At 70.4% G+C, this 88,757-nt stretch carries 49 protein-coding genes, 1 tRNA gene, 3 pseudogenes and 1 CRISPR repeat array; of the genes and pseudogenes, 39 read left to right on the top strand and 14 right to left on the bottom strand.

Going from position 1 to position 88,757, the window contains the following annotated elements; genetic code table 11:
• Positions 1-738: 738 nt before the first annotated feature.
• On the top strand, positions 739-1,641 hold the full coding sequence (locus B116_RS0123100) for a Replicase polyprotein 1ab (protein ID WP_027661460.1): 903 nt from the start codon (positions 739-741) through the stop codon (positions 1,639-1,641).
• A complete protein-coding gene (locus tag B116_RS0123095; protein WP_027661459.1) occupies positions 1,638-2,660 on the top strand; it encodes an HAD-IIA family hydrolase in 1,023 nt (340 codons plus the stop codon). The genes B116_RS0123100 and B116_RS0123095 overlap by 4 nt, the downstream gene beginning before the upstream one ends.
• 38 nt (positions 2,661-2,698) lie before the next feature.
• Here B116_RS0123095 and B116_RS0123090 read toward each other — a convergent pair whose 3' ends face one another.
• Positions 2,699-3,046 carry an SCP2 sterol-binding domain-containing protein gene (locus B116_RS0123090; RefSeq protein WP_027661458.1) on the bottom strand — a complete coding sequence of 116 codons (348 nt, stop codon included), beginning with the start codon at positions 3,044-3,046 and terminating at the stop codon, positions 2,699-2,701.
• Between the two features lie 109 nt (positions 3,047-3,155).
• On the opposite strand from B116_RS0123090, the gene B116_RS0123085 reads away from it, so the two are divergent.
• From B116_RS0123085 to B116_RS0123020, 13 genes are all read left to right on the top strand, one after another.
• Positions 3,156-3,848 (top strand): phasin family protein, encoded by a 693-nt coding sequence (locus tag B116_RS0123085; RefSeq protein ID WP_027661457.1) that lies wholly within the window; start codon positions 3,156-3,158, stop codon positions 3,846-3,848.
• A complete protein-coding gene (locus tag B116_RS0123080; RefSeq protein ID WP_027661456.1) occupies positions 3,835-4,143 on the top strand; it encodes a hypothetical protein in 309 nt (102 codons plus the stop codon). Before B116_RS0123085 ends, B116_RS0123080 begins: the two co-directional genes overlap by 14 nt.
• 17 nt (positions 4,144-4,160) lie before the next feature.
• Complete coding sequence (locus tag B116_RS0123075; protein ID WP_027661455.1) at positions 4,161-5,006, top strand: TlyA family RNA methyltransferase; 846 nt, start codon at positions 4,161-4,163, stop codon at positions 5,004-5,006.
• Positions 5,007-5,028: 22 nt separating this feature from the next.
• Positions 5,029-5,955, top strand: a complete 927-nt coding sequence (locus B116_RS0123070; protein WP_018724345.1) for an NAD kinase — start codon at positions 5,029-5,031, stop codon at positions 5,953-5,955.
• A 70-nt stretch (positions 5,956-6,025) separates the two neighbouring features.
• Entirely contained in the window at positions 6,026-7,783 is a 1,758-nt protein-coding gene (gene recN, locus B116_RS0123065; RefSeq protein WP_027661454.1) for a DNA repair protein RecN, read from the top strand.
• Between the two features lie 121 nt (positions 7,784-7,904).
• Positions 7,905-9,083, top strand: a complete 1,179-nt coding sequence (gene steA, locus B116_RS0123060; RefSeq protein WP_018724347.1) for a putative cytokinetic ring protein SteA — start codon at positions 7,905-7,907, stop codon at positions 9,081-9,083.
• A gap of 30 nt (positions 9,084-9,113) precedes the next feature.
• Positions 9,114-10,055 carry a copper transporter gene (locus B116_RS0123055; RefSeq protein ID WP_018724348.1) on the top strand — a complete coding sequence of 314 codons (942 nt, stop codon included), beginning with the start codon at positions 9,114-9,116 and terminating at the stop codon, positions 10,053-10,055.
• A gap of 129 nt (positions 10,056-10,184) precedes the next feature.
• Complete coding sequence (locus B116_RS0123045) at positions 10,185-11,051, top strand: hypothetical protein (protein ID WP_027661453.1); 867 nt, start codon at positions 10,185-10,187, stop codon at positions 11,049-11,051.
• A gap of 1 nt (position 11,052) precedes the next feature.
• Entirely contained in the window at positions 11,053-12,756 is a 1,704-nt protein-coding gene (gene murJ, locus B116_RS0123040) for a murein biosynthesis integral membrane protein MurJ (RefSeq protein WP_027661452.1), read from the top strand.
• On the top strand, positions 12,753-13,919 hold the full coding sequence (locus B116_RS0123035; protein ID WP_027661451.1) for a glycosyltransferase family 4 protein: 1,167 nt from the start codon (positions 12,753-12,755) through the stop codon (positions 13,917-13,919). Before murJ ends, B116_RS0123035 begins: the two co-directional genes overlap by 4 nt.
• Complete coding sequence (locus B116_RS0123030; RefSeq protein ID WP_027661450.1) at positions 13,919-16,270, top strand: hypothetical protein; 2,352 nt, start codon at positions 13,919-13,921, stop codon at positions 16,268-16,270. Before B116_RS0123035 ends, B116_RS0123030 begins: the two co-directional genes overlap by 1 nt.
• A gap of 148 nt (positions 16,271-16,418) precedes the next feature.
• Positions 16,419-18,164, top strand: a complete 1,746-nt coding sequence (locus B116_RS0123025) for a CTP synthase (protein WP_027661449.1) — start codon at positions 16,419-16,421, stop codon at positions 18,162-18,164.
• Complete coding sequence (locus B116_RS0123020) at positions 18,161-18,766, top strand: NUDIX domain-containing protein (RefSeq protein WP_027661448.1); 606 nt, start codon at positions 18,161-18,163, stop codon at positions 18,764-18,766. Before B116_RS0123025 ends, B116_RS0123020 begins: the two co-directional genes overlap by 4 nt.
• A 60-nt stretch (positions 18,767-18,826) precedes the next feature.
• Here the strand turns inward: B116_RS0123020 and B116_RS0123015 are convergent, their stop codons facing one another.
• Positions 18,827-19,051: a TM2 domain-containing protein gene (locus tag B116_RS0123015; RefSeq protein WP_018724358.1), complete on the bottom strand. Its 225-nt coding sequence runs from the start codon at positions 19,049-19,051 to the stop codon at positions 18,827-18,829.
• Positions 19,052-19,379: 328 nt separating this feature from the next.
• On the opposite strand from B116_RS0123015, the gene ald reads away from it, so the two are divergent.
• The 9 genes from ald (at position 19,380) to B116_RS0122970 (ending at position 27,792) form a co-directional block, all read left to right on the top strand.
• Positions 19,380-20,495: an alanine dehydrogenase gene (ald, locus tag B116_RS0123010; protein ID WP_018724359.1), complete on the top strand. Its 1,116-nt coding sequence runs from the start codon at positions 19,380-19,382 to the stop codon at positions 20,493-20,495.
• Positions 20,496-20,513: 18 nt separating this feature from the next.
• Positions 20,514-21,497 (top strand): site-specific tyrosine recombinase XerD, encoded by a 984-nt coding sequence (locus B116_RS0123005; protein ID WP_027661447.1) that lies wholly within the window; start codon positions 20,514-20,516, stop codon positions 21,495-21,497.
• 168 nt (positions 21,498-21,665) lie between these two features.
• Positions 21,666-22,589, top strand: coding sequence for a ParA family protein (locus B116_RS0123000; protein WP_018724361.1), 924 nt, complete (start codon positions 21,666-21,668; stop codon positions 22,587-22,589).
• A gap of 44 nt (positions 22,590-22,633) precedes the next feature.
• Entirely contained in the window at positions 22,634-23,764 is a 1,131-nt protein-coding gene (locus B116_RS0122995) for a segregation and condensation protein A (RefSeq protein ID WP_027661446.1), read from the top strand.
• On the top strand, positions 23,757-24,578 hold the full coding sequence (gene scpB / locus B116_RS0122990) for an SMC-Scp complex subunit ScpB (protein WP_027661445.1): 822 nt from the start codon (positions 23,757-23,759) through the stop codon (positions 24,576-24,578). The genes B116_RS0122995 and scpB overlap by 8 nt, the downstream gene beginning before the upstream one ends.
• Positions 24,565-25,335 carry a pseudouridine synthase gene (locus B116_RS0122985; RefSeq protein ID WP_026322104.1) on the top strand — a complete coding sequence of 257 codons (771 nt, stop codon included), beginning with the start codon at positions 24,565-24,567 and terminating at the stop codon, positions 25,333-25,335. Before scpB ends, B116_RS0122985 begins: the two co-directional genes overlap by 14 nt.
• 171 nt (positions 25,336-25,506) lie before the next feature.
• Positions 25,507-26,190, top strand: coding sequence for a (d)CMP kinase (gene cmk / locus B116_RS0122980; protein WP_018724365.1), 684 nt, complete (start codon positions 25,507-25,509; stop codon positions 26,188-26,190).
• Positions 26,187-27,590, top strand: coding sequence for a ribosome biogenesis GTPase Der (gene der, locus B116_RS0122975; RefSeq protein WP_018724366.1), 1,404 nt, complete (start codon positions 26,187-26,189; stop codon positions 27,588-27,590). Before cmk ends, der begins: the two co-directional genes overlap by 4 nt.
• 128 nt (positions 27,591-27,718) lie before the next feature.
• Positions 27,719-27,792: transfer RNA gene (locus tag B116_RS0122970), tRNA-Pro, on the top strand.
• A 190-nt stretch (positions 27,793-27,982) separates the two neighbouring features.
• Here B116_RS0122970 and B116_RS25790 read toward each other — a convergent pair.
• The 4 genes and pseudogenes from B116_RS25790 to B116_RS0122955 form a co-directional block, all read right to left on the bottom strand.
• A pseudogene (locus B116_RS25790) lies at positions 27,983-28,690 on the bottom strand (creatininase family protein); the annotation flags it as partial.
• A gap of 3 nt (positions 28,691-28,693) precedes the next feature.
• Positions 28,694-29,666, bottom strand: a pseudogene (locus B116_RS25785) (tetratricopeptide repeat protein); the annotation flags it as partial.
• Between the two features lie 15 nt (positions 29,667-29,681).
• Positions 29,682-30,497: pseudogene (locus B116_RS27185) on the bottom strand (transposase); the annotation flags it as partial.
• 167 nt (positions 30,498-30,664) lie between these two features.
• Complete coding sequence (locus B116_RS0122955; RefSeq protein WP_027661444.1) at positions 30,665-31,594, bottom strand: serine/threonine dehydratase; 930 nt, start codon at positions 31,592-31,594, stop codon at positions 30,665-30,667.
• A 69-nt stretch (positions 31,595-31,663) separates the two neighbouring features.
• Here B116_RS0122955 and B116_RS0122950 point away from each other — a divergent pair, with 69 nt between their 5' ends.
• Positions 31,664-32,620, top strand: coding sequence for a LysR family transcriptional regulator (locus B116_RS0122950; RefSeq protein WP_018722412.1), 957 nt, complete (start codon positions 31,664-31,666; stop codon positions 32,618-32,620).
• A 50-nt stretch (positions 32,621-32,670) separates the two neighbouring features.
• On the opposite strand, the gene B116_RS0122945 is transcribed toward B116_RS0122950, so the two are convergent.
• Positions 32,671-32,868, bottom strand: a complete 198-nt coding sequence (locus B116_RS0122945) for a hypothetical protein (RefSeq protein WP_027661443.1) — start codon at positions 32,866-32,868, stop codon at positions 32,671-32,673.
• Between the two features lie 596 nt (positions 32,869-33,464).
• Between B116_RS0122945 and B116_RS0122940 the strand changes: the two genes are divergently transcribed.
• The 3 genes from B116_RS0122940 to B116_RS25780 all read left to right on the top strand — a co-directional run bounded on the left by B116_RS0122940 (position 33,465) and on the right by B116_RS25780 (position 35,482).
• Entirely contained in the window at positions 33,465-34,454 is a 990-nt protein-coding gene (locus tag B116_RS0122940) for an ATP-dependent DNA ligase (RefSeq protein ID WP_027661442.1), read from the top strand.
• Between the two features lie 69 nt (positions 34,455-34,523).
• Positions 34,524-34,748 carry a hypothetical protein gene (locus B116_RS0122935; protein WP_027661441.1) on the top strand — a complete coding sequence of 75 codons (225 nt, stop codon included), beginning with the start codon at positions 34,524-34,526 and terminating at the stop codon, positions 34,746-34,748.
• A gap of 56 nt (positions 34,749-34,804) precedes the next feature.
• Positions 34,805-35,482 carry a hypothetical protein gene (locus B116_RS25780; RefSeq protein WP_223874659.1) on the top strand — a complete coding sequence of 226 codons (678 nt, stop codon included), beginning with the start codon at positions 34,805-34,807 and terminating at the stop codon, positions 35,480-35,482.
• A 279-nt stretch (positions 35,483-35,761) separates the two neighbouring features.
• Here the strand turns inward: B116_RS25780 and B116_RS0122925 are convergent, their stop codons facing one another.
• The 5 genes from B116_RS0122925 to B116_RS27730 all read right to left on the bottom strand — a co-directional run bounded on the left by B116_RS0122925 (position 35,762) and on the right by B116_RS27730 (position 42,745).
• Positions 35,762-36,157, bottom strand: a complete 396-nt coding sequence (locus B116_RS0122925; protein ID WP_027661440.1) for a hypothetical protein — start codon at positions 36,155-36,157, stop codon at positions 35,762-35,764.
• Positions 36,158-36,188: 31 nt separating this feature from the next.
• Positions 36,189-38,198 carry a hypothetical protein gene (locus B116_RS0122920; RefSeq protein WP_027661439.1) on the bottom strand — a complete coding sequence of 670 codons (2,010 nt, stop codon included), beginning with the start codon at positions 38,196-38,198 and terminating at the stop codon, positions 36,189-36,191.
• Positions 38,199-38,518: 320 nt separating this feature from the next.
• Entirely contained in the window at positions 38,519-41,416 is a 2,898-nt protein-coding gene (locus tag B116_RS0122915) for an ATP-binding protein (RefSeq protein ID WP_188116069.1), read from the bottom strand.
• Between the two features lie 508 nt (positions 41,417-41,924).
• On the bottom strand, positions 41,925-42,386 hold the full coding sequence (locus tag B116_RS0122910; protein ID WP_018722424.1) for a GbsR/MarR family transcriptional regulator: 462 nt from the start codon (positions 42,384-42,386) through the stop codon (positions 41,925-41,927).
• An 83-nt stretch (positions 42,387-42,469) separates the two neighbouring features.
• Entirely contained in the window at positions 42,470-42,745 is a 276-nt protein-coding gene (locus B116_RS27730; RefSeq protein ID WP_155255781.1) for a hypothetical protein, read from the bottom strand.
• A gap of 851 nt (positions 42,746-43,596) precedes the next feature.
• Here B116_RS27730 and B116_RS0122900 point away from each other — a divergent pair.
• Genes B116_RS0122900 through B116_RS0122865 form a run of 8 tightly spaced genes read left to right on the top strand, consistent with a single transcriptional unit; the run spans position 43,597 to position 83,682 of the window.
• Positions 43,597-44,088, top strand: a complete 492-nt coding sequence (locus B116_RS0122900) for a hypothetical protein (RefSeq protein WP_027661437.1) — start codon at positions 43,597-43,599, stop codon at positions 44,086-44,088.
• 23 nt (positions 44,089-44,111) lie between these two features.
• Entirely contained in the window at positions 44,112-44,621 is a 510-nt protein-coding gene (locus tag B116_RS25770) for a hypothetical protein (protein WP_033667812.1), read from the top strand.
• 19 nt (positions 44,622-44,640) lie between these two features.
• Positions 44,641-46,062, top strand: a complete 1,422-nt coding sequence (locus tag B116_RS0122890) for a PfaD family polyunsaturated fatty acid/polyketide biosynthesis protein (RefSeq protein WP_018722428.1) — start codon at positions 44,641-44,643, stop codon at positions 46,060-46,062.
• Positions 46,059-46,925: an ACP S-malonyltransferase gene (gene fabD, locus B116_RS0122885; protein WP_027661436.1), complete on the top strand. Its 867-nt coding sequence runs from the start codon at positions 46,059-46,061 to the stop codon at positions 46,923-46,925. The genes B116_RS0122890 and fabD overlap by 4 nt, the downstream gene beginning before the upstream one ends.
• A 23-nt stretch (positions 46,926-46,948) precedes the next feature.
• Entirely contained in the window at positions 46,949-59,044 is a 12,096-nt protein-coding gene (locus tag B116_RS25765; protein WP_050591913.1) for an SDR family NAD(P)-dependent oxidoreductase, read from the top strand.
• Positions 59,044-69,015, top strand: a complete 9,972-nt coding sequence (locus B116_RS0122875; protein WP_027661435.1) for an SDR family NAD(P)-dependent oxidoreductase — start codon at positions 59,044-59,046, stop codon at positions 69,013-69,015. The genes B116_RS25765 and B116_RS0122875 overlap by 1 nt, the downstream gene beginning before the upstream one ends.
• Positions 69,012-82,577 (top strand): SDR family NAD(P)-dependent oxidoreductase, encoded by a 13,566-nt coding sequence (locus B116_RS27725; protein WP_033667811.1) that lies wholly within the window; start codon positions 69,012-69,014, stop codon positions 82,575-82,577. Before B116_RS0122875 ends, B116_RS27725 begins: the two co-directional genes overlap by 4 nt.
• Positions 82,578-82,584: 7 nt before the next feature.
• Complete coding sequence (locus B116_RS0122865) at positions 82,585-83,682, top strand: MupA/Atu3671 family FMN-dependent luciferase-like monooxygenase (protein WP_027661434.1); 1,098 nt, start codon at positions 82,585-82,587, stop codon at positions 83,680-83,682.
• A gap of 86 nt (positions 83,683-83,768) precedes the next feature.
• On the opposite strand, the gene B116_RS25755 is transcribed toward B116_RS0122865, so the two are convergent.
• Positions 83,769-84,458 carry a thioesterase II family protein gene (locus B116_RS25755; protein WP_188116068.1) on the bottom strand — a complete coding sequence of 230 codons (690 nt, stop codon included), beginning with the start codon at positions 84,456-84,458 and terminating at the stop codon, positions 83,769-83,771.
• Between the two features lie 102 nt (positions 84,459-84,560).
• A complete protein-coding gene (locus tag B116_RS0122855) occupies positions 84,561-85,751 on the bottom strand; it encodes a cytochrome P450 (protein WP_018722435.1) in 1,191 nt (396 codons plus the stop codon).
• A 180-nt stretch (positions 85,752-85,931) separates the two neighbouring features.
• Here B116_RS0122855 and B116_RS0122850 point away from each other — a divergent pair, with 180 nt between their 5' ends.
• The 3 genes from B116_RS0122850 to B116_RS26010 all read left to right on the top strand — a co-directional run bounded on the left by B116_RS0122850 (position 85,932) and on the right by B116_RS26010 (position 88,023).
• Positions 85,932-86,843, top strand: coding sequence for an ABC transporter ATP-binding protein (locus B116_RS0122850; protein WP_027661433.1), 912 nt, complete (start codon positions 85,932-85,934; stop codon positions 86,841-86,843).
• The gene (locus tag B116_RS0122845; RefSeq protein ID WP_027661432.1) at positions 86,833-87,609 is read left to right on the top strand and encodes an ABC transporter permease subunit; all 777 of its coding nucleotides are present in this window, start codon (positions 86,833-86,835) and stop codon (positions 87,607-87,609) included. The genes B116_RS0122850 and B116_RS0122845 overlap by 11 nt, the downstream gene beginning before the upstream one ends.
• 213 nt (positions 87,610-87,822) lie before the next feature.
• Positions 87,823-88,023 carry a transposase gene (locus B116_RS26010; protein ID WP_027661431.1) on the top strand — a complete coding sequence of 67 codons (201 nt, stop codon included), beginning with the start codon at positions 87,823-87,825 and terminating at the stop codon, positions 88,021-88,023.
• 149 nt (positions 88,024-88,172) lie between these two features.
• Positions 88,173-88,746: direct repeats of the CRISPR family, unit length 24 nt; unit sequence GGAGCACCCCCACGTGCGTGGGGA.
• Positions 88,747-88,757 lie beyond the last annotated feature (11 nt).

The following is an 88,757-nucleotide window of genomic DNA, read 5'->3' as shown; positions in this document are numbered from 1 at the left end:
GGTGACCGCGGTGGTGAGCGCCGTGAAGGTGGCTTCCGTGGTGGTGAGCGCCGTGAGGGCGGCTTCCGTGGTGGTGACCGGGATGGTTTTCGGGGCGGTGAGCGCCGTGAAGGTGGCTACCGTGGCGGTGACCGCGGTGATTTCCGGGGCGGTGAACGCCGTGAAGGTGGCTACCGTGGNCGCCGTGAAGGTGGCTACCGTGGCGGTGACCGCGGTGATTTCCGGGGCGGTGAACGCCGTGAAGGTGGCTACCGTGGTGGTGACCGCGGTGGTGAGCGTCGTGAGGGCGGCTACCGCGGTGGTGACCGGGATGGTTCCCGGGGCGGTGAGCGTCGCGAGGGCGGCTACCGCGGTGGTAACCGGGGCGGTGAGCGCCGTGAGGGTGGCTACCGTGGCGGTGACCGCGGTGATTTCCGGGGCGGTGAGCGTCGCGAAGGTGGCTACCGTGGCGGTGACCGCGGTGATTTCCGGGGCGGTGAGCGTCGCGAAGGTGGCTACCGTGGTGGTAACCGGGGCGGTGAGCGTCGTGAGGGCGGCTTCCGTGGCGGTGACCGGGATGGTTTCCGGGGCGGTGAGCGCCGCGAGGGCGACTACCGGGACCGCGACCGCCGTGCGGAGCGCCGGTCTGAGCCTGATGCCCCGGTAGGGCCGGAGCTTCCTGAGGAGATCGTTGCCACCGACCTAGACAAAGATGTCCGTGCCGAACTGCTCGCCCTAGCTAAGCCGACCGCCGAGAAGGTGGCCCGGCACCTGGTTGCAGTCGGGCAGTTGATTGACGAGGACCCAGCTGAGGCGCTGGCTCATGCCCTCGCAGCCCGGCGGCTCGCTGCGCGTATCGCCGCCGTCCGTGAGGCAGTCGGCCTGGCCGCGTACCACGCCGGTGAGTGGCAGACGGCGGTCGCCGAACTGCGGACGTACCACCGGATGACCGGTCTGCAGAGTCACCTCGCGGTGCTGGCTGACTGTGAGCGGGCGCTCGGCCGTCCGGAGCGGGCGGTCGATCTGTACCGGGGGGCAGACCGGAAAGAGCTGGACCGCGCGGTTGCTGGAGAGCTGCTGATCGTTGCTGCTGGCGCACGGGGCGACCTGGGCCAGAAGGACGCCGCGGTGGCGATGCTCCAGGTGCCGGAACTGACCGGGGAGGCGGCGGAGCCGTGGACGGTACGGCTGCGGTACGCGTACGCGGATGCGTTGCTCGCGGTAGGCCGACGTGAGGAGGCCCGAGAGTGGTTCTCCCGTGCGGCGGAGGTCGACACGGACGGAGCGACCGATGCGGCCGAGCGCCTGTTGGAGCTCGACGGAGTGATGATCGAGGGCGATGAGGAGGACGAGGCCGAGGACGTCGCCGCTGACCCAGGTGCCCTCGGTGCTGGGTCGGAAGAACCGGGTGCTGAGTTCGTTGACGGGGACGCGCCTGATGCTGAGTCCACCGGAGCCCAAGACGGTGCTGACGACGTCTCGGACGACGACGTCTCGGACGACGACGTTGACGACGCCCTGGGTGACGATGAGCTTGGGTCGGGCAGTGGACCCCTAGCGCCGGAAGCCGGTGCTGGTGACCCGAGTGGCCTGAACACCCAGCGGTCCGGTGGTGACTCGGAGAGCCCGGTTGACGGCGACGAGGCGGGTACCGGGAAGTGACGCTGACCGGCGGAAGGCGGCTGGTTGACGGGTACGCCCTGGTCATTTTTGACCTGGACGGGGTGATCTACCTGGTTGACCAGCCGATCCCCGGGGCGATCGAGGCGGTGCGCCAGCTACATGCCGAGGATCGGGCGGTCGCGTACGCCACGAACAACGCCTCTCGTCGGCCCAGTGAGGTGGCCGATCTGCTTACCGGTATGGGCATCGCTGCCCGCCCGGAGGAGGTGCTGACCTCCGCGGCGGCCACCGCGCAGTTGCTTCGCGAGCGGCATCCAGCGGGGACGCGGATCCTGGTCGTGGGGGCGGAGGCGCTGCGTGCCGAGATCCGCGCCGCCGGGCTTACCCCGGTCGCACGGGCCGAGGATGAGCCGGTCGCGGTGGTTCAGGGGTACGGGCCGCAGGTCGGCTGGGCTGACCTGGCTGAGGCAACGGCGGCGATTCGAGGTGGGGCGACCTGGGTCGCTACCAACACCGACCGCACGCTGCCCAGTAAGCGTGGTCCACTTCCTGGCAACGGTGCCTTGGTCGCCGCGGTGCGGATCGCGCTCGGTCGGGATCCGGACCTGGTCGTGGGTAAGCCCGCGCCGGAGCTCTTCGTCGCTGCCTCCCGCCGGGCCAGCGGGGGGCCTGCCCTGGTTGTCGGTGACCGCTTGGACACCGACATCGAGGGTGCGGTCCGCGCGGGACTGGACAGCTTGTTGGTGCTGACCGGTGTTAGCGACGTGGCCGAGCTGCTGGCTGCTGCGCCTGAGCATCGACCGACGTTTGTGTCAGTGGACTTGGCGGGGCTCTTCGAGCCGGCTGCGGTGGTGCGGGTGCCGGGTCCGACGGAGGCCGATGGGTGGTCCGCGGCGGCCCGCGACAACTGGCTGGAACTGTCTGGTGCGGGACGTCCGCTGGATGCGCTGCCGGTGCTCTGCGCGGCGGCATGGTCCACCGCGCGGTCGTTGCCGGTGCGGGCGGTCTCCTCGGCGGCTGAGCGGGCGCTCGCGACGTTCGGCCTGTTGTCCGGCTGAGCAACTCCGGCCGGAGGCCGCGGTGAATCTGGTCGCGCTCAGCTTGTCCCGAGCAGCTTGCGAAGCTTAATCAAGTCGAACGGGTTAGCTTTGATGGACACCCGTCGGGATGCCACCGCGCGGGTGATGTCCAGTTCCCCGCGGACCAGGGCGAGGAGGTCCTCGCTGGTGGTGCTCAGGGCGATCTTGGCCTTCGGGTCGTCACCGTCGGCGAGGTCTGTCAGCTGGCCGTCGATGAGGCGGCCGTGGAATGCGGCGTCCAGATCGGTGATCCGGCAGGCCAGCGTCCGATCCAGGCCGACGTGCTCGCGCACGGCCTCGGCGTTGCCGTTCAGCCGAGCGGTGAGGTCCCGCAACGCCTGCCGGCACTCGTCAACGCTAGCCACATCGCCTCCACAACTCGCCACACCACTCTCCGGCACCGTACCGCACGGGTGGCCTGGCCACGCCGGTAGCGTGAGGACCGCACATCCCCTCTCGCGGAAGGACTCAGGCATGCAGGACGCGTGGCGCTCCTACCTTGCGTTGGCCATGGGCCTGGCAGAGGCGCCCCGGAGGAAGGCCCAGGAGACGGCGCGGCGGCTGGTCGGTGCTGGCGGCGCTACCGCGGTCCAGCTTCAGGCGCTTGCCGAGGAACTGGTCTCCACAAGTGCGGCCAACCGGGAAGCGTTGACCAAGCTGGTCCGGTTCGAGGTCGAACGGGCGCTCGGTGCTGTCGGCCTCGCCACCGCCGAGGAGGTGACCGAGCTGACCCGGCGGGTACGCGAGCTGGAGCGGCGGCTTCGGGAAGCACCAAACGGGTTGCCGGCGGCGCGCGCTGCCAGCGGAACCGTGGCGGACGACGTGGATGCGGACCAACCGGTCGCACCGGGTATTGCTGTGGAGCCGAGGGCGCCGCTGCTGACTGCTACGCCTACCGCGGCAGAGGAACCTTCGTCCGGACGCACCGTGACCACGCCCAGCACGGCGAAGGAGCCGGCCGCGAAGAAGCCGGTCGTGAAGAAGCCGGTCGTGAAGAAGTCGGTTGAGAAGAAGCCGGTTGCACTGAAGTCGGTTGAGAAGAAGCCGGTCGTGAAGAAGACGGTGCCCGGACAGTCTGTGGCGGTACGGCCGTCAACGGAGCTGTCAGCCGTACCGCGGTCGGCGAAGAGGGCGTCGCGTAAGCAGCATCCGGGTGGCCCGGAGTGAGCGCCGTCCACTGCCAGTCGGGTTCCGCTGGGGGGCAGCCGTGACCGGTCTGCCCCGCCCCGGTCCGCCGCCCGCTTCTTCCCCACTTGGTGGGCCGGTGGCGTCGCGACCAGCACCGGCTGCGCTCGCCGCCGAAAAAGCCGGGGGCGAGACGGCGGCGCCGAATCCGGCGGTTGACGCCGCGGTGCAGGCGATGGTCAACGTCGCCGGACTACCCCTGGCGGACCAGATCGCGCAGTACGAAGCGGCATACGAAACACTGCGGGAAACCCTCGCCAGCATTGACCAGTCCTAAGAGCCGGAGAAGCAGGTATGGCACGTCGTACCCGGTTGGACGCGGAACTCGTCCGCCGCGGCCTGGCACGCTCGCGCGAGCAGGCCGCCGCCTTGGTGGAGGCTGGTCGCGTTCAGTTACGCGGCGTCCCGGCCCGCAAGGTCGCCGCGATGGTTGACCCCGCCGATCCGCTGCTGGTCACCGGGGCAGATCCGGCCTCGGAGTACGTCTCGCGGGGCGGGCACAAGCTGGCTGGTGCCTTGGCCTCCTTCGGTCCGAGTGGGCTGACCGCCACCGGGCGGCGCTGCCTCGACGCCGGTGCTTCCACTGGCGGGTTCACCGACGTGTTGCTGCGCGTCGGCGCGGCCGAGGTGGTGGCGGTTGATGTCGGGTACGGGCAGCTCGCCTGGCCACTGCGCAACGATGAGCGGGTACGCGTCTTCGAGCGGACCAACGTGCGTACGCTTACGCCAGCGGCCATCGATGGCCCGGTTGACCTTACCGTCGCTGACCTGTCGTTCATTTCGCTGCGGCTGGTGTTGCCGGCCCTGGCAGCTTGTACCCGACCGGGCGGCGATCTGGCGCTGATGGTGAAGCCGCAGTTCGAGGTGGGGCGCGATCGGGTCGGCGCCGGAGGAGTGGTGCGTGATCCAGCGTTGCGGGCCGAGGCGGTGCTGGATGTGGCCGGTGCGGCGGCCCAACTCGGGTTGGGTCTCGCTGATGTTTGTGCCAGCCCGTTGCCGGGGCCCAGCGGGAACGTCGAGTTCTTCGTATGGTTACGCCGGGACGCGCCTGCGGCTGATCCGGAGCGGGTGCGGGCGGTGGTGACGGCCGGGGCCGCCGGCGGTCGGTCCGGCACAGCGACGGAGGAGGTAGTGGGGTGAGCGGGCGGGTGAGCCGGGTGGTGTGCGGGGCCGACGACGGGCCCCGGACGGTACGGCGGGTGTGGTGAACCGGATTGCGCTGCTGGTGACGCACACCGGGCGGCGGCGCAGCACTGAACACGCACGGGCGGTGGCCGCGGATTTGATCGCGGCTGGCTTCGTAATTCGCGTTCTCGCCGAGGAGGCCGAGGATCTCGACCTACCCGGGGTGGTTCCGGTGACTGGTCCGGAAGCCGCGGAGGGTGCTGAGATCGTCTTTGCGTTGGGTGGGGACGGTACGTTTCTGCGGGCCGCCGAGCTGGCCCGGCCGGCGAAGGTGCCACTACTCGGGATCAACCTCGGTAAGGTCGGCTTTCTCGCCGAGGCTGAGATCGACGATCTGGACTCGGTGGTTCGGGACGTGGTGGGTCGCAACTACACCGTGAACGAACGGCTCACGCTGGATGTGACCGCCGAGTTCAATGGTGGCCCGACGATCGAGTCCTGGGCGTTGAACGAGATCAGCGTCGAAAAGGGCGAGCGGGCCCAGATGCTCGAGCTCCTCGTTGACGTTGATGGGCGGCCGTTGTCCCGCTATGGCTGTGACGGAGTTGTCTGCGCCACTCCCACCGGCTCAACGGCCTACGCGTTCTCCGGCGGTGGCCCGGTCGTGTGGCCCGAGGTGGAGGCCCTGTTGCTGGTGCCGATCAGCGCGCATGCGCTCTTCAGTCGGCCGCTGGTCACGGCGCCCACGTCCACCTTCGTCATCACCGTAGACCCCTTTACCAGTCTCGCGGTGCTCTGTTGTGACGGACGGCGGGTGTACGACCTTCCGCCGGGCGCACGGGTGACGGTGCGGCGCGGGGCCTTGCCGGTGCGGATCGTGCAGCTGACGGCCCGGCCCTTCACCGATCGGCTGGTGGCCAAGTTTGATCTGCCGGTGCAGGGCTGGCGGGGCAGCCGACACTGAGCGGGCCACCGTCGGTGCTCGCGGCTGTCGGCTGGTCAAGCGTCGGGCACCGCGTCTACTGTCAGGTGCTGTGCTGGAAGAGCTACGCATCACCGGACTGGGTGTCATTGAGGACACGACGCTGCCGCTAGCCGGCGGTATGAACGTGATCACTGGTGAGACCGGTGCGGGTAAGACCATGGTGGTGACTGGTCTCGGTCTGCTCTTTGGCGGGCGTGCCGACGCCGGGCGGGTGCGGGCTGAGCCCGGCCGCGCGGTGGTCGAGGGTCGGCTGCGGCTGGCCGGAAGGGTCGCCGAGACCGTATGTGCTCGGATCATCGACGCGGGTGGTGAGCCGGACGAGGACGGTTCGGTGTTGCTCAGTCGCACCGTCACCACAGAAGGCCGCTCTCGTGCCCATCTCGGCGGCCGGAGCATGCCGGTGTCGATGCTCGCCGAGGTGGGTGAGCAGGTGCTCGCGGTGCACGGTCAGTCCGACCAACTGCGGCTGCTGCGCCCGGCCGAGCAGCGTGCCGCGCTCGACCGGTTCGCCGGTCCGGAGCACGAGAAGCTGCTCGACGCGTTGCGCGAGGTATACACCCGGTGGCGGTCGGTGGTGGACGACTTGGCCAGCCGGCGTCGAAACGCGCGGGAGCGAAATCGAGAGGCCGACCTGCTGCGCCTCGGTCTCGACGAGATCACCCGGGTTGATCCGCAGCCGGGCGAGGACGACGAGCTCAAGGCGGAGGCGCAACGGCTGGAGCACGCCGAGGGGCTGCGGACCGCGGCGCGGCTGGCCCAGCAGTGTGTGGCCGGGGGGATGGAGGCCGCCGAGGACACTCCGGATGTTACGACGCTACTTGGCACCGCCCGCCGTACCTTGGATGGGCAGTCCGGCACCGACCCCGCCCTTGGGGAGCTGGCGACGCGTTTGGAGGAGGCGGCAACCCTGGTCGCAGATGTCTCCGCGGAGTTGTCGACGTACCTGGCGGGGCTGGACGCTGATCCGGCGCGGTTGCAGGCGGTCTACGAGCGGCGGGTCGCCTTGCGTGCGCTGACCCGCAAGTACGCTGACGACACCGATGGGGTGATTGCCTGGGCTGAGCGGGCCCGGGCCCAACTGTCCGATCTAGATTCCTCGGATGAGCTCCTCGACGAGCTGGACCGGGAGGTGTCCCGGCTGGCCGGCGAGGTAGCCGACCTGGCAGGTCGGGTGTCGGTGGCGCGACAGGAGGCAGCGACCCGGTTTGCGGCACAGGTCACCACTGAGCTGGCGGGGTTGGCTATGCCACATTCTCGGGTCGAGGTGGGGGTGCTGCCCCGCCCGGTGGGGAAGTCTGAGCCCGGTCTTTCGGTCAACGGCGTCGAGGTTGGGATCGGTCCGGACGGCGGCGACGAGGTGGAGCTGCGTCTGTTGGCCCATCCGGGTGCGCCAGCATTGCCGCTGCAGCGGGGTGCCTCCGGTGGTGAGCTGTCCCGGGTGATGCTCGCCATCGAGGTGGTCTTCGCCGGCTCGGGCGGCCCGCCTGCGCTCGTTTTTGACGAGGTTGACGCCGGGGTCGGTGGCCAGGCCGCGGTGGAGATCGGCCGTCGACTGGCCCGGCTGGCTCGCAGCCACCAAGTGCTCGTCGTCACCCATCTGCCCCAGGTCGCCGCGTTCGCCGACCGGCACCTGGTAGTGGCGAAGGACACCGGCGGTGCGGTGACGACCAGTGGGGTGCGGGTGGTCGAGGACACCGAGCGGGCGCGGGAGCTCGCCCGTATGCTTGCCGGTCTGCCGGATTCGGACCTGGGAATCGCGCACGCCGAGGAGCTACTGGCCGTGGCGGCACGGGAGCGGCGGGCGTAGCGTCGCGGTTCAGTAGCGCCACCGGCGCGCCGTCCCACGCCATAGTGTGCTTCTCTGGACTGGCGGCCCGCGCAAGCATGTCGCGTGAAGGTCGCCCGCTTCACATGCCAGGATGGTTACGATGCGTCTACCTACGTTGCGCTGGACCCGACCCGCCGATCCGGGCCGGGCCGGCGGCACCGCCCGTCTGGACCGTCGGACCAAACGTCTGGTTGGCCGGCTTCGTCCCGGCGATGTGGCGGTGATCGACCACGTCGACCTGGACCGGGTCGCCGCCGATTCGCTGGTCGCGGTCGGTGTCGGGGCCGTCCTTAACGCCAAGCCGTCGGTCTCGGGCCGCTACCCCAACCTTGGCCCGGAAGTGCTGATCGAGGCCGGTATCCCGCTCCTGGACGATCTGGGTGAGGGTGTCTTCGAACGGATTCAGGAGGGCGACACCGTCCGGATCGAGGGCAACACGGTCTATCTGGGCGAAGAGCCGGTGGCCCATGGTGACTTGCAGGATGCGGAGAGCATCGGGAAGGCGATGGCCGATGCCCGGGAGGGGCTTTCGGTCCAGCTGGAGGCGTTCGCGGCGAACACCATGGTCTACCTGAAGCAGGAGCGGGATCTACTGCTCTATGGGGTGGGTGTTCCGGACATCCGTACCGAAATTCAGGGCCGGCACTGCCTGATCGTGGTGCGCGGCTACGACTACAAGGCCGACCTGGATGTGTTGCGCCCGTACATCCGGGAGTTCAAGCCGGTGCTTATCGGCGTTGACGGCGGGGCGGATGCTCTGGTCGAGGCCGGCTATCCACCCGACATGATCATCGGTGACATGGATTCGGTGACTGACGACGTGCTGCGTTGCGGTGCCGAGGTCGTAGTGCACGCCTACCCGGATGGGCGGGCACCCGGGCTGGCCCGGGTCAACGGCCTCGGCGTCCCGGCAGTCACCTTTCCCGCCGCAGCCACCAGCGAGGACCTGGCGATGCTGCTCGCCGACGAGAAGGGCGCCTCGCTCCTGGTAGCGGTCGGTACACACGCCACGCTCGTCGAGTTCCTGGACAAGGGACGGGGCGGGATGGCGTCGACCTTCCTGACCCGGCTGAAGGTTGGCGGCAAGCTGGTTGACGCCAAGGGCGTGAGCCGGCTCTACCGGCAGAGCATTTCCGGATCCTCGCTGCTGCTGCTGGTGCTGTCCGCGATTGCCGCGATGGCCTCGGCCGTGGCGGTCTCCACCGTCGGCAAGGCGTACCTGGGTGTGGTCTCCGAGTGGTGGAACAATTTTGTGTTCCAGCTGGAACGGCTCTTCTGACGCCGTCCACCCGACAAAGAGGCTGCAGGTGTGATCAACTTCCGGTACCACGTGGTGTCCCTGACCGCGGTCTTTCTGGCGCTGGCGATCGGCCTGGTGGTGGGTACCACCGCGCTCAACGGGCCGGTGGCGGATGCCCTCAACGAGAACGTCAACGAGCTGCGGAAAGACAACCAGGTGTGGCGTCAGGCGGTCAACAACCTCGAGGAGGAACTGACCCGCGAGGATGACTACGCCGCCGAGCTGGCTGGGGTGGTCCTGCCGGGCCGGCTCACCGGCAAGCGGGTGCTGGTGCTCAGCCTGCCGACGGGGCGCAAACACACCGACGGCGTGGTCAAGATGCTCCAGCTCGGCACCGCCGATGTGGTTGGCCGGGTCGATCTGCAGGACAAGTTCATCAACCCGGAGAACAACAACGACCTGCTGGAACTGGCGGTCACCGCGGCCCGTCCCACCAACGCGCCGACCACCAACCTGCCCGGCAATGGGCACGGCGTGGAGACCTCCAGCGCTCTGCTGGCCACGGTGCTGCTGGACGGGGCGCTTGAGGCAACGCCGATCAGTGAGGCTGACCGGCGGGCCGTGCTGGCCGCGTACACCAACGCTAATTACCTCACCACCTCCGAGCGGCTCACTCAGTCGGCGGAGGCGGTCGTGATCGTCAGTGGTCCGCCGTACACGGACAAGGACTCCTCGAAGAAGGACGAGTCCGTGGTTAAGATCACTGAGCAGTTCGATCGGACCGGCGCGACCGTGGTCGGTGGCACTGGTTCGGAAGGCGGGAACCTGGTGGCCTTCGTCCGGGGCGACGCGGTGCTGGCTGGGGAGATCTCCACAGTCGACAACGCCAACACCGTCAAGGGGCAGCTAGTAGCCGCGCTCGCCCTGGTACAACAGGTCAACGAGGACAAGGCTGGTCACTATGGCGTCGGCGACAACGCCGCGTCGCTGGTTCCTAGACTGCCCCAATGATCGTGACGATCAACATCAGGTCCTGGCCCGCCAACCGGAAGGAGTCGGCGTGAGTGAGCGTGCCGAGCAGTCCGCCGCGGGCAACAGCCAAGCGGATCAACTGATCATTGTGGCGTGCGAGGTGACGGCGTGAGGTGGCTTGGTCGGCTCGTCGTCGCCGGTGCCGGCGCCGCCGTCGCCCGTTACGCGTTGCATGGGGTACGAACCTCGCCGGCGGGTCCAGCGTTGGAGCGGACGAACTTTCGGGGCCGGCCAGTGACTCTCGCGGCCGGCCCGGCGCTCGCCGCCGGTGCCGCCGTCGCCGGTGCCACCGGCGCACCGGGGGCCGCGGCCGGCGGGGCTGCCCTGGTCGCCGGCCTCGGCGCCGGGGCGGTGGGGCTCTACGACGACGTGGTCGGCGCGCGGCCGGAGCAGAAGGCCGCCAAAGGCTTCGCCGGGCACCTAGCTGGGCTGCGCGAGGGGCGGATCACCGCCGGCCTAGTCAAGATCGTCGGCGTGGGTGCGGCGGGGCTTGCCGCCGCCGCACTGCTCGCCGGTGACCCGGTCGTCGCCCGGCACCCGCGCCGGCAGCGGCAGGGCGCGGCCGGCCGGGGAGTGGACGTCCTCCTCGGCGCGGGCGTGATCGCCGGCACCGCCAATCTGATCAACCTGCTCGACCTGCGGCCAGGTCGGGCGGTGAAGTCCGGTCTTCTGCTCGGCGCGCCGCTGGCCGCCAGTCCGCACGGCGGGATCGTCGCCGGTGCTGCCGGAGCCGCCGCCGGGCTGCTCCCCGCTGACCTCGACGAGGACGTGATGCTCGGCGACAGCGGCGCCAACGCGCTCGGTGCGCTGCTCGGCGTTGCGCTCGCCGCTCGCACCGGCCCGGCCGGCCGGGCCGGTCTGCTCGCCATCCTCGCCGGGCTCACCGCCGCCAGCGAGCGGATCAGCTTCACCCAGGTCATCCAGCAGACCCCGGGGCTGCGCGAGCTGGACGCGCTGGGTCGCCGCGCCGACTGACGTGACGAAACCGGCCCCATCCGTCGCCGCCGGCCGAGTAGCCGGGGCCGCCGCGCTGATCGCCGTACTCACCGTGGTCAGTCGGCTCGCCGGCTTCGGTCGTACCGCCGTGTTCACCTGGACGCTCGCGCCCACCGATCTTGGTGGTACGTATGTGGTGGCGAACGCCGCTCCGAACGTGATCTTCGAGATGGTCGCCGGCGGTGCCCTCGCCAGCCTGGTGGTGCCGCTGCTGGCCGCTCCGGTGGCGGCGGCGGACCGGGAGACGGTTGCTCGGACCACCGGGGCGCTGCTCACCTGGGTTCTTACCCTGCTGGTGCCACTCGCGCTGGCGGTGGCGCTGCTGGCCGGCCCGATCGTGGAGCTGCTGGGCGGCGGACTGGACCCCGCCCAGCAGGCCAGCGGCGAGCGGATGCTGCGGCTGTTCGCCCCGCAACTGCCGCTGTATGGGGTCGGCATCGTGCTCACCGGGGTTCTCCAGGCGCACCGCCGGTTCGCCTGGCCGGTGATCGCCCCACTGCTGTCCAGCCTCACCGTCATCGCGGTCTACCTGGGCTTCACCCTCACCGAGGGGCGGCTGGCCAGTGTGGCGGGCGTCAGCCGCGGCGGTGAACTGCTGCTGTCGTTGGGAACGACCGCCGGAGTGGCGGTGCTGTCCCTGTCGCTGCTGATCCCGTTCCGCCGGCTGGGATATGCGCCGGTGCTCGGCTTCCGCTTCCCCGCCGACGCCCGTACCCGGGTCGGTGGACTCGCGGTGGCCGGCGCGGTGACGGTGACCGCGCAGCAGGTAGCGCTTGTGGTGAGCCTGAACCAGGTGTCCTACGGTGCAGTCAGTAACCTCGGCGCGTTCCAGCTCGCCCAGACGGTCTACCTGCTGCCGTGGGCGGTGCTGGCGGTGCCATTGGCGGTAGCCGCCTATCCGAGCCTGGCCGCTGCCGGATCCCTCGGGGACGAGGCGGCGTACCGGACGACGTTGGCCCCGGCCGCCCGGGGAGTGCTGCTGCTGAGCTGCCTCGGTGCGGCCGTTCTGGTCGGTACGGCCGTGCCAGTGGGGCACTTCTTCCTCGTCGACGGCGCGGCAGCGACCGCCGCTGCCGGGATCGCCGGCTTCGCGCCCGGCCTGATCGGCTACGGACTCTTCGCCGTGCTGAGCCGTGCCCTCTACGCGCGAGGTCAGGCGCGGGCGGCCACCGGCGCGATCGCCGTCGGTTTTCTCGTGGTGCCCGCCGCGGCGTTGCTGCTCAGCGCCGCGCTGCCACTGCGGGATCGGGTTCCGGCGGTCACCCTGGCGAATTCGGTGGGGATGACGGTGCTTGGCGCCCTGCTGGTGCTCGCCGTCCGACGGACCGCCGGCGCCACTGCGCTCGCCGGAATCGGCCGTGCCGGGGCAGCCGGCCTGATCGGCGGGGGGCTGGCGGCGTTGGTGGGTTGGGCGGTCGCGCGGTCGCTGCTGGCGGCCACCGACGGCACCCCGGGCGCACCGGTGGCCCTTGTACAGGGCATGCTGTCCGGTGTCGTGGTCGGTGTCGTTTTCCTCGCGGCGGTCTGGCTACTGGACCGGCCGGACGTACGACCGTTGCTCGCCGGCGTGCTGCGGCGGCTCGGGCTGACCCTCGGGAGGCGCTCGCCGACCCCGGTCGGCGAGCAGCGGCAGGACGGTGTCCCCCCGGAGCGGGGCGACGGGAAGGAGACGGTGTCCCGGTGACGGAACCGACCCAGCGGGCCGGCCGGGGCGGCACGGTCGCCCTGTTGCTCGCCTCCAGCACCGGTGGTGTGGGGCAGCACGTCCGGTCGTTGGCCGCCGGACTGATCAGCGGGGGCATCGCGGTGCTGGTCTGTGGCCCGGCCGCGACCGAAGAGCAGTTCAAGTTCACCGGTGTCGGCGCTCGCTTCCGGGCGGTGGAGATCCCGGCCAGCCCGACCCCCGCTGACCTGCGGGCGGTGACCGCGTTCCGCCGGGCCCTCGCCGCCGAACCGGTCGCTGTGGTGCACGCGCACGGGCTGCGCGCCGGTCTGGTCGCTGTCGTCGCCCGGCCGGCTGTCCCGCTGGTGGTCACCTGGCACAATGCCGTCCTCAGCGGTGGCCTACGCGGCAGCGCGTCACGCCTGGTCGAGCGGGTCGTCGCCCGTGGTGCTCAGGTGACCCTCGGTGCCTCGGTCGACCTGGTCGCGCGAGCCACCGCCTTGGGTGCGCCGGACGCCCGGTTCGCCCCGGTCGCCGCGCCGCCGCTGCCCGAGCCGCACCGCCGCCGTGACGCGGTCCGCGCCGAGTTTGGCGTCGGTAGCGACCAGCCGTTGATCCTGTCGGTCGGCAGACTGCATCCCCAGAAGCGGTACGACGTCCTGGTTGACGCCGCTGCCCGGTGGCGGACCCACAACCCGGTACCGGCCGTGGTGATCGCCGGCAGCGGACCCGCCTACCTGCAACTGGCGGCCCGGATCTCCGCTGCCCGGGCGCCGGTGACCCTGCTCGGGCACCGTACTGACGTGGCCGACCTGTTGGCCGGCGCCGACATCGCCGTGGTCACCAGCGACTGGGAGGCCCGGCAGCTGTTCGCACAGGAGGCGATGCGGGTCGGTGTACCGCTGGTGGCGACCGCGGTCGGCGGCCTGCCGGAGCTGGTCGAGGACGCGGCGATCCTGGTACCGCCGGGTGATGTCGACGCGGTTGACACCGCCGTCGGCAGGCTGCTGGAAGACCCGGCCCGACGGGCCGAACTGAGTCGGCGGGCCCGTGCGCAAGCGGCGACCTGGCCGACCGAGGCGGAGACCTGCGCCCACCTCGCCGCCCTCTACGCCGAGCTGTCCCCGGGCACAGCCGGCCCCACCACCCCGGACGCTGGTGCACCATCGACGGGACCGCGGTAATGCTGCGCCGACTCACCCCCGCCCTGCTTACCCTGCTCGTCGTGGCGCTCGCCGTTGCCGCACTGGCCGCCCGGCCGACGGTCCACTCCCCGGAGCGGACCGCCGACTTCGTGGTCCTGGCCGGGGTTGCCGGGCTGCGGTGGGAAGACGTGGACGCGCAGACGACACCGACGCTGTGGCGGCTGGCGCAGGAGGGCTCGATCGGATCGTTGGCGGTGCGCTCCGCCCACCGGCCCACCTGCCCGGTGGACGGCTGGCTGACCCTCGGCGCGGGCAGCTTCGCCGCCTGGCCGGGCGAGCGGCCGGAGGGCACCTGCCCACCCACCGACGTCATCGTGGAGCGGCCGGACGGAATCGGTGCGAACCTGCCAGACCAGGAGGGCGCCGTCCTATCGAACCAGGAACGGCTCTCCTGGGGGGCCGTGCCGGGTTCGCTGTCGGAGTCGGTGCGTTGCTCGGTGGCGGTGGGCCCGGGCGCGGCGGTGGCCGCTGCCCGGCCGTTCGGCCGGGTGGACCGGTACGCGCCGGAACTGCCGGCAGATCCGACCGACCTCCTACGCTCGTGTGTGCTCAGCATTGTCGATCTCGGTGCCGTCGAAGGTGCGGATCCGGCGGCCCGGGCGGCTGCCGCCCGCGCGGCCGACGCCCGGCTGGCCCGGGTGCTGGCCGCCCGCCCGCCCCGCTCCCTGGTCATCGTCGCCGGGGTAGCGGACACGGAGGAGCCGTCCCGGCTGCACGTCGCGGTCGCCAATGGCGCCGGCTGGGAACGTGGCTGGCTGACCTCGCCGACCACTGACCGTCCGGGCTACCTGCAACTGGTTGATCTTGCGCCGACCGCGCTCACCGCCCTGGGCCGGCCACTACCCGAGCGTCCGTTTCTTGGGCGGGCTGCCGAGTCTGTCGGTGGCCGGCCGGCCGACCTCGCCACCGCGATCGCCGGCCCGGTGGACGCCGACCGGGAGGCCGCAGCACAGCGCCGCGTCACCGGCTGGTTCTTCGGGTTGCTCGCCGTCGCGCAGGTGCTCCTCGGGGTGGCGGTGTTACCGCTGCTGCGCCGGGCTCGACGACACGCCGGCCCGTACGGTCCCCAGCCGGTATCCCGGCGGATCGTCGCGGTGGTGGAGCTGCTGCTGATCGCGGCTGCGCTCGCCCTGCCGGCCGCACTCCTGGCAGATCTGGTCCCATGGTGGCGTGGTGCGCACTCCGGGTGGTACTTCGCCGGGGTCACCCTCGCATTGATCGTCGCCGCGACGGCGCTCGTCCGGTTCCTGCCCGGCTACGGGAGCACCCTTGGGCCACTGGGCGCGGTGGCGTTCCTGGCTACGCTGACAGTCGGTGCCGATGTGCTGACCGGCACCCACCTTCAGCTCAACGGTGTCGTCGGCTACTCCGCGGTGGACGGGGGCCGGTTCGTTGGCCTGGGCACGGTGGGACTGGGAGTGCTACTGGCCGGGGCGCTACTCCTCGCCGGCTGGCTGGCCCAGCGGGTACGCCGTTCCCGGCGACCGGTGGTGATTGTGGCCGTCGCTGGGGCCGCCGTTGTGCTGGTCGGCAGCCCCTACCTCGGTGCCGACTCCACCGGCGCGGTCGCGTTGACCGCCGGAGTGAGCCTCGCCGCGGCGATCAGCGCCAGTGGTTGGTTGACGCTGACCCGCCTGGCCTGGGCGACGATGGCTGGGCTGGCGGTAACGGTAGGTTTCGCCCTGGTCGACCTCGACCGCCCGACCGGTGAGCGAGGCGATCTGGGTCGGTTCCTGGCCGCCGTCGGCGACGGGACCGGGGGGCTGATTGTGCACCGGGCCAACACCGCCAACCTGGAGACGCTCTTCGGCAGCCCGTTGACGGTGCTGGCCCTGGCCGGTGTGCTCCTGGTGTGGTTCGCTCTGCTGCAGCCGTGGGGCGGGCTGCGGCGGCTGTTCGGCATCTACCCGGCGGTTCGGGGAGCGATGACCGGCACCGCGGTCGCGGCCGTACTCGGCGGGCTACTGGGCGGGGCGGCGCTGGACGTCGCCGGGGCGGCGGCCGCTGTGGTGGTGCCGATGGCGGCCCTCGCCGCGCTGCGGGTACTGGACCACTCCACCGACCGGACCAGTCCGACGCCCGGCGGGGATGGCGGCCCGGGAGACTCGACCGGCTCCGGTGGTGGGCCAGATCGAGGCCGGCGCTCCGATGGCGTCGGTGGCGAAGGCAGCCCGGCTGGCTCGGCACTGGGTGGCCGCGGTTCGGCAGACCAACCGGGACCGTCCGCGGGCGGCGAGGCCGGTGCGGCGCCGGTGGACCGATGGGATGCCGGCCCAGCCGCCGGCAAGATCCCGACGGCTCGCGCATCGGACGAGGTCACGACGGTCTGACCCGCCAGCGGTAGGCGATGCTGCTGGCGGGTGCGCCGGGTGGCAGGAGCAGGTGGGGTGTTAGCGTGGAATCCCGTGGATCGCGTGATCACTCTGCTGATCGGCACGGCGGTCTGCATGACCGCGACAGACGACACGGGAGCAGGCCTTGGCCCCTTCAGTACGGACGACCAGGCACATTTTCGTCACCGGAGGCGTGGCCTCCTCGTTGGGTAAAGGCCTGACTGCCTCCAGCCTCGGGAGCCTACTCACCGCGCGTGGTATGCGCGTGGTGATGCAGAAGCTCGACCCCTACCTCAACGTGGACCCGGGGACGATGAATCCGTTCCAGCACGGTGAGGTCTTCATCACCGAGGACGGCGCCGAGACCGACCTCGATGTCGGTCACTACGAGCGGTTCCTCGACCGGGACCTGTCCGGGAAGGCCAACGTCACCACCGGGCAGATCTACTCGGACGTGATCGCCAAGGAGCGGCGCGGCGAGTACCTGGGGGACACCGTCCAGGTCATCCCGCACATCACCAACGAAATCAAGTCCCGGGTGCTCGGCATGGCCGAACCGGATGGCGAGGGCCAGGTGCCGGACGTCGTCATCACCGAGGTCGGCGGGACCGTCGGCGACATCGAGTCGCTGCCGTTCCTGGAGGCGATCCGGCAGATCCGCCACGACCTGGGCCGGGACAACTGTTTCTATCTGCACGTCTCGCTGGTGCCGTACCTGGCGCCATCGGGTGAGCTGAAGACCAAGCCCACCCAGCACTCGGTCGCGCAGCTACGCAGCATCGGTATCCAGCCGGACGCACTGGTACTGCGCTGCGACCGGGAAATCCCGGACAAGGTCAAGCAGAAGCTCGCCCTGTACTGCGACGTTGACCTGGAGGCGGTCACCGCCGCCGCGGACGCCCCCAGCATTTACGACATCCCGAAGGTGTTGCACCGGGAGGGCCTCGACGCGTACGTGGTGCGTCGGCTCGGCCTCTCCTTCCGGGACGTGGCCTGGGCTCGCTGGGACGACCTGCTGGAGCGGGTACACCAGCCCCGACACACGATCACCGTCGCCCTCGTGGGCAAGTACGTCGACCTGCCGGACGCGTACCTGTCGGTGAGTGAGGCGATCCGCGCCGCTGGCTTCGGGCACCGGGCCCGGGTACGGCTGAAGTGGGTACCCAGCGACGAATGCGTCACCTCGGCCGGTGCCGCGGCCGCCCTGGCCGGGGTTGACGGTGTCGTTATCCCGGGTGGGTTCGGCGTCCGCGGTATCGAGGGCAAGGTCGGTGCCGCCCGGCACGCCCGGGAGAACGGCGTTCCGCTACTCGGCCTCTGCCTTGGCCTGCAGTGCATGACCATTGAGGTGGCCCGTCACCTCGCCGGGCTGGACGGTGCGAACTCGCTGGAGTTCGAGGGGAAAGCCACCCATCCGGTAATCGCCACCATGGCTGACCAGGAGGACATCGTCGCGGGCCGGGGCGACCTCGGTGGCACCATGCGGCTCGGGGCCTGGCCGGCGGTGCTCACCGAGGGGTCAATCGTCGCCGAGGCGTACGGCAGCACCGAGGTCAGCGAGCGGCACCGGCACCGGTATGAGGTGAACAACGCGTACCGTGACGTGCTCACGAAGGCGGGCCTGCACATCTCGGGGACCTCGCCGGACGGCCGGCTGGTCGAATTCGTCGAACTGGACCGCGACCTGCACCCGTTCTTCGTGGCCACCCAGGCGCACCCGGAGCTGAAGAGCCGTCCGACCCGCCCGCACCCGCTGTTCGCGTCTTTTGTGGCGGCGGCCCTCGCGTACTCGCAGGCTGATCAGCTTCCGGTCGACCTGGACGGTGCGGCGGCGACGAAGGCAGCCAGCAACGGCGGGGCTTCCACGGCGCCGGCGGCTTCGACCTCGTGAGCTCCGCCGGTCACGTCTACCAGGTGCGTTCGCGCGTCGAGCGCTACCGGGGTCGGATCTTCGATGTGGTCACCGACGAGGTGACCATGCCCGGTGGCGGCACCGCCCTACGGGACTGTGCCCGACACCCCGGCGCGGTGTCGGTGGCGGCCTTGGATGAGGCCGGTCGGGTGGTGCTGATCCGGCAGTATCGGCACCCGGTCGGCCAGTACCTGTGGGAGTTGCCGGCCGGCCTGCTGGACATCGCCGGCGAGGATCCGGCCGCCGCCGCCGGCCGAGAGCTGGCCGAGGAGGCTGACCTGCACGCGGGTCAGCTCGATGTCCTGGTCGATGTGCACAGCTCACCCGGGTTCACCAATGAACTGGTTCGGGTGTTCTTGGCCCGCGACCTCACCGAGGTGCCGGTCGGCCGGCGGCACGGCCGGTCCGAGGAGGAAGCCGACCTTCAGATCGTCCGGGTCGACCTGGACGAGGCGGTGGAGATGGTGCTGGCCGGGATGATCACCAACGCCGCGACGGTGGCCGGCCTGCTCGCCGCCGCTCGCGCCCGGGACGGGGGCTGGACGGCGCTGCGTCCAGCTGGGACACCGCTGCCCCGCTGAACACCATTCATGTAAAGGGGGGCCGCACGCGGCCCCCCTTTCACATACGGTGAAACTGGGTCAGTCGCGCAGCGGCCGGCCTTGGCCATCAACGCCACCATTGATCAGGATCAGGATGCCGTCAACGACGCCCCAGATGCCGCCGAAGCCGCACGTTACCAGGGTGACGACGAGCTGGAGTACGCCGATCTTGGTGTGGCCCATGTAGAACCGGCCGACGCCGAAGGCGCCGAGCATGATCTGCAGGACGCCCGCGGCGATCTTACTTTTGTCGGACACACCCATCGGGTGGCCGGGCTGGTAAGGAGGAGTAGTCATGAGGGGACACAGTAGTGATCCACAGCCAGCTGTCCGAACGGGGGATCAGTATGTCTGGCGAGAAGTGTGGTGAATCTGGTCCCAACGGCGGAGTCGGGCCGCTGAGCACCGGGCTGCGACCAAGGTCCGCCTGACACATCGTTAGCGGGAGTGTCCACCACATATCACAGTGCAGGCTCCCCGACGGTCAACTCCGGCCTAGACTTCCGCCGGCGGGACCTGAGCACTGCGGCAACGGAGCCGCCGTGGCGCCGAAAAGCTGGGGCGAGCAGCCCCGGAGAAGGGGGTCTGCATCGTGAAGGTCGGCATTCCACGTGAGATCAAGAATCACGAATACCGAGTGGCGATCACGCCGGCGGGCGTCAACGAATTCGTCCGCGCCGGCCACCAGGTCTTCGTCGAGTCCGGCGCTGGCGTCGGCTCCAGCACCAGCGACAACGACTTCGCCGCCGCCGGCGCCACGATCCTCCCCACCGCAGACGAGGTGTGGGAGACCGCCGAGTTGGTACTGAAGGTCAAGGAGCCGGTCGCGGAGGAGTACCACCGGATGCAGCCGGGCCAGGTGCTCTTCACCTACCTGCACCTGGCCGCCTCCAAGGAGTGCACCGACGCGCTGCTGGACCGTGGGGTCACCGCCATCGCGTACGAGACGGTCGAGCTGCCCGACCGGTCGCTGCCCCTGCTCGCCCCCATGTCCGAGGTGGCCGGCCGGCTCGCCCCGCAGGTCGGCGCCTACCACCTGCAGGCCCAAGGCGGTGGACGCGGTGTTCTGATGGGTGGCGTCTCCGGCGTGTACGCGGCGAAGACCGTGGTCATCGGTGCCGGCGTTTCCGGTATGAACGCCGCCGCCATCGCGCTCGGTCTCCAAGCCGAGGTGCTGCTGCTGGACAAGAACGTGACCCGGCTGCGTCAGGCCGATGCGATCTACCGAGGCCACCTACAGACAGTCGCCTCCAACGCGTACGAGATCGAACGGGCGGTGGTTGACGCGGACCTGGTCATCGGCGCGGTGCTGGTGCCCGGCGCCAAAGCTCCGACCCTGATCTCGAACGAGTTGGTCGCCCAGATGAAGCCGGGCAGCCTGCTGGTCGACATCTCCATCGACCAGGGGGGCTGCTTCGAGGACTCGCGCCCCACCACTCACGCCGACCCGACGTACCCGGTGCACAACTCCGTCTTCTACTGCGTGGCGAATATGCCGGGCGCGGTGCCGCACACCAGCACCTACGCGCTGACCAACGTGACCCTGCCGTACGCCCTGGAACTGGCCAACTTCGGTTGGCGGGAGGCGCTGCGTCGGGACCCGGCGCTCGCGTTGGGCCTGAACACCCACGATGGTCAGGTCGTCTACGGTCCGGTCGCCGACGCGCACGGCATGGCCACCCTGCCGCTGGCCGAGGTGCTGGTCTGAGGCGGCGGCGAGCCAACCATGACGGCTGAGGTCGGACCAGATCCCGCGCCGGCCCTACGCCGTGCCGTCCGCGGCTACCTGGACCACCTCGCCGTCGAGCGGGGACTCGCGGCGAACACCCTCGCCTCGTACCGGCGGGACCTGACCCGCTACCTCGACACCCTCGCGTGGATCGGGGTGACCGACCTGGCGTCGGTCACCCCGGGTCAGGTGGAAGCCCACCTGGCCCGACTGCGCGTCGGGGACGAGGAACGCCCGCCACTCGCGGCGTCCTCCGCGGCGCGGGCCGTCAGCGCCGTGCGCGGTCTGCACCGCTTCGCACTGCGCGAGGGCCTGACCGGTGCCGACCCGAGCCGTGATCTCCGCCCACCTGCGCCGCCCCGCCGGCTGCCCCGGGCGCTGCCCGTCGACGACGTGACCCGGCTGCTGGACGCCGTCGGCCCGGTCACCGCCACCGGCGTGGAGGCACCGCTCGGGCTGCGTGACCGGGCGCTGCTGGAGTTCCTGTACGGCACCGGCGCGCGGATCTCCGAGGCGGTCGGCGCCGCCGTTGACGACCTCGACACCGATACCGACACCGGCTCGGTACTGCTGCGGGGCAAGGGCGGGCGGAACCGGCTGGTCCCGATCGGCGGGTACGCCGTGGCTGCGCTGAACGCCTACCTGGTACGCGCCCGCCCCGGCCTCGTCGCCGCCGGCCGAGGCACCCCGGCGGTCTTCCTCAACTCCCGCGGCGGCCCACTGTCCCGGCAGGGCGCCTGGGCGATCCTGCGCGGTGCCGCCCGCCGGGCCGGCCTGCCGGATGTCGGGCCGCAGGCGGTCTCCCCGCACACGCTTCGTCACTCCTACGCCACCCACCTGCTTGACGGTGGCGCCGACGTGCGCGTAGTGCAGGAACTTCTCGGCCACGCCTCGGTCACTACCACCCAGGTCTACACGCTGGTCACCGTCGAACGACTACGTGAGGTGTACGCGACGGCCCACCCGCGGGCGCTCGGTTGATGGGTATGACACGCCGGACCGGTGCTGAGCGGCCTGCTTGCCGGTGGCGTACAGTCAGGTTCGGCGCGGACCTGGCGGAAGTGACGCGGCCAGGATTCGCGACGGCGTCGCGAAGGACGTCGGTCGGCTCCGACGCCGGTGTGGTCGTCGGGAGGGGGCAACGAAGACATGGTTGGCGACGGTGGCCGTGCCGAGACCTGGACGTCGGAGCTCCGCGAGCAGCAGTCCACACTCGGCACTGACCTTGGTCCGGCAGATCCGGCCGCATACACCACGCGGAAGCCGATCCCCGAACCGATGCCGACCGACCGGCACGGCCCCGCCCGCATCATCGCGATGGCGAACCAGAAGGGCGGTGTCGGCAAGACCACCACGACCATCAATCTGGGCGCCGCGCTGGCCGAGTATGGCCGCCGGGTGCTGCTGGTCGACTTCGACCCGCAAGGCGCCCTCTCGGTCGGTCTGGGAGTCAACCCGCACAACCTCGACCTGTCGGTCTACAACCTCCTCATGCAGGACGATGTCACCTGCGACGATGTGCTGATCAAGACCGATGTGGCGGGCCTGCACCTGCTTCCGGCCAATATCGACCTCTCCGCTGCCGAGATCCAACTAGTCAACGAGGTCGCCCGGGAGATGGCGTTGGCGCGGGTGCTGAAGAGCATCCGTAAGGACTACGACTTCATCCTGATTGACTGTCAGCCCTCCCTAGGTCTACTGGCGATCAACGCGCTGACCGTTTCCCATGGTGTGCTCATCCCGTTGGAGTGCGAGTTCTTCAGCCTCCGTGGGGTAGCCCTGCTGCTGGACACAATCGACAAGGTTCGCGAGCGACTCAATTTCGACCTGGAGCTCGAAGGCATCCTCGCCACCATGTACGACAGCCGCACCACCCACTGCCGCCAGGTGCTGCAGCGGGTCGTCGAGGCCTTCGGCGACAAGGTCTACCAGACGGTGATTACCAAGACCGTGAAGTTCCCCGAGTCCACCGTCGCCGGGGCGCCGATCACCACCCTCGACCCGGCCTCCTCCGGTGCGCGCAACTACCGGCAGCTCGCCCGCGAGGTGATCGCCGCCCAGGCGGAGCGGTAGACCGGAAGCCAGGCGGAGCGGTAGACCGGGGGTAGGGCGCCCAGGTGGTGGACTACGGTTTGCCGGTGACCGCACCGCCCCTCGACCAGCCCACGCCCGCCGACGCCGGCAACACGCCCACCGAGGCCAGCAACGCCGCCGTTGACGCCGCGGCATCCGGCGGCGCGGCACTCGGCGGCGAAGTGCCCGTCAATGCCCCGGAGACCAACGGCGGTGACGGGACCAGCGGCTTCACCGTCCGGCTGGCCAACTTCACCGGCCCGTTCGACCTGCTGCTGCAACTGATCAGCAAGCACAAACTGGACGTCACCGAAGTGGCATTGCACCAGGTAACCGACGAGTTCATCGCCTACCTGCGGGCAATGGGTGAGCACTGGGATCTGGACGAGACCAGCGAGTTCCTGCTCATCGCCGCCACCCTGCTCGACCTCAAAGCGGCCCGGTTGTTACCCGCTGCCGAGGTCGAGGACGAGGCCGACCTGGCCCTGCTGGAAGCCCGGGATCTGCTCTTCGCGCGGCTGCTGCAGTACAAGGCGTACAAGGAGGCGGCGGCGCACATCGCGGTGCTCGAGGAGACCGGCGGGCGGCGGTACCCACGGGCGGTCACGCTGGAGCCACGGTACGCACAGGCCCTGCCCGACCTGGTGTTCGGTATCGGCCCGCAGCGGCTACGGGACCTGGCTGTCCGGGTGTTCACCCCGAAACCGCCGCCGGAGGTGTCCATCGCGCACATTCACCAGGTCCGGGTCAGTGTCCGGGAGCACGCCGAGATCATCGCCGAGCGGCTACGCCGAGCCGGCACGGCCACCTTCACCGGGCTCTGTGCGGACTGCGACGCCCTTCTCGAGGTGGTGGCCCGCTTCCTCGCCCTGCTGGAGCTCTACCGGGAAGGGCTGGTCGCCTTCGCCCAGGAAGAGGCCCTGGAAGAGCTGACCGTACGCTGGACCGGCCCCGTCGATGGCGGTGGTGACCTGGACATCGACGAGTACGCGGGGACCCTCTCCACCGCTGGATCCGATGGGCCTGGGCCGGTCGGCTCCGTGCCGGTTGACTCCGGACCGGTTGACTCCGGGCCTGGGGAGGCAGCGTCACTGCCGGCGACGAGGTCGGACCCGGCAGGGTCGGCACCATCCGGCGGAAGGCCGGCCACGACAGAGGACGAGCGAGATGGGTGACGAGAAACACGGGGACTCCCTGGCCGACCAGGCCGCCGCATGGATCCCACCATGGGAACGCCACCGCGAGGCATCGACCAAGCCGGTCGAGGCCAAAGCCGCTGCCGCGTCGAGCGGGGGAGAACCCAACCCCGAACCGCCTGGCGCCGCCGAGAGTAGCCGTCCCGTCGCCGTACCCGGAGAATCCGCTGGTGCTGGCCGGGAGTCGGTACCCGACCAGGGGCGATCCCGCCAACGGTTGCCGGCCCCACCCCCCGCGTCGGTGCTCGACGACGTCGAACTACACGGCGCCCTGGAAGCGATCCTCCTGGTCGTGGACGAGCCGGTCGCCGAGACGACCCTCGCCGACGTGCTGGCGCAGCCACTCGAACGGGTCCGGGCGATGCTGCACGCCATCTCCACCGGCTACACCACCCGCGGGCACGGCTTCGAGCTACGTCGAGCGGCCGGCGGGTGGCGCCTGTACACCCGGCCGGAATACGCCGGGTACGTGGAGCGGTTCGTCCTCGACGGCCAGACCGTACGACTGACCCAGGCCGCGCTGGAGACCCTGGCCGTGGTCTCCTACAAACAGCCGGTGACCCGATCCCGGATTTCCGCCATCCGCGGTGTGAACTGCGACGGGGTGATCCGTACCCTGGTCTCCCGTGGACTGGTAGAGGAGTGCGGCACCGAACCGGAAACCGGTGCCCACCTGTACCGGACCACCACCCTGTTCCTGGAGAAGCTCGGCTTGGACAGCATCACCGACCTGCCGCCGCTCGCTCCGTTCCTCCCCGACGATGTGGAAGACCTCGCCGATGCCTCGCGATAACCGCGCCCCGAAACCCGACGCGCCCGTCTACACCGGCCCAGAACGCCTCCAAAAGGTGCTCGCCGCCGCCGGTGTCGGATCTCGGCGTGCCTGCGAAGACCTGATCTTCCGCCGGCGGGTGACAGTGAACGGCCGGGTCGCCCAGCTCGGTGACCGGGCAGATCCGACCTCCGACACCATCTACGTCAACGGTGAGCGCCTCCAGGCCGACACCCGTCTGGTCTACCTCGCCATGAACAAGCCCCGGGGTGTCGTCTCCACCATGGCGGACGAGAAGGGCCGGACCGCCCTCGCCGACTTCCTCGGCAACCGGGTGGAAGAGCGGGTCTACCACGTCGGACGGCTCGACGCCGACAGCGAGGGCCTACTGCTGCTCACCAACGACGGCACGCTCGCGCACCGGCTCATGCACCCCTCCTACGGGGTACCCAAGACGTACCTGTGTGAGGTGTCCGGGCCGATTCCGCGGTCGCTGGGCCGGCGCCTCGCCGCCGGCGTCGAGCTGAGCGACGGCCCGGTGAAGGTGGATGCGTTCCGCCTGGTGGACACACTGGGCAAAACCGCCCAGATAGAGGTCACCCTGCACGAAGGGCGCAAGCACATCGTGCGGCGTCTGTTCGATGCGGTCGGTCACCCGGTGTCACGGCTGGTGCGTACCTCGATCGGGCCGATCCGGCTCGGCGACCTCCGCACCGGGCGCACCCGTCGACTCACCAACGCGGAGGTCGCCGCGCTGTTCAAGGCGGTCGGCGACTGACGCCGGCGGTGGCGGGTACCGCAGCCGGTAAGCTCCGTGCGGCCCGCTGCGCGGGGGCGGACGCTCCCGGAGGTGCGGCACGAGGAGACCGCACCGTGCCAGGCATCATTGTCGGCGGGCGGATACCGCTCGCGGGTATGGACCGCGAGGTACGGACTGAGGAGGATTGCGGTGGAGGAAAACGTACGGACCGGGCGCTGCGTGGTCGCTGTGGACGGGCCGTCCGGTTCGGGAAAGTCCACCGTTTCTCGGCGACTCGCGATCGCCCTGGGCGCCCGCTACCTCGACACCGGCGCGATGTACCGGGCAGTCACCTGGGCGGTACTGCGCTCCGGAGTCGACCTGGCTGACCAGTCGGCCGTGGCCAAGGTCGCCGGGGAAACTGAGCTCGGCATCGGCACCGACCCTGAGGGGTACGGCGTGACTGCTGACGGCGTAGCCATCGAGGTGGAGATTCGCGGACCCGAGGTGACCGGGGCGGTCTCGGCCGTGGCCGCCGTACCGGCGGTCCGATCGTTGCTCGTCAACCGGCAGCGGGACCTCGCCGCCGCCGCCGGTCGGATCGTGATCGAGGGGCGCGATATCGGCGCGGTAGTCGCCCCCGACGCCGACCTGAAGGTGTACCTGACCGCGTCCGCGGCGGCCCGGGCAGCCCGACGCAGCGCCGAGAACGCCACCGACACTGGTCAGACCGCCGCCGACCTGGCCCGCCGGGACCGGTTGGACTCAACTCGTAAGGCCGACCCGATGACGCAAGCCCCGGACGCCGTGGTGCTGGACACCACCGAACTCGGCATTGACGAGGTCGTCGCGAGCCTGCAGGAGATGCTGGCCGAGCGGGGTGTGGATCGATGAACGAGCCAACCGGTTGGGTGGGGTGGGACACCCCTGAACCCGATGTCGAGGAGGCCACGGCCCCGCAGCCGGTGGTAGCAGTGGTTGGTCGTCCCAACGTGGGAAAGTCGACGTTGGTAAACCGACTGATCGGGCGTCGGCAGGCGGTCGTCGAGGACGTACCCGGGGTGACCCGGGACCGGGTTCCATACGACGCGCAGTGGAACGGCCGGCAGTTCGCTGTCGTCGACACCGGCGGCTGGGAACCGGATGCGAAGGACCGTGCCGCCGCCATCGCCGCGCAAGCGGAGTCGGCCATCACCACCGCTGACGTGGTGCTCTTCGTAGTCGACGCGGTGGTGGGCGCCACCGACGTGGACGAGGCGGCAGTGAAGATGCTGCGACGCAGCGCCAAGCCAGTGATCCTGGTGGCGAACAAGGCCGACAACAGCTCCATCGAAATGGAGGCGTCCGCGCTCTGGTCGCTCGGCTTGGGGGAGCCGTATCCGATCTCGGCGCTGCATGGCCGGGGTGCCGGCGAACTACTCGACCTGATCCTGGACCGGCTACCGGAAGCGCCCAAGATCGTCGAGGACCGTCCGCGTGGCCCCCGTCGGGTCGCCCTCGTCGGCCGGCCCAACGTCGGCAAGTCCAGCCTCCTCAACCGCTTCTCCGGGGAGATTCGGGCCGTCGTTGACGCGGTCGCCGGCACCACCGTCGACCCGGTGGACAGCCTGGTCGAGATCGGCGGCGAGGCCTGGCAACTTGTTGACACCGCCGGCCTGCGTAAACGGGTCGGCCAGGCCAGCGGCACCGAGTACTACGCGAGCCTGCGTACCGCCTCGGCGATCGAGGCCGCCGAGGTAGCAGTGGTGCTGCTCGACGCCAGCGAGGTCATCAGTGAACAGGACCAGCGGATCCTGTCGATGGTTACCAATACCGGCCGAGCCCTGGTGATCGCCTTCAACAAGTGGGACCTGGTGGACGCCGACCGTCGGTACTACCTGGACCGGGAGATCGAGCGGGAACTGCGTCGCATTCCCTGGGCCATCCGGCTGAACCTCTCTGCCAAGACCGGACGCGCGGTGGACAAGCTCGCCCCAGCGCTCCGCCGGGCACTGGCCAGCTGGGAGACGCGGGTACCGACGGCACAGCTCAATGCCTGGCTCACCGCGCTGGTGCAGGCGACCCCGCACCCGGTGCGTGGGGGACGGGCCCCGAAGATTCTCTTCGCCACCCAGGCGGGAGCGGCGCCGCCACGGTTCGTACTGTTCACCACAGGTCCGCTGGACGCGGGCTACCAGCGATTCGTGGAGCGCAAACTCCGGGAGGAGTTCGGCTTCGAGGGCACCCCGATCGAAATTTCGGTCCGCCCCCGTAAGAAGCTCGGTCCCGGCGGTCGCGGCAAGGCCCACGGCTAACCTCAGCCCACCCCACCCTCCCGGCCTGGCCCGGGAGGGTGGGCGTTGACACCAAGGGGTGGATACGGGCACCGGAAAGATCGTGCGGTAGGCTGTACCGGCTGTCGCGGGGAAGCCAGCGGGAGCATCGGGACGTGGCGCAGCTTGGTAGCGCACTTGACTGGGGGTCAAGGGGTCGTCGGTTCGAATCCGGCCGTCCCGACAGAAACGAAGCCCTGACCAGCGGATATGCTGGTCAGGGCTTCGACTTTCTTCGATGATGTTGTGAACCGTCCCCCGGAAACCCCCCGATTACTGGGGGCGGCAACCAGGTTTGTCATCCATGTTCATCGTCGTGCGTCGTGCGTCGTGCGTTGTGCGTTGTGGGTGTGGGGTCGTCCGCCCGTGGTCAGCGCCCTCGGTAGGAGGCCGTGATGGTCGGCGAAGGAGCGAACAAGCGCTTCGAGCGCGGCTTTACCCTTGGTTGGGGTGGCGTGGGACGGCAGACCAATGACGCCGCTGGTGGTGTAGCCATCCATGCCCCGCGTGAGAAGGTGGCGTCGATCGTCGGCTAGGTGGTCGGCCTGCTCGTAGCCATCACGCACCATTTCAGGCGCAACGTGCAGAAGCAGCGAAACCTCGAGCTCACCAGCGTGCATGTCCTGGTGAGCTGTGCTGTGCATACCGGCGGCAACGCGAGCGTCGTCCCAGTCAGCCCGAGTGGGGAACAGCGTCATCGCTGGTCCGGCGACGTTGGCCTCCTGAACGACGTTGGCGAGCGCGTAATTTCCGCCGTGTCCGTTGATCACAGCGAGTCGATGAATACCAGATGCGCGCAGAGAGCGGGCGATATCAACGACCACGGCGGTGAGGGTGGTGGCGCTGATACTGACCGTTCCACGCCACGCCGCGTGCTCGTGGGAGCAGGAGATCGTCACAGGCGGCAGCAGGAAGAGGTCATAGCGCTCGGCGACTGCTTTCGCGATCGCGCACGCCACGACAGTGTCGGTCACTAGCGGTAGGTGGGCGCCGTGCTGTTCGAAACTCCCGACCGGGAGGACCGCGACGGAAGCCGCTCGCTCGGACTCGTCGCTGCTCGTCGCCGTGGTGATCAGATCCACGGGCTAATGGTTGCACGCTTCGAGAGTCGCCTGCCGATAGGTGAGCACAAAGGCGGCCGCTTCGGGAACGGCTGTCTGCTGGCGAAGGGCGACCGCTGTCGGGTTCAACCAGCGCAGGGCCCGTGTGGAGGAGGTGCCAGCGGCCAAAGCCAGGGCGTTGGCGGCCTCGGTCGCCGCGCGTTCGATGTCGCCGGTGTTGATGTAGGCGGTGGACAGGGCCGATCGCCAAAGGGCCTCGTCAACGCGCCACTGATCAGGCCACTGGTCCAGGAGTTGCTCGAAGAGATCGGCTGCGGCTGTCGGTTGGCCGAGGAGTAGACGGCATTGCGCTTCGTGGGCAGCTACGTACACCGGGTTGCAGTGGAAGCCGAGATCGACCGGTAGTTTTGAACCCCAGTCGGTGCTGCCAGCGACCCTGTGGGCCTTGTCGATGCTGGCTGCGCAAGCGTTCTGGTCACCCCCCCATGGCGTACGCCTGGGCTTGGCGGATCAGCAGAAGAGCATGGACGCGGCCGGGTAGCCGAACCTCCTCCAGCGCCCGCTGCGCCAAGGCAATGGCATTACCCGGATCGAAGCGCTCGAGAGCGCGCTGGCTCTGCCTCATGAGGACGTAACTCGTCAGCGTCGGCGCGTTAGCTTCGACGGCGTGCTGCTGGACGTGTCGCAGCCAGGCGTCTGCCTCGACGGCGTCGCTTTGCTCGTCGATCCAGCTGAGGAACTCCGCCCACAACGCCCGCGCGATGAGTGCCTCGCGACGGCGGGCGGAACGGCTTCGTCGCCCGATGGTGGCTGCGATGCTGATCTGCGCATGGGCAGTGGAGGCCATCCCGGCGTATCCGATGCGGTTTCCGGTAGTGGCGAGACTAGCGAGCTGTTCGTGCCACGAGCGGAGCAGATCGGGCGCGTCTGGATGAGGCATGACGACCCGGAGTTGGCTACGGGCATCGTCGGTCAGGCGGTAGCCGATGTCAGTCAGGTGCAGCTGCACGGTGGTGGCGCGGCCGTAGCGGGTCACGGTCATCGGCGTTGCCGGTGTCGCGGCGGCCAGTTCGGCGGGGGTGCCGATATGTGCGCCGTAGACGCGGGGCCGGCCACGTCGCCGCATCCGTGGTGGCTGGTCGAGGTCGGAGTTAACGTGCCAGAGGCTGGCGTGGCTGGGCAGCGGCCCGGTCAGGGTCACGTTGGGCGGCAGGTGGCGTAGCTCGGTGCAGACGTAGCCGCCGTCGCCAACCACGTGCACGATCCGGCCGGCCGCCGCCGCAATCAGCTCGATCAGTTCGCGGGCAAGCATGGTCTTGGTTGGCCCGCCGCGCCGCCACAGCCTGGCCAGCACCGGCAACGCGACCGGCCGGTCCAGGAACGGCAGCTCGACCACGACGGCCGCGACGACAAAGGTGTTGCCGCGGGACAGTTTCTGGTTGCCCTTGGCGACCTTCAGCGACCCGTCGTAGTCCCAGTGTGCGGCAAAGACTTTCCGGCCGCAGCGACGAAACAGGGTGTCGTCAACGGCGATCAGCAGCGGTGCTCCGACCGGCGTCAAATGTCCGACGATCAACCGCAGCACGGTCAGGCCCACCGCGTCGGGCCGCCATCGAGCGGCGGCGAAGAACCGGTGCGCCCGGCTGTGATGCCACACGCCGGCCAGCCCTGCGCCGGCCAGCATGCCGCAGACGGTGCGCTGCCCGGGCCGGACGATCATGCCGGCCAGCAGGGTCACGAAAGTGGTGAACGTCGGGGTGGTGAAGCACGGCCGGAACGGTTCCAGCACGCGCCTCAGCGACCCCGGTAGGGTGGACACCCGGATCATCGGCGGTGACTCTCTCGCGAGTTGTGGGCAACCGCGGATGCTCCTTCTTCTACTTCGGACAGTCACCTCGACACGCCGCAGGCATCGACCAACTCGCGCGCTCGCACACCGTTTCGCGCCGATAGCGGTGCCGATCTCGGGTTGGACGGATCTTGCCGAGTCGCGCTCTACGCTCGATCGGGCGACCAGTCGGTGTTCGCGCCGCAGATGACCACGCAGGGCAGTTGTCCGGGGACACGGCCGGCGAGCCAGGCCGCGAACGGGACCGCTGCGGCGGGCTCGGCGGCGATGCGAAACTGTTCCCACAGCAGATCACAGGCGGCCAGCAGCTCGGCGTCGCTCACCAGCACCGACTGGACGGGGCTGCGCCGGAGGATCGCGAACGGCAGCTCGCCGATCCGGCTGGCGCCCAGCGCCGAGGCGGCCACGGAGTCGACCGGGCCGTCGACGGGCCGGCCCGCCGCAAGCGCGTTGGCCAGACACTGACAGTCATACGGTTCGACGGCCACCGTGGTACGAGGCCCGATCGCCAGCGTGGTGCCGGCGGCGAGGCCGCCCCCGCCGACCGCCACCGCCACCGCGTCGACGTCAGGCGCTTCGGCGATGATCTCGGCAGCGACAGTGCCTTGGCCGGCGATCACGGCTGGGTCATCGAACGCGGGCAGGTAGCGGTGGCCGGGACGGTGGGCCAGTTCCGCCGCAGCGGCAGCCGCCTCGGCATACGTCGCTCCGTGGCGCACCAGCCGCACGCCGGTCGCCTCGATACGTCGCACCTTGCCCGCCGGGGCCGTGGTCGGCACGAAAACGGTGGCCGGCAAGCCAAGCAGCGCGGCGGCGGTGCCCACGCCCAGGCCGTGGTTACCACCGGACGCGGTGACCACATGCTCTGCACGAGGCCCGGTGAGCATCGCGTTGAGCGCGCCGCGCAGCTTGAACGAGCCACTGCGCTGCAAGTGCTCCAGCTTGAGCAACAGCCGCCGCCCGTCGATCTCGGCGTCCAGCAACGGCGTCCGACGAATATACGGCCCGATCGTCTCGGCGGCAGCGGCCACCTCGGCGGTGCCGACGCTCAGTGCGGCGTGGGTAGTCACGGTCATGCCCTCATCATCGGCAGCACAGGGGTTAAGCACCAGCGAATCCTGCTCACTGCCCGTTAGCATCGCTAAATGGCCCTCGACGTCGGTCGGTTACGAGTGCTGGTCGAAGTCGCCCGCGCCGGCTCCATCGCCGCGGCTGCCCGCAGGCTGTCGTACACCCCGTCGGCCGTGTCACAGCAATTGAGCAAGCTGGAATCCGAACTCGGCGCCCGACTGGCCGAACGCAGCGGGGCCGGGATACGCCTCACCGAGGTCGGTGCGGTCCTCGTCCGGCACAGCGAACGTGTCCTTGGAGAGCTACGGGAGGCCGAGACGGCGGCAGCCGCTGCGGTGAGCGCCGAGCAGCGCCGGATCGCCATCGGCACCTTCACCACCGCCGGCGCGGCCCTGGTGCCGGCCGCTCTCGCCGCGCTCCGCGAACGACACCCGCAGGTCCAGCTATCACTGCTGGACCTCGAACCACCCGACGGCTACGGGCTGGTCACCTCCGGCGACCTCGACATGCTCATCACCCACCGGTACCCCGGCGTCGCGTCCGTACCCGCGCAAGGGCTCGCCCGGCGGCCCCTGCTGGCCGACACGCTGCGAATCGTGCTGCCAGCCGCGCATCCACTGGCCGCCACCGCGACCGGCAAACTCAAGCTCGCTGACCTCAACACCGAACACTGGATCTCCGGCAGCCACGGCGCACCCAACCGCGTCTGCCTGGACACCCTCGCCGCACGCGCCGGATTCACACCCCAGATCAGCTACGAAACCGCCGACTACGGCCTCACCCTCGCGCTCGTCCGGGTCGGGCTCGGAATCTCCCTCGTCCCGGCCATGGTCCTCAACGACGAACCCGGAATCCACATACTCGACGTGGCAGACCGCCATCCGGCCCGCCAAATCTGCATCGTTCACCGCAAACAGCCGACCGCACTCGTCGCCGAACTGATCAACCTGCTCCGCCAGGCCGCCCATCGATACACCGAAGGATCACCGCCGGCCGATCAAGACCGGCCTCGTACACACGCCCAGCATTAGCGCGAAAGGCGAGGTGGTGAACGAGCCTGTCCGCGCGGCGCCAGGGCGGGTCATTCGCAGCGGTCTTCGGCGCCTCGGCCGTATGGCTCGCAGCAGTCGGGACGGTGCCGGTAGGCCCGCAGGTCGCGGCCGTGTCGGTGGCCGTACTCCGGTGTGATCTCGTACAGGCACGCCCGCCACACGACGGTTCTACCGCCGCCGGGCACTACCTGCCCGTCGCCTGGCCCGCCGTGCAGCAGCACGTCCACCCTCCGACGGTACGTGCGTGACGAGCGCGGGACGCGACGGACGAGGTTCTGATGCCCGCAGATGGCTGGCCTCCACGTGGGCTGGTCCCCGCAACTGGGCGTTGCTGTGGGGACCAGCTTGTCGGTGGCCTGCGGCCAAGGCTGCTCCACCTGCGCGTTGCCGTGGCCAGCAGCCGAGCGGTGACCTCGTCGACCTGTTCAGGTTCGCCGCAGGCCCGACCGCTCGCCAGCGGCGGTCCCTGCGCTGTGGATAGCCCGATGCCTGTGGATGATCCCTTGATCATGGCTGGATCTGCTAGCCCTCGTGTCACCAGCAGCGCGGACGCGGGGGCGGGCCGTAGAGGGGGTTACACGTCGTCGGGGGGTGATCGCGTTCTTCCTCCCTGCTCGACCAGCGTCGAGGGTGTTGCGAGCCTCACTGGCACATGCGTTGTCGCGGATCTCCGCCCGAGACAGCCCACATCTGTCCCACGATGGGTGTGGGGGTCCGGACATGAGCGGCACCGGCGGTCGGTGTGACGGGGGCTGGGGTGACGTCAAGCCACGTATGGTCGAGCGCCGGGCCGGGACCGGTGTTGCGTCGGCCAGTCGCGCCGATGCTCGCGGCTCCGGTCGACATCGTGCCCGAGGGTCCGGGCCTGGTGCACGAGCCGAAGTGGGACGGATGGCGGATGATCGCCTTCCGCGAGACCGAAGGACCGTACCTACAGTCGCGAGCGGGCCGGAACTTGTCCAGCTACTTCCCGGATATCACCCAGGCGATCCGGTCGGCGGTCCCGCCCGGCGTGGTGCTCGATGGTGAGCTGATCGTCTGGGAACACGGCCGGACCAACTTCGCGCAGCTGCAGCGACGTGTCACCGCCGGCCGCGACCTACCGCGCCTGGCGCGCGAGTGCCCCGCCCACTACGTGCTGTTCGACCTCCTCGTCGACACCGGTGGCCAGGTGATCCTGAACCTGCCGCTGTCGCAGCGCCGGGCCCGGCTGCAGCGGCTACTCGCTGACGCCCCGCCGCAACTCACCCTGACCCCACAGACGGGTGACATGCGGCAGGTGTCGGACTGGCTGCTGCACTGGACCGTGGCCGGCGTCGAAGGCGTGGTCAGCAAACGCTTGGCCCGCCGGTATGAGCCCGGCCGACGTGGCTGGTCGAAATTCCGCACCCGGATCGTCACCGAAGCCATCATCGGCGGGGTGACCGGCAGCATCAGCCGTCCGGAGACCCTGCTGCTCGGCCGGTACGACCAGCGGGACCGGTTACGGTACACCGCCCGCTCCCACCCTCTGACCACCAAACAGGCCACAGAACTGGCGGCGCTCCTCGCCCCGCCGCGGATTCCGCTCGACGGCAGCGTGGCCCACCCGTGGCCGCACCCGCTGCCCGCTTCATGGTCCGGCCAATTCGACCGATCCGAGCCCGTGGCGTACACGCGGGTGGAACCGAGTGTGGTGGCGGAAATCGACGCTGACGTGGCGTTCGAACACGGACGCTGGCGCCACCGTGTGCGATACGCACGAGCCCGACCGGAAATGTCGATTCGCGACGTACCACTCCTCATCGAAGAGCAAAACACAACTCAGGGTTGATCGTTGACGAGGAGTGCCCGCCAGGAAGCGGGGTGACGGGGCAGGCGATTGCTCAGTCTCGATCCACCGATGAGGTTCAGGCTGGCGTTGCAACGCGCGACGCGCCGGGCGGTGCAGATACATCAGCGGGAGTCGGCGGCGCTGCTGGCGCGTACCGCGATGGAGACCTGCATCGTCGGGCTGTGGTGCCTGAATGAGCCCAACGCCGTCCGACAGCCCCGCGAGTCCGAGATCAAGGTCGCGCCGACGTTGCTGAACTCTATGTCGAGCGCTGGGTCATCACTGAGTCAGTGATCCGAGAGGCGGTACGTGCTCTCGGCGGACCGCGCAAACCTCCCGAGGTACGGTCGATGACCGAGCAAATCGACTCCCGGACCGGCGCTACGCTCGCGATCCACCTGTACGGCACGGCGTATGGGCCGCCGTCGCAGTACTTCACCCACGTAAGCGGATCGGCACTGCTGCGGCGTGTTTCGGCCGACTACCGCTACTCGACCAAGCCCGTGAACTCGTGGGCCCGCCGGGCGCCGGTTCGGCTGACCGACGCCTGCGTCGGACTGCTGGCTGGGGCTCTCGCGAACCAGACTGCGGAACCGGCGGAGCTGTTCGTCCGGCACGGCGAGGGGAACGCCCAGCGGGTACTTCCGCCGTTGCTGGTCACTATCGGTAAGGGGATGGTGCGAAGACTGTGCCTTGCCGACATCGTGAGCCTCTTAAAGCAGGTCAGGGAGATGTGCGCATACCTGTCTCGCGTTGGACCTGACGATGCGCCGGATGGCCGGGAGGCGAGTGTACGGGCGATGTACGAGGACCTGATCGCTCGGCTCCACAGCGGTGACATTCTGGATGATGTGATCCGGCCTGTCTTCGACTATTTCGTCACCAGGGTCCTCGCCGAGTGGGACAATGATGGGTGGCTATCCTCGCTGATCGCGAGCCCTTCACCGGCCCGTAGCGGTCGGTCTCCATTGCGGCACCCCCACCGCCAGCCCGAGCAGCACCCCCGCCACCACTTCACCGGCCCGTAGCGGTCGGTCTCCATTGCGGCAAGGTCACGGTGCAGGTCGCGGGATCCGAATCGGTAGCCCTTCACCGGCCCGTAGCGGTCGGTCTCCATTGCGGCATGGGGCGAGTGCCGGGCAGCTATCAGCCATAGCTGACTACCACGTCATCGTTCATGCATGTTGTACCGATTGAGTTCGCCGAGAAGTGGCCGTTGAGTGCCGGCCTGGCCGCACAGGTCTTGCACAGCGACCGTACTTCTCGGCGATGTGCGAGCCTGCTGGCAGACGCTGATTGTCGGCGGGCTACAGGTTGTTGATTCGGGCCAGCAGCTCTGCCTCGGTCAGGTTCTCCAGGACCGCGTCCTGCTTGCGGCCTAGGACCGCCAGCAGCTTCTCCTTCTCCAGCTTCTTGGCCGCCGCTGCCTTCGCCGCCTGGTCCTCCGCGATACGGATGGCGATGACGTGCTTGACGACCTCCAACTTGGTCTCCAAGGTCGCCTTGGCCGGATTGGTCTCGGTGGCCACGAACGACTCGGTGTCGATGGCCTTGAGCTCGGCGTTGACGGCCCTGGCCACGTCATCGAGGCTGAAGCCGGACTTGGCGGTCAGCGAAAGCTCCCACAACTGTTCAGTGGTCAGCAGGCCCTTGGATGACGGGTAGCGGAACTTTTCTCGCGTGGCTTTCTCGAAGATGTTCACAGTGGCCTTTCTCGGGTGTCTGGGTGACGAATCAGAACTGGATGCTGATGAGACGGCGCCGGCCGCCGGTCATGGTCACCTTGGCGATCACAGAGCTGCGGACCGTGGAGCTGAAGCCGAGGCCGGACAGCTGATCCGGGGACGGCTCGCACTTGGTGCGGTCGCCGAGAACCTCGAACACCTTGCGGTGCGGTTGCAGGTCGCCGCGGAGGAACTCGTTGTAGATCCCCCGCGTCGGTTGGTCGTTCACGCACCCCTTCAGGATGAAGAAGTAGTGCCGGTTGCCGACCTCGCTGGCGTCGAAGTAGTTCGGCGAGTACATGATGGTGGACACCGGCACGAACTGTTCGGTGGTGATGCCCCACAACTCCTTGCTCGCACTGCCCGGCTGCATGCCCTTACCTGGCCGGAAAGCAGTGATTACCCCGCCGGCGACCGTCATCCGGCCTACCTCGACGGTTTCCTTGTGGCCGACCGCCCGCTCGTAGCTGTAATGCTCGATCTTCCCGTTGTTCTCAGTCTCGATCACGAAGCCGACGTCGGTGCTGTCCCGCTTGTGGTACTGGTTCACCTCGATCCGGTACTCACCGTCGGGGACACGGTCGGTCCAGGTGACGTTCTCCACCGGCTCGCGGGAGAGCGTTCCGCCCGCGTTCATGTCGACGTCCAGCTTGTTGCGCTTTTCTCTGTACCAGATGTGGTCGCCGTTGGGTTCGAACACGTGCAGGTCGAGATCGTCGTGGTTGAACCAGGACAGGCTCACCCGCAGCTTGCCAGTGACGTTACCGCCGGCCCGCTTGACCTTCTCCTTGATCGAGTCGGTGACGTTGCCGTTGTAGGACCAGCCGAAATCGTTGTCCCAGGTGAACAGCCGCGGGGCGGCCGGATGCCGGCCCGTGGTGAGACTGACGAGGTGCGGTTCGTGGCTGTTGGCCACCCACAGGTCGATGGTCGCGGCAGCGGGCAGGATGTCCTTCATGAAGGAGACCACGGGAATCTCCTCCGGCTTCGCCTCCCGAAGGCCCGCACCTGCCGACCTGGTGGTGACTGCCTGCATGAGCAGCCCTGCGATGCCGTCCTTCATCCACGGCTGTGTGTCGTTGTCGACCCACAGCACGTTGGTGACCGACACGTCGGAAAGCCGGGCGAACCGTCGCTGCAACGACTCCTCAATGCCCAACTCGTCGATGGTCTTCATGGCAGCCTTGACCATGGCCGGGGTGATCAACGCCCTGGGGCGCTGGTAATTCTGCGGTGCCACCTTCGTCTCGAACGACCGGACCGCCTGCTCCAGGTCGACGCCCGCGGAGAGGTCCTGGACGAGGGTGCCGATCACCGTGTTGCGGAACCGGGCCGCCGGGTTCATGGCGTTGGCGAAGACGAAGGCCTGCTGGTCGGTCGCCTGCGTCCACCGGTTCCGCAGCGACCGGAACTCGGTCACCGCCCGACGATGCTCCGTGCCGCGGTAGAGAACGTTGTCGTCGATAAGGTCGACGATGGTGTCCAGAGCGTGCTGGGTCAGCTCGGCCAGGCCACGCTGGAAGACCTGCACCGCAGCGTTGAAGTTGCCCTGTGCCGCGCCGACGTCTTCGATGCGATGGCGCTTGTCCACCTGGCCGTGCAGGTGGTGCCACACCTCGACCTGGCCGTCGCGCAGCGTTCGGGTGGTCTTCGTCCCGTACTGCGCCTGAGTGGACCGGAAGATGGTGGACAACGGCAGCGAAAGAACAAACTCGTCCAGAGCGGCGGCGACGACGGAGAAGTCCGGGTCGGAGGCCGACACCTCGGACCAGACGGTGCGGACCCGCCCGTCGTGGATCTCAACGACGTTGCCGAAGTGCTTGATGAAACCGCGGCAGGTCGAGCAGTCGTACGCGGACCGCTCACGGAACCGCAGATTGGTGCCGACGGGGAAGGATTCGAGATAGGTGAGCCAGAGTGAGTCCCGGTCGAGACCGTCGCCGACGACGTACAACTCACCCCTGGACATCGTGGACAGACGCGAAGTCGCATCCGTCACGAACTGCTGGAAATCGCCCACCGTTCCATCCCCCTTGATCGCCGGAGATCCTACCGAGCTAACGCCAACCGGAGAAGCACGTTTCCGGCTGGCCGCATGGCCACAGACGGGCGCCGGTGGACGGCGGCCAGTCGACCGGAGCGGGCTACGGCGGTGGGGTGCCGGGCCGGTGGTCAGCAGTTTCCGCCAGGTGGCCGACGGCGCCGTTGGGTACACCCCGGCTCACGCTGTGGCTGCCTCACCGGGCACCGGCAGGCCTGCGTGGTCGAACAAACTTCTCAGGCGAGCATCACGAAAGGCATGGCGACCAACCAAAGGGAAACCGTCCGAACCGGATCCTCTCAGCCGGCTTTCTTGTCACTGCCGACGGGCACGTCGGGTAGTGCTTGCGCCAGTTCGCTGCGACGTCGGATGCCCAGTTTGCGGAATGCCTGCCCGAGGTGCCATTCCACGGTCTTGACGGTGACGAAAAGCGTCTTGGCGATTTCGCGATTGGTCAGGCCTTCGCTCGCCTTGGCGACGACCCGCTGTTCGGCAGGGGTCAGTACTTGGGCGGTGGTTGCGGTCGCCGCGCGGGCGCCGGCCAGGCGGAGTTCGCTGCGGGCGGTTTCGATCAAGGCCGTCGCCTCGCATCGCTCAGCACCCACCAAGCCATGGAGCAGACGCTCTCGGCCCTCGGTGCGTCGTCCCGTCCGGCGCAACAGGGTGCCCGTGTCCACCTCGATCTTGGCCTGATCCAGCCGGTATGGCGTCGTGGCCATCAGGTCGTGAGCATGTTGCAGGTCCGTCATCGCCTGGTGCGGTGGCAAGACCCGGCTTCGTGCCCGTAGCGCGGCGGCGATCGGCCGGGGTGCCCCGAATCTGCGCGCGCGGAGTAGCTCCTCAGCGGTGACAAGGTCCGCTTGCCGCTCACGGCTTGTGGCGATCAGGCCCTCGGTGAGTGGAACGATGTACTGCGCGGTGAGCCCGGGATGGTGCCAGCAACGATCGATGGCAGCCTTTCTGACCTTGAGCAACTCTGACGTGCCCGCTTGCACCTTCCCTTGGCTGATCTTGAGTGCTGCTCGCGCTACGGCGAGCTGATCGCAGAACGCCGCATCGGGCGGGCCGCCGGCGCGGAGCAGAGAGTCCAGCACGGTCTGCGCCCGAGCCGGGCAGTCGAGCTCGATCAGGACCTGGACAGCCGTCGAGGCTGCCAGCCATACGGCTGGCGTGACGAGGGTGTCGTGCGAGAAGTCGGCAAGGACTCGCGATGCGAGTGTCTCTGCCGTTGCGAGCTCTCCCAGGTCTAGAGCGGCGAGGGCACTGACCGCCGTTGCTGCCTGCGCGGTCAGCAGACAACCGGCGGCACGTGCCTGGCCTGCGGGGCCACGCAGCACAGCATCCGCCCTCAGGGGCTGACCTGCCTGGCACAGTGTCCATGCGGCGAGGCAGACCTCGGGTAAGGGATGGTCAAGCCCCGTCTGGGGTTTGGTAGGACGAAGGCTTAGTTCGGCCAGAACTCTGACCCGCGCGGCGTTCATACCGCTGCCCAGCCCTCGTAGGGCCCGTAGTGCGGGTCCGCGTCGCGGCGGCGTTGGCTCTGGTGCGTCGCCGGCGGATGGCCGAGGGGTGAGGTCGTCGAGAGCAGCCGAGAATTCGCGTAGCCGTTGGAATACGGTGTGCTGTGCCGACTGGCCTCGTTGCAGACCCTGGTGGACGATCCGGCGGCAGGCGTCGTAGCGGCCCTGGGCCAGGTGAGCCCCGGCGAGCAGTAGACGAGCACGATGGTGTAGATCCTCATCGGCGGGGTGCTGCAGCGCTTCATACAGATGGCTGAGCGCAGCGCTGTCACCGGAGCACAGCTCGGCGGCTGCGAGATCGACGAGCACCCTTGCGGCCACGGTGTCGTTCGGTGGCTCGGCGAGACCTCGACGCAGGAGAGCCGCGGCCTGACGGGGGAGCCCTCGGCAGGTGGCGTCCGCCGCGCTGGCGGCAAGCATATCGACGACCCAACGATCCGCACCGGGCAGAGTGCGCAGCAGATGCGCCCCGACTGTGGCCAGGCTTCCACCGGTGCCGCTGAGCGCACGTGCGGCCAGATGATGAGCGGTGTGTCGTTGCTTCGGCGTGAGGCTGTCGTAGACGACTGACTGGATGACTGGATGAGAGAAGGCGAACGGCAGTGCAGCGTGCAGGATCTGCTCGTCGATGAGGGTTCTGGCCGCGCCGGTGAACGTGGAGGTGTTCATCTCGGCGACCGAAGCGCAGCGTCGGGCGTCCGCGTCCGGCCCGAGAACGGCTACGGCCTGCGCGGCGCGGCGCACGAGCGGCCCGAGGCGGTTGAGCCGGTGCAGCACGTGCACGGTGATACGTCGTGGAGCGACGTCGTAGAGATTCCCGACATCCTCGGCAGTGGGTTTGATCCCAGCAGTCACGGCCTCGGCGAGGATTTCCTTCACGAAGCGGGGGTTGCCCTGACACAGGGCGTAGCAGGCTTCTACGAATTCGGGCTCGGTATGGACGCCTTCGAAGTGTTCCATGATCAATGCGCCGATGGCGTCGACGTCGAGTGTTCCCAGCCGCGCCAGCCGTGCGGAGGGTCCGGTCGCCACCGCCGCGACCAACTCACCCCGATGGATCACGTCGAGAGGGCCGGTGGTGAACGCGAGGCCGATGCTTCCGTCTTCGAGCCGGTTGGCTATGTAGGCCAGCATGTTGAGCGACTCGATATCCGCGAAGTGGGCGTCGTCAACCACGATCACCAAGGGCCGTCGGCGGGACAGATTGCGGCAGACCCAGTACAGACCGTGCACGGTGGGATGCAACTCGAGCGTTCTAGGCGCCTCGGGGACCTTCTGCGACAGCAACTCGCTCGCCAGCTCTGCCGGCCCGCGCAGTACGGCGAATCTCTGATCGGGCGCCGTGATGTCACTGCAGAATTCCAATAGCTGCCGCGCCACGCCCCAGGGGAAATCACATTCCAATTCCGTGCCGCGCGCGCGAAGGATCTGAAGTCCTTTGTGTTGAGCGTCTTCGCGTAGCTTGCGTAGTGTCGCCGACTTGCCGACTCCTGCATTCCCCTCGAAGGCGATGGCCCGCCCGGTGCCGCTTCCCACATCCGTAAGAAATTCATCGATAATGCGAAGTGCGTCTTCACGGCCGTGCAGGATCGTGCGGTGATGTGGCACGTGTCCCCCCCGAGGTGTCCATCGATAGGTGGTGCGACCAATCGGCGAGGTCGCTGCGGCGTCCGCCATGCGGCCTTCGCGGCCGGCGGAGTGCGACTGTCCCTTGGGCATGGAAGAGGTCACGGGGGGCGATCGGCCGTCGGAACGGCGGAGGTGCCGGATGTCCCGGGGGTCGGTGGCCAGCACGTGAGGAGGGCTGGTGTGGTGCCGCGGTGCGACGCGTGCGGCTTGCTGAGAGGCGGCCCCGCCGCGGAAGCGATCGGCCGGCGCGCGGACGTCACGGCGTGGCTCGTGCACTGCAATTTTCGTATGGCGGCTGGGGGATTAGCGGCATTTTGCCGTTCCATGTCAGGTCCTTTGCGCGTGACAATAAGACGCCGACCAGACTTCCCGGCACACCAGTCTCGATAGTATGCGGAGATCCCCGCATCACCGCAACCCCATTTAGAGGAAGGTATATGTAAAAAGAAAGAGATCGCCCTGCCCGGCCATATTTGGCAAACCGGGCAGGGCGAAATGGCGCGAGACATGCCGGAACTCGAAGCGCCGAGCGTTCGTGCCGTAGGCGCCGGATCCGCTAGCCGGTGGGCCGCCGGCTAGCGTGCCAGCGATCGATCACCGCCGGAAGCTCGGTCATCAGATAGCTGTAGAAGTCGTGCATCTCACGCAGCCGCTGGCCGGCCCGGGTGTCTGCCCCGACGGCCTCTATGGCGCGCTCCGCCTCCTCCTGCATGGCCTTGACGACCTCGTTCTGGCTGGACATCAGAATGGCCCAGGCGCTGTCGCGGAAGCGGAAGTGCTCGCGACGGCTGCCAGGGACCGGCACGCGTTCGATCAAGCCGACGGACGACAGTGCCTTCACGGACATGGAGACGGTGCCCGAGCTGGCTTGCAGCCACTGGCACAGGTCGCCGGCGGTGACGGTCTCCGACTCGGCGAACAGCAGCGCCGCCAGGACCCGAGCCAGCATGCGCTGCATGCCCCCCTTGGTCAGGGTGAGTGCCAGTCGCTCGGCCGCATCGCGAGCCTCCGTCGTCATCGTGCCCCCGTTCTCTCCTCCCACACTCTACCGAGGTTTCAGAAAACTCGGAGAACTTGACCCTTCCCGTTCGGTCTGTGACGTCACGTGAGGCCACTGCCGGTCGGGGCCAGGTGCGGTGGCAGCCCCAGGTTCCGCACCCGCAGAACGGTGGCGTTTAGCCACATCAGCGGCTGGATCAGCAGGTCGACGCCGACCAGAAAGCAGAGCGTCCCCACCCCAGCCGGATCGCCCATCAGCCATCCCGCTGCGAGCAGGGTCAGTTCGAGCACGCCCTTCGCCAACCAGAACGGCCACCGCCATCGCTCCACCATGGTGATCGCGAGAAGGTCCATCGCCCGGATGTCGAACCCGCTCATGATGATCAGCGCCGAACCGTATGCGCAGCACGTGGTGCCCGCCGCGAGCAACGCCGCTGCGGGTGTCGGAGCAAGACGAACCGGGTCGAGGGTCAGCAGGACGTCGATGACGCTGCCGCAGAGGAAGAACGTCAGCAGCGGGGAGAGCCGGACGGCGACGTGTCCATACGGCGACGATGGACACGCAGGTGACCGCGACGGCGGCCTGCGCGATGCCGATCGTCGCCGGTATGTGAGGCAGCAGGCCGATCGCGAACGTATCGAGCGGGTCGGTGCCGAGGTGCGAAGCGATGAAGAAGTACGCGCCCAGCGAGAAGAAGAAGCAGCCGATGAGATAAGGGAGGGCCTTGTCGACGGCGGGGCGGACGGGGGCGGCGGGCATCGAGGTCTCCGATTGTCGGGGGCGGTGCGCCTGACACGGCGGTTCGTGGCGTCGTGGGGGGAGGCGTCCGGCGCCTCGGTAATACGCGTCCAGGTGGCGGTGGCCGCCCCTGTTTGGAGTCGACACGCAGCTGTCGCGCGGTGATCGGCCGAACGTGGTCGCGATGGGACGATCGCGTCGAAGCGCGCTCGCGCGGTCCGGATTCTGCCGCACGTGTCAGCAAGATCGCTATTGATGGAATTGCCGTGCCCGATGGTCCGGGGTGTCAGGTGAGCCCTTCTTCGGCTGGTCCCAGCCACTGAGCCTGCGCGACTCGCAACGGTCGCCAGTTGTGAAAATTTCATCACCTAGGGTTGTTGCTAGGGGTTGTCCCGGGGGTGTCTGATCCCCGCGTCGGAGAGGCTGGTCCGGAGCGTGGTCGCTCCACGAACCCACTCCTGATATCCCAAGGCGCAGGGAGGACGTCCCCGTGACGGACACCAACACCACTCTGACGGCGGCGGAACGGACGTTCATCGACGGCGTCGCCACCCACTACCACGAGGCGCACGGCCTCACCTGGCCGAAGGCACGAACGATGGCCTGGATGATCATCTCTGACCCCCCGGAACAGAGCATCGACGACATCTGCGCCGTTCTGGAGATCAAGCCAGAGGAGATCGAGCAGCTCATCGAGCAACTCGTCCTCGTCGAGCTCTACGAGGAGATCGACGAACCCGGCCAGCCTCGCCGGTACCGCCTGGTCGAGGACGGCTACACCAAGGTCGTGTCGCACACCTTCGCGAGTTGGCCACGGTACCTCGAAATCTTCCGGCACGGGTTACGCGTCCTCGACGACGCTTCAACCGAACGGAGGCGACGCGTCGCCGACATCGAGGAGCTGTTCTCCAGCATCGTGCCCGACCTGGCCGACATGAGCCGCCGGTGGCAGCAACAGTCCGCCGAGCCCACTCCGGCCTGACCGGTTCACGAAAGGACAATGAGATGACGACGCAAGCCGTGACGCCGCCCACCGACGAGGAACGCGCCTTCGTCGAGGAAGTCGCACAGTACTACTACGACAACGACGGTATGCCACACGACCGTGGCCGGGTCGTCGGATGGCTCATGATCTGCGACCCTCCCCGGCAGGCGGCATCGCAGATCGTGGCCGCTCTCGGCGTTTCCCGCGAGGAGGTCGACCGGATCGTCGACCAGCTCACGCCCGACGGTGATCCGGTCAGCGTCTTCGAGCGTGACGGCAAGCTCGACGAGGAGGACTACGTCGTCTGGCTGCGGGAGAACAGCTGGGGGCCGAAGGTCATGGGCATCTTCGCGGAGTTCGACGACTTCCATCGCGTCGCCGCTGCCGGTCTCGACGCTCTGCGCGACGAGCCGGAGCAACGGCTACGGCGGCTGCGCAACCTGGAAAGGTTCCTGAGGTTCGTCAGCGCCGAGATGCCGAAGATTCTCAGTCGTCACGAGCAGCGCGTCGCTGCAGGCGGCCGGGGTTGACATCCGGGTGGAGGCATCCGTGACCGACGTCGTCGAACGCGTACCGCAGCAGCTACGCATCACCGCCGCCGTGCTCGGGAGCGCGGACTTCCGGCACGCCCACCAGGTGCGATACGCCTACGTGGCCGGCTCCATGTACAAGGCGGTGGCCTCCGAGGACATGGTCATCCGGATGGCCCGCGCGGGGATGTTGGCGTACTTCGGTGCGGGTGGCCTGTCGCCGGAGCGGATCGCTGCCGCAGTCAGGCGGATCCGGCAGGAGGCCCCTGATCGTCCGTTCGGCCTCAACCTGTTGGCCAGCAACGAGAATCCCGTAGGGGAGATGGCGACGGTCGACGCGCTTCTGCAGCAAGGTGTGCAACGGGTGGAAGCGGCCTCCTTCATCCGCCCCACCCCAGCCCTGGTCCGCTACCGGGTCGCCGGGATCCACCGAGACCGAGGTGGCAGGGTCGTGGTGCCCCACCACGTCATGGCCAAGGTGAGTCGCCCGGAGGTCACCGAGGCATTCCTGGCACCCCCTCCGCAGGACGTGCTGCGGCGGCTGGTGACCGACGGACACCTCACCGCCGAGGAGGCGGCCCTCGGCGCACAGATCCCCATGGTGGACGACTTGTGCGCCGAGGCCGACTCCGGTGGTCACACGGATCAACGGCCGCTGGTGACCCTCCTGCCGGACACGCTTCGCATGCGTGCTGAGGCAACTCGCCGGAACCCGGCGGTCGGTCGGATCCGTGTCGGCGCCGCCGGTGGCCTCGGTTCACCGGCAGCCGTCGCCGCCGCCTTCGTCATGGGCGCCGACTTCGTACTCACCGGAAGCGTCAACCAGTGCACCGTCGAGGCGGGCACGAGCGAGCCGGTCAAGGACATGTTGCAGCACGCCTCGGTGCACGACATGACCATCGTGCCCGCTGGCGACATGCTCGAGACCGGCACCCGGGCGCAGGTTCTCCGCCGCGGGTTGTTCTACCCGGCGCGGGCCAACAAGCTGTACGAGCTCTACCAAAGGTACGGGTCGCTCGACGAGATCGATCCGCACACCGCGGAGCAGGTGCAGCGCAAGTACTACCGGCGCAGCTTCGACGAGGTATGGGACGAGACCGCCGCCTACCACGCCCGATCGAACCCCGCGGCGCTGGAGCGGGCGCGGACGGATCCCAAGTTCAAGATGCTGCTGGTGTTCAAGGCCTACTTCGTGCGGTCCATCCGCCTGGCGATGAGCGGTTCGGACGAGTCGCGGGTGGATTACCAGATCAACTGCGGACCGGCGATGGGCGCGCTCAACGGCCTGCTGCGCGGCACCGGACGCGAGGACTGGCGCAACCGTCACGTCGACGACATCGCGGAATTCCTGATGAGCGGTGCCGCGCAGCTGCTGACGGAACGGGTCACGGCGTTCGCCGGGCCATCGGAGCTACCGTACGGGGGGCAGAACCGACCATGACCACCGCCTTCGTGTTTCCCGGGCAGGGCTCGCACCGAGTCGGCATGGGCAACCAGCTGTTCCCGAAGTATCCCAACCTCGTCCGGCAGGCCGATTCCGTCCTGGGATACTCGATCGTCGAGCTGTGCCTACAGGGACCGCCGGACCGGCTGAGCGACACCCGCTACACCCAGTGCGCGATGTACGTCGTCGGCGCGCTCTCCTACATCGACGAGGTGCGGACCAGCGGGGTGATTCCCGACATCGTCGCCGGGCACAGCCTCGGTGAGTACGTCGCGCTGTTCGCCAGCGGCGCCTTCGATTTCCGGACCGGTCTGGAGGTGGTCCGCGAGCGTGCCCGGCTGATGGGCGCCGTCGGCGCGGGCACCATGGCCGCGATCATCGGTCTCTCCCTGGAAGCCGTCCGTGACGCCCTCGACGGCCCGGAGGGCGTCGGCGTCGACATCGCCAATCTCAACGCCCCGGACCAGACAGTCATCTCCGGCCCGCCGCCGGACGTCGCCGCCGTCAGCCGCACCTTGCAGGACCGTGGCGCCACCGTTGTGACCCTGCCGGTCACCGGCGCCTTCCACTCCCGGTACATGGCACCGGCCGCGGAGAAGTTCGCCCATTTCCTTGGCCGCCGGGTGCTGTCCCGGCTCAAAATACCCGTCGTCTCCAACGTCACCGCGCTGCCGTACGACGGCGATGTCGCCGGCCTGCTCGTACGACAGCTCACCAGCCCTGTTCGCTGGAGCGACACCATCGACCACCTACTCGGCCACCCCAACGCCGCCGTACGCGAGGTCGGCCCCGGCACGGTGCTCACCGGACTCATCAAACGTATCGAAGCCCTCCGCACGCCCGCCGCCGCCGGCCTCTGAAACGGCCCGAGGAGCCTGTTCGCATGCACCAGCCGATCCACGGGGTGCGCTTCCGCGTGCCCGCTACCCTGGTCGCCGAGTTCGCCTCGGCCAGCCTCGACGTCAGTCCCCTGCACGTCGACCCCGCCTACGCCCACAAGACGCCCTTCGGCCGGCCCGTGGCGCACGGCGTGCTGGCCCTGTTGGTAGCGCTGTCACACGGTCCGGCTCGCACCGGCCGTTGCCTGCGCCGACTCAGGGCCAGCTTCCGGTACCCGGTCCTTCCGGACACGGAATACGAGGTCGCCGCCGAGGAGAACGGGGACCACCTGCACCTGCGGGTCCTCGACGGGACCCGCACGGTCATCGAGATCACCGCCGAGCACACCGGCGCCGATCTCGCCCAGGCACCGACCGGCGGACGGCCGTCCAGCGTCACCGAAGCCGACACACCGCCGATCGAGGAGATGGCCGACGCCGGGCCACTAGGCCAGGAGTACCAGCCGGACTGGGCGCGCCTCGACGATCTCGTCCGGGAACTGAGTCTGCACGCTGTGGGCGTCGACGTTGAGCATGTCGCCGCTCTCAGCTGGGCCAGCTACCTCGCCGGCATGCGTGTACCAGGGCGTGCCGCCCTCATCAGCGCCATCGCGGCGACCTTCGGCGGCGACCCGACCGGCGACGGCTTCACCGCGGAGGGTGCGGTCGTCGATGTCGACAACCGTTACCGGCGGGTGCGCCTGGCTGGTCGACTGTCCACCGGGACGCGCGGCGCCGAGGTCGACGTGATGACCTTCGTCCGCCGTGAACACCGGCCCCCCGACACCGCGCGCATCCGGCGGCTGCTCGCCGACCCGCCCGGTTCGCTGACTGGCAAGGTCGCCCTGGTGACCGGCGGCAGCCGCGGGCTCGGCGCCGCGCTCACCCAAGCCTTGGCGGTCGCGGGCTGTGAGGTGTATGCGGCGTTCGCGCGCAGCGGCGGCGAGGCCCGCGAGATGGCGGCCGCGATGGGCACCGACGCCCATCGGATTCGCCTCGTCGAAGGTGACGTGGCCGACGCGGGCTGGTGTGAGCGTCTCGCCGGAACCATCGCGGCAGAGCACGGTGGGCTCGACCTGCTGCTGCTCAACGCGGGTCCCCCCGTGCAGGAGCACCCCACCGACCCCGCCTTCGGTCCGCGATCCGCCGCGTACACCGCGGAGGCGATCGCCGTGTCCCAGACGCCGCTGTCCGCCTTCGCCGCTGCGCTGGCCGAGCGCGCCGGGTGGCTGGTGGCGATTTCCTCCGCATACGTCCACCGCCCTCCCCGGGGCCTGGACCACTACGTCACCGCCAAGCACGCTCTCGAGTCGATGGTGCGGACCGCGGCGTCGCGGCATCCGGGCATCCGCACCCTGATCGCACGGCCGCCCCGGCTCGCCACCACCTTCGCCGACTCCGCGCTCGGTGCGGAGCAGCCCCTCGACCCGGAACTCGCGGCGGTCGCACTCGTGCGGCGGATCGGCTCCGGCGAACCTGGGCTCGTCGAGGAGTTCCCCGTGCCCACCCCCGACGGTGACACCAGGACTGAGGCGGGCACCCTTGCGGTGGCGGCGACCTTCGCCGTCGATCCGCTGATACCGCTCCTCGAGCGGTGGACCGAGGATCTGGCGCTCGACCTGAGTGTGCGGGCCGCTCCATACGCCCAGGTCTTCCAGCAGTTGCTCGACCCGGGCAGCGTCTTCGCCATCAACGGCAAAGGCGTGAACGTCGCGCTGCTGCGGTTGTCCGACTGGCCCCCCGGCGAGCAGCCGGTCGACGACTTCGTGGCCGCGGCGCGCACCTACCTCGACCGTGCGGTGGCACCCCTGGTCGTGGTCCTGTGTCCCTCGAACGACGACGCCGGGCAGGGCGGGCGCGCGGACCGGCTCGGCGCGGGGCTGCGCGACCTGGGCGTACTCGTCGTCGGCAGCGCGGACTGGGCCGACGGGTACGACGTACCGACACCCTTCGACCCGGCCCGGGAGCAGCTCGCGCACATCCCGTACACCGCCGAGGGCTTCCACGCGCTCGCCGTGACGGTCATGCGCCGCGTCCACGCGGCGCTGGTGCCGCCTTTCAAAGCCCTGGTGCTCGACTGTGACAACACCCTCTGGCGTGGTGTCTGCGGTGAAACCGGACCGGACGGTGTCACCGTCACCGCGGGGCACCGTGCGCTGCAGGAGTGGGCCGTCCGGCTCCACGACGATGGCGTCCTGATTTGCCTCGCTAGCAAGAACACCGCCGAGGACGTCGACGCGGTCTTCCGCCGTCACCCTGGGATGCCGCTACGGCCGGAACACGTCGCCGCCCGACGTATCACCTGGAACCCGAAGTCTATGTCCCTGACCGAACTGGCCGACGAGCTCAGCATTGGTGTCGACAGCATGGTCCTGCTCGACGACAACCCGATGGAGACAGCGGAGGTGGCCGCCGCCCACCCCGGCGTCCTGGCCCTGACACTGCCCGCCGACGACCAACAGATCCCCGGGATCCTGCGTCGTGTTTGGGCCTTCGACCGGACCGGCGTCACCGACGCGGACCGGCTCCGTAACGACTCCTACCGTGCCGAACGCCGCCGACGGGACCTCGCCGACACCGCGCTGACCTTCCAGGACTTCCTCGCGGGTCTGGACCTACGCGTCGATGTCCATGAGGCGCGTCCGGAGGAACTCGACCGGGTCGCCCAGCTGACACAGCGCACCAACCAGTTCAACCTGTCCGGGGTCCGGCGCACCGAGGCGGAGATCCGCCGCTGGCTGGGCGAGGGCAACCAGTGTTGGGTCGCGCACGCCGTCGACCGGTTCGGTGACTACGGGTTGGTCGGCGTCGCGATGAGCATGACCGCGGCCGGCCGGGTGGAACTCGACACCTTCCTGCTCAGCTGCCGGGCCATGGGTAAGGGCGTGGAACACACACTGCTGTCCCGCGTGGCGGACCGGTGGCCACCGGATGCGCAGGTGGACGCCGTCCTGGTGCCTACCAGCCGCAACACGCCCGCGCGCCGGTTCTTCGACGCGGTGCTCGGCACCGGCACCGTGGACAGCGACGAGCGGATCGTCTACCGCGCCGCGGTGGCGACCGCCGCGGCGGCACGGTTCACCCCGCAGGAGGCACCACGCCCCGTCGACGCTGCACCAGCCAAAGTGACGCCGGCGGCGCCGGTCGATATCCGCAAGCTCGCCGCACTGGCCCGAATCGCGGTCGAGTACCACGACATCGCGGCGGTGGGCCGCCACGTCGACCGCGCCGCCCCGGTACCTTCGGACGCTGCGGTGTCAGCCGACGCGCTGAACGCCGTCACCCAGGCCGTCGCCGTCGCGGGCTCCCAGGCACCGGACACCCTGGACGCGGCGACGACCGTGGAGTCGTTGAGCCTCAGCTCGCTGCAGATCGTCGATGCCACGGTCGCACTGGAGGCGACGTTCGGGCGGCTGCCGCGCACCCTGTTTTTCGAGCATCGGACGCTCGGCGACATCGCCGCCCAGCTCCCCGGTGCCCGGCCGGGCCCGTCTGTGGCACCCACCCGGCCGGTCGCGCCTGCACAGCCGGCCGCGTGCCCGGCCCGGTCGGCTCCGCCCGCGGTCGAGCCGGGCGACGGTATCGCCGTGGTCGGCGTCGCCGGTCGTTACCCCGGTGCCAGCGACGTGCGCCAGTTGTGGCGGCACCTGCTGCACGGACACGACCTCGTCGGGGACGTGTCGGTCCGCTGGGGTGACTACGACGTCGTCGCCCCGGACGGTGGCCGCGCCAAGACCTACACCGCCGCGGGCGGTGTGCTGGACGATATCGACGAGTTCGACCCGCTGTTCTTCGGCATCTCCCCGGCCGAGGCCGAGACGATGGACCCGCAGCAACGACTACTGCTCCAAGTCGCCTACCACGCCTTGGAGGACGCCGGCCATCCCGACGATCTCGGTCGCGACACCGGCGTCTACATCGGCGCCATGAGTTCCGACTTCGCGGTCGCCAACGCCGCGGCCGCCCTGTCCGGGACCGCCCGCTATCCGAACGCGGATCTGTACCAGTTGGCCAACCGCATCTCTCACTTCCTCGACCTCACCGGGCCCAGCCTGGTCGTCGACACCGCCTGCTCGGCGTCCGGGGTCGCGCTGCAACTCGCCTTCGACGCCCTGCGCGCCGGACGGGTCCGGGCAGCGATAGTGGGCGCCGCCAATCTCATCCTGCACCCCGCACGCCGGATCCAGTACGCCCAGCAGGGGATGTTGTCCCGACGGGGGCGCTGCCAGCCGTTCTCTGCGGCCGCCGACGGCATGGTCACGAGCGAGGGCGTGGCGGCCCTGGTCCTGCGTCCGCTGCGCGACGCCCTCGCCGACGGCGACCACGTGTACGGGGTGATCCGCGCCGTCGGCACGAACACCGACGGCCGCACCAACGGTTTCATGGTGCCCAGTCCGGCCGCGCAGGCGGATCTCATCGCCGCGACGTGGCAGGCCGCCGGCATCGACCCACGATCATTGGGCTACATCGAGGCACACGGCACGGGCACACCGCTCGGCGATCCCATCGAGGTACGCGGCCTGACCGAGGGGCTGCGGCTGCGCGGAGCCGCCGGGCACCTCCCGATCGGAAGCATCAAGAGCAACATCGGGCACCTGGAGGCGGCTGCCGCCCTCGCCGGGGTGACCAAGGTGCTGCTGCAACTGGATCAACGCACCCTCGTACCGTCGCTGCACGCCGACGCGCTCAACCCGCACATCGAGTTCGCCGGCACACCGCTGTCGGTACAGCGCACGCGGGAACCCTGGTCGGCGTCGCACGAGCCCCGGCGGGCCGCTGTCAGCTCGTTCGGCGCCGGTGGCGTCAACGTGCACCTCGTCATCGACGAGGCGCCCGCCACCACGGATGCGGTGGTGGCTGACGGCCCGGAGCCGGTGCCGTTGTCGGCACGTAGCGTGGAGCAGCTTCAGCAGGTGTGCCGGCGACTCGCCGAGCACCTCCGCACGGACGGTGCCGGCTGCTCGCTCGCCGACGTCGCGTACACCCTGCGGGCCGGACGGCAGCCGTTCGAGTGTCGCGCCGCGGTCGTGGCCCGCGACCGCGAGCACCTGCTCGACGTGCTCGACCGTCTCGGGGTGGGGGAGTGGCCCGCCGAGGTGATGCGGGGGCAGGCCGGCCGCCGATCGCAGGTCGCCGAGGTGTTCGACGGAAGCCCGGAACTCACGGAGGCCCTGGGCAAGCTCGTGCGGGCACGGCGCTGGGACAAACTGGGCCGGCTCTGGGTCGACGGTGCGACCCTCGACTGGTCGTCGCTGCTGCCCCGGGGGTCCCGGCGGCGGGTGCCGCTGCCGGGGTATCCGTTCGCCGCCGTCCGGCTCCCGCTCCCGCTGTCGGTGGCGCTGCGGCCCGCCGCAGCAGCCGAATCGGCCGTCGCGGTGGAGCTGACGGTGCACTACCGGCCCGTCTGGGAGCCGGAGCCCCCCTCCGCCACGGCTCTCGACGGTGACGTCGTGGCGCTCGTGGACCCCGGTGCGTCCGACGTGCGCGCAATGCCCAGCGTCCCGGACGTGGCGTCCCTCGAACGCTGGCTTACCGGCGCCTCGTCGCTGGTGGTCGTCGACCGCCGGGCTCCCCTCGGCGACAATCCCGACGACGCCGAGCGGCTGCTACGCACGGCCATGGACCTAGCTCGGCTGGCGACCCGTACGCGCCGCGTCACGTACCTGGTGGCGACACCCGACGACTCCGTCACACCGGCCGCGGCCACCGTCGTCGGCTTCGCCCGGGCGCTCGCCCACGAGAACCCGTTCTTCCGCGCGGTACGGGTGACCACCTCCGAGGGCGTGACCCTCAGCCCCGACATGCTGGTCGCGGAGGCGTCCGCCAGCACCGACGAGGTTCGCTGGACCGGTACCCTGCGCTCGGTGCGACGGTGGCTTCCGGCGCCCGACGCGGCCCCGCTGGCGTGGCGTCCCGGCGGCACGTACGTCATCACCGGCGGGGCTGGCAGTGCGGCCCGGATCATCGCCGGGTACCTGGTGCGGCACCACCGGTCCCGGGTGGTTCTCGTCGGCCGCTCGGAGGCCCCGGCGGCGCTCACGGCGCTCGGCGACGCGGCGGCCGCGCACGGTGGGGAGGTGCTGTTCCTGCGTGCCGACGTCACCGACGAGGAGGAACTGGCGTCGGCGCTGCGTGCCGCCCGGCAGCGCTTCGGCCGGCTGCACGGTGTCGTGCACGCCGCGGGCGTCACTGCCGATCGGGCGTTCACGGGGCAGGACGAGGCCACCGTGCGGCGGGTCACCGCCCCGAAGATCACTGGTGCCGTGCTGCTGGACCGGCTCACGGCTGACGACGAGCTGGACTTCTTCGTCCTCATGTCGTCGGTTGTCAGCCTGTTCGGAAACGCCGGCCAGAGCGGCTACGCGGCGGCGAACGCTTACCTGGACGGGTTCGCCACGTGGCGGGCGGCGCGGGTCCGCGAAGGTGCCCGCCGGGGCATCTCACTCTCCGTCCTCTGGCCGAGCTGGGCGAACGGCGGCATGGTGATGCCCGAAGCCACCCGCCGTCTTTTCCGCACCACCCTCGGTCTGACACCGATGGACGACGCCACGGCGATCGGCGCCCTCGAGCAAGCGCTCGGCGGCGGGCCGGGAGCCGTGCTCGTCGGTCACGGCGACCAGGCCAGGATCCAACAGGCGCTGGAGCGGCGGGTGGCAGCGAACGGGAGCACGTCACCGCGGCCCAGCCGGGAAAGCCTGGTCACCACCGTCCGGAGCGATCTCAGGACCGAAGCCGCCCGGCTGGTCAAGCTTGACGCCGCCGCGGTCGACGTCACCGCCGAGTTCGGCGACTACGGCTTCAACTCGATGCTCTTCACCGACTTCACCAACTGGCTCAACGAACGCTTCGGGCTCACCCTGACCCCGGTCGTCTTCTTCACCTACCGCACACTGGACACCTTGGCAGCCGCGCTCGTCGAGCAGCACGACGTAGCCCCCGCCGTCGAGCTGGCGACGTATGGGGAGCCCACGTCGCCCGGCAGCCCGGCACCGTCGACCAGCCCGCCGTCCACCATCCCGGCGCACCCGATCATGGTCATTGCGGAGCGGTCCCTCGCCCGGGAGGAACCGATCGCCGTCGTCGGCATGGCCGGGCGCTTTCCCGGCGCCGCCGACCTCGACGAGTACTGGCGGCTGCTGATGACCGGTGCTTGTGTCACCGGCGCACCGCCCCCCGGACGGGAGTCGTCGCCGGGCTGGCCGGGCGGCTACCTCGACGCGATCACCCGCTTCGACGCGAGCTTCTTCGGCATCTCCCCGCGCGAAGCGCGGCTGATGGACCCCCAGCAACGGCTGTTCCTGGAGACCGCCTGGCAGGCCGTCGAACATGCCGGGTACGACCCGCGCCGCCTCGCCGGAACCGCCACCGGGGTCTTCGCCGCGGCAACCCTGCACGACTACTCGGAACTGCTCAAGGACGCCGGTGAGGAAACCGCCGGGCACACCATCACCGGTCACGTGCACAGCATCATCGCCAACCGGGTCTCCTACCTGCTCGACCTGACCGGCCCCAGCGAGACCATCGACACCGCCTGCTCCAGCTCGCTGACGGCACTGCACCGGGCCGTGAACGCCGTTCGCCACGGCGAGTGCTCGTCGGCCATCGTCGGCGGCGTCAACGTCCTGCTGACCACTGACTGGTTCGCCTCCCTGGACCTGACCGGTGTGCTGTCCCCCACCGGACGGTGCTGGGCGTTCGACGCCCGCGCGGACGGCTTCGTGCGCAGCGAGGGCGTCGCCGCGGTCCTGGTCAAGCCGCTGGCGCGTGCCCTGGAGGACGGCGACACCGTGCATGGTGTCATCCTCGGCACCGCCGTCAACCACGGTGGACGCGGCCATTCCCTGACCGCTCCCCGGCCCGACGGCCAGGCCGCGGTCGTCGCCGCCGCCCTCCGCCAGGCGGGCGTGTCACCCCGCGACGTCACCTTCATCGAAACCCACGGCACCGGCACCAAACTCGGCGACCCGGTGGAGCTGGCCGGGCTGCGGGAGGCCTTCGCGCAACTCGGAGCCCCGGACAGCCGGCCGTGGTGCCACCTCGGCGCCGTCAAGGGCACCGTCGGTCATCTGGAGTCCGCCGCCGGCATGGCGAGCCTGCTCAAGGTGCTGCTGGCGTTCCGCCACGGTGTACTGCCCCCCAATGCCAGCGGCCAGGTCCCGAACCCCCATCTCGACCTCGGTGACGGCCCGTTCCAGCTGCTCGACCGGGCAGTGCCCTGGGCGCCGGACGACCCGGACCCCGGCCGGGCAGGCCGCCATGCCGGCATCAGCTCCTTCGGCTTCGGCGGCGCGAACGCCCACACGGTGCTGCGGGAACCACCGGCGGCACCCGAGCCGGAGCCGGACACCGGCCAGGACCACGTCGTGGTGCTGTCCGCCCGCACCGACGCACAACTACGCCGGTACGCGCGGCGGCTGCGCCGCTCGCTCGACGACGAGCCCCTGGCGATCGCCGATGTCGCGTACACCTCCCGGGTCGGGCGTACGCCGTTGCCGTGCCGGCTCGCCCTCGTGGCGACCTCGTGCCAGCAGCTCGCCGACCTCCTCGACCGTCACCTCGCGGGAGGCCGGCACCCGGCCGTGCACGTCGGCGACGGACCGGAACCGGCACCCGGAGACACCGCGCAGGTCACCGCCCACCGCTGGGCGCGCGGTCTCGACATATCCTGGCCGACGGAACCACGCCGTCGGCGGGTACCCCTGCCGACGTACCCCTTCGACCACAGCACCGCTCACGGTTTGCCGGCCGACGTCCCGGCTGCGGTGGGGCCCGCGCCGACCCGGAGGCCGCCTACCACCCCGGCCGACGTGCCGGCTCCCGTGAGCCCCGCACCGACCGGCGGGCGCCCGGCCACCGACGTCACGCCCCGGCTGCTCGTGAAGCAGTGGAGCCCGGCGCCCGCCGAGGCGGCGGCCGAGCCGGCGGAACCGCCGACGTGCCTGCTCATCCTCAGCTCGGACGCGTGCCTGCCGGCGCTCGACGCCCTCGCCGCGCATCCTCACACGACGTGGCTGGTGATGCGCCCCGTCAGCACCCTGCCGAATCTGACGTCGTCGGACTACGAGACCGACTTCGGCGACCACGACGCCGGACGTGGTGCCACCGAAAAGATCATCGCGGAGCACGGACCCCTGACCCACGTGGTCGACCTCGCCGACGCCACCTCCACGACCCCGCTCCCCGAGGCCGGCCGGCTCGGCGTCCTGCAGGCCGTGGCCCGACACGCCAGGTCGACACCCGTCCAGTTCGTGCATGTCACCCGTGGTGTCAGCGCGCTCGGCGACACCGAACCCGCGGTTGCGGGCGCACGCTTGGCGGCACTCGTGCGTGCGGTCGGCGCCGAGTACCGAAACATGCGCACCGTCACCCTCGACGTCGACCTGCCCAGCGACGACGTTAGCGGGCAGCTCGATCTCGCACTGGCCGAGCTGGGGTCACCGACCAGCGCGGAAGTGGCGCACCGCGGCGGCGTCCGGCACGTGCCGCGCCTCGCGACACCGTCGTCCCGCCCGGGACGCGGCGATGGCCACCTCGGCGACGTACCCGTCCGTGCGGACGCCACGTACCTGATCACCGGCGGGACCGGCGGCCTGGGTCTGGCCACCGCGGAGCTGCTTGCCGCCCGCGGTGCCCGCCGGCTGGCGCTGGCCGGGCTGCGTCCGGCACCGGAACGGGAAACCTGGGACGCCCTCGGACCCGACGATCCGTGGTACCACCGCGTGGCGGCGGTCCGGCGGCTCGAGGAGGCCGGCGCCGCCGTCACCCTGCACCACGGCGACCTCACCGACACGGCCGCCGTGCGGAACCTCGTCGGTGCGTTGTCGCCGGTGGCCGGCGTCATCCACGCCGCCGGAGTCACCGGACCCACGCCGGCCTTTGTGCACAAGAGCTTCGCGGAGATCGAGCGCTGTTGGACGCCCAAGGGCGCGGCGCTCGATGTCCTCCTCGACGCCGTCGGCCCTGAACACCTCGACTTCTTCGTCTGCTACTCCTCGCTCTCCGCCGTGGTGACCGACCTTGCGGCCGGACTGAGCGACTACGCCAGCGCCAACGGCTACCTCGATGCGGCTATGGCCCGCGCCCAGGCCCGGGCCACCCGTGCGGGCCGCGCGACGAAGTACCTCTCCATCAATTGGGGAAGCTGGGCCGGCCTGGGAATGGGCGAGGTGACCAACGACCGTTACCGGCGAAGCGGTTTCGCCGCACTCACCCGCGATCAGGGCCTGGCTCTGCTGGACATCGCGATGGCGACGGTGGGCCACACCAGCGTCGTCGCCGCCGCGCGAGCCAAGCCGTCCCCGGCCGATCCGCCGGCAGACATCGGAGACGACGCCGTGCCCCCACCGCGAGAGAACGCTCCCGAGCAGTCGGACCTGCACGCTCGCTGCGTGCGGCACCTGCGAGGTGTGCTCGCCCGGCACCTGCTGCTCGACGAATCCCGGATCGCCGCCGACATGACCTTCGCAGATCTCGGGGTCGACTCGATCCTCATTGCCGCCATCGTGCCTGACCTGGAAGTCCTTGCCGGTGCGCCGCTGGAACCCTCCCTGGTCCTGGAGCACCCGAGCGTGGACCGGCTCGCCGCGTACCTGCTCGACCACCATCGGGCCGGCGTCACCCGGTGGGCCGCGCCACCCGCCGGGGCTGCCGCGACGGCTGCCGCTCCCGCGGCCGGCCACCGCCGCGGCACCGGAGACCCCCTGGCGGTCATCGGCATGGCCGGGCGCTACCCCGCCGCCGAGAACCTCGATGCCTTCTGGGATCTCCTGCGGTCCGGGCGCAGCGGCGTCACCGAGGTGCCCCGATCACGCTGGGACGTCGCCACCCTCTACTCGCCGGCCCTCCGCGACGGCATGAGCGTCAGCAAGTGGGGCGGCTTCCTCACCGGCATCGAGGAATTCGACCCGGACCACTTCGGCATCCGTGCGGAGTACGCCGACCACATGGACCCCCTCGTCCGCCTCCTGCTCGAATGCGCGGCGCAGACCTTCGCGGACGCCGGATACCGCCCGACCGAACTCGCCGGACGCCGGGTGGGCGTGTTCGCCGGTGCCGCTACCAGTAGCTACCCGCACCGCATCACCGTGCCCCACCGCGGCACCGCCACCGGTCTGAACCAGAACTTCATCGCGGCGCAACTGGCACAGACCTACGACCTCCGCGGTCCCAACCTCGTCGTGGACACCGCCTGCTCGTCGTCGCTATCGGCCGTCTACCTGGCCCGGCAGGCTCTCCTGACCGGGGAGTGCGAAATGGCGCTCGTCGGCGGCGCCGACCTGATCCTCGACGAGAGACCGTACCTGACGCTGAGCGCGGCCCAGGCGCTGTCGCCCGACGGCGTCTGCCACGTCTTCGACGCCGACGCCAACGGGCTGGTGCCGGGTGAGGGCGTCGGCGCGGTGCTGCTCCGACGCCTGGACGACGCCCTCGCCGCCGGTGACCGTGTCCTCGCCGTGATCGAGGCCGCGGCGATGAACAACGACGGCCGCACCATGGGACTGACCACACCCAACCCCGACGCCCAGCGGGATGTCGTCGCCGACGCCCTCGCGAAGGCCGGTGTCGGCGCGGAAACGCTGTCCTACATCGAGGCGCACGGTACCGGGACGATGATCGGCGATCCCATCGAACTGCGTGCCCTGACCCAGGTCTTCCAGCGGTCCACCACCGAGCGGGGCTTCTGCGCGATCGGCAGCGTCAAGTCCAACCTCGGCCATCTGCTCATGGCGGCCGGCATGGCGAGCCTGCACAAGGTGATGCTGTCGCTGCGCCACCGCGCGCTGCCGCCGACCCTGCACTGCCGGCGTCCCAACCCCCGGTTCGCCTTCGACGAGTCACCGTTCTATCCGAACCTGCGGTTGCGGGAGTGGCCGGTCCGTCACGGCGTACGGCGAGCCGGGGTCAGCGCCTTCGGCTTCGGCGGCACCAACTGTCACGTCGTGGTCCGCGAACCCCTGAGCGACGAGACACCCCGCGGCGGATCCGTGCGCGAGGCACTGCCCGCCCCGGTCTTCCACCGCCGCCGCTTCTGGGTCGACGGACCGGCGCTCGCGCCGGTACCCGCACGATCCCCCCTGCTCGAACTGGAGGACCTCCGCTGATGGCCGCATCCACCACAGGCGCTGACGGGCAGCTCGACGGCACACGGGCGGTCACCACTGTGACGGCGCAGGACCACCCGCTTCGGGAGCACCTCGTGCACTCCGTGCCGGTGCTGCCGGGCGTCTTCCTGATCGACCTGATCCTGCGACTGGTGCGGCGCAGCGGCGTGGCACCGGCCGATGTCGAGATCCGCGGCTGCCTGTTCCTGGCGCCTGTGATCGACCGCGGCGGCACCGGACGGCGGATCCGTGTCGAGATCGACGCCCGCACCGACGAGGGCCACTGGCCGGTGACGGTCTCCAGCGCGCCAATCGGTTCCGACGACTGGGAGGACAACTGCCGTGCGCAGGTGCGCCTCGCCGCGAGCTCCGCCGGTCGCGTCGACGTCGCCGGCCTCCTGGGTGCGGCGACGGAAACCTACGACATCGACCGGCTCTACAGCTTCGTCCGGGGTCTCGACATCCGGCACACCGGCTTCATGAAGGCCGACGGCGCGGTCCACCTGGGCGACGGCTTCGCCGTAGCCGACATGCACCTGGATCCGGCCGCGCAGCCGTACCTCGACCACTTCGCCGCCCACCCGGCCGTCCTGGACTTCGCCACGCTGGTCCCCATGGCGCTGATGCCCGAGGAGCAACGGCGGAGCGCTACGAACCCGTTCATTCCCCTCTACATCGAGTCGGTGCGATGCCACGCCCCGGTCGGAACCCGTAACGTCATCCACGTCCCGAACCCCCCGACCGGCGGGTTGGACGCCGACCTGTTCGAAGCCGACATCGACATCTGCGCACCCGACGGCGCCCTCCTGGTGCGCATGGCCGGGTTCCGCGCCAAACGGATTCGCGCCGCGGCCGCGATCACCGACGCGACCGGACGCGGCCGTGCCGGCGTGACCACCGCAGCGGCGGAGGAGCACAGCGATGCGTCGCCAACGCGGACCGCCGGAGGTGACGACCTCGCCGGGCTGATCCGTGACCTCGTGGCCGAGCGACTGCGCCGGCCCGCGCACACCATCGAGACCGACCAGGGCTTCTACGACCTCGGCCTGGACTCCATGCATCTGCTCGCCATCGTCGGCACCCTTGAGCGGCGTCTCGGCACGACGCTGTACCCCACCCTGTTATTCGAGCACCCGACGGTCCGGCAGCTCGCGGCGCACCTGCACGAGCAAGGCCATCATGTCGCCCGCGACGGGGGATCGCCGTCGGCCGCCGTGCCCCCTCCCGCCGTCGCGCCGCGTCCCTCCGCCTCGCACGGCGGGACCGACGCTGCCGCGGACACCCTGGCCGTCGTCGGCCTGGCCGGGCACTACCCGGGCGCGGACGATCCCGAGCGACTGTGGGCACGGCTGCTGAGCGGCGAGAACATGATCACCGAGATACCCGCCGACCGGTGGGACCACGACCGCTACTTCAGCGCCGACCGGGGCCGACCCGGCCGCACGTACGGCCGGTGGGGAGCCTTCTACGACGGCTTCGCCGACTTCGAACCGGAGTTCTTCCACCTGACCGGTGACCAGGCTCTCCTGATGGATCCGCACGAGCGGCTCTTCCTCCGGACGGCGTGGGAGGCGTTCGAGGACGCGGGCCACCGGCCCGAGGACCTCGCGGCGCGGTGTGGCGGCGCGGTCGGCGTCTTCGCCGGCGTCATGTGGAATGACTACACCCTGCACGGTTTCGACCGTCTCCGATCCGGCAGCGACCTGCGGCCCGCCGGATCGTGGCCGTCCGCGCTGTCCAACCGGGTCTCGCACCAGATGGACCTCCACGGGCCCAGCCTCACCGTGGACACCGCCTGCTCTGCCGCCCTGACCGCACTGCACCTGGCGAAGGAGAGCATCCGCCGTGGGGAGTGCCGCGCCGCGCTCGTCGGCGGTGTGAACCTGTCGCTGCACCCGTACAAGTACCTGCGCCTGGCCGACCTGGGCCTGCTGTCGGCCAGGGGGCGGTGCCGCCCGTTTGCCCGGGACGCCGACGGCTACGTCCCCGGCGAAGGCGTCGGCGTGGTTCTCGTGCGTCCGCTGGCCGAGGCCGTCGCCGACGGCGACCACATCTACGGCCTGGTCCGCGGCACCGCGCTGCGACACAGCGGCCGGACCGCTGGTTACTCGGTGCCCAACCCGGATGCGCAACTCGATGTCATGACGGCGGCCCTGGCCGACGCCGCCGTGGCTCCGGAGACCGTGACCCTCATCGAGGCGCACGCCAGCAGCACCGTCCTGGGCGACCAGATCGAGTTCGCGGCGCTCAGCGAGGCATACGGCAGCGGTCTGTCCGCCGGCTGCGCCCTAGGCTCGGTCAAGGAGATGTTCGGTCATCTCGAGGCGGCCGCCGGCATCGTCGGCCTCACCAAGATCCTGATGGCCATGCGACACCGGACGGTTCCACCGCGCGCCACCGGGGCCGACCCCCACCCCGCCATCCACCTCGACGGGACCCGCTTCCACTTTCCGCGTCGCCCGACCCCGTGGCTGGCTCCCACCGACCCGCAGACCGGGGCGGCTCAGCCGCTCCGCGCGGCGCTGAGCGCCTTCGGTGCCGGCGGAGCCAACGCGCACGCCATCATCGAGGAGTACCGGACCGCAGCACGCGACACCGCCGAGGTCCACGGCACGTATGTCGTTCCCCTCTCGGCACGCACCGCGCAACAGCTCGAGACGGCCGCCCGCCGCCTCGGTGAGCACCTCGACCGGCACCCGGAACTGTCCCTGGCCGACGTCGCCCACACCCTGCAGCACGGACGCCGGCACCATCCCGAACGCCTCGCTGTCGTTGCGTCCACCGCGACGCGGTTGCGCGAGGTGCTGCACGCGATCGTCGACGGTCGTGAGCCCAGCGGCGCCGTGCGCGGAAACCGGGCGACCCCACCGGTCGCGGCGGCGGGCGACCGCGGCGACGTCCCGGCCGACCTGGCGCGCCGGTGGGTGGCGGGGGAGACCGTCACCTGGCCCGACATCCCGGGCGCCCGGCGGGTGTCCCTGCCGACGTACCCGTTCTCCGGCGAGCGTTACTGGCTGGGGGGAAGCGACACGGCGCCACCCACCCCTGGTGTGGACCACGCACGCCCGGCGCAGCAGCCGGTTCCCACCCCCGACGCGGAGGTCGTGTACCTGCGGCCGGTATGGGCGCCGCTGCCGGCGGCGCCGCACCGGCTCGGCCGCGACGACACGGTCCTGCTCCTCGACGCCGGACCCGCCCGGGCGACGAGCGTGCGGTCGATGGGCCCCCGGGTCGTTCAGGTCCGCCCCGGGGCCGCCTTCCGCCGGGTCGGGGACGACCTGTACGAGGTCCGCCCCGGTGACGCCGGGCACCTCACCGCCGTGCTCGACGATCTGCGGGCCCACGGGGTGACCCCCACCGTGGCGTTGAACCTGTGGCATCTCGACGACGGTGGCACGGACCCGGCCGACCTCACCCCCACCACCTCGATGTTCGCCCTGTGCCAGGCCATGGTGACCCGCGTCCGGCAGCTGACACCGATCCTTTTCGCCTACGCCGGCGCGCAGGAGCAACCGCACCTGGCGGCGGTGGGCGGCCTCGCCCGCAGCGTGCGGCTGGAACAACCGAAACTCGCCGTGAAAGTGGTCTGGTTCACCGACCCGCCGCCGTCCATCGCGGACATCCTCGACGAGGCCGCGGACGTCGAGCACGTCGAGGTCCGCCGCGACGGCGGCGACCGGCACGCCCTCATGGTCACGCCACTGACGCCCGCACCGCAGCCCACGCCGGTGGCCCGTCCCGGTGGCATCTACCTCGTCGCCGGCGGGACCGGCGGGCTCGGCGCGCACACCGCCCGCATGCTCGCCGCCGCGCCGGGTGTGACTGTCGTGCTGGCCAGCCGCAGCCCGGCTGACGCGACGACCGAAGCCCTCCTGACCGAGTTGCGCGCCGGCGCCACCCGGGCCGAGCACCACACCGTCGACATCACCGATCCGCACCAGGTATGGGCATGCGTGGCCGAGATCGAACAGCGCCACGGCCCGCTCACCGGTGTGGTGCACAGCGCCGGAAGCATCGAGGACGCGCTGATCGTCAACAAGAGCGCCGACTCCGTCCAGCGGGTCCTCGCGGCGAAGGTACGCGGCACCGTGAACCTGGACCTGGCCACCCGCCACAGCGACCTCGAGTTCTTCCTGATCTACTCCTCGGTGGCGTCGGTCCTGGGCAGCGCGGGAGCCGCCGACTACGCCGCCGGTAACCGCTTCGCCGATGCCTTCGCCGCGTGGCGTGACACCCAGCGTCTGTGCGGTGATCGCCGTGGCCGTACGGTGGCCGTCAACTGGCCGCTGTGGCGGCACGGCGGGATGCGTCCCGATCCAGCGGTGGCGGACCTGATCCTCGACCGCGTCGGGATGACGATGCTCGAGACGAGCACCGGGCTGGCGGCGATCGAGGTCGCCCTGGCAAACCCCGGCGTCCAGACAGTGGTGTTGCACGGTGACCGGTCCCGCATGCTCGCCGCCGTCCCGTACCTCGCCCCGGACGTCCCCGGACCGCCCGGCCCGCCGCCGTCGGCAGCGCCGCCACCGCTGGCGGCCACCGAGCCCACCCACCACCGGCAGACGCTCGCCGACGTCCTGGCGCACACCACCGACCTGCTGCGCGGCAAGCTCAACGGGGGCCGGCCGGTACCGCACGACGACGACCTGCGCACCGTCAGCTTCCTCGACCTCGGCCTCTCCTCCCAACAGCTCGTCGAGGTGGCCGCCGAACTGGAACGGGACTTGGCCGTACCGGTCCCGCCGACGGACATGTTCCGCTACCCTGACGCTGAGCGCCTGGCCGCCCACCTGAGCGAGCAGCGACCGGCCGTACGCCCGTACCCCCCGCCCGCGACACCGCCGGCCGACGCCGCCGACCGGTCGGCCATCGCGGTCATCGGCATGGCGGGGCGCTTTCCCGGATCCCGTGACGTCACGCGCTTCTGGCGGGATCTGGCGGAAGGCAAGGACCTCGTCACCGCCGTCCCGGCCGGGCGCCGTGGCACCGCGCCGGACACCCTCGCGGAGGGTCTGGTGCCGCACGAGGGCGGCTTCCTCGATGACGTGGCCCGGTTCGACGCACCCTTCTTCGGCATCTCGAAGGCGGAGGCGGACAGCATGGATCCGCAGCTCCGGCTGCTGCTCGAGGTCCTCTACGAGACGGCCGACGCGGCGGCGGTCACCCCGTCCGTGCGCGGCTCGGCGACCGGAATGTTCGTCGGCCGGTGCTTCCACGACTATGCCGACGACATGATCGCGAACGGCCGGGACACGGTCGCCTACGACGTGACGGGAACGGCCGTGGTGATGGCGGCCAACCGGGCGTCGCACCACTTCGACCTGACCGGCCCGAGCCTCACCGTCGACACCGCCTGCTCGTCGTCGCTGTACGCTGTTCACCTCGCTGTGCAGGCACTGCGGGACGGCTCGTGCGACATGGCGTTCGCCGCCGGTGTGAACCTGATCCTCACCGCACAGCACTACCGGCGCAGCCTCGCCATCGGCGCGCTGTCGCCGTCCGGCCGCTGCCACAGCTTCGACGAGCGGGCCGACGGCTACGTGCCCGCCGAAGCGGTCGGCGCGGTTCTGCTCAAGCCGCTGGACAGGGCGCTCGCGGATGGCGACCCGGTCCTGGCGGTCATCCGCGGCAGCGCCGTCAACCACGGGGGCCACGCCGGGTCGCTGACGGCACCGCACCCGCAGCGGCAGAGCGAGCTGCTGCGGCAGGCGTGGGCCGACACCGGTGTCGACCCGGCCGGGATCACCTACTTCGAGGCCCACGGCACCGGTACGAAGCTCGGTGACCCGATCGAGGTCGACGCGATCGCCGCGGCGTTGCGCGAGCACACCAGCGGCACCGCTTTCTGTGCGCTCGGCTCGGCGAAGGCGCACCTCGGGCACGCCGAGGGCGCCGCCGGCATCGTCAGCCTCATCAAGGTCATCCTGTCTATGCGGCACGGAATGATCCCCGCCATGCCGTCCTACCAGCGCCTGAACCCATACTGCGCGCTGGACGACAGCCCGCTGTTCATCAACACCGAACCGGTGAAGTGGTCGCCGGGGGGTCCGCGTCGAGCCGCCGTCAGCTCGTTCGGGTTCGGCGGAGCGAACGCGCACTGCGTGGTCGAGGAGGCCCCGGCGCGGAGCACGCCACCCGACGAGCCGGCGCCGCTGCTGTTCCCGTACTCCGCCATCGACGACGATCGCCTGCACGATCTGGTGCGACGTCACCGCGACCACCTGCAGGAGCATGCCCACCTCCCGCTGGCGGGGGTCAGCGCCACCCTCGTCCACGGCCGGGATCCGCTGCCCGCCCGGGTCGTGCTCATCGCCAGCTCCATGCCGCAGCTGTTGCGCCAGCTCGACCGGGTCCTGCGCGACGGCGTCCAGATCCCTGCCGTGTACCGCGATCCGGACTGTCCGGTGTCCGCCGCCCAACGCTCGGCCGCGACGCAATGGGCGGCCGGTACGGCCAGCGACCTGCCGGGCCCGGACGCCGTGCGGCTGACCCTGCCGGCGCACCCCTTCGCCGGTAACCGGTACTGGTACCGGCCCCTGCCCACGGCCACCGCCGCGCCGGGCGGCCAGGACCCGGCCGGGGCCGACGACGAGCTGCGGCGGTGGGTTCACGACAGCGCGTTCTCCGGTCGTCGGGTGGCCACCGGCATGGACCGCCTCGACGACCTGGTACGCCGATGGTGCCGCCTGCTCTTCCCGTCCCCGGCCACGCTGGCCTCTGGAGCCGACCCCCGGTACGACCGTCTCGTGGCGGCGCTGACGGAGCTGCTGGCACGTACCTCCCCCGCCGACCGCACCGGTGACAACGTCGCGTTGACCGAGGAGCTCGACGCCCTCACCCGCGACCACCCCGAACTCGCCGCCTGGACGAACCTGGTTCGCGTCTGTCTGCCCCAGCTGCCAGCCATCATCGCTGGCGACGCCGACCCTCTGGAGGTGTACTTCGCACCGCAACACCCGGAGCTGCTCGCCGCGATCTACCGCGACAGCGCCATCGCCCGCCACTTCAACGACCTCGCCGCCCAGGCCGTCACCAGCCACGCGCGGCACCTCGGGGAGCCCGGACGCCCGGTGCGCGTCCTGGAGATCGGCGCCGGCACCGGCGGCACGACACACGCCGTTCTCGCCGCCCTCGAAGAGGCGGAGGTCCCGGTGCGGTACACCTTCACCGACGTCTCCCCGTCCTTCCTGCCCACCGCCCGCACGACGTTCGCGTCGCGCCGAACCCCGGTCGAGTTCCGGGTCCTCGACCTGGACCGACCCCTGGCGGACCAGGGTTTCGCGCCGTCGAGCGCCGACATCGTCATCGCGGCCAACGCGGTGCACGCCACCCGCGACGTGGCGGAGAGCGTCGGGCGTGTCGCCGGGCTCCTGACCCCCGGTGGCCTGTTCGTGCTGCAGGAACTGACTCGCAGCCGGGACTTCGTCACCGCGATGATCGGTGCCCTGCCCGGATACTGGGCCAGCACGGACCCCTCCCGCCGGCTGCCGGGCTCACCACTGCTCACCGCGCCGATGTGGCGGTCCCTGCTGGCCGGCAACGGGTTCAGCGGCAGCGTCGCCTATGGCAGCGTTGACCAGGACGAGGCCGACTTCGACAACAGCGTCATCGTCGCGGTCACCGCCCCGAGCGCCAGCACCACGGGCGAGGCCCCGCTGGCCGTGGCGGCGGTCCGCACCAAGCCGGTGCCCGCCGAGCCCGCTGCCCCCGTCGCCGCGGCACCGGTCCCGGAGCCGCCCCCGGGCGGCCCGCGGACCGTGGACGCGGTACGCCGCCACCTGCGGACTACGTTCGGCGAGTTCTTCGGCATGTCGGAGGAATCCGTCGACCCGGCTGCCACCTTCGACAAATTCGGCATGGATTCGCTGAGCGCCATCCAACTCGCGCGGGCCTTGGAGGCCGACTTCGGAGAACTGTCGAAGGTCCTGCTCTTCGAACATCCCACCATCGAGGACCTCGCCGAGCACCTCAGTACCCGGGTGGGCGCCGCCGCGCTGACCGGCACCCCGACGGCGGGCGAGACCGCAGCGGCCACCCCGACGGCGGGCGAGACCGCAGCGGCCACCCCGACGTCGGTACTGGAGAACGACGACCCGGTGGCTATCGTCGGGATGGCGGCGAAGTTCCCGCAGTCGGCCGACCTGCGGCAGTGGTGGGATCACCTGGCCCGCGGCGCAGATCTGGTCACCGAGATTCCCCGTGACCGCTTCGACTGGCGGGAGGTCTACGGCGATCCGCGTACCGAGGCGGGGCGCGTGAACAGCCGCTGGGGGGCTTTCTGCGACGGGGTGGACGAGTTCGACGCGGCCTTCTTCGGCGTGACTCCGTTCGAGGCCGAGCTGATGGACCCGCAGCAGCGCATCCTGCTGCAGACGGCGTGGCGGGCGGTCGAGGACGCCGGCCACGGCCCGGGCTCGCTGCGCGGCAGCCGCACCGGCGTGTTCGTCGGCGCGACCTCCCGGGACTACGACGGGATCCTGCAGGCTGCCGGCCGGCATCGCGAGGGGCATTTCATCACCAGCAGCGGTCACTGTCTGATCGCCAACAGGCTGTCGTACCACCTCGATCTGCACGGGCCCAGCGAAGCGGTCGACACCGCCTGCTCGAGTTCGCTCACGGCACTGCACCGTGGAGTCACCAGCATCCGCGCGGGCGAGTGCGACGCCGCGATCGTCGGTGGCGTCCACCTCTTCCTCACCGCCGACCTGTTCGTCGCCCTGGGCCAGCTCGGTGTGCTGTCGTCGGACGGCCGGTGTGCCACCTTCGACGCCCGGGCCAACGGCATGGTCCGGGGAGAGGGCGCGGTGGCGGTGTTGCTCAAGCCGCTGTCACGCGCCCTTGCCGACGGCGACACGGTGCACGCCGTCATCCGCGGCAGCGGCGTCTCGCACGGGGGAGGTCGCCACGCCAGTTCCCTGATGATGCCGGAGCCGGCCGCGCAAGCCGAGTTGATCGCCAGGGTGTACCGCAACGCAGGCGTCGACCCACGCACGGTGGCCTACGTCGAGGCCCACGGGACCGCGACCCAACTCGGCGACCCGGTGGAGGTACGGGGGCTGCGAATGGCGTTCGCCGACCTCACCGGACAGGCCGACGACCAACCGGTCACGGCCTGGTGCGGCCTCGGGTCGGTCAAATCGAACATGGGCCACCTCGAGGCGGCGGCCGGGCTGACGGGGGTGGTGAAGACGGTCCTTGCCATGCGCCACGGAGTCCTGCCGCCCACCATCCACTACACCACGGCGAACCCGTTGCTGGAGTTGGAGGGCAGTCCCTTCTACGTACTCGACCGCCCGCGACCGTGGGCGCCCGCCGGCCTGCCGCGCCGGGCCGCGGTCAGTTCCTTCGGCTTGGGCGGCACCAACGCACACGTCCTGCTCGAGGACCATCCGCACCCGCCACGGGTCGGTACGCGCACCGGCCCGCACATGCTCTGCCTGTCCGCGCGAACCGGCACGGCACTGACCGCCGCCGCGAGCCGACTTGCCGACTTCCTCGACTCAACCAGTGACCTGCCTGACATCGCCGACGTCGCGCACACCCTGCGGGTTGGACGCGACGAGATGCCGCACCGGCTGGCCGTGGTCGCCAGCGACCTGCCCGGCGCTGCGACCGCGCTGACCGCCTTCGTGAACCACACTGCCTACCCGGGGGTGTATACCGGCACTGCCACCGCCGGGTCGGGCGCGCCGGTCGAGCGGCACAGCGACCCGCACCGGGCCGCGCAGGGCTGGGTGACCGGGGGGCCGGCATGGCAGCCGCCGGACTCCGCGAATCGGCCACGCCGGGTGTCACTGCCCACCTACCCGTTCGCCCCCGACCACCACTGGGTGGTCCCGCCCGCGGGCGACGCCCCGCCGGCAGACGCGGGCGACGCCCCGCCGGCAGACCTGACCGAGCTGCTGCATGCCGTCAGCCAGGGCCGGATCTCGGTGGAGCGGGCCGACGACATTCTCGGAGGTGTCTCATGAATCCCGCCCTCTCGCGGCAGGAGATCCTGGCCCGGGTACGTGACGGGGCCATGTCCGTCGCCCAGGCGACGGCCGCCCTAGGCGGTACGGTAACTCCGGACGCGCACCGGCCGCTCAGCCGCCTGAGCCTGTTCGAGCCCGACTGGCAGCCCGGTGCCGGGGCCCCCGTCGGGGCGAAGGAGATCGGCCGGGGCCTGTTGACCGTCCTGGACGGCGACCTTCCGTCAGACACCGCAGCCAGCACCGCGCCGGGCACCCTGGTCACGGCCACACCGGGCGCCGGCTACCGAACCGACTCCGCCGGCGGTCATCTCGTCGGTACGGCCGACGACCGTGGCTGGGACGACCTGTGGGACGAGTTGGACCGACGCGGCCGCACGGCGCGCACCGTCGTCGTGGTGACCGCGGTGGACCCGGAACACAGCCTCGACGTGGCCTACCCGCTGGTGCGTACGCTCATCCGGCGACGGCCCAGTTCCCCGCCCGCGGTCGTCTTCGCCACGGTCGGCCAGCACAGCGCGGACGTCGCGGCGGCGCTCGGCGCCTTCGGCCAGATCGCCTCCCTCGAGGACCGGCGGCTACGCCTCCTGTCGGTGTCGCTGCCCCCCGCGGAGGCGTCGACCCTGCCGGAGATCGTCCGTCGGGCAGTTTCCGAACTCTCCCTGGCCTCCCCGGGCCTCGGCGAGATCCGGTACCGCGACGGTCGCCGGTCCGTACGGCGGCTGCGCCCGGTGGGGTGGCCGGCTGACGCGCCCGCGCTGCCACCCGGCGGGGTGTACCTGCTCTCCGGTGGCGCCGGGGGCATCGGCCGGCAGCTCGCGGAACGGCTCGCCCGTGACACGGGTGCACGGATGGTCCTGCTCGGGCGCTCCGCGCCGACCGCGGCGACCGACGAGCTGTGCGCCCGGATCGGGCAGCTCGGCGGCAGCGCCCGGTACGTGCGTGCCGACGTCACGCGCCACGCCGACGTCGTCGCCGCCGCCGACCTGGCCCGCGCCACCTTCGGGGACCTGACCGGGGTGCTGCACCTCGCGGGCGTCAACGAGGACACCTACGTGGTGAACAAGGCCGCCGGTGCCCACCGGCGAGTGCTGACGCCGAAGATCGCGGGCGTCCGCCACCTCGACGACGTCACCCGGCACGACCCCCTGGCGATGTTCGTCGTCTTCTCCTCCGTCGCGGCCTACCTCGGCGCCCCCGGCCAGGCCGACTACGCCGCCGCCGGCCGTGCCCTCGGCGGTTTCGCCGAAACCCGGCAGGCGCAGGTCCGGGCCGGACTGCGCAGCGGCCGCACCGTGTCTATCGCCTGGCCACTGTGGGCAGACGGCGGCATGACCCTGTCCGAGCGCGACCGGTTGGCCACCGAGGCGCTGCAGGGCATCACGGCCATGCCGGCCGACGACGGGTGGGCGGCCCTGCGCGCGGCGCTGGCCCTCGACGGCCCGGAGGTCCTCGTCGCGCACGGCGACACCGACCGGATCCGCCGGTACGTCGACGCCCGCGCCGGCGACACCGAGTCGGGCGGCGGGGGCGTCACCGACCTGGAGGGTACGGGTGCCGTGGAGCGCTTCCTCGTCGGCATCGTCAGCGACGTGACCCGGATTCCGCCCGACCGGCTGGATGCGGACCAGGAATTCTCCGCCATCGGCGTGGATTCGGTGCTCATCCGCCGCCTGGCCGTGGTGCTCGAGGAGAAGATGGGCCCGCTGCCCGCCACACTCTTCTTCGAGTACCGCACCGTCCGCGAACTCGCCCGTCACCTCGCCGAGGCGTTTCCCGCTCCGCTGCGCTCCGCCGTGGCCGCTTTCACCGCCTCCGCCACTCCCACCGACGCCGACCCCGGACCGGCGGCCGTGGCGCCGTCACCGCCCCGGGCGACCAGAACCCGTCCGGCTCACACCGCGTCTGCCACGCCAGGCTCCGAGGGCATCGCGATCATCGGTGCGGCCGGTCGGTACCCGGGCGCGCGGGACCTCGACGAGTTCTGGAGCATGCTGTGCGACGGCCGGGACGCGATCACCGAGGTACCGGCGGACCGCTGGGACCATCACCGCTACTTCGGTGTCGACCGGCGACCCGGTACCAGCTACGGGCGCTGGGGCGGGTTCATCGAGGACGTACGCCGCTTCGACTCGTTGTTCTTCGCCATCGCCCCTCGCGAGGCCCAGCGCATGGACCCGGCCGAGCGGCTCTTCCTCGAAGTCGCCTGGTCGGCCATCGAGGACGGCGGGTACACCCCCCAACGCCTGCAGCGCGCCGCGGCGGTGGACGGCGGCCACGCCATCGGCGTGTACGTCGGCACCACCGGGCTGGGCTACCAGCTGATCGGTGCCGACCAGTGGGGTAGGGGCAATCCGATCTCCGCCCACTCGATGGACTTCTCCCTCGCCAACCGGTTGTCGTACCTCCTCGACGCGCACGGGCCGAGCATGGTGATCGACACGGCCTGCTCGGCATCGCTGACCGCCCTGCACGTCGCCTGCGAGGGTCTGCGGCACGGCGACTGCCGGGTGGCCGTCGCCGGGGGCGCCTACCTCAATCTGCATCCGAGCAAGTTCGCCATGCTCGCCGAACAAAGGATGATCTCGCGCGACGGCACGCTACGCGCCTTCGGTGCCGGCGCCGACGGCTTCGTCCCCGGCGAGGGAATCGGTGCGGTCCTGCTCAAACCGCTGGCCGACGCCATCGCCGACGGTGACCACATATACGCCGTCATCCTCGGCACGGCCGTCAACCACGGCGGCCGGACGAACGGCTACACCGTCCCGAGTCCCCGTGCGCAGGCCGAGGTGGTCTCGGCCGCGCTGGGCCGCGCCGGTGTAGAGCCCGCAACGGTCAGCTATGTGGAGGCGCACGGGACCGGCACCGAGCTGGGCGACCCGATCGAATTTGACGGGCTCTGCCGCGTCTTCACCGATCCCGGCGGGCGGCGACAGTACTGCGTACTCGGGTCGGTGAAGCCCAGCATCGGCCACGCCGAGGCCGCCGCGGGCATCGCCGGCCTAACCAAGGTGCTGCTGCAACTGCGGCATCGGGAACTGGTGCCGACGCTGCACAGTGACCCGCCGAACCCCCGTATCGACCTAGCCGCGAGCCCGTTCCGGCTGCCGCGGCACCGGGAGGCGTGGCAGCCCCTCGGGCCGGGGGTGCCCCGGCGGGCGGCAGTCAGTTCGTTCGGTGCCGGCGGTGCCAACGCACACGTCGTCGTCGAGGAATACCTCGACGATCCGCCGCCCGGCAACGGCGGGGACCGCGCCGAGGAACTGGTGGTGCTTTCGGCGAACACCCGGGACCGCCTCGCCGCCGTCGTCGACCGGCTGGCCGCCCGGCTCGGCGACCCGGCGCTCACCGGGCGGCTCGGCGACATCGCGTACACCCTGCAGGTCGGCCGTCAGGCGCTCGCCCACCGCTTGGCGGTCCGCGCCTCCTCCGTGGCCGAGCTTCGTGAGCGCCTGAGGCGGTGGTACGGCGACGAACAGCCCGAGCAGGTGCGGTACGGGCACGTACCCGACGGGAAGACCACGAGGTTGGAGCCCGCCGAGGCCGACGAGGCGTTGTCGTCACGACGGTGGGACACGCTCGCCGCCTGGTGGGTCGGTGGCGCCATCGTCGACTGGCAGCGGGTACCCCGGTCCCACCCACCGCGCACGGTTCCGTTGCCGGCATATCCCTTCGAAGGCCCGGAACACTGGCCGGTCGTCGTCGACGCGCCCTCGTCCCACGCGGGGCCCGTCCTACCGGCACACCTCGTGCCGGTGCCCGATGAGGCGGACGGATCCCTGTTCGACGTACGCCTGGATCGACGGTCACCAGTGGTGGCCGATCACCTGATCGCCGGCCGTCCGCTCCTCGCCGGCGTCGCGCAGCTCGCCCTGGCGTTGTCCGCCGCCGGCCACCACGCCGGAATCCCGGTCACCGTGGTCGACGACGTCCGCTGGCGGGTTCCCCTCGATGTCGACGGTCGGTCCTGCGCGGTGCGGGTCCGCCCCGCCGGTGGACGGTTGTCGGCAGAAATCCGCAGCGGCACCGGTGCGGACACCGTCGTCCACTCCACATTCACGATGCGTACCGACCCGCAACCGGACGGCGCGTCGTGCGACCTCGACGCCGTGCGGTCACGGTGCCCGCGACAGACCGACGCCGAGACGCTCTACGGGCAGGCCGTGGCCCACCACATGGAGTACGGGCCCCGGTACCGCCGGGTGCGGACGCTGTACGGGGGCGACGGCGAGGCGCTCGCCGCTCTGGACCAGCCCTCGGCCGGCGAGCGGGACGACACCGACGAGGGCTGGCCGCTGGATCCCGGCGTCCTGGACGCCGCCCTGCACACCGTGCACGGTGCGCTGCCTGAGGACGCCCACGATCTCACCGTTCCCGCGGCAGCCGCGCGCATCGACGTGTACGGTCCGTCGAACGCCATCCGCTGGGCACACGCGCGACGGACCGGTCTGGATCCGGAGCGCGGCGTCGCCACGTTCGACGTGCTGATGTGCGACGGTCAGGGCCGGGGCGTGCTGGCCGTCACCGGGCTGCGGGTCCTGCGCCGACCGGCGCCCGTGCCGTACCACCGCCCTGCCTGGCAGATCCGGCCGGCCGGCCCCGTCCGACGTGCCACCTCGGAACCCGTGCTGGTGCTCAGCACCCGTCACGACCATGGCCTCGGGGCCGCGCTCGCCGCCGCGTACCCGCGGGCGCGCCGGATCGGCCTGGATGACGGGTTCGATCCCGGCGGGATCTCGGGCCCGGCCACCATCTACTTCCTCGGCGGGGTCGACGACCGTTGGTACGACCCCGCCGACCCCGACCACCTCGCCCGGTCGCGTCACACCGGGCCGCATGCTCTGCTCGCCGTGGCGCGCGCACTGGCCGCCAGCCGTCAGCGCGACGTCCGGCTCGTCGTCGTCACCAGTGACGCCCAGCAGACCGATCCGGCCACGGCTGTCGGCAACCCGCTCGCCGCCGCCCTGCACGGACTCGCCCGGACCATCTCGAGGGAGCTGCCGTTCGTCGAAACCGTCTGCGTCGACCTCGACCGGTTGGACCTGGAACTCGGTGCCGCCGACGGCGACTGGATCGCCGTCCGGCATCGCCTCGCCGCCGAGCCGGCCACCCAGCCGATGACCGAGGTGGCATGGCGCGGCGGCGTCCGGCTTGAGAAGACGCTGGTACGCGCCGTTCCGCCGGCCCCGTCCGAGGCGCTGCCGGGGCTCCGGCAGCAGGGCCGCTACCTGATTATCGGCGGCTGCGGGGGCCTGGGACAGACCATCGCCACCCAGCTCGCCGGTTACCGGGCCCGGTTGACGATCGTCGGGCGCCGCCGGGAGCCGGACCTGCCTCCCGGACAGCTCGAGAGCCTGCGCGCCGCGGGTGCCCAGGTGCGCTACCTGCAGGCCGACGTGACCCGCGTCGACGAGATGCGCGCGGTCGTCGCCGCGATGCACGCCGAGTACGGCGGCATCGACGGCGTGATTCACACCGCGTTCGTTCTGGCCGATCGGACGCTGGCCCAGATGGACACGGCTACCTTCGATGCCGCCTACGCCCCGAAGGCACTGGGAACGGCGGCCCTGTGCGCGGCACTGGCGGCCGAGAACCTCGACTTCGTCGCGCTGTTCTCGTCGGCCATCGCGCACACCGGCAACCCCGGGCAGGCCAACTACGCCGCCGGTTCCACCGTGCAGGACGCGCTCGGCCTCTACTTCGCCGCCCGCCACCACCTGCCAGTCCAGGTGATCGACTGGGGTTACTGGGGGGAACACGGCGCGGTCGCCGGCGAGGACTACCGCGAACGCATGTCGCGGGCCGGGGTGGGGTCGCTCTCCGATGCCGAGGGGGTCCAGGTCTTCGAAACCATCGTGCGTGGCGGCGCGGACCACGTCGTCCCGGTGCGCGCCGCCGCCCTCGCCGCCGCCACCCCGGTCGACGACGCGGTGCGGCACGAGGGGCTGCCCCCCGGGTCGTCCGCCCTACGTGCGATCCGACACGCTCTGACGGAGCATCTCGACCGCACGCCGGAACCGTTCCCTCCGGACTACCTCGACGTCCTCGATGCCTACAGCCGCCTCCGCATGTACCGGTCGCTGCGCGACGCCGGCACGCTGCCCGGCGACGGCGTCCTCGTCGACAGCGGTGGGCCGGCGTGGCCCTTCGATGGCCCGCCGAGCCGGGCACGCCTGTACCACGCCGTGCTCCAGGCACTGCGCCACGGCGGGCTGCTGACCGGCGGCGCCACGCCGCCCGGCCCGGACGGCGCGGCCACCGCGGAGGACCGCGACGCCATCCTGCGACGCTTCCCCGGTGCCGAAGCGACCCTGGCGCTGATCGACGACTGCGCCGCCGCGCTACCGGACGTGCTGGCCGGCCGCCGTCGAGGTCTGGACGTGCTCTTCCCCAAGGGCTCGCACGAGCGGATGGCCGCCATCTACGCCGGCGACCCGCGGGTGCGGCACTTCAACACGCTCACCGCCCGGGCGGCCGACGCGTTCGTCACCGCACGACTGTCCGCAAGCGACGCGGCCCTGCGGATCCTGGAGATCGGGGCCGGCACCGGCGGCACCAGCGACCTGGTCCTGCGGACCCTGCGCGACCGGGCGGAGAGGTTGACCTACGACTTCACCGACATCTCGCCGGCTCTGGTGCACCAGGCGCGGCAACGGTGGGCCTGGGCGCAGCCGTGGACCCGTTTCGACGTCCTCGACATCACCGAGCCGCCACCCGCGGGGCGTCGCTACGACCTGGTCATCGCCACCAACGTGCTGCACGCGACCCCGGACATCCAGCGCACCACAAACCATGTGGCGCGGCTGCTGGCCGCCGGGGGAGTGTTGCTGCTCAACGAGGCCACCCGCGTGCTGGACAGCGTCACCCTCATCTTTGGTCTCACCGAGGGCTGGTGGCTGGCCGAGGACCAGCACCTGCGGCTGCCTCACTCACCGCTGTTAAGCCCCGCCGGGTGGAGCGCCGTGCTGGCCACCGCCGGCCTGCGTGGCGTGCGACACCACGCCGTCGACGGGTGGCCCGACGAGCGCACCGCCCAGCACCTCATCGTCGCCGAGCAGGGCCGATGGCGGCACCACGCCGACCAGTCCGTCGCGTCGGACTCCACCACGGCGGCGGAGAACCGTCCGGGCATGCCCGCCGCCCCAGGCGCCGGTGGAGCGCGGGACGAGATCCTCGGCGAGCTCACCCGCATCTGCTCCGACGTGCTGCGGGTGCCCGAGGAGGACCTCGAGACCGACGCGGACCTCTCCACCTACGGGGCGGACTCGCTGCTGCTCATGGAACTGTTGGAGCGTCTTGAACGGACCTTCGGTCCGCTGCCCGCGCACACCACGCAGGGCTCCCTCGACGCCATCGCCGGGCGGTTGCTCAGCGCACAGCCCGCCGACCCGCCGGCCGGCACCCCGGACGCCGTGGCCGGTCACCCGTCCACCCCGCCGATGCCGCCGGCGTCTGCCGCTGGGCCGGAGGCGCCCGTCAACCCGCCAGCCCATGCGGACGAACCGATCGCCATCATCGGACTGGCCGGACGCTATCCCGGTGCGAGCGGCCTCGACGGGTTCTGGACGGCCCTGCGCGCCGGCGCCACCATGATCACCGACGTGCCCCCGGGCCGTTCCCCCGACCTGAGGGGTTTCCACCGGTGGGGCGCCTACCTCACCGACGTCGACCTCTTCGATCCGCTGCTGTTCCGCATCTCCCCGGTCGAGGCGCACCGGATGGAGCCGGCCGAACGCCAACTCCTGCAGGTGGCGTGGGAAGCCCTGGAAGACGCCGGCTACCCGCCTACAGGCGACGGCGGTGGCGGGCGCCGTCTGGGCGCGGACGTCGGGGTGTTCGTCGGCGCCATGCACACGCAGTACGAGCAGCTCGCCTCGCACGACGCCGCCCGGCCCGGCGGGGCGGTACTGTCCGCGCGCTGGAGCCTGCCCAACCGGATGTCGCAGTGCTTCGGTCTGCGCGGCCCCAGCATCGCGGTCGACACCGCCTGTTCGTCGGCCCTGACCGCCATCCACCTCGCCGTCCGCAGCCTGCGGGACCGCGAGTGCGCGGTGGCGCTGGCCGGGGCGGCGAACGTCATCCTGCACCCCAGCCACGACGAGGCGCTCAACCGCGGGGGCATGCTGTCACCCGATGGCCGGCCCCGGGTCTTCGACGCCGAGGCGAACGGCATGATCACCGGCGAGGCGGTCGGCGTCGTGCTGCTGAAGAGGCTCTCCGATGCGGTCCGCGACGGTGACCGCGTCCACGGGTGCGTCGTGGCGACACGCCTGAACGCCGACGGTGGCGCCACGGGATACGCCGTGCCCGACGCCGACGCCGAGGCGACGCTGATCACCGAGGCGCTGCGACAGGCGGGCTTGGACAGCGGGTCCATCGACTACGTGGAGGCGCACGCCACCGGGTCTGCCATCGGAGATCCGGTGGAGCTCGCCGCGCTGCGGCGGGCGTTCACCGACCTCCCGCCCATCGGCTCGCTGAAGGCCGCGATCGGCCACGCCGAGGCCGCGTCGGGGATGGCCCAGCTCACCAAGGTCCTGTTGCAGATGCGGCACGCCACCATCGTCGGGACCCCCGCCATCGGCCGCCCGCACCCCGGCGTACCGCTGGTCCGCGAGGCCGTCCCGTGGCCGGCTCGGCCCGGCGTGCCGCGCCGAGCCATGATCAACTCGTTCGGCGCGGGTGGGGCCAACGCCCACCTGATCGTCGAGGAGGCGCCCCCGGCTCCCGAGCCCGCGGCCCCCGCCCCGGCCGAGCACGTGCTTCCGCTCTCAGCCCGCAAACCGGAGCAGTTGCGCCAGCTCGCCGCCCGCCTACGCGACTTCCTCCGTGGCCCGGGCGCCGAGGTGCCGCTGACCGCCGTCGCGTGGACCCTGCAAGCTGGCCGCGCGGCGCTCAAGGCTCGCGCCGTCTGGTTGGTGCGCGACCACGAGGACGCCGTCCGGGTCCTCGACGACTTCGTCACCTCCGCGGACGGCGTACCGCAACCCACAACAGCCGGCGACACCACCGCCGGCTCGCTCGCGGACGCCTGGCAGTCCGGCACCACGGTCGACTGGACCGTCCTGCACGCCCCGTCCGACCGGCACATCGTCTCGCTGCCGCACTACCCGTTCGCGCGCGACAGTTACTGGCTCCCGCCCATCGAACCGTCGCCAACCACCGAGGAGCGCCCCCTGATGACGACAGCTCCGGCCGGGGACGATCCCGTCGACACCCCTGCCGCACCGTCCCCGAGCGAGATTACGGCAGTGATCGCCGACGTCATCGGCGTACGACCGGCTGACATCGACGACGACGACCGTCTTAGCGACCTAGGTTTTGACTCGGTCACCATGGTCACCCTCGCCACGCGGCTGTCCCGTCTGAAAGGCGCGGAGATGAATCCCGCCGTACTCTACGGATTCCCGCACGTCGCGGCGCTCGTCGACGCCGTCCGTGGCGCGACTCCGGATACGTCGGTCGCGCCGACTCCACCGGTCACGCCGGCTTCGCCGACCCCACCGGTCACGCCGGCTTCGCCGACCCCACCGGTCACGCCGGTTCCGTCGACTCCGCCGGTCCCGACCACCCCCGAGCGGCACCGCACACCACGCCTGTCGACCGGCGAGGGCATCGCCATCATCGGGATGGCCGGCGCCTTCCCCGGATCACCGGACCTCGACGCCTTCTGGGACCACCTGGTCTCCGGTGACGACCTGATCACCGAGCCTCCGTCGGGGCGGTTCGCCGGGCAAGACAAGGCCGTCGCGGCGCGCTGGGGCGGGTTCCTCGACGACATCGACGCCTTCGACGCGGACTTCTTCCGGATCAGTCCCCGGGAGGCCGGCCTGATGGACCCGCACCACCGGCTGTTCCTGCAGACCGCCTGGTCGGCCATCGAAGAGGCCGGCTACGACCCCACGTCGATGGCCGGCAGCGCCTGCGGCGTCTTCGTGGGCGTGGCCTCCAGCGAGTACGTCCAGCTCGCCCGCCGTGCCGCGACGACCGCCGACGGGCAGCTGGTCACCGGTAACGACCACAGCATGGTGGCGAACCGGCTCTCCTTCCTGCTGGACCTGCGGGGGCCCAGCGAGCCGGTCGACACCGCGTGCTCGAGCTCGCTGGTCGCCGTCCACCGGGCGGTCCAGGCGTTGCACAGCGGTGACTGTGAGGCGGCCGTCGTCGGCGGCGTCAACGTCATCCTCACTCCCGACGTCTTCGACGCGTTCGGCAACTCCGGCATGCTGGCGGCCGACGGCCGGTGCAAGTCCTTCGACGCCCGTGCCGACGGATACGTGCGCGGTGAGGGAGTCGGTGCGCTGGTGCTCAAGCCGCTGAGCCGGGCGCTGGCCGACGGCGACCACGTGCACGCCGTGATCGCCGGTACCGCCGTCAACCACGGCGGCCACGCCACTTCGCTGACCGCGCCGAACCCAGCCGCCCAAGCCGACGTGCTGGTCCGTGCCTGGGAACGCGCCGGCATCACCCCCGACGACCTGTCCTACGTCGAGGCGCACGGTACCGGCACGGCGCTCGGTGACCCGATCGAGATCGAGGGCCTCAAGGCCGCGTTCGCCCGCGGATCCGGCGCGTCACGGCAGCAGTGCGGGCTGGGCAGCGTCAAGAGCAACATCGGGCACCTGGAAACCGCCGCGGGTGTGGCCGGCGTCATCAAGGTCGTCCTGTCGCTGCGGCACCGCATCCTGCCGCCGACGCTGCACCTGGTGGAGGTCAACCCGCTCGTCAAGCTCCGCTCCTCGCCGTTTCACCTGGTCACCTCGACCCGATCCTGGGACGCCCGGACCGGGGCGGGGGAATCCCGGCCACGGGCGGCCGGGGTGAGCTCATTCGGCTACGGCGGCGCGAACGCCCACGTGGCCCTGACGGAGGCGGCTCCTCGGCCGGCCAGTCAGGCCAGCACCCCTGCCGGACCGCAGCTGTTCGTCCTCAGCGCGCAGGACGACGAGCGCCTGCGCGCCTACGCACGACGCCTGGTCTCGTTCCTGCAGCGGTACGAGGCCGGCGGTCGACTCCACGAACTGCCGCCCGCCGACGTCGCCCACACGCTGCGCGTGGGCCGCCCAGCGCTCGCCGCCCGACTCGCCGTGGTCGGCGACTCACTGGGCCACCTCGCCGACGCTCTGCGCGCCTTCGTGGACGGGGCACCGGACAAGGCGGTGTTGACCAGCCGTGCCAACGGCGGTCCGGACCTCACCTCGGAGGTGCTGGACCATCTCACCGACCGGGCCCGTGCCGGCGCCCTGGCCCCGCTGGCCCAGGCCTGGGTCGACGGCGCCGACATCGCGTGGGCATCACTGCACCCGGTGGGACAGGGCAACCGCGTCAGCCTGCCCACCTATCCGTTCCGGAAGACGCGGCACTGGCTGCCCGCAACGGCGGCGCCGGCCCCGGCCGCGCCCCCGGCCCGCCCCGCCCCGCCCGCGTCCCTGGCCGAGGCCCCGTCGACCCGCCCCACCGTGACCGTGTCATCAGCCGATGCCGGACCGGCAACCGTCGCGGTGTCGGACCGGCAGCCGGCCGGATCCGCCTCGGCGGACTCGGGAGCCGTTCGCCGTCGGGTGCGTGAAGCGGTCGCCGAGGGTATCGGCATCCCAGTGGACGCCGTCGACCCCGGTCGTGACTTCGGCTCGTACGGCGTCGACTCCATCGGGGCACTGCGCATCATGCAGCAGATCCAAAGCCGTTACGGCGATCACATTCCGATGGCCGCCATCCTCGAGTACAACAACGTGGACCTGCTCTCGGCACACCTCGCCGAGAATTTCGTCCTACCGGACGCGCCGCCCGCCGAGCGTCCCGACCAGGCGCGGCCGGGTCCGGGCACGGCGGCCCCCGCCACGGAGCTGATCGCTTTCGGCGGGACCTCGGACGGCGCACCCGCCTACTGTCTGTTCGGTGACACCGGCGAGTTGAGCTGGTTGCTGCACCTGCGCGAGGCGCTGGCCGGTACCGGCCCGGTGTTCGGCATCGAGGCGCCGGGCTTCGGGCTCGGCGTCGTCCCGGACGCCGACATCAGCGGGCTCGCCACCGGCTGCGCCGACGCGATCACGGCGAGCCACCGGGACGGCCCGTGCCGGATCATCGGCCATGGCACCGCCGGTTACGTCGCGGCCGAGACCGCACGCATCCTGATGGACCGCGGCGTGGAGGTGGCCGAACTTCACCTGATCGGCACTCCCGAGCCGGAGCCGGCGCCGGCCACACCCCCGCTGGTCGAATGCGTCGCTGCGGTCGCCGACTTGCTCGGCGCCGCGTGGGGACGTACCGCGCCCCTGACCGACCTGCCGCTGGCCGATGCCGGCGTCGACGCCGTGGTCGACGCGGCAGCGGACCACCTGCGCGCCGACGCGCCGATGGAGGCGCCGGCACTGCGTACCTGGATCGCCGAGACGGCACGCTGGTACCTCGCCCTGGCGGCGGCGGCGCGCGCCTACCGGCCGTGGCCCATCTCCGGCGCCGGGACCGTCACCGTCGTACGCCCCGCGCAGCGTACCGGCAGCACGCAGGACGGCGACTTTGACCGGTGGGTCGCCCCGCCGCCGGTGATCCACGACCTGGACCTGCCAGCCCGTGCGCTGGTGTCGGCCGAAGGGGCCCGACATCTCGCGCCCCTCATCGCCGGACCGGCGGTGGCAGCCCCGAAGCCGAGCGCCATCGTCCCGATCAACCGCTACGGCGTCGGTCCCCTGTCGATCTGGGCGCACAACCTCTACGGCGAGGTCAGCTATGCGGTCTACCTCTCCAGGCACCTCGGCCCGAACCGGCCGCTAGTCGGGCTGGAACAGGTCAGTGGTGACGCGGTGGCCCAGGAATTCCACAGTGTCCGGGAGATGGCCGGCCGGTACACCGCGGAGCTGCGCGAGCAGCACGGCGGGGAGCCGTTCGTCCTGGGCGGATGCTCCTTCGGTGGGGTGCTGGCCTACGAGATCGCCCGGCAGTTGCAGGCCGTGGGGGAGCAGGTGAGTCGTCTCATCGTGATCGACCCCATCATGCCGGCCACCGCCACCTGGGACAGCGTCGACTGGAGTCACGTGACCGACGCCGAGGCGGAGAGCTTCTCGATAGTCATGCTGGGCAACGCATCCTGCCAACGGTGGGGGGTCGCCGAGCGGGTCACCCTGCAGGACCTGGCCGGCCGCACGATAGACGAGCAGCTCGACGTGGTCGCGCGGCACATCGTCAGTCGATCCCCGGCGCGCCCGGACGCGACGGCGATCCGGCGGCAGATCCGGCTGCGTCACGACCTCATGATGAGAAACAACGTGATCCTGCAGGAGTACCGGCCGGACGCGCTGATCGATCCGGTTCCGACAACCCTGTTCCACGCCACCCGGGGCTTCCTGGCCGCGGAGAACGACAACGACCTGCCTGCCATCCCGCGCAGCAACGCCGACCCGTCCAACGGCTTCGCCGAATACGTCGGTGACCAGGTCGTGATCCACGACCTGGACGCGGACCACTTCACCATCGCCTACGACCACAACCTCACCCGCATCGCGCAGATGATCGCACCGCTGCTTGACGCGTCGGTCAGCCAGGCCGGCAGCGGCAACCGTTAGGAGCCTGATGGAATTCAGCGTCTATTTCTTCGCTGCGAACGACCGTTACGACTTCGGGGACCGCTACCGGTTCATCCTGGAGGTGGCCCAGTTCATCGACGCCCGCGGCTTCACGGCGATCTGGACCCCGGAGCGCCACTTCCAGGAGTTCGGCGGCAGCTTCCCCAACCCAGCGGTGCTGTCGGCGGCGATCGCGACCACCACCACCTCGATCGGGCTGCGGGCCGGCAGCGTGGTCGTCCCGCACCACCACCCGGTGCGCATCATCGAGGAGTGGGCGTTGGTGGACCAGCTCTCCGGCGGGCGGGCCGGACTGTGCCTGGCGACCGGCTGGCATCACGGCGACTTCGTCTTCTACCCACAGCACTACGAGACGCGCCGCGAGTACACCTTCGACGCGATCGGCACGTTGCAGGCGTTGTGGCGCGGCGACGCGGTGGGTTTTCCGGGGCCGGACGGTGCCGTGCTCCCGGTACGCACGTTCCCGCGCCCGTGCCAGGCGGAACTTCCGCTGTGGCTGGTTCACACCTCCAACCCGCAGACCTGGATCGAGGCGGGCACCCGAGGTCTGAACGTGCTGACGTTGCTGGACAGCTGGGAACGACTGGAACAGAACATCGCCGCCTACCGCGCGGCGCGGGAGCGGGCCGGGCACGACCCGGGCGGCGGCATCGTCACGGTGGGCTTGCACACGTACGTCGGCGCGGATGACGACTCGGTCTGGCAGCTGGTTCGTGAACCTGTCAAGAAGTATCTGGGTTCCTTCATGTCGCAGAAGAGCAGTGACAGCAGAGCCGGCGCCTCGGCCGGGGAGGCGGAACGGGACCGGCTCGCCGAGATCATGGCGGAGGACTACTTCCAGCGGCGGTCGCTGCTGGGCTCCGAGGAGAAGTGCCTCGATGTCGTGCGGCGGCTCTCCGCGATCGGCGTCTCCGAGGTCGCCTGTCTGGTCGACTTCGGGCTGCCCTTCGACACCATCATGCGGGCACTTCCCCGGCTGGACGCGGTGCGCCAGCGGGCGCAGCAGCCACACCAGGAGCCCGAGGCCGGGGCCGTGGCGCCGTCCTCGGCGGAGCTGACGTGGTACTACGCGCGGAGCCGTTAGCCCGGCTCGGGCCGCCGGTGCGCAGGCGATCGGGCGTGCCGGCCGGCCCGGTCCGGTGTCCGATGCCGATGACGTGCTCCGGCCGGTCAGGGTATCAACGTGCTGGTGAGTTCCGTTCCCAACGTCCGCGCCAGCCGTGCGCGCTCGCTATCGAGGAAGAAGTGACCACCGGGTAGGCCGTGCAGGCGCGCACCGCCGGTGGTCAGCTCCGCCCATGCCAGCAGCCCGGCTGGCGTTGTCTCGAGGTCGTCTTCGCCGTAGAACACCGACACCGGGCATCGCAGCGCCGGACCGGGCTCATGACGGTAGGTCTCCAGCATGGTGGCGTCGGCGCGCAGGATCGGTAGGTACAGCTCACGCATCTGTGGATCCGTGCGGATCACCGGAGGGATCGCTCTGTACTGGCGATCGAGCACGTCGATGAAGTCTTGATCGTCGAGGCGGTGCACCCCGCCCCGGTAGGAGGGGATCTGCGGTGCGTCGCGCGCCGAGACGGCCAGCATTGACGCCTGCAGGCCCCAGTCATGGCTCAGTCGGCGAACCAGCTCGTAGCCGATGAACGCGCCGAGGCTGTGACCGAACACCGCGAATGGCTCCTCCAGCGTGGGCGCCAGTGCCTGCGCGGCGTCGTCCACCAGCGCGTGCAGATCCGTCACGAGTGGTTCGTGGAAGCGGGCGTCGCGACCCGGAAGCCGCAGTGCCCACACCTCGACGCCTGCGGGCAGCAGCGATTGCCACCCGTGGAAAACGGCGGCTCCGCCGCCGGCGTAGGGCACACACAGTAGCCGCAGGTGGCAGCGCCGGCTCGACGGGCGCAATACCCATCGGTCCGGCGCTGCGGCGAGCGATTCGGTGATCTTTGCCGTCATCAGCGTCCGTCAGGCAGGTTGGAGCACGACGGGCAGCTTGTCGTAACCGACCATCTGCGGTGGCTTCGCCCACGCGACTTCGCCGTCCCGATCGACCGTGATCTTCTTGAAGCGCTCGTGCAGGGTTCGGACGACCAGACGGGTCTCCAAGCGGCCGAGAGCGTTGCCGATGCAGTGGTGCGTACCGAACCCGAAGCCGAAGTGGCGCACCTCGCCCGCACGGTGGATGTCGAAGGCGTCCGGGTGGGTGAACTGGCGCTCGTCGCGATTGGCCGAGCAGAAGCTCGCGGCGACGTACTGGTGCTTGGGTATCGTGACCCCGCCCAGCTCGACGTCGCGGGTGCTGCCGCGCAATCCCGTGGTGATCGGGGGCCGGTGCCGCAGGACCTCTTCGATGGCCTGTGGCAGCAGCGACGGGTTGTCCCTGACGTCCCGCTGCGCCTGTCCGTTCATGTCCAGCAGGTCGATGGTGTTGGCGATGGTCATGGTCGTGCTGATGTGGCCGCCCGCGAACATGACATTGGCGAAGTTCGCGGTCTCGTCGTCGGTCAGGGTGTCGCCGTCGAGCTGCGCGTTGGCGAGTCGCGTCAGCATGTCGTCACCGGCCTTGCCCCGGCGTTCGTGGACCTTCTCACGCAGGTAGCTCACCGCGTCCTGCTGCATGTCGAACAGTGACTCGGCGTATCCCTCCTGAGCCATCTGCTCGGGGGTGACGTCCATGACCCGCCGTGCCCAGTCGTAGAAGTGCACCCGGTCCTCCGACGGGAGGCCGAGGACTTCGAGGATCACCGCGATCGGCACGGTGTAGGCCAGTTCGGCCACGAAGTCGACGCGGTCCTTGTCGACAAAACCGTCGATCACCTCGTTGGTGATCCGGACGATCAGCGGCTCGAACTCCCCGATGGAGTGCGGCGTGAACGCGGTGCCGAGGATGCGCCGTACCCGGGTGTGTCGGGGCGGATCCATCTGCGGCAGGCTCTCCAGGCCGGACTCCGGATATCCCATGCGGTGCATCTCGGAGGAGAAGATCTGCGGATTGGTCAGCACGTGGCGCGCGTCGTCATAGCGGTAGACCACCCACCAGCCGGTGACCGGGTCACGTCGCACCGGGTGCTCGTCGCGCATCATCCGGTACCACGGGTAGATGGCGGCGTCGTTGACGTTTGGCTGCGGGGGGATCGTCGTTTCGGAAGTCGTCACCCGAGTACCTCTCGTGCCGTGGGCATCAGCGCGGTCCAGAGGCAGCATGCGGGCGAGGGCGGTCGCGAACTACCCCGGGGAGTCCCCAGCTCTCACCCCAGACACCCGCGACGGCGAACACCAGTGGCGCGTGAGGTTCGGAGTCTTCAAAAATCTTTAAAGACTTGATAGCTTGAGAGTATGGAACCGGTCATTCAGCTCGAAAAGCTGACCAAGCGCTACGGAAGCAGACGCGGGATCGTCGACCTGTCACTCGAGGTCTATCCGGGTGAGGTGCTGGGTTACCTCGGCCCCAACGGCGCTGGCAAGTCCACGACCATTCGCCTGCTGCTGGACATGATCCGGCCCAGCGGTGGGCGGGCCCGGGTGTTGGGCCTGGACCCTCGTGCCGACGCCGTGGCCCTGCACCGGCGCGTCGGTTACCTTGCCGGCGACTTCGTCGTGCACAAGCGGCAGAGTGTCCGAGAATGCCTGAGTTTCCTCAGCGGGCTGCGCGGTGGTGTGCCCGCCGCACGCATAGACGAACTGGCACAGCGGCTCGATCTCGACCTGAGCGCCAGAATCAAGAGTCTCTCCAAAGGAAACCGGCAGAAGGTCGGCCTCGTGCAGGCCTTCATGCACCAGCCGGAGCTGTTCATCCTCGACGAGCCGACCTCCGGGCTCGACCCTCTCGTGCAGCAGACCTTCCTGGACCTCGTCCGTGAGGCCCGGGCCGCCGGGCAGACCGTCTTGATGTCCTCACACATCATGAGTGAGGTGGAGGCCGTCGCCGACCGGGTCGCCATCATCCGCGACGGCAGGTTGGTCGCGGTCAGCGGCATGGCGGAGCTGCGGTCGCGCACCGCGCTGACGGTTCAGGTCGAGATCGAGTTCACCACTGCTCCCAACGCCAACCGCTTTGCCGTGCTGGAAGGCGTCACGGACGTCACGGTGGAGGGGTGCACCTTGCGCTGCCGCGCCCAGGGTAGCCCTGACGCGCTGATCAAGCTGGCGGCTGAGCACACCGTCAGGCGAATCCGTGCGGTCGAACCCGACCTCGAGGACCTGTTCCTCGGCTACTACAGCAGCGAGGAGAAGGCACGTGTCGCGTAGCATCCTGACCCAGTCGCTTTGGGACAACCGGCGAAGCCTGACCGGCTGGATCGTCGCCGCCACGCTGCTCGCGATCATCTACGGGGCCTTCTATCCGCAGATGACGCCGCAGAGCGTGGAGACGGTGCCCGACGCCTTGCGGGACGCCTTCAACTTCTCCGACATCGGCTCCGCCGCCGGCTACCTGGGAACTGCGCCGTTCGGCATCCTGGTGCCGCTGGTCGTGCTCTTCTACGGAGTTGCGACCGGGGCGCGTGCCATCGCCGGCGACGAGGAGAACGGGCTCCTCGAACTCGTTCTGGCACACCCGGTGAGCCGTACGAAGCTCCTGCTGCAACGATTCGGGGCGTTGGCGGTGGGAGCCGTCGTCATCGCCCTCATGATCTTCCTCGGCATGCTGGCCATCCGCTCAAGCGCTCAGCTCGAGACCGTCTCGGCCGGCCAGTTCGCCGCTCAAGCCACCGCAGTGTGTCTTCTCGCGGTCTTCTTCGGGGCCTTGGCGCTCGGCATCGGCGCCGCCGGTGGCCGTCACGGACTGGTCTTCGCGGGAACGGCATCGGTCGGAGTGCTCTCGTACATGCTCAACGCCTTCGCCCCGCAGATGGGCGCCACCTGGCTGCAGAAGGTCTCGCCGTTCTACTACTACATCGGCGGAGAGCCCCTGAAGAATGGGTTCCAGTGGGGTCACCTGGGTGTGCTGGCGGCCCTGACGGTGGTGATACTCGGCATCGGTCTATGGGCCTTCAACCGTCGCGACCTCGGCTGACTTTCCCCTCGCCTGTCACGCCGGCCGTGCCCCCCCGCCGGCCGGCGTGACAGGCTCCCTCTGCCGCCGGGTGACTGATGGGCCGCCGCGTGACTTCGACCCGCCGCGCGACCGTCGCGGCTGCCAAGGGCCGCTTTGAGGCGTTCGCCGCCGAGTTCGGCGGCCGCTACCCGGCCGTGATCCGGCTGTGGCGCACCTGTTGGGCCGCAGTTCGTGCCGTTGCTGGACTGCGACCACGAGGTCCGCAAGGTCCTCTACACCACCACCATCAGCGAGTCGCTGAACGCCCGGTGCCGGCAGGCCGCCCGCCGGCGCGGGCATCTCCCAACGGAACAGGCCGCGATGAAGATTCTGCACCTCATCGTCGGGCAGAGACGCAAGAGTGGGAGCATCACCGGCCGGGTCTACGGTTGAGGCAAGGCCCTCAACGCCCTGACCCTCGCCGACAGCGACCGGATCACCACCTAACAACCCCGACCACACCCAACGGCCAAACACGGAAAACGCCAAACTCCGTGCGTGGGGAGGACCAGTTCGGGTTGCTGTTGTCGCAGCGCATCAGCGGAGCACCCCCACGTGCGTGGGGAGGACCAGGGCAGGACAACCGGTTACGCCGGTCCAGCTGGAGCACCCCCACGTGCGTGGGGAGGACGCGCACGGCAGCGCCCGCAGCGTAGCCCTGAGCGGAGCACCCCCACGTGCATGGGGAGGATTGACGGCGAGGTCCGACAGCAGTTCTCTATTTGGGAGCACCCCCACGTGCGTGGGGAGGACCCGCACCGCCCTTCGGATTCGCGACTACCACGGTGGAGCACCCCCACGTGCGTGGGGAAGACACAAGATTGTGGTACGTACCGCCCCCGATATGCGGAGCACCCCCACGTGCGTGGGGAAGACACAAGATTGTGGTACGTACCGCCCCCGATATGCGGAGCACCCCCACGTGCGTGGGGAGGACGCGACGAAGCAGCCGCGTAGCCGCGGGTCGTCCGGAGCACCCCCACGTGCGTGGGGAGGACGACCTGCTCGCCGAGCTGGCCGGACCAGACAGCGGAGCACCCCCACGTGCGTGGGGAGGACCCCGCGTCATGCCCGTAGGCGTCGTTTACCTGCGGAGCACCCCCACGTGCGTGGGGAGGACGACCTGT

The sequence above is a fragment of the Salinispora fenicalii genome, assembly GCF_000514815.1.
Lineage (GTDB): Bacteria > Actinomycetota > Actinomycetes > Mycobacteriales > Micromonosporaceae > Micromonospora > Micromonospora fenicalii.
Note: the sequence above shows the minus strand (reverse complement) of the source record. Positions and strands in the feature narration are given on the sequence as shown.

Bases quoted from the DNA above. Each gene is read 5' to 3' on its own strand.
- B116_RS0123085 (WP_027661457.1), top strand. From the start codon at position 3,156: ATGCAGGACGCGTGGCGCTCCTACCTTGCGTTGGCCATGGGCCTGGCA.
- B116_RS0123075 (WP_027661455.1), top strand. From the start codon at position 4,161: ATGGCACGTCGTACCCGGTTGGACGCGGAACTCGTCCGCCGCGGCCTG.
- steA (WP_018724347.1), top strand. From the start codon at position 7,905: ATGCGTCTACCTACGTTGCGCTGGACCCGACCCGCCGATCCGGGCCGG.
- B116_RS0123030 (WP_027661450.1), top strand. From the start codon at position 13,919: ATGCTGCGCCGACTCACCCCCGCCCTGCTTACCCTGCTCGTCGTGGCG.
- B116_RS0123015 (WP_018724358.1), bottom strand. From the start codon at position 19,051: ATGGGTGTGTCCGACAAAAGTAAGATCGCCGCGGGCGTCCTGCAGATC.
- B116_RS0123005 (WP_027661447.1), top strand. From the start codon at position 20,514: ATGACGGCTGAGGTCGGACCAGATCCCGCGCCGGCCCTACGCCGTGCC.
- B116_RS0123000 (WP_018724361.1), top strand. From the start codon at position 21,666: ATGGTTGGCGACGGTGGCCGTGCCGAGACCTGGACGTCGGAGCTCCGC.
- scpB (WP_027661445.1), top strand. From the start codon at position 23,757: ATGGGTGACGAGAAACACGGGGACTCCCTGGCCGACCAGGCCGCCGCA.
- B116_RS0122985 (WP_026322104.1), top strand. From the start codon at position 24,565: ATGCCTCGCGATAACCGCGCCCCGAAACCCGACGCGCCCGTCTACACC.
- der (WP_018724366.1), top strand. From the start codon at position 26,187: ATGAACGAGCCAACCGGTTGGGTGGGGTGGGACACCCCTGAACCCGAT.
- B116_RS0122955 (WP_027661444.1), bottom strand. From the start codon at position 31,594: ATGACCGTGACTACCCACGCCGCACTGAGCGTCGGCACCGCCGAGGTG.
- B116_RS0122950 (WP_018722412.1), top strand. From the start codon at position 31,664: ATGGCCCTCGACGTCGGTCGGTTACGAGTGCTGGTCGAAGTCGCCCGC.
- B116_RS0122940 (WP_027661442.1), top strand. From the start codon at position 33,465: ATGCTCGCGGCTCCGGTCGACATCGTGCCCGAGGGTCCGGGCCTGGTG.
- B116_RS0122935 (WP_027661441.1), top strand. From the start codon at position 34,524: ATGAGGTTCAGGCTGGCGTTGCAACGCGCGACGCGCCGGGCGGTGCAG.
- B116_RS25780 (WP_223874659.1), top strand. From the start codon at position 34,805: ATGACCGAGCAAATCGACTCCCGGACCGGCGCTACGCTCGCGATCCAC.
- B116_RS0122915 (WP_188116069.1), bottom strand. From the start codon at position 41,416: ATGGCGGACGCCGCAGCGACCTCGCCGATTGGTCGCACCACCTATCGA.
- B116_RS0122910 (WP_018722424.1), bottom strand. From the start codon at position 42,386: ATGACGACGGAGGCTCGCGATGCGGCCGAGCGACTGGCACTCACCCTG.
- B116_RS27730 (WP_155255781.1), bottom strand. From the start codon at position 42,745: ATGAGCGGGTTCGACATCCGGGCGATGGACCTTCTCGCGATCACCATG.
- B116_RS25770 (WP_033667812.1), top strand. From the start codon at position 44,112: ATGACGACGCAAGCCGTGACGCCGCCCACCGACGAGGAACGCGCCTTC.
- fabD (WP_027661436.1), top strand. From the start codon at position 46,059: ATGACCACCGCCTTCGTGTTTCCCGGGCAGGGCTCGCACCGAGTCGGC.
- B116_RS25765 (WP_050591913.1), top strand. From the start codon at position 46,949: ATGCACCAGCCGATCCACGGGGTGCGCTTCCGCGTGCCCGCTACCCTG.
- B116_RS0122875 (WP_027661435.1), top strand. From the start codon at position 59,044: ATGGCCGCATCCACCACAGGCGCTGACGGGCAGCTCGACGGCACACGG.
- B116_RS27725 (WP_033667811.1), top strand. From the start codon at position 69,012: ATGAATCCCGCCCTCTCGCGGCAGGAGATCCTGGCCCGGGTACGTGAC.
- B116_RS0122865 (WP_027661434.1), top strand. From the start codon at position 82,585: ATGGAATTCAGCGTCTATTTCTTCGCTGCGAACGACCGTTACGACTTC.
- B116_RS0122850 (WP_027661433.1), top strand. From the start codon at position 85,932: ATGGAACCGGTCATTCAGCTCGAAAAGCTGACCAAGCGCTACGGAAGC.